This window comes from Paenisporosarcina sp. OV554 (assembly GCF_003058165.1).
In the GTDB taxonomy this organism is placed as follows: Bacteria; Bacillota; Bacilli; order Bacillales_A; family Planococcaceae; genus Paenisporosarcina.
Genome location: NZ_QBUC01000001.1, coordinates 115,344 through 230,686, shown reverse-complemented (window position 1 = coordinate 230,686; position 115,343 = coordinate 115,344). Strand labels below are relative to the sequence as shown.

At 36.6% G+C, this 115,343-nt stretch carries 116 protein-coding genes, 1 tRNA gene, 3 pseudogenes and 2 riboswitches (1 of these 122 only partly in view); of the genes and pseudogenes, 35 read left to right on the top strand and 85 right to left on the bottom strand.

Annotated features, from left to right (window positions below):
- Window positions 1–279: the 5' portion of a hypothetical protein gene (locus tag C8K15_RS01050; RefSeq protein WP_233260346.1), read on the bottom strand. 12 nt of this gene lie to the left of the window's left edge; the window shows 279 of its 291 coding nt (coding positions 1–279); the start codon lies at window positions 277–279; its stop codon lies beyond the left edge, outside the window.
- Between the two features lie 49 nt (window positions 280–328).
- On the opposite strand from C8K15_RS01050, the gene C8K15_RS01045 reads away from it, so the two are divergent.
- The 6 genes from C8K15_RS01045 to C8K15_RS01020 all read left to right on the top strand — a co-directional run bounded on the left by C8K15_RS01045 (window position 329) and on the right by C8K15_RS01020 (window position 7,449).
- On the top strand, window positions 329–1,780 hold the full coding sequence (locus C8K15_RS01045; RefSeq protein ID WP_108584420.1) for a magnesium transporter CorA family protein: 1,452 nt from the start codon (window positions 329–331) through the stop codon (window positions 1,778–1,780).
- Between the two features lie 256 nt (window positions 1,781–2,036).
- Window positions 2,037–3,143, top strand: coding sequence for an ABC transporter ATP-binding protein (locus tag C8K15_RS01040; protein WP_108584418.1), 1,107 nt, complete (start codon window positions 2,037–2,039; stop codon window positions 3,141–3,143).
- Window positions 3,133–3,957 carry an ABC transporter permease gene (locus tag C8K15_RS01035; protein ID WP_108584416.1) on the top strand — a complete coding sequence of 275 codons (825 nt, stop codon included), beginning with the start codon at window positions 3,133–3,135 and terminating at the stop codon, window positions 3,955–3,957. The genes C8K15_RS01040 and C8K15_RS01035 overlap by 11 nt, the downstream gene beginning before the upstream one ends.
- Window positions 3,941–4,744: an ABC transporter permease gene (locus C8K15_RS01030; protein WP_108584415.1), complete on the top strand. Its 804-nt coding sequence runs from the start codon at window positions 3,941–3,943 to the stop codon at window positions 4,742–4,744. Before C8K15_RS01035 ends, C8K15_RS01030 begins: the two co-directional genes overlap by 17 nt.
- Window positions 4,741–5,814, top strand: a complete 1,074-nt coding sequence (locus tag C8K15_RS01025; protein ID WP_108584413.1) for an ABC transporter substrate-binding protein — start codon at window positions 4,741–4,743, stop codon at window positions 5,812–5,814. The genes C8K15_RS01030 and C8K15_RS01025 overlap by 4 nt, the downstream gene beginning before the upstream one ends.
- 447 nt (window positions 5,815–6,261) lie before the next feature.
- Complete coding sequence (locus tag C8K15_RS01020; RefSeq protein ID WP_108584412.1) at window positions 6,262–7,449, top strand: MFS transporter; 1,188 nt, start codon at window positions 6,262–6,264, stop codon at window positions 7,447–7,449.
- Between the two features lie 89 nt (window positions 7,450–7,538).
- Here C8K15_RS01020 and C8K15_RS01015 read toward each other — a convergent pair whose 3' ends face one another.
- The 18 genes from C8K15_RS01015 to C8K15_RS00925 all read right to left on the bottom strand — a co-directional run bounded on the left by C8K15_RS01015 (window position 7,539) and on the right by C8K15_RS00925 (window position 31,181).
- Window positions 7,539–10,139 (bottom strand): VWA domain-containing protein, encoded by a 2,601-nt coding sequence (locus C8K15_RS01015; RefSeq protein WP_108584410.1) that lies wholly within the window; start codon window positions 10,137–10,139, stop codon window positions 7,539–7,541.
- Window positions 10,123–11,892, bottom strand: a complete 1,770-nt coding sequence (locus C8K15_RS01010; RefSeq protein ID WP_108584408.1) for a vWA domain-containing protein — start codon at window positions 11,890–11,892, stop codon at window positions 10,123–10,125. Before C8K15_RS01010 ends, C8K15_RS01015 begins: the two co-directional genes overlap by 17 nt.
- 12 nt (window positions 11,893–11,904) lie before the next feature.
- Window positions 11,905–12,780: a DUF58 domain-containing protein gene (locus tag C8K15_RS01005; RefSeq protein ID WP_108584407.1), complete on the bottom strand. Its 876-nt coding sequence runs from the start codon at window positions 12,778–12,780 to the stop codon at window positions 11,905–11,907.
- Window positions 12,777–13,769, bottom strand: a complete 993-nt coding sequence (locus tag C8K15_RS01000; RefSeq protein ID WP_108584405.1) for an AAA family ATPase — start codon at window positions 13,767–13,769, stop codon at window positions 12,777–12,779. The genes C8K15_RS01005 and C8K15_RS01000 overlap by 4 nt, the downstream gene beginning before the upstream one ends.
- A gap of 11 nt (window positions 13,770–13,780) precedes the next feature.
- Window positions 13,781–15,214 (bottom strand): hypothetical protein, encoded by a 1,434-nt coding sequence (locus tag C8K15_RS00995; RefSeq protein WP_108584404.1) that lies wholly within the window; start codon window positions 15,212–15,214, stop codon window positions 13,781–13,783.
- A gap of 13 nt (window positions 15,215–15,227) precedes the next feature.
- Complete coding sequence (locus C8K15_RS00990) at window positions 15,228–16,073, bottom strand: ABC transporter permease (protein ID WP_108584402.1); 846 nt, start codon at window positions 16,071–16,073, stop codon at window positions 15,228–15,230.
- Window positions 16,070–17,005: an ABC transporter ATP-binding protein gene (locus tag C8K15_RS00985; RefSeq protein ID WP_108584400.1), complete on the bottom strand. Its 936-nt coding sequence runs from the start codon at window positions 17,003–17,005 to the stop codon at window positions 16,070–16,072. Before C8K15_RS00985 ends, C8K15_RS00990 begins: the two co-directional genes overlap by 4 nt.
- A complete protein-coding gene (locus C8K15_RS00980; protein ID WP_108584399.1) occupies window positions 17,002–19,416 on the bottom strand; it encodes a hypothetical protein in 2,415 nt (804 codons plus the stop codon). The genes C8K15_RS00985 and C8K15_RS00980 overlap by 4 nt, the downstream gene beginning before the upstream one ends.
- Window positions 19,417–19,596: 180 nt before the next feature.
- Window positions 19,597–20,631: an acyltransferase gene (locus tag C8K15_RS00975; RefSeq protein WP_108584767.1), complete on the bottom strand. Its 1,035-nt coding sequence runs from the start codon at window positions 20,629–20,631 to the stop codon at window positions 19,597–19,599.
- 393 nt (window positions 20,632–21,024) lie between these two features.
- The gene (locus C8K15_RS00970; RefSeq protein WP_108584397.1) at window positions 21,025–21,396 is read right to left on the bottom strand and encodes a PaaI family thioesterase; all 372 of its coding nucleotides are present in this window, start codon (window positions 21,394–21,396) and stop codon (window positions 21,025–21,027) included.
- An 868-nt stretch (window positions 21,397–22,264) separates the two neighbouring features.
- Window positions 22,265–23,383, bottom strand: a complete 1,119-nt coding sequence (locus C8K15_RS00960) for an N-acetyldiaminopimelate deacetylase (RefSeq protein WP_108584395.1) — start codon at window positions 23,381–23,383, stop codon at window positions 22,265–22,267.
- A gap of 9 nt (window positions 23,384–23,392) precedes the next feature.
- Window positions 23,393–24,106 (bottom strand): 2,3,4,5-tetrahydropyridine-2,6-dicarboxylate N-acetyltransferase, encoded by a 714-nt coding sequence (gene dapD, locus C8K15_RS00955; RefSeq protein WP_108584394.1) that lies wholly within the window; start codon window positions 24,104–24,106, stop codon window positions 23,393–23,395.
- Between the two features lie 72 nt (window positions 24,107–24,178).
- Window positions 24,179–25,069, bottom strand: a complete 891-nt coding sequence (locus C8K15_RS00950) for a transcriptional regulator CcpC (protein WP_108584392.1) — start codon at window positions 25,067–25,069, stop codon at window positions 24,179–24,181.
- Between the two features lie 747 nt (window positions 25,070–25,816).
- Window positions 25,817–26,257: a cyclic-di-AMP-binding protein CbpB gene (gene cbpB, locus C8K15_RS00945; RefSeq protein WP_108584390.1), complete on the bottom strand. Its 441-nt coding sequence runs from the start codon at window positions 26,255–26,257 to the stop codon at window positions 25,817–25,819.
- 110 nt (window positions 26,258–26,367) lie between these two features.
- The gene (locus C8K15_RS00940) at window positions 26,368–26,610 is read right to left on the bottom strand and encodes a hypothetical protein (RefSeq protein ID WP_108584389.1); all 243 of its coding nucleotides are present in this window, start codon (window positions 26,608–26,610) and stop codon (window positions 26,368–26,370) included.
- Window positions 26,611–26,669: 59 nt separating this feature from the next.
- On the bottom strand, window positions 26,670–27,440 hold the full coding sequence (fadH, locus tag C8K15_RS00935; protein WP_108584387.1) for a 2,4-dienoyl-CoA reductase: 771 nt from the start codon (window positions 27,438–27,440) through the stop codon (window positions 26,670–26,672).
- A 95-nt stretch (window positions 27,441–27,535) separates the two neighbouring features.
- Window positions 27,536–29,638 (bottom strand): RNA degradosome polyphosphate kinase, encoded by a 2,103-nt coding sequence (locus tag C8K15_RS00930; RefSeq protein ID WP_108584385.1) that lies wholly within the window; start codon window positions 29,636–29,638, stop codon window positions 27,536–27,538.
- Window positions 29,631–31,181, bottom strand: coding sequence for a Ppx/GppA family phosphatase (locus C8K15_RS00925; RefSeq protein ID WP_108584384.1), 1,551 nt, complete (start codon window positions 31,179–31,181; stop codon window positions 29,631–29,633). Before C8K15_RS00925 ends, C8K15_RS00930 begins: the two co-directional genes overlap by 8 nt.
- Window positions 31,182–31,324: 143 nt before the next feature.
- On the opposite strand from C8K15_RS00925, the gene C8K15_RS00920 reads away from it, so the two are divergent.
- Window positions 31,325–31,792, top strand: coding sequence for a YkyB family protein (locus C8K15_RS00920; RefSeq protein WP_108584382.1), 468 nt, complete (start codon window positions 31,325–31,327; stop codon window positions 31,790–31,792).
- A 62-nt stretch (window positions 31,793–31,854) separates the two neighbouring features.
- Here the strand turns inward: C8K15_RS00920 and C8K15_RS00915 are convergent, their stop codons facing one another.
- The 7 genes from C8K15_RS00915 to C8K15_RS00885 all read right to left on the bottom strand — a co-directional run bounded on the left by C8K15_RS00915 (window position 31,855) and on the right by C8K15_RS00885 (window position 38,260).
- On the bottom strand, window positions 31,855–33,174 hold the full coding sequence (locus C8K15_RS00915; RefSeq protein ID WP_108584380.1) for an MFS transporter: 1,320 nt from the start codon (window positions 33,172–33,174) through the stop codon (window positions 31,855–31,857).
- Window positions 33,175–33,197: 23 nt separating this feature from the next.
- The gene (locus C8K15_RS00910) at window positions 33,198–34,070 is read right to left on the bottom strand and encodes an NAD(P)-dependent oxidoreductase (protein ID WP_108584378.1); all 873 of its coding nucleotides are present in this window, start codon (window positions 34,068–34,070) and stop codon (window positions 33,198–33,200) included.
- A 263-nt stretch (window positions 34,071–34,333) separates the two neighbouring features.
- Complete coding sequence (locus tag C8K15_RS00905; protein ID WP_108584376.1) at window positions 34,334–35,578, bottom strand: hypothetical protein; 1,245 nt, start codon at window positions 35,576–35,578, stop codon at window positions 34,334–34,336.
- Complete coding sequence (locus C8K15_RS00900; protein ID WP_108584374.1) at window positions 35,548–36,732, bottom strand: DUF58 domain-containing protein; 1,185 nt, start codon at window positions 36,730–36,732, stop codon at window positions 35,548–35,550. Before C8K15_RS00900 ends, C8K15_RS00905 begins: the two co-directional genes overlap by 31 nt.
- A complete protein-coding gene (locus C8K15_RS00895) occupies window positions 36,729–37,667 on the bottom strand; it encodes an AAA family ATPase (protein WP_108584372.1) in 939 nt (312 codons plus the stop codon). The genes C8K15_RS00900 and C8K15_RS00895 overlap by 4 nt, the downstream gene beginning before the upstream one ends.
- Window positions 37,668–37,790: 123 nt before the next feature.
- Window positions 37,791–37,979 carry an aspartyl-phosphate phosphatase Spo0E family protein gene (locus C8K15_RS00890; RefSeq protein ID WP_108584370.1) on the bottom strand — a complete coding sequence of 63 codons (189 nt, stop codon included), beginning with the start codon at window positions 37,977–37,979 and terminating at the stop codon, window positions 37,791–37,793.
- A gap of 92 nt (window positions 37,980–38,071) precedes the next feature.
- Window positions 38,072–38,260: a hypothetical protein gene (locus C8K15_RS00885; protein WP_108584369.1), complete on the bottom strand. Its 189-nt coding sequence runs from the start codon at window positions 38,258–38,260 to the stop codon at window positions 38,072–38,074.
- Between the two features lie 120 nt (window positions 38,261–38,380).
- Between C8K15_RS00885 and C8K15_RS00880 the strand changes: the two genes are divergently transcribed.
- From C8K15_RS00880 to C8K15_RS00870, 3 genes are read left to right on the top strand one after another with little or no spacing between them, the layout of a single operon-like run.
- Window positions 38,381–38,596, top strand: a complete 216-nt coding sequence (locus C8K15_RS00880) for a YkvS family protein (RefSeq protein ID WP_108584367.1) — start codon at window positions 38,381–38,383, stop codon at window positions 38,594–38,596.
- A gap of 38 nt (window positions 38,597–38,634) precedes the next feature.
- On the top strand, window positions 38,635–39,249 hold the full coding sequence (locus C8K15_RS00875; RefSeq protein ID WP_199224040.1) for a CPBP family intramembrane glutamic endopeptidase: 615 nt from the start codon (window positions 38,635–38,637) through the stop codon (window positions 39,247–39,249).
- Between the two features lie 50 nt (window positions 39,250–39,299).
- Window positions 39,300–39,965, top strand: a complete 666-nt coding sequence (locus C8K15_RS00870) for a hypothetical protein (RefSeq protein ID WP_108584365.1) — start codon at window positions 39,300–39,302, stop codon at window positions 39,963–39,965.
- 39 nt (window positions 39,966–40,004) lie between these two features.
- On the opposite strand, the gene C8K15_RS00865 is transcribed toward C8K15_RS00870, so the two are convergent.
- Complete coding sequence (locus C8K15_RS00865; protein WP_108584364.1) at window positions 40,005–40,451, bottom strand: MarR family winged helix-turn-helix transcriptional regulator; 447 nt, start codon at window positions 40,449–40,451, stop codon at window positions 40,005–40,007.
- Window positions 40,452–40,519: 68 nt separating this feature from the next.
- Between C8K15_RS00865 and C8K15_RS20155 the strand changes: the two genes are divergently transcribed.
- A complete protein-coding gene (locus C8K15_RS20155) occupies window positions 40,520–40,705 on the top strand; it encodes a hypothetical protein (RefSeq protein ID WP_158268243.1) in 186 nt (61 codons plus the stop codon).
- 95 nt (window positions 40,706–40,800) lie between these two features.
- Here C8K15_RS20155 and C8K15_RS00860 read toward each other — a convergent pair whose 3' ends face one another.
- Window positions 40,801–42,270, bottom strand: a complete 1,470-nt coding sequence (locus C8K15_RS00860; protein ID WP_233260345.1) for an ATP-binding protein — start codon at window positions 42,268–42,270, stop codon at window positions 40,801–40,803.
- Between the two features lie 186 nt (window positions 42,271–42,456).
- Between C8K15_RS00860 and C8K15_RS00855 the strand changes: the two genes are divergently transcribed.
- Complete coding sequence (locus C8K15_RS00855; protein ID WP_108584362.1) at window positions 42,457–44,205, top strand: B12-binding domain-containing radical SAM protein; 1,749 nt, start codon at window positions 42,457–42,459, stop codon at window positions 44,203–44,205.
- A 21-nt stretch (window positions 44,206–44,226) separates the two neighbouring features.
- On the opposite strand, the gene C8K15_RS00850 is transcribed toward C8K15_RS00855, so the two are convergent.
- From C8K15_RS00850 to C8K15_RS00805, 11 genes are all read right to left on the bottom strand, one after another.
- Window positions 44,227–45,576, bottom strand: coding sequence for a TrkH family potassium uptake protein (locus C8K15_RS00850; protein ID WP_108584361.1), 1,350 nt, complete (start codon window positions 45,574–45,576; stop codon window positions 44,227–44,229).
- 209 nt (window positions 45,577–45,785) lie between these two features.
- Complete coding sequence (locus tag C8K15_RS00845; RefSeq protein ID WP_108584359.1) at window positions 45,786–46,844, bottom strand: anti-sigma-I factor RsgI family protein; 1,059 nt, start codon at window positions 46,842–46,844, stop codon at window positions 45,786–45,788.
- Window positions 46,844–47,602, bottom strand: a complete 759-nt coding sequence (gene sigI, locus C8K15_RS00840) for an RNA polymerase sigma-I factor (protein WP_108584358.1) — start codon at window positions 47,600–47,602, stop codon at window positions 46,844–46,846. Before sigI ends, C8K15_RS00845 begins: the two co-directional genes overlap by 1 nt.
- Window positions 47,603–47,708: 106 nt before the next feature.
- On the bottom strand, window positions 47,709–48,404 hold the full coding sequence (locus C8K15_RS00835) for a hypothetical protein (protein WP_108584356.1): 696 nt from the start codon (window positions 48,402–48,404) through the stop codon (window positions 47,709–47,711).
- 186 nt (window positions 48,405–48,590) lie between these two features.
- Complete coding sequence (locus tag C8K15_RS00830; protein ID WP_108584355.1) at window positions 48,591–49,256, bottom strand: TerC family protein; 666 nt, start codon at window positions 49,254–49,256, stop codon at window positions 48,591–48,593.
- A gap of 233 nt (window positions 49,257–49,489) precedes the next feature.
- Entirely contained in the window at window positions 49,490–50,362 is an 873-nt protein-coding gene (locus C8K15_RS00825) for an SDR family oxidoreductase (RefSeq protein WP_369973697.1), read from the bottom strand.
- Window positions 50,359–50,574, bottom strand: coding sequence for a hypothetical protein (locus C8K15_RS21290; protein WP_369973696.1), 216 nt, complete (start codon window positions 50,572–50,574; stop codon window positions 50,359–50,361). Before C8K15_RS21290 ends, C8K15_RS00825 begins: the two co-directional genes overlap by 4 nt.
- A gap of 96 nt (window positions 50,575–50,670) precedes the next feature.
- Entirely contained in the window at window positions 50,671–53,724 is a 3,054-nt protein-coding gene (locus tag C8K15_RS00820) for an efflux RND transporter permease subunit (protein ID WP_108584353.1), read from the bottom strand.
- Window positions 53,725–55,130: 1,406 nt separating this feature from the next.
- Entirely contained in the window at window positions 55,131–56,705 is a 1,575-nt protein-coding gene (locus tag C8K15_RS00815) for a peptide chain release factor 3 (protein WP_108584352.1), read from the bottom strand.
- A gap of 187 nt (window positions 56,706–56,892) precedes the next feature.
- Complete coding sequence (locus C8K15_RS00810) at window positions 56,893–58,377, bottom strand: UDP-N-acetylmuramoyl-L-alanyl-D-glutamate--2,6-diaminopimelate ligase (RefSeq protein ID WP_108584350.1); 1,485 nt, start codon at window positions 58,375–58,377, stop codon at window positions 56,893–56,895.
- 11 nt (window positions 58,378–58,388) lie between these two features.
- Window positions 58,389–59,444 (bottom strand): M42 family metallopeptidase, encoded by a 1,056-nt coding sequence (locus C8K15_RS00805; RefSeq protein ID WP_108584348.1) that lies wholly within the window; start codon window positions 59,442–59,444, stop codon window positions 58,389–58,391.
- A gap of 103 nt (window positions 59,445–59,547) precedes the next feature.
- On the opposite strand from C8K15_RS00805, the gene C8K15_RS00800 reads away from it, so the two are divergent.
- Window positions 59,548–61,140, top strand: coding sequence for an ATP-binding protein (locus tag C8K15_RS00800; protein ID WP_108584347.1), 1,593 nt, complete (start codon window positions 59,548–59,550; stop codon window positions 61,138–61,140).
- Between the two features lie 30 nt (window positions 61,141–61,170).
- On the opposite strand, the gene C8K15_RS00795 is transcribed toward C8K15_RS00800, so the two are convergent.
- From C8K15_RS00795 to C8K15_RS00770, 6 genes are all read right to left on the bottom strand, one after another.
- On the bottom strand, window positions 61,171–61,776 hold the full coding sequence (locus C8K15_RS00795; RefSeq protein ID WP_108584345.1) for a PepSY domain-containing protein: 606 nt from the start codon (window positions 61,774–61,776) through the stop codon (window positions 61,171–61,173).
- 87 nt (window positions 61,777–61,863) lie between these two features.
- Entirely contained in the window at window positions 61,864–62,580 is a 717-nt protein-coding gene (locus tag C8K15_RS00790; RefSeq protein ID WP_108584343.1) for a PepSY domain-containing protein, read from the bottom strand.
- Between the two features lie 60 nt (window positions 62,581–62,640).
- Window positions 62,641–63,993, bottom strand: coding sequence for a sensor histidine kinase (locus C8K15_RS00785; protein WP_108584342.1), 1,353 nt, complete (start codon window positions 63,991–63,993; stop codon window positions 62,641–62,643).
- Window positions 63,977–64,693, bottom strand: coding sequence for a response regulator transcription factor (locus tag C8K15_RS00780; protein WP_108584761.1), 717 nt, complete (start codon window positions 64,691–64,693; stop codon window positions 63,977–63,979). Before C8K15_RS00780 ends, C8K15_RS00785 begins: the two co-directional genes overlap by 17 nt.
- Before the next feature lie 51 nt (window positions 64,694–64,744).
- The gene (locus tag C8K15_RS00775; RefSeq protein ID WP_108584340.1) at window positions 64,745–66,133 is read right to left on the bottom strand and encodes an aldehyde dehydrogenase; all 1,389 of its coding nucleotides are present in this window, start codon (window positions 66,131–66,133) and stop codon (window positions 64,745–64,747) included.
- A gap of 139 nt (window positions 66,134–66,272) precedes the next feature.
- Complete coding sequence (locus C8K15_RS00770; RefSeq protein WP_108584338.1) at window positions 66,273–67,211, bottom strand: Gfo/Idh/MocA family protein; 939 nt, start codon at window positions 67,209–67,211, stop codon at window positions 66,273–66,275.
- A gap of 134 nt (window positions 67,212–67,345) precedes the next feature.
- Between C8K15_RS00770 and C8K15_RS20520 the strand changes: the two genes are divergently transcribed.
- Complete coding sequence (locus tag C8K15_RS20520; protein ID WP_199224039.1) at window positions 67,346–67,489, top strand: hypothetical protein; 144 nt, start codon at window positions 67,346–67,348, stop codon at window positions 67,487–67,489.
- 50 nt (window positions 67,490–67,539) lie between these two features.
- Here the strand turns inward: C8K15_RS20520 and C8K15_RS00765 are convergent, their stop codons facing one another.
- Window positions 67,540–68,817, bottom strand: coding sequence for an MDR family MFS transporter (locus tag C8K15_RS00765; protein ID WP_108584336.1), 1,278 nt, complete (start codon window positions 68,815–68,817; stop codon window positions 67,540–67,542).
- Between the two features lie 89 nt (window positions 68,818–68,906).
- Window positions 68,907–69,752, bottom strand: coding sequence for a DNA-3-methyladenine glycosylase family protein (locus C8K15_RS00760; protein ID WP_108584335.1), 846 nt, complete (start codon window positions 69,750–69,752; stop codon window positions 68,907–68,909).
- A 64-nt stretch (window positions 69,753–69,816) separates the two neighbouring features.
- Here C8K15_RS00760 and C8K15_RS00755 point away from each other — a divergent pair, with 64 nt between their 5' ends.
- The 4 genes from C8K15_RS00755 (at window position 69,817) to C8K15_RS00740 (ending at window position 71,223) form a co-directional block, all read left to right on the top strand.
- Window positions 69,817–70,206 (top strand): thermonuclease family protein, encoded by a 390-nt coding sequence (locus tag C8K15_RS00755; protein ID WP_108584333.1) that lies wholly within the window; start codon window positions 69,817–69,819, stop codon window positions 70,204–70,206.
- Window positions 70,143–70,535 (top strand): thermonuclease family protein, encoded by a 393-nt coding sequence (locus C8K15_RS00750; protein WP_108584331.1) that lies wholly within the window; start codon window positions 70,143–70,145, stop codon window positions 70,533–70,535. Before C8K15_RS00755 ends, C8K15_RS00750 begins: the two co-directional genes overlap by 64 nt.
- Before the next feature lie 17 nt (window positions 70,536–70,552).
- A complete protein-coding gene (locus C8K15_RS00745; protein ID WP_108584329.1) occupies window positions 70,553–71,077 on the top strand; it encodes a 2'-5' RNA ligase family protein in 525 nt (174 codons plus the stop codon).
- A 73-nt stretch (window positions 71,078–71,150) separates the two neighbouring features.
- A tRNA-Val gene (locus tag C8K15_RS00740) sits at window positions 71,151–71,223 on the top strand.
- Window positions 71,224–71,771: 548 nt separating this feature from the next.
- Here C8K15_RS00740 and C8K15_RS20675 read toward each other — a convergent pair.
- The 3 genes from C8K15_RS20675 to C8K15_RS00730 all read right to left on the bottom strand — a co-directional run bounded on the left by C8K15_RS20675 (window position 71,772) and on the right by C8K15_RS00730 (window position 73,114).
- Window positions 71,772–72,035 carry a hypothetical protein gene (locus C8K15_RS20675; protein ID WP_233260344.1) on the bottom strand — a complete coding sequence of 88 codons (264 nt, stop codon included), beginning with the start codon at window positions 72,033–72,035 and terminating at the stop codon, window positions 71,772–71,774.
- Window positions 72,036–72,226: 191 nt separating this feature from the next.
- Window positions 72,227–72,793 carry a hypothetical protein gene (locus C8K15_RS20670; RefSeq protein ID WP_233260343.1) on the bottom strand — a complete coding sequence of 189 codons (567 nt, stop codon included), beginning with the start codon at window positions 72,791–72,793 and terminating at the stop codon, window positions 72,227–72,229.
- A gap of 72 nt (window positions 72,794–72,865) precedes the next feature.
- A complete protein-coding gene (locus tag C8K15_RS00730; protein WP_108584328.1) occupies window positions 72,866–73,114 on the bottom strand; it encodes a hypothetical protein in 249 nt (82 codons plus the stop codon).
- Window positions 73,115–73,175: 61 nt separating this feature from the next.
- Between C8K15_RS00730 and C8K15_RS21105 the strand changes: the two genes are divergently transcribed.
- The 5 genes from C8K15_RS21105 (at window position 73,176) to C8K15_RS00710 (ending at window position 74,995) form a co-directional block, all read left to right on the top strand.
- A complete protein-coding gene (locus tag C8K15_RS21105; RefSeq protein WP_255421017.1) occupies window positions 73,176–73,310 on the top strand; it encodes a hypothetical protein in 135 nt (44 codons plus the stop codon).
- A 12-nt stretch (window positions 73,311–73,322) separates the two neighbouring features.
- The gene (locus C8K15_RS00720) at window positions 73,323–73,814 is read left to right on the top strand and encodes a hypothetical protein (RefSeq protein ID WP_108584324.1); all 492 of its coding nucleotides are present in this window, start codon (window positions 73,323–73,325) and stop codon (window positions 73,812–73,814) included.
- On the top strand, window positions 73,811–73,969 hold the full coding sequence (locus tag C8K15_RS20150; RefSeq protein WP_158268242.1) for a hypothetical protein: 159 nt from the start codon (window positions 73,811–73,813) through the stop codon (window positions 73,967–73,969). The genes C8K15_RS00720 and C8K15_RS20150 overlap by 4 nt, the downstream gene beginning before the upstream one ends.
- Window positions 73,970–74,055: 86 nt before the next feature.
- Entirely contained in the window at window positions 74,056–74,781 is a 726-nt protein-coding gene (locus C8K15_RS00715) for a PIG-L family deacetylase (RefSeq protein WP_108584322.1), read from the top strand.
- Window positions 74,782–74,791: 10 nt separating this feature from the next.
- Window positions 74,792–74,995: a helix-turn-helix domain-containing protein gene (locus C8K15_RS00710; protein ID WP_158268241.1), complete on the top strand. Its 204-nt coding sequence runs from the start codon at window positions 74,792–74,794 to the stop codon at window positions 74,993–74,995.
- A 67-nt stretch (window positions 74,996–75,062) separates the two neighbouring features.
- Here the strand turns inward: C8K15_RS00710 and C8K15_RS00705 are convergent, their stop codons facing one another.
- The 5 genes from C8K15_RS00705 to C8K15_RS00690 form a co-directional block, all read right to left on the bottom strand.
- A complete protein-coding gene (locus tag C8K15_RS00705) occupies window positions 75,063–76,151 on the bottom strand; it encodes a peptidoglycan recognition protein family protein (protein ID WP_108584319.1) in 1,089 nt (362 codons plus the stop codon).
- Entirely contained in the window at window positions 76,151–76,531 is a 381-nt protein-coding gene (locus C8K15_RS00700; RefSeq protein WP_108584317.1) for a phage holin family protein, read from the bottom strand. Before C8K15_RS00700 ends, C8K15_RS00705 begins: the two co-directional genes overlap by 1 nt.
- A 160-nt stretch (window positions 76,532–76,691) precedes the next feature.
- Window positions 76,692–76,892: a hypothetical protein gene (locus C8K15_RS00695; protein ID WP_108584315.1), complete on the bottom strand. Its 201-nt coding sequence runs from the start codon at window positions 76,890–76,892 to the stop codon at window positions 76,692–76,694.
- A gap of 577 nt (window positions 76,893–77,469) precedes the next feature.
- Window positions 77,470–77,616, bottom strand: coding sequence for a hypothetical protein (locus C8K15_RS20145; protein ID WP_158268240.1), 147 nt, complete (start codon window positions 77,614–77,616; stop codon window positions 77,470–77,472).
- Between the two features lie 87 nt (window positions 77,617–77,703).
- Window positions 77,704–78,267: a hypothetical protein gene (locus tag C8K15_RS00690; RefSeq protein ID WP_158268239.1), complete on the bottom strand. Its 564-nt coding sequence runs from the start codon at window positions 78,265–78,267 to the stop codon at window positions 77,704–77,706.
- 30 nt (window positions 78,268–78,297) lie between these two features.
- On the opposite strand from C8K15_RS00690, the gene C8K15_RS00685 reads away from it, so the two are divergent.
- Window positions 78,298–78,579 carry a site-specific integrase gene (locus C8K15_RS00685; protein WP_108584312.1) on the top strand — a complete coding sequence of 94 codons (282 nt, stop codon included), beginning with the start codon at window positions 78,298–78,300 and terminating at the stop codon, window positions 78,577–78,579.
- A gap of 444 nt (window positions 78,580–79,023) precedes the next feature.
- Here C8K15_RS00685 and C8K15_RS00680 read toward each other — a convergent pair whose 3' ends face one another.
- Window positions 79,024–82,371, bottom strand: a complete 3,348-nt coding sequence (locus tag C8K15_RS00680; RefSeq protein ID WP_158268238.1) for a carbohydrate-binding protein — start codon at window positions 82,369–82,371, stop codon at window positions 79,024–79,026.
- Between the two features lie 1,063 nt (window positions 82,372–83,434).
- Here C8K15_RS00680 and C8K15_RS00675 point away from each other — a divergent pair.
- Complete coding sequence (locus tag C8K15_RS00675; RefSeq protein WP_199224038.1) at window positions 83,435–83,662, top strand: diguanylate cyclase domain-containing protein; 228 nt, start codon at window positions 83,435–83,437, stop codon at window positions 83,660–83,662.
- A gap of 39 nt (window positions 83,663–83,701) precedes the next feature.
- Window positions 83,702–84,358, top strand: coding sequence for a lysoplasmalogenase (locus C8K15_RS00670; RefSeq protein WP_108584309.1), 657 nt, complete (start codon window positions 83,702–83,704; stop codon window positions 84,356–84,358).
- Window positions 84,359–84,912: 554 nt separating this feature from the next.
- Here C8K15_RS00670 and C8K15_RS00665 read toward each other — a convergent pair.
- Entirely contained in the window at window positions 84,913–86,004 is a 1,092-nt protein-coding gene (locus C8K15_RS00665) for a CotH kinase family protein (RefSeq protein ID WP_108584308.1), read from the bottom strand.
- A 261-nt stretch (window positions 86,005–86,265) separates the two neighbouring features.
- Between C8K15_RS00665 and C8K15_RS00660 the strand changes: the two genes are divergently transcribed.
- The gene (locus C8K15_RS00660) at window positions 86,266–86,703 is read left to right on the top strand and encodes a hypothetical protein (protein WP_108584306.1); all 438 of its coding nucleotides are present in this window, start codon (window positions 86,266–86,268) and stop codon (window positions 86,701–86,703) included.
- 1,381 nt (window positions 86,704–88,084) lie between these two features.
- On the opposite strand, the pseudogene C8K15_RS20665 reads toward C8K15_RS00660, so the two are convergent.
- From C8K15_RS20665 to C8K15_RS00595, 11 genes and pseudogenes are all read right to left on the bottom strand, one after another.
- A pseudogene (locus C8K15_RS20665) lies at window positions 88,085–88,177 on the bottom strand (YjcZ family sporulation protein); the annotation flags it as partial.
- A 461-nt stretch (window positions 88,178–88,638) separates the two neighbouring features.
- On the bottom strand, window positions 88,639–88,833 hold the full coding sequence (locus tag C8K15_RS00640) for a hypothetical protein (RefSeq protein ID WP_233260342.1): 195 nt from the start codon (window positions 88,831–88,833) through the stop codon (window positions 88,639–88,641).
- A 169-nt stretch (window positions 88,834–89,002) separates the two neighbouring features.
- A complete protein-coding gene (locus C8K15_RS00635; RefSeq protein ID WP_108584300.1) occupies window positions 89,003–90,022 on the bottom strand; it encodes a thiazole biosynthesis adenylyltransferase ThiF in 1,020 nt (339 codons plus the stop codon).
- Window positions 90,019–90,786 (bottom strand): thiazole synthase, encoded by a 768-nt coding sequence (locus C8K15_RS00630; protein WP_108584298.1) that lies wholly within the window; start codon window positions 90,784–90,786, stop codon window positions 90,019–90,021. Before C8K15_RS00630 ends, C8K15_RS00635 begins: the two co-directional genes overlap by 4 nt.
- A gap of 2 nt (window positions 90,787–90,788) precedes the next feature.
- The gene (thiS, locus tag C8K15_RS00625; RefSeq protein WP_108584297.1) at window positions 90,789–90,992 is read right to left on the bottom strand and encodes a sulfur carrier protein ThiS; all 204 of its coding nucleotides are present in this window, start codon (window positions 90,990–90,992) and stop codon (window positions 90,789–90,791) included.
- A gap of 16 nt (window positions 90,993–91,008) precedes the next feature.
- Window positions 91,009–92,133, bottom strand: coding sequence for a glycine oxidase ThiO (thiO, locus tag C8K15_RS00620; RefSeq protein WP_108584295.1), 1,125 nt, complete (start codon window positions 92,131–92,133; stop codon window positions 91,009–91,011).
- 31 nt (window positions 92,134–92,164) lie between these two features.
- Complete coding sequence (gene tenI, locus C8K15_RS00615; protein WP_108584294.1) at window positions 92,165–92,767, bottom strand: thiazole tautomerase TenI; 603 nt, start codon at window positions 92,765–92,767, stop codon at window positions 92,165–92,167.
- 94 nt (window positions 92,768–92,861) lie between these two features.
- A riboswitch (TPP riboswitch) is annotated at window positions 92,862–92,962 on the bottom strand.
- A gap of 37 nt (window positions 92,963–92,999) precedes the next feature.
- Window positions 93,000–93,686, bottom strand: coding sequence for a thiaminase II (gene tenA, locus C8K15_RS00610; RefSeq protein ID WP_108584292.1), 687 nt, complete (start codon window positions 93,684–93,686; stop codon window positions 93,000–93,002).
- A gap of 131 nt (window positions 93,687–93,817) precedes the next feature.
- Window positions 93,818–93,954, bottom strand: a riboswitch (TPP riboswitch).
- A gap of 87 nt (window positions 93,955–94,041) precedes the next feature.
- Complete coding sequence (locus tag C8K15_RS00605; protein ID WP_108584291.1) at window positions 94,042–94,563, bottom strand: YehS family protein; 522 nt, start codon at window positions 94,561–94,563, stop codon at window positions 94,042–94,044.
- 82 nt (window positions 94,564–94,645) lie between these two features.
- A complete protein-coding gene (locus tag C8K15_RS00600; protein ID WP_108584289.1) occupies window positions 94,646–94,840 on the bottom strand; it encodes a BshB3 potential contributor to bacillithiol synthesis in 195 nt (64 codons plus the stop codon).
- Between the two features lie 816 nt (window positions 94,841–95,656).
- Entirely contained in the window at window positions 95,657–96,241 is a 585-nt protein-coding gene (locus tag C8K15_RS00595) for a phosphatidylglycerophosphatase A family protein (RefSeq protein WP_108584288.1), read from the bottom strand.
- Window positions 96,242–96,344: 103 nt separating this feature from the next.
- Between C8K15_RS00595 and C8K15_RS00590 the strand changes: the two genes are divergently transcribed.
- The 3 genes from C8K15_RS00590 to C8K15_RS00580 all read left to right on the top strand — a co-directional run bounded on the left by C8K15_RS00590 (window position 96,345) and on the right by C8K15_RS00580 (window position 98,095).
- Window positions 96,345–97,067, top strand: coding sequence for an alpha/beta hydrolase (locus tag C8K15_RS00590; protein WP_108584287.1), 723 nt, complete (start codon window positions 96,345–96,347; stop codon window positions 97,065–97,067).
- 79 nt (window positions 97,068–97,146) lie between these two features.
- On the top strand, window positions 97,147–97,665 hold the full coding sequence (locus C8K15_RS00585; RefSeq protein ID WP_108584285.1) for a YjcG family protein: 519 nt from the start codon (window positions 97,147–97,149) through the stop codon (window positions 97,663–97,665).
- Window positions 97,649–98,095 carry a GNAT family N-acetyltransferase gene (locus C8K15_RS00580; RefSeq protein WP_108584284.1) on the top strand — a complete coding sequence of 149 codons (447 nt, stop codon included), beginning with the start codon at window positions 97,649–97,651 and terminating at the stop codon, window positions 98,093–98,095. Before C8K15_RS00585 ends, C8K15_RS00580 begins: the two co-directional genes overlap by 17 nt.
- A gap of 42 nt (window positions 98,096–98,137) precedes the next feature.
- Here the strand turns inward: C8K15_RS00580 and C8K15_RS00575 are convergent, their stop codons facing one another.
- The 6 genes and pseudogenes from C8K15_RS00575 to C8K15_RS00550 all read right to left on the bottom strand — a co-directional run bounded on the left by C8K15_RS00575 (window position 98,138) and on the right by C8K15_RS00550 (window position 100,831).
- Entirely contained in the window at window positions 98,138–98,398 is a 261-nt protein-coding gene (locus C8K15_RS00575; RefSeq protein WP_108584282.1) for a stage VI sporulation protein F, read from the bottom strand.
- Between the two features lie 21 nt (window positions 98,399–98,419).
- A pseudogene (locus C8K15_RS21285) lies at window positions 98,420–98,479 on the bottom strand (YjcZ family sporulation protein); the annotation flags it as partial.
- Window positions 98,480–98,598: 119 nt separating this feature from the next.
- Window positions 98,599–98,964: a stage V sporulation protein AE gene (gene spoVAE, locus C8K15_RS00565; protein WP_108584280.1), complete on the bottom strand. Its 366-nt coding sequence runs from the start codon at window positions 98,962–98,964 to the stop codon at window positions 98,599–98,601.
- A gap of 9 nt (window positions 98,965–98,973) precedes the next feature.
- Window positions 98,974–99,978 (bottom strand): beta-ketoacyl-[acyl-carrier-protein] synthase family protein, encoded by a 1,005-nt coding sequence (locus C8K15_RS00560; RefSeq protein WP_108584279.1) that lies wholly within the window; start codon window positions 99,976–99,978, stop codon window positions 98,974–98,976.
- Window positions 99,972–100,427, bottom strand: a complete 456-nt coding sequence (gene spoVAC, locus C8K15_RS00555; RefSeq protein ID WP_108584277.1) for a stage V sporulation protein AC — start codon at window positions 100,425–100,427, stop codon at window positions 99,972–99,974. The genes C8K15_RS00560 and spoVAC overlap by 7 nt, the downstream gene beginning before the upstream one ends.
- Entirely contained in the window at window positions 100,427–100,831 is a 405-nt protein-coding gene (locus tag C8K15_RS00550; RefSeq protein WP_108584275.1) for a YhcN/YlaJ family sporulation lipoprotein, read from the bottom strand. The genes spoVAC and C8K15_RS00550 overlap by 1 nt, the downstream gene beginning before the upstream one ends.
- A 132-nt stretch (window positions 100,832–100,963) precedes the next feature.
- Here C8K15_RS00550 and C8K15_RS00545 point away from each other — a divergent pair, with 132 nt between their 5' ends.
- Entirely contained in the window at window positions 100,964–101,491 is a 528-nt protein-coding gene (locus C8K15_RS00545; RefSeq protein ID WP_108584273.1) for a CotY/CotZ family spore coat protein, read from the top strand.
- A 213-nt stretch (window positions 101,492–101,704) separates the two neighbouring features.
- On the opposite strand, the gene C8K15_RS20660 is transcribed toward C8K15_RS00545, so the two are convergent.
- From C8K15_RS20660 to mgtE, 3 genes are all read right to left on the bottom strand, one after another.
- Window positions 101,705–101,926 carry a hypothetical protein gene (locus C8K15_RS20660; RefSeq protein ID WP_233260341.1) on the bottom strand — a complete coding sequence of 74 codons (222 nt, stop codon included), beginning with the start codon at window positions 101,924–101,926 and terminating at the stop codon, window positions 101,705–101,707.
- A 207-nt stretch (window positions 101,927–102,133) separates the two neighbouring features.
- On the bottom strand, window positions 102,134–102,904 hold the full coding sequence (fabI, locus tag C8K15_RS00535; RefSeq protein WP_108584270.1) for an enoyl-ACP reductase FabI: 771 nt from the start codon (window positions 102,902–102,904) through the stop codon (window positions 102,134–102,136).
- A gap of 547 nt (window positions 102,905–103,451) precedes the next feature.
- Window positions 103,452–104,825 (bottom strand): magnesium transporter, encoded by a 1,374-nt coding sequence (gene mgtE, locus C8K15_RS00530; RefSeq protein ID WP_108584268.1) that lies wholly within the window; start codon window positions 104,823–104,825, stop codon window positions 103,452–103,454.
- 101 nt (window positions 104,826–104,926) lie between these two features.
- On the opposite strand from mgtE, the pseudogene prpE reads away from it, so the two are divergent.
- Window positions 104,927–105,669: pseudogene (gene prpE / locus C8K15_RS00525) on the top strand (bis(5'-nucleosyl)-tetraphosphatase PrpE).
- Here prpE and C8K15_RS00520 read toward each other — a convergent pair.
- From C8K15_RS00520 to C8K15_RS00505, 4 genes are read right to left on the bottom strand one after another with little or no spacing between them, the layout of a single operon-like run.
- A complete protein-coding gene (locus C8K15_RS00520; protein ID WP_108584266.1) occupies window positions 105,666–106,538 on the bottom strand; it encodes an RluA family pseudouridine synthase in 873 nt (290 codons plus the stop codon). The pseudogene prpE and the gene C8K15_RS00520 overlap by 4 nt on opposite strands.
- Window positions 106,531–107,331, bottom strand: coding sequence for an NAD kinase (locus C8K15_RS00515; protein ID WP_108584265.1), 801 nt, complete (start codon window positions 107,329–107,331; stop codon window positions 106,531–106,533). Before C8K15_RS00515 ends, C8K15_RS00520 begins: the two co-directional genes overlap by 8 nt.
- Window positions 107,328–108,008: a GTP diphosphokinase gene (gene yjbM, locus C8K15_RS00510; RefSeq protein WP_108584263.1), complete on the bottom strand. Its 681-nt coding sequence runs from the start codon at window positions 108,006–108,008 to the stop codon at window positions 107,328–107,330. The genes C8K15_RS00515 and yjbM overlap by 4 nt, the downstream gene beginning before the upstream one ends.
- Window positions 108,009–108,038: 30 nt before the next feature.
- On the bottom strand, window positions 108,039–108,425 hold the full coding sequence (locus C8K15_RS00505; RefSeq protein WP_108584262.1) for a UPF0738 family protein: 387 nt from the start codon (window positions 108,423–108,425) through the stop codon (window positions 108,039–108,041).
- Window positions 108,426–108,533: 108 nt separating this feature from the next.
- Here C8K15_RS00505 and C8K15_RS00500 point away from each other — a divergent pair, with 108 nt between their 5' ends.
- The 3 genes from C8K15_RS00500 to C8K15_RS00490 all read left to right on the top strand — a co-directional run bounded on the left by C8K15_RS00500 (window position 108,534) and on the right by C8K15_RS00490 (window position 110,464).
- The gene (locus tag C8K15_RS00500) at window positions 108,534–109,103 is read left to right on the top strand and encodes a CYTH domain-containing protein (protein ID WP_108584260.1); all 570 of its coding nucleotides are present in this window, start codon (window positions 108,534–108,536) and stop codon (window positions 109,101–109,103) included.
- Between the two features lie 159 nt (window positions 109,104–109,262).
- Complete coding sequence (locus C8K15_RS00495; RefSeq protein ID WP_108584258.1) at window positions 109,263–109,661, top strand: globin domain-containing protein; 399 nt, start codon at window positions 109,263–109,265, stop codon at window positions 109,659–109,661.
- Window positions 109,658–110,464 (top strand): ClpXP adapter SpxH family protein, encoded by an 807-nt coding sequence (locus C8K15_RS00490; protein ID WP_108584256.1) that lies wholly within the window; start codon window positions 109,658–109,660, stop codon window positions 110,462–110,464. The genes C8K15_RS00495 and C8K15_RS00490 overlap by 4 nt, the downstream gene beginning before the upstream one ends.
- Before the next feature lie 276 nt (window positions 110,465–110,740).
- On the opposite strand, the gene pepF is transcribed toward C8K15_RS00490, so the two are convergent.
- From pepF to spxA, 4 genes are all read right to left on the bottom strand, one after another.
- A complete protein-coding gene (gene pepF / locus C8K15_RS00485) occupies window positions 110,741–112,558 on the bottom strand; it encodes an oligoendopeptidase F (protein ID WP_108584255.1) in 1,818 nt (605 codons plus the stop codon).
- 55 nt (window positions 112,559–112,613) lie between these two features.
- Complete coding sequence (locus tag C8K15_RS00480) at window positions 112,614–113,720, bottom strand: competence protein CoiA family protein (protein WP_233260351.1); 1,107 nt, start codon at window positions 113,718–113,720, stop codon at window positions 112,614–112,616.
- A 132-nt stretch (window positions 113,721–113,852) separates the two neighbouring features.
- Window positions 113,853–114,521: an adaptor protein MecA gene (gene mecA, locus C8K15_RS00475; RefSeq protein WP_108584251.1), complete on the bottom strand. Its 669-nt coding sequence runs from the start codon at window positions 114,519–114,521 to the stop codon at window positions 113,853–113,855.
- Window positions 114,522–114,781: 260 nt separating this feature from the next.
- Window positions 114,782–115,177 carry a transcriptional regulator SpxA gene (gene spxA, locus C8K15_RS00470; RefSeq protein WP_162920212.1) on the bottom strand — a complete coding sequence of 132 codons (396 nt, stop codon included), beginning with the start codon at window positions 115,175–115,177 and terminating at the stop codon, window positions 114,782–114,784.
- Window positions 115,178–115,343: the final 166 nt, after the last annotated feature.

Genomic DNA, 115,343 nt, shown 5'->3' with positions numbered 1-115,343 from the left:
CTCAGGTCTCTTTAGGCAATATTCACATGTAGGGTCAGTACAATCTTCCTCTTTCCAAACATTGCAAGGTTCGCAGTAACAAGTATCATATTTTTCATGATATGACAGCGGCTCAAAACAATCATTACAATAATCTCGAAGCTCTTCAATTGCAATGACACGTTCATTTATTAGTAAAAATGAGTTTTCTATTTGTTTTTGTCTAGATGTATGTTTGCGTTCTTTAGGATCTAAAAATAACATCATTGATCTCTCCACAACTGTCACTCCCTTCTTCATTTCATGGTAACATATATAAAGGTAGGAACAATAGTGGAGGTCTTTTAAAATGGATGAACAAACAAAAATACATCCTCTGTGCCTTAATCAAGCATACATGACCTTTCTTTTTCCATTTTCTTTCCGTGAAAAAGAGCGGGGAAATCTTGTAGAGCATTTACGAAAAAATCATTTCACCTTTTTTTCGCTAGATCAAAGAGATTTAGAGGAAGAGTATTACGGAGAAAACATTAAAGTTCAACATGAAGAATTGGACCAATATTTTTTACCTTTTTTAGAGTATAAATTGTTTCCTCTCCGAACGGATCAACAAGGATTTTTACGTTTTTCCAAGAAAGTAAATGAGACATTCTCTTTAGAAGTACATGACACAACTTTTTCATTTCTAATTAACAGTATTGATATTATGGTTTGTCCATTTGGGATTGGATTAATTACGATTCGAACAGAAATGGATCAAGAAAAGGAAAAGTTATGCGAAGTGCTTGATTTTATGAATCATTTTCGTGTATTAGAACCAAAACTCGATGAGGAAAAAGGTTCAATAATTCGCAAGGGTGATCGTCAGTTCCATACGACAAATGAATTTGTTTTCGGTTATCTTTGCCCTTCTCTCAAATCATTCATTATCCATGATGAAAAACGGGCAGGATATTTCGGAAGTCTACCTTTCTTTGAAGATGAACGTATGTTTTCGTCAGGTTTTTTCATTACAGATGGTGAACATCAAATAAGCAATGATCACTTATTTCGCATGGGTCAACTTGATGGGAAAAATCCCGAAGGAAAACCCTTTATGTCTAGTACAAATCAAGAATATATAGAGCGTTATTTAAATAAGCATCTTCATGATCGTTGGGCCCCAGATTCCTATACGGTTACTTCAGACCATGCCCAAATTACAGTATCCTTAAAATCGCCACAACAATTAGATCGACCACTTTCACAATTTATGGGGACTCATCATTATAATTTAATGCTTCATTACTTTTATAAGATCATGTTGCTCCGAATGTCGTTTGAATATAGTCAGGTTCAATGGAAACAAGATGAAGATTATGTAGAAGAGTTAATCGAATTAATTTCGAAATTCTCTGCTCGCTATTATTTTGGCGAAGTATCTGCGCGAAGCGAAGGAAAAGAATTAACACAAACATACCATGAAATATTCCATCTGAATACCTTATACGAAGAAGTGAAACAAACATTAAACGAGCTTTACCGAGCACAAGAAAACCAAGCAAATAAACGGCATAATATGTTGTTATTCATGCTTACTGTCTTTACAGTGGTTTCTGGTATTTATGGAATGAACTTAGTTATCGAAGATTGGAAAGGTAAAACGGATTGGTCGAAAGTTCCTGGCTATTCGTTCTTCGAGTGGATTTCATTAATAACAGCATTAGCTGGTATTTCACTATCAATCATCTTACTTGCAACAACAGGTGCAAAAAGTCTTTGGAAAAAATCTAGAAAATGGAAAAGAGATCAATACAAGTAACTTCTCATCCTCGGATGGGAAGTTTTTTTGAATTCACTTGAAAAAATTGGAGTTTTTTGTATAATAAAAGTCATTTATAGTAAACTCAATATAAAGTAAGAGTTTAGCTACATAGCAATCAGTAGGTGTAACTTGCAAATTGGTGGATTTTTATATTATAAAATTTCATATCATCATTAATATACAACTAACCATGATGACCTTTCAGAAGTTTTAGTTGTGCCTACACATTTTTTTATCACATAGGAGGTCAATCATGACAGACAAGACGATCATACGATTCGACAATGTTACAAAATCTTACAATGGAAAATCACCGGTCTTAGATAACGTTAGCTTTGAAATAGAACGTGGAAAGTTTTACACACTACTCGGTCCATCAGGTTGTGGGAAAACGACCATTTTACGTTTGATTGCAGGTTTTATGGAGCCCACTAGTGGTGAAATTTATTTTAATGGAAAAAAAATTAATCAAGTGCCAGCGAATGAACGGCAAGTCAACACGGTTTTTCAAGACTATGCTCTCTTCCCTCATTTAAATGTATTTGAAAATATCGCTTTCGGATTACGCATTAAAAAATTAAAAAAAGAAGAAATTAATCGTCGTGTATTAGAAGCTCTTAAGTTTGTAAATTTAGTAGGTTTTGAAAATCGTGAAATCGTAGAAATGTCAGGTGGGCAAAAACAACGTGTCGCGATTGCACGTGCAATTGTCAATGATCCGGAAGTCATTTTACTCGACGAGCCTTTATCTGCGCTTGATCTAAAATTACGAACAGAAATGCAATATGAACTTCGTGAGTTGCAACAACGACTTGGAAAGACCTTCATTTTCGTTACACATGACCAAGAAGAAGCACTAGCAATGTCGGATGAAATTTTCGTTATGAATACTGGGGTAATTCAACAGAGTGGCACGCCAATGGATATTTATGATGAGCCAATTAACCGTTTCGTAGCTGATTTTATCGGAGAATCTAATATCGTACCAGGTGTGATGATTGCCGATTATCGTGTTCAATTTGGAGGAAATGAATTTGAATGTGCTGATAAAGGCTTAAATCCAAACGAAAAAGTAGATATTGTCATTCGTCCAGAAGACTTAGAAATTACGGCAGTTGATGGAGGAAAAATGACAGTAAAGGTGGATACACAATTATTCCGAGGTGTTCATTTTGAATTGTCAACACTTGATAGAGACGGCAATGAATGGCTCGTTCATTCGACGAAAAGGGCTGCAGTTGGAGAGGAAATAGGATTAGATTTTGACCCAGAAGCGATTCATGTTATGCGTTTAAATGAAACAGAAGAAGAATTTGATAAGCGCTTGGATTCTTACGGAGTACGACAAAATGAAAACTAATTCAAATCGGTCGTTTTATTTAATACCCTATGTTGTATGGATGTTACTTTTTGTCGTTGCCCCTATTGTTTTAGTAGGTTATTTTTCATTATTCGACTTACATGGAAATTTCTCTTTTGTGAATTACCAAAATTTCTTTACATCTGTCTATTTAAAATTAACTTTAAGCTCTTTCTGGTATGCATTGATAATTACAGGTTTCACACTATTAATTGCATATCCAACAGCATATTGGCTGACAAAAACAAAGCATAAACAATTATGGTTATTACTAATTATCATTCCTTCTTGGATTAACTTATTGTTAAAAACATATGCGTTTATCGGCATATTTGGCGTTTTCGGTCCAATTAATAAATTCTTGGAACTGTTTGGTATTGGAAAACAACAAATTTTATACACGGACTTCAGTTTCATATTTGTATCCGTTTATATTTTCATCCCATTTATGATACTTCCGATTTTTAATTCGCTTGATAAAATGAACCCCACATTAATTGATGCAGCACGTGATTTAGGATCGTCAACTTGGAATACATTCACAAAAGTGATATTCCCGTTAACAATCAACGGAGTAAAATCAGGAATCCAAGCAGTCTTCATCCCTTCCCTTTCTTTATTTATGATTACTCGATTAATTGCTGGCAATAAAGTAATAACGCTAGGAACTGCAATCGAGCAACAGTTCTTAGTTACTCAAAACTGGGGAATGGGTTCTACGATTGCCGTATTCTTAATTCTTTTCATGGTAATTATCATGATCTTAACTGGACAGAAAGACAAGGGGGAGCTTGTAAATGGACACAACAAGTAAATTTTCAAAATTGTATTTAACGCTTGTCTTTGTCATTCTGTATGCTCCTATCTTTTACTTGATTTTTTACTCATTTAATAGCGGTGGCACGATGTCTAGTTTCGAATCGTTTACTTTTGAGCATTATGCTGCAGTTTTTGAGGATACAAGACTTATCATGATTTTAATCAATACCATTATTATCGCATTATTGTCTGCGCTTATTTCTACTGCAATTGGCGTGATAGGTGCAATCGGGATTGTTTATTTACAAAAACGCAAGTCGCGCAATGCCCTTTTATCATTAAATAATGTATTAATTGTTAGCCCTGACGTAATCATTGGTGCTTCGTTTCTAATATTATTTACAATGGTCGGCGTGAAATTAGGTTTCGCTTCCGTGTTGATTTCCCATATCGCCTTCAGTGTACCAATTGTTGTAATCATGGTATTACCTAAATTACAAGAAATGAGCAGTACACTCGTTGATGCTGCGCTTGACTTAGGTGCGTCAAAACGAGATGTCTTAACTCGGGTAATTATTCCTTATATTAAACCTGGTATTTTTGCTGGATTCTTTTTAGCTCTAACTTATTCGTTAGATGATTTTGCCGTCACTTTTTTCGTAACCGGGAACGGATTTACGACATTATCAGTTGAAATCTATTCAATGGCAAGAGCAGGGATTACGTTAACCATTAATGCATTGTCTGGTTTGATATTTATTTTCACGTTACTTTTAGTACTTGGGTACTATTTTGTGACAAACCGGGCGAAAAACCCACTTAGAAATGGGGTGCCGAAATGAAAGATATCATTCAAGCTGTTGTTGCAATCTTGGTTGTTAGTTTAGTGTTATTTATCATCAATTTCCAGTTAGACAAAACCTCTGGACGATCCGGTAACGACTCCATTAGTGTGTATAACTGGGGTGAATATATTGATCCTGAATCAATAAAGCAATTTGAGAAAGAAACAGGAATAACCGTAATCTACGAAACGTTCGATTCCAATGAAGCCATGATGACGAAAATCGAAAATGGTGGAACGTCTTATGATGTTGCGATGCCTTCTGAATATGCAATTGAAAAAATGAAAAAAAATGATTTGCTTATTCCGATTGACCACAGTAAAATTCCGAATTTAACAAACATAGATCCTTACTTTTTAGACTTACCTTTCGATCCTGGAAACAAATATTCCATTCCTTATTTCTGGGGAACTGTAGGAATTGCCTTTAATCCGAGTTTACTAGATGGTCAAACTTTCGAAAGTTGGGAGGATTTATGGGACCCTTCCCTAAAACAAGAAGTAATTTTAGTTGATGGTGCTCGAGAAGTCATGGGTATGGGGTTAAATACACTCGGATATTCACTCAATACAAAGGATGAAGGACAACTTCAAGAAGCTACCGATAAACTAAAAACCTTGTCTCCTAATATTAAAGCCATTATTGGGGATGAAATCGTGGAAACAATGCGCCGTGGTGAATCAGCTGTAGCACTTGTCTGGTCAGGTCAAGCAGCTGACATTATGTATGTCAATGAAGATATAGACTACGCTGTACCTAAAGAAGGTTCAAACTTATGGTTCGATAATATGATCATCCCGAAAACCGCTGCGAACGTTGAAGGCGCACATCAATTTATTAACTTTATGTTAGACCCAAAAATCGCTGCACAAAATGCAGATTATGTTGGGTACTCGACGCCAAATGAACAAGCCATTAAATTAATGGACCCGAAAGTAACTGGAGATGAACGTTTCTACCCGACAGAAGAAATGCGTGAACGCTTAGAAGTTTATAAAAATTTAGGTGTTGAAACTCTAGGGAAATATAATGAGCTATTTCTAGAATTTAAAATGGACGCTCAATAAAGAAAAGCGTAGTAGCCTACTCTAGCTCGACTCCGACGGTGGAAAGACCGAATCGAAAACGCGTTTTCGAATGAGGGCTTGAAGCGGAGGTGAGCTGGGCTACGGAGCTAGACATAAAGAAAAGCTGAAAGCACCACTTTAGCTCGACGCCGGCGCTGGAAGAATGAAAGGCGAAGATTCGCCTTTCTGACCCCATAAAGCCCGCGAGTTGGTGCTTGAAGCTAGACATAAAGAAAAGCGTAGTAGCCTACTCTAGCTCGACAAATGGAAATCCATCAATCTTGAGGACCTAGTAAAAACTAAATCATACTTCATTAAACTAATAGCATCTTCTAGAATACTGAAACTTGCCTAACAGACTTGTTAGGTTTTTTATTAGCGTTTTTTTTGTTTTGTGTTAAAATTTTAGAGACTCGAAACATTTTCTAATAGAAAGTAGGTTGTAATATAGTGAGTAAATCTAATCGCTTTGCGCTATATGTACTAATGTTTAATATGTTTATTGCTATGTCAGGAATCGGATTAATTATTCCGATTATGCCTGCATATTTAGATACGTTTGGGGTAGCTGGTCAAGCTCTTGGGTTCTTAATCGCCATGTTTGCTTTTGCTCAATTTCTTTTTTCACCTTTAGCTGGCGACTTGTCAGATAAATTTGGTCGGAAGTATCTGATTATTGTAGGTCTAATCATTTTCGGTTTATCTCAGTTGATGTTCGGTGCTGCATCAGAATTATGGATTTTATTTTTAGCACGATTCTTTAGTGGGGTCGGATCGGCCTTTATCGTCCCTCCTATGATGGCATTCGTAGCTGATATTACAACTGAAGAAGAACGTGGTAAAGGGTTGGGATTGCTTGGCGCATCCATGTCTCTTGGTTTTATGATTGGACCTGCTATTGGAGGATTTTTAGCAGAAGTAAGCATCCATTTTCCTTTTTACGTTGCAACCGCCGCAGCTCTAATTGCTGCAACGATTTCAATGGTTGTTCTTCCAAAGACTAAGCCAACTGTTGTGAAAACTGATCTAATCGTTAAACGTGAAAACATCATCAAACAAATGAAACGTTCAACGAAAACACCATACTTTGTTATGTTAATCGTCGTCCTTGTTTTTTCGTTTGGTCTTGCCAATTTCCAAGCTACCATCGCTTTATATGTTGATAAAAAGTATGGGTTTACCCCAGGCGAAATTGCAGCCTTAATAACAGTGGGTGGTTTTGTCGGTGTGATTGTTCAGACGTTTGTCATTAATAAGCTGTTTAACCGTTTTGGGGAAATTAAAGTGATTCTTGTGAACCTACTCGTTTCTGCACTTGCCATGATTTCAGTTCTTTTCGTAGATGGATTCTGGCCGATCTTAATCGTGTCCAGCGTGTTCTTTACAGCAGCTTCTTTACTAAGACCGGCAGTTAATACATTGATTTCTAAACAGGCTGGAAATGAGCAAGGATTTGCCGCTGGAATGAACAATGCTTATATGAGTTTAGGAAATATGATTGGCCCTGCCCTTGCTGGGATACTATTTGATATCAATATGAGTTTCCCTTATATGGCAGGTACATTAATATTAGTAATTTGTTTCTTTATTGCCTCAATTTCTTATAAGAAATCAACAGTCGTCATTCCACTATAAAAGGTTGTTCCAAGAAGTTTAACACTTCTGGAACAACCTTTTTTCACCTCTTGTTTTGCGCATAGTACCGAATGATCTTGTTGTTTATTTCATCTCTTCTTTTTCCCTTTTAATAGTTGAGACACATTTGTATCATGTTGAGTTGCAAGTGATTCTGGTTTTTCACGTTTCAACCCTTGTGGCAATCGTGAAAGCATTCCCCATCCAAATCGTCTTAATGTAATATCTACAAAAAATAACAACATAGCAACTAATACCAGCCATAATTGAATGCTTTTACTCTCTGAGCTTTCGAAGTCTATATCTCGCATAGCCTGTACAGCTGTTGTTACTACTTGACCACCTGTACGGTTAGAAATATCTTGCAAGAGTCCTTTATTCGGTGGCTGAATTTTATACTCTTCACTATAGGGAATCGAAATTCCAGCTTGATACATACTGTCTTGTTCATTTGATATTCGTAAAAAAATGAGACCAGGATCTGCTTCAAAAGAAACTCTACTTTTCCCAGGAGCAATTGGTTCTGATAAACTGTCTATTTCCTCTCCCGCTTCATTTACCGCAACAATGTCTAAAAATGATGACTGTCCTGATGAGTCAGAGACCGTATAAGAGCCATCTTCGGACTTCCGAATATCGAATGGTACTTCACTATATGAAGGTAGTAATCTAGAAACTGCGGTGTTCCAAAAATTCCCCCATTGATTGAAACGTGCAAAATCCCCACTCCATGCACCAGTAGAATCAGACGTGTATGCAATGGTTCTTCCTAGTCCATACATCCATTCAGCAATTACGGGATCTTCTTTGGTGCTTTCAGCAATTACGGTAGAAGTTTGCTTGGCAGTCGTGGCAATATACGCATTGAACTGAGGAACCCCTTCCTCAAATAAGCTCGTCCATGCAGGATCTCCACTTATGGTTGGATAAAAAGGATTATCTTCAATATAGGTTCTCGAAATCATGACAGTTTCTCTAGACAAAATTGCAGGTATGGTACTTTCATCCATAACGTCATAAAACCGTCCCGTTCCGAACTGTGCAAGCTGTTCAAGGAGATTTCGATCAGAATCTTGACCTATCGCAACGGTAGATAAGGTTATATTGTTAGCTAAACCTTCTGTAATTAGTTCTTCATACTCATTTTGAGTAGCTGATTGCCCATCTGTTAATAGAATGATATGTTTCCTTTGCAACTTTAAATCGCTCAATCTGTCGTAAGCAAGATCTAGCCCAGGATAGATTTCAGTTCCTCCACCCACTGACACTGATAATATTTTTTCTAATGCTTTTTCTTTATTCGTTAATGTCTTGGCTTCGATAATCTCCCACGGTTTATCGTCAAACGCAATAAAGCCAAGAGTATCGTCTTCTCTTAATAACTCAACTGAACGAGCTGCAGCTTCTTTTGCTAGTTCAAATTTATTGCCACTCATACTCCCTGAACGGTCCATCACAATGATGAGGCCAAGTGATGGTAATTGTTGTTTACCTTTCACTTCCATTTCGACGGGGAGCAGCTTTTCAATAGGAGTTTTAAAATATCCACCCAAGCCATAACTATTATCTCCACCCACCATCATAAACCCAACACCAAAGTTTTTAACGGCTTGTTCAATAACCGTCATTTTAGCTTCACCAACCTGGTAGCCAGGAACGTTATCAAAAATAATGGCATCGTATCCTAAGTAATTCGACAAGTCAAATGGTAACTCTGAAGCTGAAATCTCATCCGTCTTTACCACATCTTGATCAATATACGTCGGGATAGGTGACGGTAATTTATCACTACTTACAACCAATAATTTTGGTGCACTTTCCACCATCGTTACACTCGTTAATTGGTTGTTTTCAAGTAATGCATCACCTGTGATATTTAATTGAACTTGGTACTTTAACAGACCTTCCCCTGTTGATGCATGGCGAAGTGTGAATGTATTGTTCCCCGGTTCTATTTGTACTTGTTGTTTTGACAAGAATTGATCGTTCTGGGAAAGAATTAGTTCCCCTGTTACAGCTTTTGTTGACTCCACTTGCACGATTAGTTGTTGCTGTTCCCCCTCAAAAGCTAATGGAGGTGTTTCGAAACTCGTAACGGCTACGTCGTCTGATTGAGGGCGATTTAATAAGTACGTATCTATTTCAACATGACTGCCAGTCATTCGTGACAGTTGATCGGATACGGAGCCACTATTTTCTAATCCATCTGTCAACAAAACAATACGCGTTGCTTTTTGCTGATTCGCTAAGTTACTTGCAAGCTGAATACTTTCAGCAATATTTGTCAAACTCTTATTTTCAGATCCGTTGAACTCTGGAACATCTTTTGTGCCTAATGATAAGGGTACTTGTGTTTGAAATTTCTCATCAAATGAATATAAGCCAACCGCTTGGTGTTTTTTCTTTTCAGAGAGTGCTTGGACGAGAAACTCTGTTGACTGTTGTTCAGTACCATCTGTAGAGGCTGACCGATCCACTACAAATAATATTTGCTCTTCTTTTATAGGCAATAAGAGTGTTGGCATTGCCATAGCAATGATTAGTAAACTCACTGCTATTACGCGAATTGTAAATATAAAGGTGTGTTCACGTGTATAGTGTTTGTGATTTTTCCACCAAGCATATGTAAAATAAACTGCTGGAAGAAGCAATAACAGGAGCCAAATAGGCGATTCAATTCGAAATCCCACGACGACGTTGCACCTCCCATTCAATGATTAATAACAAAACAATGAGAAGTAAAAACCAAGGAACAAGTGATGTTTTTACCGTTTCTTGCACACCATCTTGTGAAGCATTGCCAATCGCAAATGATGTCCCTTTTTCAATGTGTTTCTCTTGTTGTTCTAAGGCAACGGCAAATTGTTTTTCAGATTGTCCTGACTTGATGAAATACAGGCCAGGCCGACTCGGTGCAGAGAATTGACTACCATTTTCAAAAGAACTAATATATTCATCTTTGTTTGAAAAAATCTCCCACTCTTTTGCAGATTCATCTGCTACTAGCGAAAGAGCCTTTCGCTCATTTGGAGAAAAAGTACCAAGATCGTTACTGTTCACTGACATTTGTTCTCTTGAACTCCATAAGAACAATGGAAAAGACGGATGAAGAGGCCAATCGGTCATTTGAATATCTGCTAAGATAACTAAATCGCCTTTTTCTGAACGTTGTATAAATGGTTCGTCTCCCACACGAGCAATTGTTTCATAGTTTTGAAATGGAGGATATAAACTACTAACAAAGATATCCGACATATCTGTATAAGCAAACACATCATCTCGCTCAGTCGTTATTAATCCGTTCACTTCTTTTGCCTTTTCATCATTTCGACCAATTAACATAACAGGTGATTTGGAAGCAGTTAGTTGGGATGTTTGATTCGTCACAACGATTGCTTCTTCAGACAAATCCGCTAATTGTTCTGTTGGTACAGAACTCACCGGAATATCCATTGCTTGAAAAGCAGCAGTGACCAGTTGGTGTAAATTTCCATCTACATATGTTTGAGATGCTTGTTGTTGCAAAAGAATGGTTGATTCATTATCGACAACATAGTCATCATCTATATTTAGAGACGCGATTAACCCCGGCGAATTCGCTAAGTCCTTGAACGACAAAGCTAATGTATCATTCGGAGGTATCTCTACCGATTCCTTGACAATAACGTCTCCCTTTACCATAGACCTTATTTCAAAAGTTCCTCGCTTTACGATAGCTGTATCATTTGAAAGTTGAGCCAGTGCTGATATTCCTTTATCGGATGAAGTAGCTCCAAAACGCAGAATAGAAACGTTTTCCAAGTTCTCTGGAGACCCTTTAACAAACCATGTAACCTTGTCGTTTTCTATAGGGAGTTCACTTCTCTCAACATGATCAGTGAACAAATAAATAGCCGTTTCATTTCCTTTTAAAAGTGATTCCGTAAAGTCCATCATCTTTGGTAAATTTTCTTGTTCATATTGAACCTCTAATTTATCAATGGTCGATTTTATAAATGCAACATTCGTTTCATCACGTAATAATATCGTTGGTTCTTCACCAGTAGTCATTAACGTTAACGGTTTTCCCGCTAATTGTTCAGACAGTGTCATCATTTCTTGTTTATGCCTTTCAAAAACGGACTCTCCATTTGCAGAAGCAAGCATAGTTGCTGAAGTATCTACTACCCAAATAATGTGTTCACCAGCAATCGCACGTGATTTTAGATACGGTTGCAACAATGCGAACACAAGAAGTATCAATGCCAGCATTTGCAAGTAAAATAATGCATTTCGTTGCAAGTATTGAAGATAAGGAGAAACTTTTGTTTCTTTCATTACGGTTTCCCAAAACATCGTTGAAGAAATCTTTTTCTCAGTATATTTTTTTCGGAAAAAATAATACAGCAAAACAGTGATCGGGATGATCGCCGTCCATAAAAATGTTAATTGTCCAAAGCCCATAGACGACTCACCTCAATTTATCCAGTTTGAACGAATCATTTGATGGAAAAGAATATGACTTATATCATCTTTTGTTTCAACTTTTAACGTGTGAATCGCAAAACGATGACATAGTGCATCGAGTTCCAAAAAATGCTGCTGTCTTTTCTTTTCATAATCTTCTACTACTCGTCTCGATACTGAAACATTTAATCGATTTTCAGTCTCTCTATCAATCAATTGTAAATCCCCTACAAAACTTGGAGCTATTTCATCGCTAGATTGCACAAGTATTAATCGTATATCTTGAGAAAATTTCGGCAATCTACGCAACATTTTTTCCCACTCATCTATCGCTTCTAATCCATCAGAAATGATAAACAATACGGTGCAATCCTTCGCAATATGTTGAAGTGCTTGACGTGTAAACAAGGTTTGACTGTGAGAACCACTTAGATTGGTTATGTAAGATGAAAAAGCTTTTCTATACATTGCACCTTTTCGTCTAAAAGGTGCAATTTTTTCTTCAGTTGGCATCGCAAATGAAAGCCGATCATCTCTACCTAATACAAGTTGTCCAAGTGATATCGTTAATTGCTTTGCCAATAGCCACTTTTTGTCTTCTTGCATCGATTTTGAACTGTCGAGTAAAATATGAACGCGCATTTCTTGTTCATCTAAAAAGCGTTTAATGAAGTATTTATCCGTTCTTCCAAAGACATTCCAATCAATTTGACGAACATCGTCTCCAGGGTGATATTCTCGAAAGTCCGAAAAGTCGAGTGACGATCCGAAACGCATAGATCGATGAGATCCTTTATGCTGACCTCGCAATTTCGATTTCGTCGCAATTTGTAAACGTCCAATTTTCGCAGACCAATCTTCCGGTAAAATAGATGATTGATTCATGATATCTGCCCTTGTTTTATGGTCTGAAGCAAACTTTCAAGAATGGAGTCTGCTGTTTTACCTTCTGCTTCACCTTCATAATTTAACAACATTCGATGACGAAGAGCAGGTGTGGCTACTGATTTAATATCTGCAATTGACACATGATAACGTCCAGCTACAAGAGCTCTTGCTTTCGCTAATCGAATTAGACTTTGTAGTCCTCGAGGTCCACTACCGTATTGAACATACTGTTTTACGTCATCTGTTGCATCTTGATTTGGGTGGGTAGCTGAAGTTAAATCAATAGCGTAATCAAGCATATCATCCGCTATTAGTACCTCTTTTACCATTTCTTGAGCAATGATTAAATCGTCAGCATTCATGACCTTTTCTAGTTGAATAACTTTGGCACCTGTTGTTCTCAAGACTATTTCTTTCAACTCTTCTTTTGTTGGGTAATTAACATGTATTTTACATAGAAAACGGTCCATTTGAGCTTCCGGAAGCGGATATGTTCCTTCCATTTCAATTGGATTTTGAGTGGCAAGCACAAAAAACGGACGTGCCATTTGTTTTGTATCTCCTAATACCGTCACAGTCTTCTCCCCCATGGCCTCGAGCAAGGCACTCTGGGTTTTTGGTGTTGCACGATTAATTTCATCGGCTAAGACCATTTGACTGAAAATAGGACCTTCCCTAAAAGAAAAACTTTGCTTCCCTTCATCGGTACGCTCAATCATACTCGTACCAGTAATATCTGAAGGCATTAAATCTGGAGTGAATTGAATTCGTGAGAAAGATAAATCCAAAACATCTGAAATTGTTCGAATCAACATTGTCTTCCCTAAACCTGGCAATCCTTCAAGTAAGGCATGCCCATCAGCTAAAACTGAGTAAAGAGTGAAATCCACCGCTTCTTGTTGGCCAACGATAAATTGACCGATTTCTTGTTTTACTTGGTTTAGACGCTGACTCATTTCTTCATAGTGTTGTGGTGTAAATGACATACTTAACCTCCCTATTCGCTTGTTTCGATTGATGAAAAATAGTCTTGGACGATTCGTTGTAAGTCCGGTGGTAGTTGAAGACGATCAGAGCTTTTTAAGTAGGAGTCTTTATACGATCCAATTACATCACCATAGGGTTTAACTGTTCCTTTAGTAACAGGCGCTGCGCTTTCTTGCTCTTCCGCTGAAGAGCCTTCTCCAATTTTCCCGCTGTCGACCGTAGATTCAATAGATCCACCAAGTCTTGACGGAACAGATAATAAATCGCGACTGCCTGAACCATATGCTCCTTGTAAACCTCCAGATGGTTGACCTTGGCCGCCTCCGCCTTGACCTTGTCCTTGTCCCTGACCTTGACCTTGGCCCTGGCCCTGACCTTGACCTTGGCCCTGGCCCTGACCTTGACCTTGGCCTTGGCCCTGGCCCTGACCTTGGCCTTGGCCCTGACCCTGGCCTTGGCCTGAGCTTTGACTTGAGGGAGTTTGACTGTTCGATGGTTGACCTTGTGTAGTTGCTTGAGAACCTGTTTGACCATTACTTTGACTCGGGTTTGCTGGATTCGTTTGCCCTGAAGCTGTCTTATTTGAGGTTCCAGACGTTTTTCCTAATTTACTTAACGCTGTTTGAGTTTTACCTGCCTGATCTGCGAGATCTTTTGTTGCTGCTTTTAAAGCAGCTAATTCTTCTTTTTCAGATGCTGTTAAGCCGTTTTTACCATTTCCAGATTTGTTAGCGGCCTGCTGTTTATCAACTAATTTTTGTTCGCGTAATTGAAGCTCTTTCTGCTTTTTAACTAACTCACGAAGTGCTTCATCTGTAGTTTCTGTTTTCGCTAAATCCTTTTCTAATTGCTGAAGTTCTTTTTTTAGCTTCGCAGGTGAGGTTTTCTTAATTGTTTTTGCTACTTCTTTTTTGATTTTCTCCACTACTTCTTTTTCCATTTCGATGTCTTTTGCTAGTAATTGTGTCGTGGATGGAAAAGCCATTAATATAAGTAGAACAACAATAGCAGTACCTATACCAATTAGAGATTTAACTCGCCATAAATGTTTTTTTCGAAGTTTAAATAAATCAAAAGAAGTGTTTACTGTCTGTGCTGTTTTCTCACGAAGTGACGCTAATAATCCTGATTCATCTTCACGGGCATGTAGGGCAGTTAGCAATATGTTTTCAGGAAAGTAATGGTCAAACTGAAGGAGCGAAGACGAATGCGAAGGTTTGGTCTTCACTCCCCAAGCGAAAAGGAAAACAAAACCTAACGCCCCTGCTCCTAAAGCCCATAATTGGAAATAAGGAAAGACAAATAACCGAGATGTTACGTATACAATTGCAACTAGGATAAGTCCAAAACTAAGTGCTGTTTGCATAACTCGAAATAGATGTTCACTAATCAATCGACCATGAACTTTATTGACAAACTTTAGTATTCTCTCTCGGTTATTCAAGTCTTTCGCCTCCTTATTTTGAGCGTTTCATATTGACACGTAATTTTTTGATTGAAATTGCAATAGCAGTTACAGCTAACAATAGATAAAAAATAGTGTATCCAGCCCATACTGGGAACTCGATTTTCGTTGCTTCGCTTACTATATTCTCGGTAGTTGGATTTAATAATGTAAAAATGAGTACTCCTGGATTGATACTTGCCCAAAAATGAGCCAGTGGTAATGGATTTGTCGTAACTCCTTGACCCATCATGTTAACTTGAACAGCAATCATAAAGAAAAATGCAGTAACTCCTGCTAAGAAAATCATCGTTCCATAAGTAGCAATCATCGATACGATCGTTTTCCTTGTAATAGTTGAGAACATAACACCAATACTTCCTACGGTAATCACGGTCAACAAGAAGAACAAGAAAATCAAGCCCAATTGCCCAGGTGATATCCCGCCGAATAAAAACACTAAACTATAAATTGGCAATCCAGCTACTAACATAAGCATCAAGAATGCAATGGATGAAGACAATTTACCCAATATTATTTGCATCGAACTTTGAGAAGTGGTCAATAAAATATTTAACGTTTGTTTTTCTCTTTCTGTACTAATGGTGCCCGCTGTTAATCCTGGAGTAATAAACAAGATTAGCCCTAATTGAATATATGTGAGTAACCCAAATAGGAAGAAACTTTCTTCCGGTCTAAAAAAGCCCGTTCCGGTAAATGCAGTCGTTAAAAAAATAAAACCGAATACGAAAATGCTCATTGCTATTAAGTAAAAAAGAATACCTGTAAAACTTTTCAGCGACCTGAAGCGGAGCTTAACTTCTTTGACGAGTACAGGATTATTTACATTAACTCTCATAAGGTCTCCACTCCTTTTGTGATTTCCATAAAGACATCCTCTAAATCCGTTTCTTGTTCTGCAAATGACAAAATGAATAAATTCTCATCTAATGCATGCTTTAATAAACGCATTTGATCATCTTCTGTACCTCTATATTTAAATGTAATTACATGTTTGTCAGGAAATTCTTCAATACCGCTAACAAAAGGATCTTCTTCAAAGAAACGTACAGCCCGATCAGCCAATCCTTTTATTTTCACCGTTATTAGTCGTTCTCCTTTTAATTGAGCTTGAATTTCCGATACTGAACCGTGGGCGATAAGTCTTCCCCCATCAATAACGCCAATTTCATCACACATTTCGGCTAGCTCAGGTAAAATGTGTGAAGAAATCAAGATGGTTTTACCCATGCCTTTTAATTGTCTTAAGATATCTCGCATCTCTACACGCGCACGTGGATCCAGTCCAGATGCTGGTTCATCTAGAATCAATACTTGAGGGTCATGAATCAATGCCCTTGCTAAACACAAACGTTGTTTCATACCTCGTGATAGCAAATCGACATACTCATATCGTTTATGTGATAAGTTAACTAGTTCTAAAAGTTGTGGGATGAGTTCTTTTCTTTTTGCTTCTGGAATTCCATAACTTGCACCATAAAAGTCTAGATATTCATCAGCCTTTAACTGGTCATATACACCAAAAAAGTCTGGCATATAGCCGATAAGTTTGCGCACTTCATGAGAATCAGTTTTCACACTTTTACCATTAATAAACGCATCTCCAGCTGTCGGTTGTAATAGTGTTGCTAAAATTGAAAATGTCGTAGATTTCCCCGCCCCATTGGCTCCTACAAATCCGAAAACTGTGCCTTCACTTAATGTTAAATTTAAATCATTCAATGCATAAAATGATCCATATTTTTTGGTAAGCCCTTTTATTTCAATCATTTTTGGACCTCCCCTTTTAAACGCAATTCTGGTAAACGCGTATAGTCATCTCCATTTGTAGCTTGTTTGTTCACCTTAAACTTAACTTTACCATCGGTTGAAATGTATTGATTCACATTTTCTTTAATTGAGAATCTGCCGCTATTTACTTCTTCAAAAGCTTTCGTTGAAACATTATAAATCTCGATTGTAATAGACGACATATCTGTATTAGCAAGTTGTAATTCTGACCATTTCACTTTATCGAGTGGGATATTTTCAGGTATTTTCAGTTCATATGAGTACATACCGCTAGACATCATCCACTCAAACTTACTTTCGGTCATTTGTTCATAGTAACCAGACGAATCTTCTGGAGTAATTTCGATTTCTAAGGACGTTGCAGGTAGTGTGAATTCTCCACTAAAAATAGTCTCAGGAGTAAACGGTTGATACACGACATTGATTGCAGACATTTCTGCCCGAGAATCGGTTAATTTTATTGGAACGATTGCATCCTCTGTATGTGCAACAATAGCGGGTTCGGTAGATTGTTCACCCATCATTTGTGACATTCGTAACAAACTGTTCTTTCGTTCTTTCGGCAAATCACTAGCTTTCATCGATGTCTGATATCCCATGTTCTGTGAACTTGTAGGTATACTAATTGGTAATAGAAGTGCAGATCCGATTGGCTCATTTACTTGAAGTGATTCGTTTGGACTTAAATCACCCAGTTGAATCATTTTTGAACCTGACCAAATCGCGATATCTTTCAGTGCAAATGGAAAATCATTCTTCACAGTCCCACGAACAATACCGCCGTCTACTGTCAAATCAATGACAAACTTTCCAGCATCCTTTATTAAAGAGTCTCCTAGAACAGAAGATACCGACCAATATCCCACATCTCTCACTGTTAGTTGATCACTATTTGCTTGTTCCTGCAAAATGGACAAGTTCATAACACTTCCATTAGACCCTGAGAATGAGTCCATACGTTTAGATGCAACCATAGACGTTCCTTCATCAGATTCAAATGTGAAATTCCCACTTCGATTAGAAAGTAAAGATTCTACATAATACCCTGAAAGACTTTCATCATCTTGTACTTTGTAAAAACTTACTTGTTGAATTTGAGGTCGAGCGAGACGATCTTTGGCTCCATATGCAAAAATCGCTGCAGAAGCGACAATTGAAATGGTAGGAATGATCCACCAAGCATGTTCACGCTTATCTTTTCTCTTTAATAAGAAATACAATAAAGGTCCGACTAAAATAATATAGATGATGACAATTCCAATCATTAACGGAGTTGAAACTTGGAATGACGGGAATAATTCATTAGTTTGACCAATTTCATAAGTCATTTGTTCTTTAAAATTTTCACCGTAATTCTGATTCATCTGATTTACATAACTACCATTCACTTTTTTCATTATTTCAGTTAGTAGAAATGTATAGTTAGCTTGTTTTGACAGCGGCTCGTCACCTAAAGAAAAAGCAGTTTGGATAATTGCTCCTGAACCTATAGATTTCATAGCTACGGCTGCATCTTTATCAGATTTCATAAGAATACGAGATCCTTCATTAACTTTAGACCCAAAAAAGGAGACATCTTCTGTAAATTCTTTGTTTGCAAAAGCAGTTAAAGTCTCCGCTTTTAATGTTTTCCTTTCATCGGACAATGTTAATGGTAATTGCTCTGACAATAATCCAAGTTCCGCACTTGTATTATTTGATGCACCTACAAGTACTACCCCACCTGTCTGAACCCAGTCAAGAATTGCTTGTTGTTGTTTCTCGTTTAAATCCGCCAACACATACTCGTCAATTACTAAAAAATTAGCAATGTCATATGCCGCTTTATCAGTAGGAAATTGATAGTCTTTTATTTGTCCTAGATGGATAATTTGAGAGCCGCCCATACCTGATAATTTCATCGAGGATAATGCACGTAATCGATCTGCACTTTCAGTTAATGTTAGAAAAAAGAATGTTTCAGGACCATAAGATTGGGTTTTGACATTTTTGTTGCCTTTATAAGGAATGTCTTTCCCTTCTTCCCAGCCACCTTCGTAAAAATAGAACATTTGATTGGATGAATTATTATTCATTGATTCATCTGATAATCCAGGTAATGCCAAACTAAGTGTTTTCGTTTCCCCTTTTCCAATGGTAAGAGGAATAGCTTTTGCCGATCCTACTCCATATGATTCGGAATAATCGATGACTAAATCCCCAGAGAATTCATCCCCTGAATTCACCACAGTAATTGTAAGAGGTAAACCCTTTCCATACTTAATTTTATTTTGATAACCAGCGGTAGCTTTAACATCTAGTAGTGGAGCTGCAGATGCTTCAGTTAATGGGATAAAACTAAACAATAATAATATGATTAAAGCGAAAAACCAGCGTGTGTTTTGCTTCAAATTCCTTCCCCCTTATCTCTATATTAATTAGTACGAATTGTCTACGAATTAAGTTGCGATAAATCAAAAAAACATATTAACTTTTTTGAAATAAGCGAAATTAAAAAAGAAAAAGACATTCTCATTTCAAGAATGTCTTTTTCTACTAATAAATCATTTTAAGCTTGAGAGCCCTCTCTGCTAAGGCATAATCTTTTTTAATACCGGGATTTTTTGAATAATAAATGTAATGATTGCACTGATGATAATTACTATTGCAACATTTACTGGGATTCCAATAATGGGATGGAGGTGATCCCAAACTTTACCGATTATCGCAGAAAAAAGATAATTCAGAACCAACAGATGGACTAGATAGATACCAAAGCTAGATTGACTAAACCAATTTAGTTTAGAATTAATGTCTAGTTTCGATTTATACAAAATGTCTTTAAATAAAATGAAAATCCCAACTGCAATCATGAACACTGTGATCGAATGATATGCATACCAATATTGATCTAGGTTTCCACCGGTTTTAATTGTTCCATAATAGGTGAAAAAGAATGTTCCTAACAAACCAATAACCATAGAGATTTGGGAAAAACCAATAAGGTTCTTAGACAATTGATATTTAAATAAATAGTAACCTAAGACGAAATACCCTACAAAGTTTGTCACAAAAAATAGCTCTATTGATAAACTAAATCCAATGAGATAAACCATAAGTTTTCCAATAATTGAAGCAAATATCCATAGCCCTAAGAAATATTCAACATCTTTCTTAGTTGCATTTCGAACTAAAATTTTCAATAGAGGTGTAATTAAATACAAGCCTAATATTGTATACATAAACCATAGGTGGGCAACAATATTATCCGTAAAAAATTGATATATAAACTCTTTAATTGAATACACATTAATATTCTTGAAAGCCTTTGCTAAATAATAAATGATGCTCCATGCAACTAATGGAATCACTATTTTACTAACCCGCTTTTTTAAAAATTGAAGTGTCGTAAGTGATCGATTGTCATTTAATAGCAAAGCACCACTAATCATAACAAAAATAGGGACTGAAGCTCGAGAAAGTGTCTCATAGAAATTTCCCGAAAACCACCTAAATAAATCCGTTTCAAGTGGATTTGCTGAAACTATAGATGCCGATACATGAATAGTTACAACTGCAATAGTTGCATAAATACGTAAGTAATCTAAATAATAATATCTTGTCATTCCTTCACTCTCCGATAATCTAATTACATTTTTTCCTAACACGAACGTGGAAAACTCCTGATCATTTACTCTATACCCTTTTATACTTTAAACAAAGTAGTGTCTTAACTCAAATGAATTCACTTTAGTTTCAATTGTTAATCGTTATCATGATTTGAGAGCGAGCATATTTAAATTCTGATATGTACTAGATATCCGGGGTCTTTTTCATTTGGACTTAGTTTTCCGGTAGATAAACTTATGCCACATCAACGTAAGCCCCGTAACTCTCCGAATCCAACCAATAATCTTATCCCAGAATTAGGAGCTGGGACTAATGAAAAAAATGAGTGAGTCTTATTGTTCTTATTAGAAGAAAAACATTTAAATACTCGCCATTTATGAAGTTTGGTACTAACAATTAGCAAAAATCCCATTAGCTTTTGCTACTAAATTGTTATTTTCATCATAGATTAAACAGTCTGCATGACTAAGTGTTCTTCCTTTCTTTACTTGATCTGCATGAGCTATTAAGTATTCCCCTTTGGCTCCTTTGATAAAAGTCATTTTAAGGTCTACTGTTACAACTGTTTGTCTATTGTTTACATCCACTTCAAATGTGTTACACATCGCAACATCAGCCAGGGAAGAGATGACTCCACCATGAACAACCCCAGCACTATTTAAAAATAGAGGTTGTATCGGTAAAATAACTTTCAAACTCGTATCACTTACTCTTTCGTAATTAAACCTTAAAAACTCATCAAATGGTTGTTGGATAAACACCGTTTTCACCCTCCACTTTTCTGTTGCTCAAATTGATTAGAAGTTGTTTATATTTTTTTACTCTTAGATGATTGTAATCACCAGAATACCCTTTTTCAAGCAAAGTATCTATCTTTCCAATATAGGTCTTTATAATGGATTTCAACTAAATTAAATAGATCATTTATATATCCTTTTGAAGCATCATCAATAAATTTAACAAAATACTAGACTTTTTCATCTTTGCTTAATTTATTTTTATTTAACATCTTAATCTCCTGATTAAACATGATTTCAAATAGCTTTTCGCGCCACTTTTATATCTTAGTCAAAATGGTTAGAATTTCATAAATGCAATTAAGCTTGCCCTAATTGCTTCAGTAATAATTACATTAGGAGATGCAGCAGCAATAGCATTTGAAGGAGTAGTACAAGAAGAACAACTTCAACAAGACCAAGATAAACAATTGGTAAGACTGCAAAAACAAATTGACTATTTAATAAATTTATCAAAAATTAAAAAGTGACTCATTAAGTAACATAATTTCCAACCTTTGCTTCACCTTTAAACACTAGCCTCCACTACACCCCCTTTAATTTAGAAAGTAGGTATAAAAAAAGCCCCTCTTATGAAGGACTTCAAGCATATATTCGACAAGTTGAATACGTACAATTATTTGCGTTGTTAAATATATAACTAAAAGGACTTCAATTTATTTTAGGAAGTCCTTTTAGTCAAGTTGTTACATAGACGTTCTTTTGCGGAAGGAATCCTATTTTAATTGCTTCGTGAACGAGCTGTTCTCTAAATCTTGGATGTGCGATATTAATCAGAACTTCGGTGCGTACCTGAGTACACTCACTCTTTCAACTAAACGTTTTCATGATTTTAGAGTGAACGTAAATAAGATTCAACAAATGGTACGAGGTAATCGATGACTTTTTCATCAGGATTAAGTTTGGCATTGTGTAGTCCATATGGAGAATCGACACCAGCCCAGAATAACATACCTGGGATTTCCTCAAGGAAAAATCCAAAGTCTTCTCCTGTCATCGCTGCATCACATTCTATTGAAGTAGTGAATGCATCTTGCTCCGCAAATTTCAAAAAATCTGAAGTGATCTCTGGAGTATTAAAAACTTGATAGTATCCCGAGCCATAGTCTATTTTAAATTCGCATTCAAATGCAATTTCAGTTGCCTTACATAATGCTTCGATTCTATTTTTTACATTTATCATGATTTGTGCATCCATTGTACGAATCGTTCCTTCTAATCGTGCATGACCTGAAATAATATTTTGAACTGTTCCAGAAGTCATTTTACCAATCGTCACGACTGCTGAGTCTAGAGGATTGATTGAACGACTAACGATCGTTTGAAGTTGCAATAACAGACTAGCTGCTGCCACCGACATATCTTTTGTACGATGTGGAAAAGCTGCATGTCCCTCAACTCCACTGAGATCGATAAATAACTCTGAGGTATTCGCAAATAATAAACCTGGACGAGTTGCAACAGTTCCCACTGGATACTCTGGTGCGATATGAAAAGCAAATATTGCATCAGGTAGGAACTCAGGGTGCTCTTTTTTCAACCATTCTCGCATTGGCAAAGCACCTCCTGGTCCTTCCTCAGCAGGTTGGAAGAGAAACACCATGGAATCAGTTATCGGCTCTTCATTTATTCGTCTTAACAACCCAAGAGCTACTGTCATGTGAATATCGTGACCACATGCATGCATAAAACCATCATGTTCAGAAGCGAACTCAATTGTTGTCTGTTCATCTATAGGGAGTCCATCAATATCCGATCTCCAACCGATTGTTTTAGTTGGATTTAATCCTTTTACATGCACTAGCACTCCAGTTTTCCACTTCACCACTGTTAAACGCTGTTGATTCAAAGCATATATTTCCTCTAATAAATAAGCTTGTGTTTTATATTCTTGAAATCCAATTTCCGGAATTTGATGTAAATCACGCCGAATTTGTTGAAGAGTTTTCATCATCGAATCCTACAATTGACGAAGTTCTTGCATGATTTCTGTTTTTGATTTCGTTTTATCATCAATTTCTTTAATAACTTTCGCAGGCATACCTGCAACTACTGTATAAGGAGGAACATCCTTTGTTACGATTGCACCCGCTGCAACGACTGAACCTTTTCCGATTTTCACGCCTTCTAAAACAACTGCGTTTGCGCCTATCAGAACATCATCTTCAACAATAACCGGCATTGCTGAAGGTGGCTCAATGACACCTGCTAAAACAGCTCCTGCTCCAATATGACAATTTTTACCGACTGTTGCACGTCCACCTAGAATTGCGCCCATATCAATCATTGAACCATCACCAATAACAGCGCCAATATTAATTACAGCACCCATCATAATGATACAATTGTTACCGATTTCTACTTGGTCACGGATAAACGCACCTGGCTCAATTCTAGAGTTGATACCTTTTAAATCTACTAATGGAATAGCCGAATTACGACGGTCATTTTCAACTACTACATCCGTAATTTGATCTTTATGAGTAGATAAAGCTGTTTCAATTTCAGACCATTCACCAAATAACACTAGAGAATTTCCTTCGCCAAATACTTTCGTTTGAGCTCCAAAAGAAAGTCCTTTTAAGTTTTCACCATTCACATAAACCTTTACAGGTGTTGATTTTTTAGCATGTTGAATATAAGAAATAATTTCATATGCATCCATTTGTTTCATCTTTGATGAACTCCTTTCAATCTTGCAAAATATGGACTAATTGTACAACAAATTGTATCACAATACACTTATTTAATTTGTATATTCATGCAGTTTTTCTGCATGTTCTTTCACAACTTGGACAAAAGCTTCCACTTGCCTTAGTTCAAAAGCTGACTCATACCCTATTAACCAAGTATCACGCGTCAATTCAAATTCTTCTGCTTGGTTGGTTAAAGCTATTTTATTAATCTTCTCTAAACCACTTAATGTAATAGAAGGTAAAATAGCGTAACCGATTCCATTTAAGGCCATTTGCTTGCACGTTTCAATTTGATCAACGGTGATTTGACGTCTTGGACTTGAAGCAAAATGACGTTGCCACCAAGCTTGTATTTCTTGATAATAATTGGAGTCACTTTTAAATTGAATAAAGGGTCTGTCAGTAGACAAAACATCCTCAAGTTCTTTTAATTCTTGGTCTACCAAGTACAATGTATCACGAAATAAATGGATTTTTGTACCTTTCCATTCCGTATGACCCCGGACAATTCCAATATGAGCTTCCCCGTCATACAAGGCTTTGACAATTTCTGAGCTCCAACCTGTAATAAGAGAAATTTTTGCTTCGGGGTATTTTGTAACGAAATCTTTTAACACCATTGGTAACCAATTCTGGCCAACAATTGAAGCACATGCAATTTTTAAGGTCCCATGAACTTTTGATGTCAAAGATTGTAGGATTTCAAAAATCTCTTCCTGTTTTGCTAGGGTATCAATAGCAAATTGGATGATAATTTCACCAGCGGGAGTTGCAGTGAGACCCTTTTGGGATCGAAGGAAAAGTTGGGCTCCCCACTCTTTTTCAATCGTTTGAAGACGTTGGGATAATGCTGGTTGAGATAAAAAAAGTCGTTCCGCCGCTTTTCTCATGTTGCGCTCTTCAGCTAAAATTTTAATAATTTGAAATTCATTAGTTGTCACTCATTTCACTCCATTCAAAACTTAGATATGTATATCTTTTATTTGTGAATTAAAGTTTTAATTAAACGAAAAGCTAATACTGTTGATATTGAAGAACAAATGAAAGAGTGCATTTGCGCCTGCCATGCCGAGCGTGAAGAATGAGACCCACAACAATGTGGTTTTCATTCTTGGCTCATGCGTAACGTGCGGCAAGCGTAGATGTACGATAGACAACAGTATAGTTTATCTTAGCCTTTATTTTCAAAACATCTTATTAAAATCAATCTAAGAATTATCACTACAACTACAAACCGAAACCTTGATTCCATTCACTGAGGATGGGCTTGTGACTGCGTCACTCGCCCACCTCTCTTTTTTTTGAGATCATCCTGCGGCGGGTTTGCATCCTTCGCTCCCTTGTAACTTGAAAGGACACAGTAAATTAAGTTTGGTTAACTACAGAATAGAAGATTCCTTTAAGTAGGTGTTCGGCCGAAGATGCTATTCCAGCCTCTTTCTGCTTTTTTTATATTGGCAAAGTTTAAGAATGCTGTTGATATTAAAAATAAACGAAAGAGTACATTTTACGCCTAGCATGCCGCAAGAGCGTGAAGCGTAAGACCCACAAGTATGTGGTTTTCATACTTGTTGGCTCATGAAGAATGTACGACTAGCGCAAATGTACGATAAGCAACAATATAATTTAACAAAGCCAAATGAAAAAGAAGATCTCCAATGGAAATCTTCTCTCATTTTTGCATAATACTAATTATTTTGATAGATATGTTTCTTTAATTGTTTTAAGACGACTCGTCTAGTTAATATGCCTACAAATGTCTCTTCATCATCTACTACACATAGGAATGGATGATCAATTAATAAATCGAGCCCTTTTTTAAACTTTTCGTCAATATGGATAGATGGTACGGGTGATTGCATCAACTGATCTACTTTCAAATCTGGCAATCGCTCATATTCAATGTGTTCTAATCCTAAAATGGCATCTGTTATCATCCGAGTACTAATTAATCCTTTTAAGCGATACTTAGTATCTAATACAGGAATGGATGAATACCCTGTTTTCGTTAATACTAGTAAAGCATGTTCTGCACTGTTTCCCATTTGTACATGAGCTACTTTTTCTGACGAGATGATGAATTCTTCGATTTGCATATCCAAAAAACCTCTGCTTGTAACCGAAATCATACACTTCTACTCCTTTTCTGTTCTACCAGTGAACAGCATACTACTCATTTATCATATCATATTCAGGATAAAAACACTGAAGTAAACCTTTCCAAAAAAAACTTCTTCACCTAATAAGATGAAGAAGTTGCGTAATAATAACCTATAACAATTGATATAAAAATAAGTGCAGCCGCAAAGACCCAAAAGATTGGATTGAGTGTATAAGGATGCTCTTTTACTGCGACTGGAATTGGTGAATCGTTTGTTTGTTGTCTCTCTCTTTCAAATGTCATGATTCTTCTAGTCGCATAAAATCCAACTGCACAGATAATTACTATTACGCCTAATAATGGCCATGTCCATAAACCCATTTTCATCCTATCCTTTCAATGGAGTAGAATTAGTATGGGTTAACATTTAAATTTTAAGCTTAAAAAGGAAATTTATTTAACCATTGTCCACCATCTAAAGTGACAATCTCACCATTCATGTAAGCAGCTTTGTCAGAAAGCATAAACGCAGCAAGATCAGCAATTTCTTCTGGTTTCCCAAGTCTTCCTAGTGGCACAGACTTTAATGTTCGTGCAGCAGCCTCTTCAGATTCCCACAACTTATCAGCACCACCAGTTCGCTCAATTGGTCCTGGAGCGATTCCATTAACACGAATGCCATATTGAGTTCCCCATTCAACTGCTAAGGTGCGAGTAAGAGACATGACACCTGCTTTAGCTGCAGCAGAGTGAGCTACGCCAGCTCCAGCATTCCAAGCATAAGTTGCCAACATATTCAGTATTGATCCTTTTTGTTCTTTTTCAATCCAATAATTCCCTACAGCTTGAGAGCAATAAAAAGTGCCATTTAACACGATATCGATAACTGATTTCCAGCCATTTGGTGAAAGTTTTTCTGCATGAACGATGAAATTTCCTGCTGCATTGTTAACAAGTCCATCAATCCGTCCAAACATGTCGTGCGTATAATTGACCATAGCTTTAACATGTTCAGGTTCACGTACATCCATTTGAAAAATGCCTACATGATTAAAATCATGGGAAATTGCTTTTTGTGCAGTCTCTAAACGTTCTAAATCACGTCCAGTAATAACAACGTTTGCTCCTTCTTCTACGAAACGCTTCGCCATATAAAATCCCATTCCACTTGAACCACCAGTAATAATAATTGTTTGGTCTTTTAGTAACATTTTAATACCCCCTTATAATATTTCTGAATATTCATTCATAATTCTATTATGCCATCACTATTCCACAAAAGTATATAGATATAGGAGAAAAAGCATTATTCTTCATCTTTTGAAACACGATATACCAATTTTAATAATTCTTCCTGACTGTTTATTATTTCTTCATGCTTATTCGGGAAACGATAGTGGTACTCACCATGTTCATCTTGTTCACGTGACTTCGCAGTATCTTGCATTTGAAGTAATATAACATTCATGATTCGTTCTTTAATAAACGGATCGACGATAGGAAAAAGAATTTCCACACGTTTAATCATATTTCTTGTCATCATATCTGCAGAAGATAAAAATACAAGATTTCCCCCATTTTGATGGAACCAATAGATTCTCGAGTGTTCCAGAAAACGTCCAACAATACTAATGACCCGAATATGTTCACTAATCCCTTTAATTTGAGGGCGTAAACAACAAATACCTCGAATAATTAAATCGATTTTAACTCCAGCGATTGAAGCATCGTACATTTTAATAATTAGATCTTTATCCGTAAGTGAATTCATTTTTGCTCGAATATACCCATTGCCATGTTCCTTATGAAGGACAATTTCTTGATCAATCAATTTCATAAATTCATCTCTAATATCATAAGGAGCGACAACTAGATGATGAAAAACAGGTTTTTCGGTATAGCCACTTAAATAATTAAAGAAATTGGTTGCATCGATGCCAAATTTTTTCCTAGTAGTGATAATCCCCATATCCGTATAGATTTTTGCAGTTTGATCATTATAATTTCCTGTTCCTAAATGAACAAATCGTTCAATACGATCATTTTGTGTTCTAACCACTAATGTGATTTTTGAATGTGTTTTTAAATTATGCATACCATAAATAACAAGGCATCCGGCCTGTTCTAATTCTTTTGCCCAGTGAACGTTATTCTCTTCATCAAATCTTGCTTTCAATTCAACTAATACCGTTACTTGCTTGCCATTCTCTGCCGCTTTTTTGAGCGCGTGAATCATGGGAGAGTTTCCACTTACTCGATATAAAGTCTGTTTAATCGCTAATACATTGGGGTCATCTGCCGCTTCAGATATAAATTCTATAATAGGTGCAAAAGATTCATACGGATGATGGAAAAATAAATCTTGCTGCAATGCTTTTGTAAAAATATCTTCATCCGATGTCAAATCGACAGGTGGTTGTGGTATGAAATTTTCAAACTCTAACTGTTCTCGACCAACTTTGATTTCTTTAATAAAGCTAAATAAAAATGTCAAATCTATTGGGCATTCAAGTTTAAAGACATCATCTTTATGAATTTCAAGTTCATTAAGTAAATAACTTAATACTTCCTGATTAATTTCATTTGCTCGAACTTCCAAACGACTAGCTGCTCCCCATTTTCGTTTTTTTAACTCCTTTTCAATTTCTACTAATAAGTCTCGGGCACCTTCTTCGTGAATTGTAAGATCCGCGTTTCGGGTCATTCTAAAAGCGGTGACTGATTTTACTTTATATCCAAAAAACAACGAATTTATTTGATCTATAATCAAGTCTTCCAAGTAAACAAACGTATCTCCTTTTTTAGAAGGGACTTTAATCATCCTTTTCAAAACGGATGGAACTTGAACAATAGCCACTTTTTCATTAGTTTCTTCTCCATTTTGCTGTTCAAGAATGATGATAATATTCATTGTTTTACTTAAGAGTGTTGGAAACGGTCGATATGCATCCACTGCAACTGGGGTTAATACCGGGAAAACATGTTCTTCAAAGAAGTTATGTGTATATATTTTTTGTGTTTTAGAAAGTTCAGCCATCTTTAATACCTGTACATCTTGTTGTTTTAATTGTTCATAAACAAGCAACTGATAAACGCGCGATTGCCGTTTGACCAATGCATGTGTTTTTTGAGCAATTTTTTCAAGCTGTTGTTTTGGAGTTAAACCGGCTTTATTTTCCGGTTTTTGAAACCCTACTCTCACTTGATCTTGAAGGCCCGCTACTCGTACCATGAAAAATTCATCCAAATTCGAACTAAAAATGGCTAAAAATTTCAATCGTTCAACTAAAGGATTCCGTTCATCTTCAGCTTCTTGAAGAACACGTTCATTAAAAGCTAACCAACTAAGTTCACGATTGTTGTAGTATGAAGGGTTATCTTTTTCAAAAAGTGCTTGTTGTTCAGTCATGCGAATCTCCATCCTTCATTACAAATTCCAAAGTGACCTCACACTTACATAAACGCTCTAAATGTTTTTTCTGTTTACCTGCTTGATATTCTTCAGCCATAGCATTTCCACTTACAAAAATCTTCATTCGAACACCGTCTTGCGAAGATTCAATTGATAAATCGTTTACTATTGATCGTTTTGAACCATTTAAGCCATAGGCAAATTTTAATATCGCCCCCAACTCTCTCAAACTTTTTAGTTCTCCTTTTTCAATCCATTGTTCGAATGGAGCTGCGTACACTTTAAATGTATCTTTGTTTTTATACGAAGCCACGAGTGCTAATCTCAAGCGATCCAAATGCTCTAAACCGTCAATAGAACGATTAGTTAAAATATAGAAGGTATGTTGACTTGCAGAATCCGCATCAATGTATTCTCCTAAATAGAAAAGGGATGCTGCTCGTTCAAGCAATAGCAAGTTTGCAGGCGACTGTTCGATGATTCGATTCTTCACGCACTCCAAATAAATTTTCCTCGCTAAAAATTGGAGATGTCTCGCTTCTTTGAGATTTATTTCATATTCAGCTGCTAACGTTTCACTGCTGTGTTTAAATACTTCATGTTTATTTAATTCTTCCGGATGCGTTTGTAGAATACGGTTTAGCATGATACCTTCTCTTAATCCTTTACCACTAAACATAAAATCTTCAGACTTTACCACTTTCATCAATGCTCTGAAAACTTCTAGCGCAGGTATTATAATATCTGCTCGATCACTTGATAAACCTTCAATTTTCTTCAACTCTTCTATAGATAAATCTGACAATGTGTCACTCAATGTAATAACATCATGCACCTTCATCTTATATTGATGAACGCTCGAAAAAGGATATTCTTTTCTTTGCTGATCAATTTGAGCAATATTTCGAGCGCTACCACCAATCCCGATGACAGGTAATTTCAACCCATTAAGCCAAGGCAGGGAACGAAATTGAGCTTCTGTAAACAAAGCCAATTGTTCTTTTTCTACAGATGTCATCCGGTCACCTTGCATAAAATGTTGCTTTAGTGAAACAACTCCAAAAGGAAAGCTATGTGTGTTCTGCAATTTCTTTTCTTTGAAATATGTAATCTCAGTACTACCTCCACCAATATCAATCGTTACCGCAGACTTTGTTGGTACGGAATGTGACACCGCAACAAAACCAAAATACGCTTCTTCTTCTTCTGTTAACACATCTATATCTAAACCCGTTTCTTTTTTCATACGTTTAAGTATCTCATTTTGATTTGATGCTTGACGAACAGCAGCTGTCGCCGTTACTAAGACTTCTTGCACATCATAATCATCTAACATTTGACGAAAAGATAATAAAATCTTTTGAAGTAATTCAATCCCCTCTTCAGACATTTCACCATTAGTTTGTATATAGGTTCGTAAACGAGCTACGGTTTTTATATTTTCGAATTCGCGTAGACCTCTTCTTTCATCATAAGAATAAATAACTAAGCGGATCGTGTTAGACCCAATATCTAATATAGCTGTTTTTTGTTTTTTCATTTTTATCACCTTTTCCACATTTTTTTGAATTCATCTATACATATTGGGAAGAAATTGGTATGATAATATTTAATTGAATGCTCTGAATTTTTCCTTATTCTTGCATTATTACTCGTTTTCTACGACACGAAGGGTGGGATTCCATGAAACCAAATAGGACTGATGAACAATTAGCTGCCGCTATTTATTCTGTTAATCGTCATGCAAAAACTGCAACTGATAACAAATTTCTTTATGAATTAAAAAGATTAACCATTGAAAAGATGATTGAAACCGGACGTGCAAAAAAATTGGGACTACACTTTGTGAAAAACCCTCGATTTAGTCAACAGCAATCTTCTGTATTAGTTCAATGTGCTGATTATTACTTTCATCTATTACCCAAAAAAGAAGATTTTCAAAGTCTGACACATTTGGGTCATTTGGATGATAACTACCGTAATCCACAAAGAAGAATGAGTTTGAATATAGCCAAACAACTTCTAAGTGAATATACAGGCTTATCTCAGACAATAATAAAGAAAAAACCCACACATGCTCCCACCCCTATGTCTAAAAAACAACCTTTAAAAAATCGTTCATATACGTTTGGAAGCTCTTATTTAGATTAATTTATATATTTACAAAAAAGCCGGAACCCATCAAAGTGGTTCCGGCATTTCTCTTTATTAATTTAACCCACTTTAGGGTCAGTTGAATCATGTTTTAAACGCAAATGAATGATTAATCCAATAACGGTCATTATAATCAATGTTGATAATGCAATACGACTTGCAAGTGGTCCATAATCTTGAAGTTGATACGTAATCGTCCCATAAAGGACTGGACCAATGATAGACGATACTTTACCTGAAAACGCAAACAGTCCGAAAAATTGACCGCGTTTGTCTTCCGGTGACAATTCAATAATGAGTGTACGAGATGTGACCCACATAGAACCTAGAGAAACACCGAACATACTTCCCGCAATCCAAAACATCCACTGATCATAAGCAAAAACTGCTACAAATAGGGAGACAATCATAAGAATAGCAACTATGGTGACAGCATTTTTGGCTCCGATGCGTTTGGTTATATAGCCGAATACAAAAGAACCTATAACGGTGGAAATAGTGGATACCAGATAAAGAATAATGAACTGTCCAGGTGAAAAACCAACTATAACGGTGGCATAAATCGCCATCATAGCTATTGTTGTGGCAATCGCATCGTTAATAAAGAAAAATGCAATCATAAATGTAAAAACGGATTTATGAGATTTCATATCCTTAAAAGTGCTGATAATCTCTTTGTAGCCATCAAAGAATGAACCTTTGACACGTTGATTTTTAGGTATAGGTGTATCTTTGTTTATAAAAAATAATGGCAACGAAAACAGCAAATATAAAATGGCTGTTGGAATGAATGCTCTGTGAAATTCACCATCACTAACAAGCAAATAAACAAGTAACCCAAGGATTGTACCGATATACCCCACCGCTACTCCAAATCCGGATATTAATGGCATCTCTTGTTTCGAACCTAAATCACTCATCATGGAATCATAAAATACAAGACTCGAATTAAAAAAGAATTTTGCTATAACAAAACTAATAACAACTAAGGCATAGGACAGTGGAACTCCCCACAAGAGTGAATCGCTTTCAATTCCCCCAAACACCCCCATCATAAAAGTGGCGATGATTGATATTGAAGCAAACCACACGATAAATCTCTTTTTGTATCCTGTTCGATCAATCCACACACCGAATAAAGGAGAAAACATGACTAAGAAAAAACTCGCGATTGCATTCGCATACGAAACAAACGTGCTGGCAACTTGTTGTCTTGCTTCACTGGTTCCAATGACTTCATCAGTATAGAAAGGAAAAAAAATAGTGTTAATATTAGATGAAAATATCGTGTTAGCAAAATCATAAAAGGCCCAAGATAAAATCGGTAATGATAGATAAAGAGCTATTGGACTCCGAGGAGTCGTTTGTTGCTGGTCCACTCTAACACCCCACTATTTTTATTCTATTTGTCGTACGCCTTTATTAAACTTTGTGTTCCCTCATTTTCAAAACCTAGCTCTGCCAAGTTCCGATACATGGAATAAGCCATTTCTAAACCAGGAAGTGTTACATTCATTTTTCGGGATTCATCCAGAGCAATGCCCATGTCTTTAATAAAGTGTTTCATATAAAAACCAGCTTCAAAATCACCTTTTAACATTCGTGGCGCTAGATTTGTTAATGACCATGATCCTGCAGCACCTGTCGTAATTGATTTTAAAACCAATTCTGGATCGAGCTTAGCCTCTTTTGCATAGGTAATAGCTTCACAAGCCGCAATCATCGTGGAAGCGATAGCGATTTGATTTGCCATTTTTGTATGTTGCCCCGCTCCTGCCTTGCCTTGATAAACTACATTCTCACCGAATAAAGAAAACATCGGCTGAATTTTATCGAAAACATCTTTGTCTCCTCCGACCATAATCGATAATTTACCTGATTTTGCTCCAACATCTCCTCCAGAAACGGGGGCATCAAGTGAACTCATACCAACTGCTTGTGCTTTTTTGTAAAGGTCTATAGCAAGAGTTGGTGTTGATGTTGTCAAATCGATAGCAATCAGATCTGGCTTGCCGTTTTCAAAAATGCCTGTATCTCCATAATAGATTTCTTCAACGTCTGATGGATAACCAACCATTGTGAAAATGACTTCCACTTGAACAGCAACTTCACCAGGCGACTCTGCCCACTTTGCACCTAAATCTAGTAAATCTTTTGCCTTCTCTTTCGTACGTGTGTAAATTGATACTTCATGACCTGCAGCAAGCAAATGTTTAACGATACTTTTGCCCATAACTCCAGTTCCTACAAATCCAACTTTTGCTTTTCGACTCATTATGTAACCTCCAAGGTGTTGATATTAATTATTATATTAGTTTATCAAAGTTCCTAGACTTAAGCATCGCAACATTCAGAAAACAGAAAAATTCTTTTTAAGTTCTCATAAATTTCATAATTTGAAGAGTAATAAATATGACAGGAGAAACATATGTACACAAAAAAAGTAGGACACATTCCTCTCGGGAAATGTGTCCTATAAAAAGGGGGAAATGAGAATGTTGCTGTGTTCATTTATAATATGCCCACATTTCTATTTCTTTAAACATCTTTATCAAAATATTTTAATAAAAGTTTTTTTAATTCAGTCATAAACCATTCTCCATCTTGATCATTCATTTGCTGCCCGCTATAACGCACTAAATTATAGACTTCATAAAAGTTTTCAGATACCTGCCATCCTTCTCGGTTAAACCATTCCCGAACTGTCTCATTTTGTTGCCTGCTATATCCCATTCGTCCTGCTTCACTTTCAAATTCACGATATTTATCTCGTACCAAGTTTGTATTCATCGAATAAAGCCATGTGGTTGATGGCATTTCTTCTTCTTTATTAAGGTTGCTAACACTTCTTTCATATAGAGTTTGCTCTTCAGCAACTTCAACTTTTTCAGTTTTATTCTTTGATAAACGCCAAATGATTATTACAATTCCAAGGATACTTACACTGATAATTATGGCAAGCCAAGGAAAATCACCAGGTGCGTCTAACCAATCCAATTGTTGAAATTGTTGGGGCCTTACTTCTATTTTCTGTGGTTTCATTAAGTTTTTACTTTCAGGTTCTTGAGAGAATTGAGTAAAAATACTTTGTAACCAAACAAACACCACACCTACCGGATATAAAATCAATTCAATAATGTCCCCAAATAATAAGACAAACCATTCTCTAGCCTTGCTTCCTATTCCCAACATCAAAGCAAAGGCAACTGCTGCAAAACTGATGATACTCATGTAAATAAAAAGTACTTTTGAAAAAGGTACTTGAGTTGAATTCTTTGACCGTAACCATTGAACAACTATCCGATCTAATACAAACAATACGGATCCAACAATCGCTAATATAAATACATCTCGAACTACCTGCGTTTTATTAAATACCGTTATTAAAAAATAAGATATTGCAAACATCACCACTAATAGAGTAAAGAATGAACCATCATGCGTGGCATCTTCTTGTATTTTTGCATATCGCTCCTGAACTCGCCAAACTGAAAAGGCAATAATGAAGAGAAACAGCCAAAATGGAGCATTAAAAATAAATACAATCAATCCGACAATAACTGAAACGACTAGCGAAATAGCTATTTGGTATCCAGTTTTCAAAAATAAAAGGTTAACTGCTATGGCAATACTAAATAACACTGCTATCCAAATATAATGTGGTGAAATTAATGTTTCATTCGGCATGAATAACACTAGAAAAGAAACTAACCATGCATCTTGCAAAAACTTTCCAAACGATTCATATTGCACTAACGACCTTGAAGGGGTTGATTTTTCCATCCTATCTCACCTCCAAGATTTTGATTTAATCTAATGTTTACATGTATATTATTCGACCATTTCGCTACATAAGAAGCCATCTCATTTACATCATGAGTGAAAATCACAACTGATACTGGCAAGTTTTCATGCATAACCAAATGTGACAACATCCGATTAAAAGGAATTGTATTATCATTCTTTGATAGGATTGAAAGCAATTCCATTGCTTTTTGACGTTGCTTTTGTCCATCGCCTATTGGCAAGTACAAATAAGGCGTCACCCCAAAAGACCTGACATTGACGGTAAGTGCAAATGGAATTCCTTCGCGATAGAAATAATCAACAAAAGAGGCAATTTCCTCAATGCGTTCTTCTAAATCCGCAATTATGGAGTAACGATTTTCCACGTTCAGTACGAGTAATGCGGATTCATTTGCCACTTGTGTAAAAACTTTTGTTTGGAGCTTTTGCATTCTTGCACTGGCTTTCCAGTGAATATGATGAAATTGATCTGCAGGTTCGTAATCTCTCGTACCAACAGGTGAAAATAAGTCTTGAAATAACGAATGTTTGTACTCGCTATCCCCTGGTTTTAATGGAGAAGCTTTTCGCACATTCTTTAATGGATACATACGTGGATAAACCATTTGCTCCATTAATAATAGAGGTTTATGAACAAGTGCGACCGACCCTTCCCCGAATAAGTGAGGGACGGTTAACTCCAATTGCTTTAATCTGGACAATCCTCTTTTTTGACCTTCAATTGGTATTTTAACTGTCAAGACTTCATTTCTACCAATCGTTAATGGAACCACAATTTCAATGAGCTGAGAATGACCTACATGCAAATTAACAAGTGGTTTTACCGCATCTTGAAAATATATTCTCAATTGTCCATTCCAAATAGGTAGTCCCTTGTTTTCAAAAGTTAATTCCCAATTGGATTGGCCACCTTTGAGCATGCGACTTCTTTTCTTATTGTTCAGTAACGTCAATTTCTGACCAACCTGTTTAAAATACAGCATTTGCATAAAAGTTATCACACCGAAAAAACAAAAAACTCCTGCAGCAACATATTGCACGAGGATAATTGACATCGTCAAACAAAGTAAAATAATCGTAAGTACCCAATTCGTTTTTGTTGCTCCATAATAATCTCGTTGCCAAATCATCTTGCCATTGCCTCAACAGGTGCTTGAACGGATTCAATGATCTCTCTGAGAATATCTGCTGGCTCACGAATTAACATGCCTTCAGCCGTCAACATTAGACGATGTGTGGAAAGTGGGGCTACCATTAATTTAACATCATCTGGGATAACATAAGATCGCCCTTTAATAAAAGCATGTCCTTGAGCAGCATGAAGAAGTGCAAGCGATGCACGCGAACTTAGACCTAGTTCCACATGAGGATGCTGTCGAGTGGCATGAATGATTTGTAAAATATATGTCTCAATGTCATCATGAACGGTAATTTTTCTTACATCACTTCGCCATTGTTGAACATCTTCGATTTCAATGATTGATAAAGATTTTACTGCACCAGGTGCTAGACTGAACTCTCTTAATATCTTTCGTTCTTCTTCAAAACTTGGATAATTAATTTCGATACGGAACAAAAAGCGATCTAACTGCGCTGCAGGTAATGAAAAAGTGCCTTGCTGAGATTCAACTGGGTTTTGAGTTGCTATTACCATGAAAGGTTCTGGCAATTGAATAGTTTCGCCATCAATTGTCACTTGTTTTTCTTCCATGGATTCTAGAAGACTTGATTGTGTTCTTGGTGTAGCACGATTAATTTCATCTGCAAGTAATATATTTGTCACTACAGGACCTGGACGCATGATAAATTCTTGCGATTTAGGATCGAAATAACTAATGCCAGTTACATCTGAAGGTAAGACGTCTGGAGTAAACTGAAGACGTTTAAACTTCCCTTTAAACGAATGGGCAAAAGATTTGGCCATCATCGTCTTTCCTGAACCAGGAACACTTTCGAGTAAAACGTGCCCTCCTTGAATTAATGCAATTATCATTAAATCAATTTCTTTTTCTCGCCCTACGATTGCTTCATTTAACGTTCTTCTTAATTTATTTAATTTTGACAATGCAAATCCCCCTTATTCCAATTGTTATACTAATTGTATAAGTATACCAAATTACTATATCAAGAATATAAAAATTAATCTGATAATACTAACAAAAAGAAAAAAAACTAAGCGATTATTCGCTTAGTTTTTGATTAAATTCAAATTGTATGTAGGATTTTCAGGATAATTTTTCCTATGATAAGCATTTAAAAGTTGATCTACCTTTTCACTTAGTTGGATGGTATTAACGTTTCCAAAACCATTCTCTAGCGCAGACTTAATCATTTTCTCTCTAGTTTGTTCCAATTCCTCAAGAATTGATTCTGTCACATTATACCTCCTTTAACAAGCCTTTTTATCCATTATTATACACTTATTTTAGCGAAATAACATACTTTCATTCCGACAAAATACGACATTTTTCAACTTCTCGCATTCTCTTCATATGTATAAATAACGAGTCCGCCTTGTTTTGCAATTCCGCGAAAATGCTTAAAATCTTCTCGTAGAATAAGAATTTCACGAAATTCTAAAAAATTTTCTTTTTCAATTGTAATGGACGAAATGTTTCCTTCTTTTAATTCTTCTAGTTGTTGTTCATATGTATTCATATTAAAGCCCCTTTATTAATAAAATTAATCATGATTTAATGTTGTTTTCAGAAAATACTTTACGTTACAAAAAATTTCATGCAAACTATTGAGTATGAGAGCATGAAGGAGCTGAAGTTTGTGGAAATTGCGACGGTTGGATCAATCATTGAGTTTAAAGATGGCTTGCAAGGAATTGTAGAAAAAGTAAATGAAAACTCGGTTATCGTAAATGTTTCCATAATGGAAAACTTTGAGAAACTCGAGGTTGAAGAAAAGACAGTTGTGAATCACAAACGGTATAAAATAGTATACCTTAAAGAAGAAGAGTCTTCACCTTTGACAGAAGAAGAATAAGAGTGAATTTTTTTAATACGGTACAGGAGGTTTCATAATTGAATATTTTAGCTCCTAATTTACGATGGATTGTCATGCTAGTTGGCGTCTATGTATTACTTCTATTCACATTTATGAACGAAACTTTTTTTTGGTATATGTATACATTTACCATGCTTTTATTTATGGCCTTATCTTTTGTACTAGTAAAGATGGAAGACGAAGTACAAACCTGGGAATACTTAGTGTTCGGCATAGGGTATGGTACACTAACCTATGGACTTATTGCAACCGCTTACCGGTTTGCCTCTATTTTTACTGATGATGCAGCGATTTCAGTAGAGCGATTTCTAAGTGTTTATGGACCAACCACAGTATGGCACTATTTATTATTGATGTTGATTATTGCACCAGGTGAAGAATTGTTTTGGCGCGGGTTTATTCAACAAAAATTAAAGGATTATATGAGTCCATTCTTTGCTGTATTAGTTGCTTCGTTACTTTTTGGATTGTCTATGTCGTTCAGTGGATTTTGGCTAGGCGTCCTTGCAGCAGTTACTTCTGGGATGCTATGGGGAATTTTATACGAATGGAAAAAAAGTATGCCACTCATCATAATTGCACACATCACGATGACGATTCTGTTATTTCTCATTCTTCCTCTTAACACTTAAAACCTTATTTCATTACAACATGACTACTACTCAAAGGAGAAATCTTAAACATGAAAAAAACATGGCTTTTATTTGCATCACTTACTCTTGCTATCTCCATGCTAGCCGCTTGCAACTCAACGAATAAATCAAAAGAGAATGAGGATGAAACAGATACTCAAGTAGAATCTGGTGAGACTACCGGTGAAGAAACATCCGAAGAGAATGTCGAAGAACCAACGACTTCAGAAAATAGGGATTCTGAAAAGACACTTACCTATTCAGTTAATAAAGAAGTAAAAGAGGCTACTGCTAAATTAACTGAAAGTAAAGAACAAAATTATTCACTATACAAACTAGATGGTTTTACTTTAACAGGTGAAGAGCCAAATAAAGATTCACTTTACTTGGATGATAATCCAGCTGTTTTTATGCGAGTTGAAACCATCTCAAAAGATGATGCTTCTTTAGAAATCATCGCTAAAAATATGCACGAAACAATGACATCGGTCAGTATTAACAAAGAACCAATAGAGATTGGTGCAGATAAATTGCCAAAAGGCGAAGGTGTTTTGAATCCAAGTGGCTACCAAACAACTTTTGAATTGGGTACAGTATCTGGCTTTGTTTTTGAACAAGGAAATCTAATTGTTCGTCTTACCATTTTCGATCAAAAGAGCGTGAACCAAACAGATGCGTTCTTGAAAATGGGCGAAACTATAGCTGCAAAAAAATAAAAAATTCCGGCTCATTTAGTTGAGCCGGAATTTTTTATTTTAATAAGAAAAATCTTTAATCGATAAACCTAACTTTTTCAGTAAGACAATCATTTGATCCTTTTCGTCTGAATCAAGAGCACTCATCATCTCATGTAACTGCTTCTCATGCTCGGGAAACAGTTCATTCATAAATGCTTCCCCTTCAGGTGTAATTTCAGCAAACGTCACCCTACGGTCAGATGGACAAGATACACGGTGAATAAATCCTCTTTTTTCAAGCTTATCAATTACATACGTAATTGATCCACTAGCTAATAAGATTTTATTACCGATTTTCTGTAAAGGTTGTCTTCCTTTATGGAACAGTAACTCTAAAACTGCAAATTCAGTCGGGTTTAATCCATTCTTTTGAAAAAATTGATTCGTGCATTCATGTAATGTTTTATAGGCTCTTGAAAGCACAATAAATAACTTTAATGATTGTGTTAGTTCTTCTGATTTCATCTATTTCACCTTATTCTCAATATATCTACTTAAAACTAGTATATAGGGAACTAAAGAACTTTGTCAAAATGCGTTGTCTTATCGACTATTCCGCGTTTAACAAAAATGGGGACGTCCAGCAAAGATGGATGTCCCTAACAATTCAGCTCTATCATTATGGCGATCTTTCTATTCGCGGTTCTGTGTCGACTATGAGCGGATTTTTGTCGTCTATTCGCGGTTTCATGTCGACTATGCGCGAAACGATTGATTAGCCAATTCTATGAGCGTTTACTTGTCTTCTATCAGCGAATTCATGTCGACTATGAGCGAATCTACATTAGGACCACTTCTAATCTTAAGTGAAGCTTCATTTTGAAGATACTACTTCCCTAATAGGCTTTATATGGATTGGATTGTGGGTTGTCTTTTCATCCATGGCATCTAAATGATAAATGGGTAGCAGAATATGGAAAGTGGTTCCTTGACTAGGCTCACTTTCAACTTCAATACTTCCTCCGTGTTCCTCTATGGTTTGAAATGCATGTGATAATCCTAATCCGGTACCTTGTTCTTTTGAAGTGTAAAACGGTAAAAATATTTTATGCATTTGATCTGAAGTCATGCCTACTCCTTGATCTACTATAGACACACGTACTTGTTTATCATCAGTTTGAGATTGAGTAATTAAAACTTTCCCTCCGTGGGGCATCACTTCAGTTGCGTTTTTAAGAATATTCATAAACACTTTTTTTAATTCGTACGCATCACCAAAAATGCCGTCTGATTCTCGATCCCATGAAACAAAATCAAGTTCAATATTTTGAAGTATTCCTTGGGGATACATAAAATCAACAACCTGTGAAAGTAAGGATGATAAAGAAATAGACTGAAAAGATCGTTCAGCTGGTTTTGATAACACTAAGAATTCATTTAGGATTGATTCCATTCGATTTAGCTCACTATTTATTATTTCAAGGTACTTACTACCTTCTTTTGATACTTGATGAGTGAGCAATTGCGTAAATCCCTTTAGAGAGGTCAGTGGATTACGAATCTCATGAGCAATACTTGCAGCTAATTGTCCGAGCGTAGATAGTGATCCACTATGTTCAACTTGCTTCTTTAGTTGAATTTTTTCCGTTTCATCTCGTATTATGGTCACGTACATATCAACGCTTTTATTTAAACTGGAATTGAATTGATAAAACCTCACTGCCCCATCAGCATCTACTTTAGGAATTATTACTTTTGCGGAGCCTCTTGATAGAAGTTCTTTAAAAAATTGATTAAAATCATATTGTGAGTCGGGTAACAATTGATAAATTAACTTAGCATTTTCGCCTATTAATTCGCTTGCGGGAATACCAAAAATTGTTTCAATCATTTGATTGGCTTCTAGAATATTTCCAGAAGTAGAGGTTAATATGAGTCCATGTGGAGCATATTTAAAAATAGTTTCATAATTCGGTTGTTCATTAGAACCTAGCTCAAGCGGGGCTTGGACTTGTTTTAAGCGAATAATGTGTTGAGTAGTAGAATGATTGTAACAACCTTCAATATTGAAGACCATTTTACTTTCGTTTGATTCGGATATGGTTACTTGACATGTAGCGAGACTACAGACATTCATATCTTGTAAGAATTTTTCCCAAATTTCTTTAGAGGGCTTGTCCATTTTGTTTGTAAGTTCATCAATATCACGATGCAAACAAAATTCTCTTGCCATTGGATTCATTTTAATGATTTCTTTATTATCTAATATGAAAACTGAATCTTCGTCATCCCAAAATAAAAAATCGAATATCTCCGTTACTTTGTCTCCAATCAAGTCATTCACCCAACCTTCCCCACACTTTTCATGCATTATATGCCATGAATATCCATTTTATTAACGTGCAGAAAAAATAGAATTAATTCAGATTATTTTATCATATTCACACAATTATTAACGTTATTTAGACTCATGTTGTTTGAAACACTAATCCTTGTTAAAATAGAATGATGTAAAAAAGGAGAATGGCTAATGAACATCGTTTTAGCAACACTAAATGCAAAATATATTCATACAAACTTGGCATTAAGATGCCTTAAAGCTAGTGTACAACCTGAATTCAACCCAATAATTTCTGAATATACAATAAAAGATCCTTCTTTTAATATTGTGTCTGATATTTACTTAAAGAGACCTAAAGTAGTAGGTTTTAGTTGTTACATTTGGAATATTGAAGAGACGATTAAAGTCGTCAGATTGCTGAAAAAAGTGAGTCCCGAAACGATTATTGTACTTGGCGGACCTGAAGTGTCTTACGACTCCAACTACTGGTTAAGACGAATTGAAGAAATAGATTATATTGTAATGGGTGAGGGTGAAATCTCATTTAAGCAATTACTACTATATTTGGACGGTAAACTCCCGTTAAAAGAAGTTCTAGGAATTTGTTATATGCAAGAAGACAAATTTATTCTGCATGCTCAAGGTCCAAAAATCGACTTACGTGAAATGCCGTCGCCTTACCGTTTTGAAGAAGATATTCCTCACTTATCTAAGCGTATTACTTATATTGAAACGAGTAGAGGCTGCCCTTTCTCATGCCAATTTTGTTTATCATCGATTGAAGTGGGTGTGCGATATTTCAATCGTGAAAAAGTAAAAGAAGACATTCGATATTTAATGGATCACAATGCCAAAATCATAAAATTTGTCGACCGAACTTTTAATATTAGTCGAAGCTATGCAATGGAAATGTTTCAGTTCTTGATTGATGAACATCGACCAGGTGTTGTTTTCCAGTTTGAAATAACAGCTGATATCATGAGACCTGAAGTTATTCAATTTTTGAACGACAATGCTCCTGCAGGGTTATTCCGTTTTGAAATCGGTGTTCAATCAACCAATGATTTAACGAATGAACTCGTTAAAAGAAAACAGAACTTTGCCAAATTAACACGGACTGTGACCATGGTTAAAGAAGGCGGGAAAATTGCTCAACATTTAGACTTGATTGCCGGCTTGCCGGAAGAAGATTATACTTCTTTCAAACAAACGTTTAATGATGTATTTGCAATGGGCCCTGAAGAGTTACAATTGGGCTTCTTAAAACTTTTGCGTGGAACGGGCCTTCGCGTACAAGCTGAAGAATATGGCTACGTATACGTCGATCAAGCACCTTACGAAATATTCGCCAATAATGTATTAACTTTTGATGATATGCTACGGATAAAACAAGCCGAAGATGTTCTTGAAAAGTACTGGAATGACCATAGACTTGATCATACAGTAGGATATTTAGTGAGCGAGACTTTTGAAACGCCCTTCGATTTCTTCCAAGACTTCGGCACTTATTGGGAGCTAAAAGGTTGGTCAAGAATAGGTCATCAACTGGAAGATTTATTTAAGCGACTTGAAGAGTTTCTAATTCAAGATGGCCGGGCAGACATGTCTATCGTACAAAGTTTAATGAAGTATGATTATTTAGCGCATCATCAATTCCAGCCACGTAAACCATACTGGGAAAAGGAAATGAAAAAAGAATCACAGTCCGCTATTTATCAAAGAATTATAGAAAATCCAAGTATTGCTGGAGATTCATTCGCAGAACTTCAACTCCAAGAACGTGAAGTATATAAGCAAACCCTACTAGTACCATTCACACTAGATTTAGTTGAGCTTACACAGCAGCAAGTGGTGGCTAAGGATGGTTATTTACTAACTTACTTTAAACCTGGACAAGCACCTCAATTTTCGTTCATTACAAAAGAGCAGGTATCCTGATTTCAGGACCTGCTCTTTTTTTTAACCAATTATGACTCGTTCTTTCGGATAATGGAATTTCGTCTTCGTGGTTCGACCACCAATTGTATAAAGGAATGATATTAAGCCAATGCGTCCCACAAACATTAACAGCATAATGAGTATTTTCCCAAAATTCGATAAATCATCTGTAATTCCAAGAGACATTCCACAGGTTCCAAATGCGGATGTGATTTCAAAAATGATGGCTGTAATGGGTAAAGATGGTTCCGAGATTGATAATGCAATTGTTGCAAATAACACAATGAAAATCGATAAAATAATGACTGCGTATGAACGTAATACGTCGGTTAATTGAATTTCTCGATTAAATATTTGTATTTCATTTTTTCCACGTGCGAAGTTGATTAAGAAAAGAATAGCGATGGCAAATGTTGTGGTTCGGATTCCGCCCCCTACTGAACTTGGGGATGCTCCTATAAACATCAATGCACTTATGAAAATATTTGTACCTTGTGTAAATTCAGTAATATCGACCGTAACGAGTCCAGCTGAGCGCGTTGACACTGACTGGAACATCGCTGAGAATAATGCTTCATGCCAAGACATTCCACGAAACGAATTAAACATTTCTAGCGCTAAAATTACAATCGTACCGACCAAAAGTAATAATCCAAACGTAACTGTCGTAATTTTTGTAAACAATGAGAATCTGAAATTTTTGTTTTTATTCGACAAAAAAGCTTTTAGTTCGATTAATACTGGGAATCCAATTGCTCCTAAAATGATTAAGGTCATATTAATGATTTGTACAAAATAATCTTTATGATAAGGTATCATGGATTCACCTGTGATATCAAAGCCACCGTTCGTCGTTGCAGAAACGGATGCAAATAAGCCATGTAAAAAAGCTTCTGAAAATGTGTCGTAATATTGTGTAAAATAGAACGTTAGAATAAGTGCGCCAAGTAATTCGATCAGTAATATTATCTTAATGATTTCAATAATTAAGTGGACGACTCCAGACAATGAATGTTGGTTATGATCAATCATGATTAATTGACGTTCACGTAGACCGATTTTTTTCCCGACAATTAACCACACGAACGTGCCTAATGACATGATGCCGATACCTCCAAGCTGGAGGATAACCATTAACATCGCAATACCAAAAGTCGTATAGGTTTCTGAAATGTTTAATACGCTAAGTCCTGTAACACTCACAGCACTTACTGCTGTAAATACACTATCAATAAAAGCTACACGCACTCCTTGTTGATGCACGCCTGGTAAATTTAATAAGCCTACAGAAAAACCAATGGCTAAGAAATAATAAGAGACGATAGCTTGAGCAGGTGTGAAATTCCGTATGCGACGAATAATTGGATTCATAAAAAAGCTCAAGTCCTTTCAATAAACAGTGAAGGTCATCTTCCTATTCTAAGAAACATTTGGTGAAAAAGAAAGAGGGAGTCTATTTTTCCCATAAAAAAATGCTTCTCTATGAAGAAGCACTTACTTTCTATTTTGTTTTGTTTTGGAATCCTTTTGTCCAGTTGCCCTGGTATTGCCTACTTTTTCATGTGTTTTCTTATATCTTTTTATTTCTTTTCTTTCTTTTTTAAGAATTTTTTTTTTTCGATTCCACTTTCTTTCCTGTCTTTTTTACCGTGATGAAAGTTTGAATTTTTGTTCTTAGTTGATTTGGTTTTTTGATTAGTAGGATGCTTCACATTATACTTTTCTTTAGGTTTCTCTTTTTTATAATTTACTTTTTGTTTCTCATTCGATTGATCTTTCTTGCTATCATTTTGTTTCATCTTTTGTTTTTCTTGCTTCATAGAATTATTAAGAGATTTAATTTCCTCGTTTTTTGGACCGTTTTTCTCTTTCAAGCCTTTTTCTATTTTTGGTTTGTCTTGATTCTTCTTAGTTTTTGTCTTTTGTGTTTCAGATTTCACTTTTTGCTTCACTTTATCATGTTTAACTTTATTCATATCTTTGCGTTCTTTTTGATACTCTTGGACAGAAACTCCTTTTCTTGTTGCTGATTTCCAGTCAGATACTGTAGCCTCGGTCACTTTTATCGATTGTTTCTTAGGCAAAGCTTGAGTTGCAGAAGTAGTTACTGCAGTTTCAATTACTTTTTCTAATTTCTCATGATCCATTTCATTTTGGTAGATTGTTGTTATCTCAATCACTTCTGTTTGCTCAATATGTGATTCAGTCCGATCTACAATTTGCAGTAAAACCCATGATAAAGGCTTACCTTTCCAAAATGAAATATCTCGTTTAATCTCGACACCATCTTCATTCAGCCCTTTAAATAAAAACACTTTTCCAGCATTATTAATACCAAGTTCAATACTTGGATTGATATCAATCTGAACATAAGCAGAAACATTCGATTGGGCAGGCAACAAAACAGAAAATAATAATACGATGGTTGCGACAACGGATATTATAGGTGCCGTCCATCTTGAATTGTATGAGTCTTTTAAATTTTGTTGCTTTTTATTTTGAAATGGTCGAAAATAAACTTCTTCTCCAATTTGAACAGAGGATGTAAGGGGTATGCCTTTTTCAAAAAGTCCATCAGACGTTAAGAAAATGCTATATGCAGATGTTGTCTCAAAGACAATCCCTTTGTGCTTGTTCATTATGACATTCTCCCTTTTAAGTAATCTTTAATGTAATGCAAATCACTTTTCAGCAAAATAACAATTGCCACAATATATTTGCGATGTCGTTCAATTGTCTTACGCGAGACATTTACTAACTCCTCTAGCTCTTTCATAGGTAGCCTTTTCTTCGTTTGGAATATCTCGTAAAATTCATCTGTCTCTACAATGATTTGAGCAATTTGGATTGCTGTTTGTCTTGAGTCTTCATGAGATGGTGATACCTTAACTAATACTTGAAAACTTAATCCATAAGGTTTTAGTAATGATTCATATATTGCTATTTGTTGCTTTCTATCCTCTACCTGCTGCTTCGCTGTAAATTGATCAAATGAATGTGAAGACTCTAGGATGTCAAATGCATCTTGATAGTCTCCATGTTCATACGGTATTTGGCCTATATTAATTTCTTTTCTTCTAGATTCTTTACGTATAAAGTCGATCAATTTACGCCGAATCAGCAAGTGTGCGAAAGTTAAAAAAGAGGCGTTTTTGCCTAATTCATAATGCTCAATGGCTTCATTAAAGGCAAGCATTGCAATACTGTATTCATCATCTTGTTCATTAATATAGCGTTTACACACAAATGATGCTGTTTTTTTCATAAAAGGAGTATAGGAAGAAAGAAGTTCATGATGAACTTCCTTATTCCCATTTTTCGCTTGGATCACAAGCGCCTCAACATTTTGTATTGATTGTTTTTTTAAGAATAATCCTTGAATTGAAGCTAGAATCACAAGCCCACCCCGTTTTCGTACGATAGTTAAGTCCTATCCGATTGTAACGGGTTCTTGTGAAAATGAAAAGTCATTTTGCATGTCATTTTCTTTACATTTGCTAGTCTTATTTCTTATCTTTTCCTTCTTTTTTTGAATGTTGTTTTGCTGTATGCTCTCCTTTTTTCACATGTTGTGCTACTTTACGTTCTTCTTTTTTCACTTGTTGTGTTGCCTTGTGCTCCGATTTTTTCGCTTGTTGTGCTGCTTTACGTTCTTGTTTTTTCGCTTGTTGTGCTGCTTTGTGCTCTTGTTTTTCTAATAATTCGGCTGCTTTTTGAGCTTCTTTTGCTGCTTCTCTTTCAGCCTTTTTCAAATCATGAGTAACTTGTTTTTCTGTTTTTTCACTTTCAGTTTCTACTGTTTCTGGAACCGTTTTTTCTACTTCCGTTTCATCTTCAACAACAACTGGTGTTTCAGTAGTCGGATTTTCTTTATTATTTTCTTCATATTTCGCAATTGCTTTTTCAAGATTCTTTTTAAGAGCTGATTTAGCTTGTGGATTGTTTATTTTTTCAATATTAGTCGATAGTGCAAATATATTATTTGTATTTAATCCTACTGGGATATTTGCAACAATCATTTGTAAATCTTCGACTGCAGTTGAATCATTTTTGACGTTGTTCAAAGCGTCTTGTAGATTTACTGTTTCAAAGTTTGTTGTGTCCACTTTTTCAGTATCATTTGCAAATACTTGGATTGAAGTTGATGCAATTAATCCTGTTGCTAGTAATGCTGCACTTATTTTTTTATAATTTTTCAATGTGATACACCTCATATAGTTTTTTTGAACGTTTTGCGTTCTTCTAACTATTCGATTAGTTTATATATCTTTATGGGGGTATAAAAAAAAACTGCTGAAAATCAATTTGATTTTCAGCAGTTTTTGATGTTTTTATTAAGGCTATAAGTTATTTTTTTTCACTTTCCCGATCGACTTCATCGGCCATTACAAAGTTTTTTTATTTTTAAATCGACCCGCAAGAATCACTCCTACTGTAACTACAATGATCATTGTATAAGCAATAATCGGATTAGTCTCAAAGAAATCTTTCAAAAAGGGTTCATGAGTAATCATTCTAGCAGCTGTGAAAGCTAATACACCAGAACCAATATAAATAATGATTGGGTATTTGTCGATTAATTTAACAAATAGTGTACTACCCCATACCATTATCGGAACGCTTATTATTAATCCCAATACGACTAAAAGGAAACTACCGTGTGCTGCTCCAGCAACAGCCAGTACATTGTCCAATCCCATAATTGTATCAGCAACAATGATGGTACCAATTGCTCCCCATAAATTCGATGAAGCTTTGTGATCGCCTAAATCACTTTCATCAATTAATAACTTGTAAGCAATCCCAATAAGGATGATTCCGCCAACAAGTTGTAAACCTGGAATTTTCAATAACCAAACAATCGCTAGTGTTGCAAGAATTCTTATAACCACTGCACCGACTGTACCCCATATAATTGCTTTCTTACGATGATGTTCTGGCAAGTTCTTAGCAGACATCCCAATAACAATTGCATTGTCTCCTGCTAAAACTAAATCAATCATGATAATAGATAACAAAGCCACGAAAAATTCCCCTGTAAATATATCCATGTTAATCTCCTTTTAATGAATTATTGAAAACAAAAAAGACCTATGCCTAATAAAAGGCAAAGGTCTTGCTAAGCTCATTATATAATGGCTATCATAACCGATGGTTTTACCCACGTAATGACGACTATGAAATAGGTTTCCCTATAGCTACTCCCCTTTGACAAAAGTCAAAAGTTTATTAAGTTTTCATCTATCCTAATTATATCATAAACTGTAAAGTTGTAAACAATGTACTACTTTATTTGAATATGATAGTGATTCTCTTTTTTGTGCAATTGATAAAACGCAATCATGGATGGTAACGAATCAATGAAATCCGCGCATTCAATATCACTATCCTTTAGCACTTCTTTAGCGACCTCTGTATTAAACTGTGCTGACCAGGTTAAATAGTCCAATGTTTCTTTTTCCACACCTAATTTCTGTCTGATAAATTTAATATCAAGTCCTTTTTTGGCAAGGACCAGAGGGAATCTTCCTTTTGGCAATTTACCGGTAATTTCCCATACCATATGGCGATACACTTCTTCAACCGGATGAGGGTTTGGATCAGTTAAATGCAGAGTTTTGCCTTCTGCTCTTTTATTTTCACTAAAATAAACAACTGCTTTAATAATAAAATCTATTGGCACTACGTTAATAAACGCACTAGACTTTCCTACATACGGAATCACTGGAAGTTTTTTTAAATTTTCAATCATATTAATAAAAAAATATGGACCATCAAACTTGATGGTTTCTCCAGTTACTGAATGTCCTCGTACAATTCCAGGGCGAATAATTGTTGTAGGTATGGTTAATTTTATCTCCTCAACAAGTAGTTCTGCTTCAAATTTTGTTTCTTCATAATAATTCTTAAACCCACTAGGACGAATTAATTCATCTTCCCTCAAGATACCTTCTCGTGTGCCTGCAATATATGCGGTACTGAAATACATATATCTCGAAATTCTTGGGAGAGTTTGGACAAATTCATTTACCATTTGCGTGCCATGTACATTAACCTTCCATGCAATATCTCTAGGAACTGCTAAATCATACAGTGCTGCTAAATGCCAAACCACGGTCACTTGTTCACGTACTTGTTGTAAACTTTCATCTGTCATGCCCATATTTGGTAATGTGATATCCCTTCAACTAAATGAATATTGACGTTTTGTGATTGTTTTACTAAATCTTTCGCTACTTCTCTAGCAATCACTAATTGTGATGGTAGAACAATGGCAAAAATAGTTTCAGTTTTTTTTTGATGAATTAATTCTCCTATGATTTGTCTAGAGATAAATCCGGGGAATCCAGTAAAAAACGGAATATGCATAAGCTTCCTCCAAATCTTTGTTAACTGAATAATACAAAAATACGAATTTAAAAACAACATCTATTCTAGTTTCTGAATAGATGTTGTTTAAGATCGTTACGAACTCCGACGTGTTTCTCGGTCGAACAAACTATAAATAACTGGTATTACGTATAGTGTTAATAATGTAGAGCTTAATAATCCACCAATAACAACTATGCCCATTGGTTGATTAATTTCTGTCCCTTCACCAATACCAACAGCTAGGGGTAATAATCCTAGAATTGTTGTCAGAGTAGTCATTAGGATGGGTCTTAATCGATCTCGAGCGGAAGAAACAATGGCTTCATATGAAGAGTATCCTGCATCTTTTCGTTGATTAATAAAATCAACTAGCATAATCCCATTGTTTACCACGATACCGACTAGAACCAATAATCCTATGACGGCTGTTATGCTAATAGGTGTTTGTGTGATGAACAAACCTAACGCTACACCAATAATCATTAACGGTACGGAGAACATAATCACAAACGGATATTTAAACGATTCAAACTGAGCCGCCATTACAATATAAACTAATACAACAGCGAGTATGACAGCTAGTAACATATCATTAATTGCACTTTCAAATAGTTCTCTATCTCCGCTAAAAGTGATATCAACTTCTTCTGGCAACTTTAATTTCTCAATGGCTTCGTCAACTTGATCTGACATTTCACCTAAAGAATATGTGGATTGGTATTTCAGTGAGAAATTAACTGAACTCGCTTGATCAACTCGACGAATAGCAACTGGACCTTCTGCTATTTCTATAGTGGCTACTTCTTGCAACTTTACAAATTGGCCTGAGGGAGTTCGTAGCTTTAATTGCTTGAGCTGTTCAATGTTGCTACGATACTTTTCATCGTATTTAACGTACACCCCATAAACATCATCATTTTCTGAAATAATTTGAGTAGCAAATGCCCCACGGGTCACACTATTAACAGTTTGTGCTATTTGTGCAGGAGCAAGACCGTATTCAGTTGCGGCTTCTTTGTCTACAGTCATTTGTATTTCCTCAATGGTTTCTTCCATATCATTTGAAAGTTCACTAACTGAGTCTAATTTACTTAAAGATTTTCGGATGTCTGAAACAGCTTTTTCCAATCGTTCTTTGTCTGTATCCGTCACTGAAAATGACAATGAATTCGGTGTGGAACCAGCAGCTGTTTGTAAGTTAAAATTAACTTCAGCTTGATCTCCTACTAAATCTAATACCTTTGGTTGTACTTCATCGACAAACTCAAATACTGAGCGATCACGGTCATCTAACTCTACAAGCTTAACGTATATTTCAGCTCTATTAGTTTCGGAGGATCCTTGTGACTGTCCTTGTTGAGTACCTCCAACTAAACTAACATATACATCCACATCTTTTTCTTTCTTTAATGTGTCCTCTATTCTTTCAACAACTTCTTTTGTAGCACTAGTAGAAGAGCCGTTTTCCAGTTCTACATTGACACTTACAAAACCTTCATCAGTTGCAGGTAAAAATTCAGTTCCTACTTGGAATAAACCAAATACACCAGCAACAAGCATAATAGTTGTGATGCCCATTACCATGAGACGATGTCCGAGTGCCCATTTAATGGAACGTTCGAACTTATTATATGATTTTGAACGTCGTCTTCTCGCTTCAGGATCGCCTTTCGGTTTACTCAACATACGACTGGCAAGCATAGGAATAACGGTTAATGCCACGACCAATGAAGCGATTAAACTAAACGAAATCGTCAAAGCAAACTCAGTGAATATCTGACCAATTAATCCTGTAATGAAAATAACTGGCACAAATACCGCAACCGTCGTTACGGTTGAAGCAATAATCGCACCGGAAACTTCTTTTGTTCCTTCTGACGCAGCGGTTTTGGAATCTTTGCCCATGCTTAAATGACGTTCAATATTTTCAATAACGACAATGGCGTTATCAACTAACATACCAATACCTAGAGCAAGTGCCCCTAATGTCATGATATTTAACGCGAAATCTGCAAAATACATTAAAACAAATGTCACGATGACCGAATAAGGGATCGCTATACCGATAATAATTGGACTCTTTATTCCGCGTAAGAAAACAAACAACACTAACATGGCGAAAAGTCCACCAAATATTAAAGAAGAGCCAATGTTGCCAATAGCTAATTTGACGTAATCTCCTTGGTCAAATAAAATATCTGCTTCTACACCTTTAAACTCGTCTTTTTGTAAAAGTTCATCTAGTGATTCTTTAAAAGAAGTAGAAACATCCGCAGTGTTTGCACCAGATTCCTGCAACACAGACATTAAAACAGCCGGTTCTTCATTGGCACGGGTTTCTATCGAAGTTTCCTGTTCAGCTAGAACAACAGTAGCCACATCCTCAATAAGGATGTTTTTACCATCCAACGGATTAACTGTAACAACTAGATTTTGAATATCTTCAACTGTCGTCAAAGTGCTGACAATTCGAGTTGTTAATTGCTTACCATCTTCAGTTTCTATGGGATCTCCAGGGAATGATACATTATTCGCTTGAATCAGTTGCACAATATCAGACTGTGCTAAGCCTTTATCTTCTAGTTTTTGTTGATCAAGTAAAATTTGTACTTCCTCAACCAAAGCCCCCGAAACATTCACACTTGCTACACCCTCCGTTCGACGCAGCTCCTTTTCTAATTGCTCTGCAATTATTCGAACGTCTTGTCCATTCTCTGGAGCACGTAGTGAGAGCTGAATGACTGGAAACTGAGAAGGATCGAATTTTAAGAATCGGGGTTTCTGTGATTCATCAGGAACAGGTGTTTGATCAATACGTTGCATGATATCTGTCTGCACATCATCTATGTCTGTAGACCAATCAAATTGTAAAAAAATAAAGTTTGTCCCTTCTCGCGAAGAAGATTGCAAGGTTTTAATACCCGGTAAAGTAGATAAGCTTGCTTCCAACGGTTTTGTCACTTTTTCACTAACTTCCGTCGGGCTTGCACCAGGGTAGCTCGTTACAACAACACCTATTGGTGGATTCAACTCTGGGATTAAGGTAACTGGTATTTTTAAAAAAGAAACTGCGCCTAAAATGATGACCAAAAACATAATAACAATTGTAAATACGGGACGTTTTATTGAAAAATCGCTAATTTTCATTTGGTGAATTCCTTTCTTGCACTAACTTCTACCTCTATCATATGCGTTAAGCCCAGTTACTTCAAACATGAATTGTTCCAAAATATATACTGACACAATATTAACAATTTTTATATGTGGATACAAAATACGGATTTTAATTGTTACTTAACAAACAGTCTATGTTAAAGAGAACTGTTGATATTGAAGAACAAACAAACGAGTACATTAACGACTATCATGTTGCAAGAACGTGAAGAATGAGACCCACAAGTAGGTGTTTTCATACTTGTTGGCTCATGCGAAACGTGCGCTAAGAGCAAATGTACGATAAACAACAGGATCGTTTAACAGACACTTTATTTTCAAAACATCTTATTAACATTTAATTTAAGAAATATCATCACAACTGCATACCGAAACCTTGATTCCATTAACAGAGGATGACAGGTTTCCAGTTCGCTTCTGACGCTTTACCTGCTGCACAATAATCTAGAGAACAAAGAGGAGGCGCTTGTGACTGCGTCACTCGCCCACCTCTCTTTTTGTAGATTATCCTGCGGCGGGTTTGCATCATTCGCTCCCTTGCAACCTGGAAGGACACAGTAATTTTGATTTGGTTTACTACAGAATAGAAGGTTTCTCTAAGTAGATGTTCGGCCGAAGATGCTATTTCGGCCTCTATCTGCTTTTTTTATTTTGGTAAAGTATTACAAACAAACAAAAAAGTACATTTGCGCCTAGAATGCCGCATGAGCGTGAAGAACGAGACCCACAAGTAGGTGTTTTCATACTTGTTGGCTCATGAGAAACGTGCGCTAAGCGCAAATGTACGATAAACGACAGGATAGTTTAACAGACACTTTATTTTCAAAACATCTTATTAACATTCAATTTAAGAAATATCTTCACAACTGCATACCGAAACCTTGGTTCCATTTACTGAGGATGACAGGTTTCCAGTTCGCTTCGGACGCTGTACCTGCTGCACAATAATCTAGAGAATAAAGAGAGTTGGGCTTGTGACTGCGTCACTCGCCCACCTCTCTTTTTGTAGATTATCCTGCGGCGGTTGTGCATCCTCCGCTCCCTTGCAACCTGGAAGGACACAGTAATTTTGATTTGGTTTACTACAGAATAGAAGGTTTCTTTATGTAGATGTTCGGCCGAAGATGCTATTTCGGCCTCTCCCTGCTTTTTTTATTTTGGTAAAGTTTAAGAACGCTGTTGATATTACAAACAAACAAAAAAGTACATTTGCGCCTAGCATGTAAAGGAACGAAGGTTAAAAACGCCACGTCCTGTGGCAACACCTTCATGACCCACTTCCTGTGGGCCCAAGAATGAGACCCACAAGTATGTGGTTTTCATACTTGTTGGCTCACCAATAAAAAATAAAAAAACCTGTCACATGGACAGGATTTTTCTTATAACAAACTAAACAATTCGATATTTTCATTTTTATCTTGGAACCAGCGCATCGCAAAATCATTTTCAAACAAGAAAACATAGCGATCAAAACGATCTCGTACTAGCATACTACGTGGACTTGACATGGATTCTTTTACATCGCCTTCATTTTGAATCCAACGAGCAATTTTGTTACCAATTGATTCCATTCGCACTTCAACGTTATATTCATTTTTCATTCGGTGTTCAAACACTTCGAATTGAAGTTGACCTACTGCGCCTAATATTACATCTTCTGTATGCAAGGTTTTGTAATATTGAATGGCACCTTCTTGTACTAATTGCATAATACCTTTATTAAAATGCTTAGACTTCATAACATTCTTGGCAGTTACACGGACAAATAATTCAGGAGTAAATTGTGGCAATTTCTCATAGTTGAACGTTTTCTTTCCACCTACAATTGTGTCACCAATTTGATAACTTCCTGTGTCATGCAGACCAATGATGTCTCCTGCAACAGCAATCTCAACTGTTTCTCGTTCGTCAGCCAGGAACTGAGTAGATTGAGTTAATTTAAACGTCTTACCTGTACGGGCTAATGTGACCGTCATACCGCGCTCGAATTTCCCAGATACAATACGCACGAAGGCGATACGATCACGGTGAGCTGGATTCATATTTGCTTGTATCTTGAAAATAAATCCAGAAAATTCATCTGTCACAGGATTTATTTCAACATCCGCATCTGTTTTACGAGGTTGCGGAGTAGGTGCAAATTGTAAATAGGTTTCCAAAAATGTTTGTACACCAAAATTAGTTAAAGCACTTCCGAAAAACACGGGTGTCATTTTACCATTTCTCACTTTTTCTTGATCAAAATCATTTCCCGCTTCATTCAGCAACATAATATCTTCTAATGCTTGTGTGTAGTAAGACGTTTTTATCATTGAGTGATCTACTGCTAATTCTCCATCCTCAGTCAATGGTAAAAAGCGGTCAGTTCCATCTTTACGGAATTGCTCTATGCGGTTATTAAAACGATCATAAATCCCTAAAAACTCTTTCCCCATACCAATAGGCCAATTCATTGCATATGATTCAATGCCGAGTACTTCTTCTAATTCTTCCATTAGTTCAAGTGGTTCTTTCCCTTGACGGTCTAATTTATTAATAAAAGTAAAAATTGGAATTCCTCGTAAGCGACAAACTTTAAATAATTTAATTGTTTGAGCTTCTATTCCTTTTGCAGCATCCACAATCATCACTGCACTATCAACAGCCATTAATGTACGATACGTATCTTCACTGAAATCTTGGTGACCTGGTGTATCTAAAATATTAATTCGGCAATCATCGTAATCAAATTGCATCACGGATGAGGTAACAGAAATCCCACGTTGTTTTTCAATTTCCATCCAGTCAGATGTTGCGAATTTCCCAGTTTTTTTCGCTTTTACAGTACCTGCATCGCGAATGGCACCACCAAAAAATAATAACTTTTCTGTCATTGTCGTTTTACCAGCATCTGGATGCGAAATGATAGCAAACGTTCTTCTTGCTTGTATTTGATCTTGAATTTGAGTAGTCATAAATAGGTATTCTCCTTCGTTTTTCCTTTACTATCATATGGATTTTTCATATAAATTACAAGTACGCAAAATGTCGAAAGAACCGATCGACAATTGTGATCGGTTCTTTGATAAGAAAAAAGATGTATAAATTCAGTTTGTATAATTTGTTATTATGTCTGCCTTATACCGTTTCATCGAATCTAGCTTAAGAACGGGATGGCGAATCTTGAAATTTCAATTTACCAGCTACCAAGGCAATGTCTCCATCACTATGAGGATATTTTTTACGGCCAATGATTTGATAATCTTCGTGACCTTTGCCTGCAAAAATAATAATATCCCCAGGTTCAGCTATTGCTATAGCATGCTTGACTGCTTCCTCACGATTTCCAATGCAAGCATAACTATCATGAAGCATACCTTTTTCTAAATCACTAAGAATTGATTCGTACGGCTCATCACGTGGGTCATCTGTCGTCAGTATGACATAATCAGCTATTGAAGCTTTCTCTGCCATGGAAGGACGTTTTGAACGATCTCTATTGCCACCTGTTCCTACTAAAAAGATGAGTCGTTGTGTCTTGTAAGGTATCACAGACGAAATTGCTTTTTCGATTGCATCAGGAGTATGTGCATAATCAATAAATATGGATATTGGTAAATCACTAGTCAACTTTTCCATTCTTCCTTTTACTGGAGGAATTTTTTCAAGTTGTTCCAAAATTTGAGGAACTGTATAGCCTTGTGTATATAAAGCAGTTGTTGCTGCTAATGCATTATACACATTGAACTCACCAAGCAAATTCATTCGTACCGGAAAAATCCCTTCAGGAGTCTTCATGTCAAATTGTGTACAATCTGATTTCAGTTGAATATTTCTACCCTGAAAATGAGCGTCTTGGTGAATGGCATAGGTCCAAACAGGAAAACCGGTCATCTCTTTCAAACGGGTCGACCACTCATCATCTAAATTCACAATTGCATGTTTCTCACGTTGTAAGTCTTGTCCAAGCTGGGAAAACAATAATCCTTTTGCTTGTCCATATTGTTCCATCGTCCCGTGGAAATCTAAATGATCATGCGTCAAATTAGTAAAGATTGCTATGTCAAAATCAACCCCTGTTAAACGACCAAGAACCAAACCATGAGAAGATACTTCCATAATCATTGACTTACAACCTTCATTTTTGGCACGCTGAATCATTTGTTGCGTAGTGAGTGCATCACTTGTTGTATTTGCTGAATCGAAAAGGACACCATTTAAATTAAAACCAATCGTACCGGTTAAAGCAGATTTTACTTTTAATCCTTGTAGCATATTTTGTAAAACTCCACTGACACTTGTTTTACCATTCGTTCCGGTAACACCGATCATCGTCATGTCTTTAGATGGATACCCATAAAATTTTGAAGCTAATAATCCTATAGCCCGTGTTGTATCGTCAACAACGATGCAAGCAACTCGGGAATAGTCTAATTCAAGATACTTTTCTGTAATAATTATTTTTGCTCCACTTTCAATTGCTTGCAATGCGTAATCATGTCCATCCACGGTATATCCTTTAATACAGATAAAAACACTTTCGGGTTGCACACTTCTTGAGTCAACCGCGATATCATAAACTTCTTTTGGAAGTGTTCCGTGAATTTCTTTAATTGGCAAGCAACTGATTAAGTCAGATGACTGCATTTGCTTTCCTCCTATTCTGTCTCCATTGGAGAGAGCACATATGCTTCTAATAGTGCTGCAGAATGTTTTAATGAATCAATATGTGTTCGTTCAAAAGCATGTGATGCCTCAATGCCGGGTCCGAATAAGGCATGCTTAACATCAAAACCTGCTCGAATTGCAGCTGAAGCGTCAGATCCGTAATAAGGATAAATATCTAGTTTATGAGCAATGTTATTCGTTTTTGCTAGCTCAACCAATTTACGAGTTAGATCATAATGGTATGGACCTGAAGAATCTTTCGCACAAATCGATACCGTGTATTCATCAGAGGTTTGTCCATCACCTATTGCACCCATATCGACTGCAATGTATTCCACAACTTCTGCAGGAATATTTGAATTTCCTCCATAACCAATTTCTTCATTGTTTGAAATATAGAAATGAGTAGTGTTTGGAAGAGTCAAATTGTTTTCTTTTATTGAAGCAATAAGTTGTAGTAATAATGCCGTACTTGCTTTGTCATCCAAATGTCGCGATTTAATAAAACCTGAATCCGTTTGCTCGAATCTTGGGTCGAACGATATGAAATCCCCAACTTCAATGCCTAACGCTCTTGTTTCCTCCGCATTCATTACTTTTTCATCTAATCTCACTTCTATATTTTCTACATTACGTTCTGCAGAACCTGCATTTTTGTATACATGGACCGTCGTTTGATGCATAAGAATGGTTCCTCGAACTTTCTTACCAGACGCTGTATGTATGTAACAATATTCACCTTCAACAGAATTCCAGTTAAAACCACCTATCATCGATAGTTTAAGACGACCACTACCTTTTACTTCTTTTACCATAGCACCGAGTGTATCTGTATGTGCTGTTAATAGTCTATGTTTAGTCGAATCATTTCCTTCTATAGTTGCTATTAATGCACCTTTATTCGTTTGTATAAACGGTACCTTCATTTTATCTAAAATTAAAGCCATAAATTTCATAATCTCTTTTGTATAGCCAGAAGGACTTGGAATTTCTACGAGTTCTTTAAGTAACTGCACTGTTTCTTTCTCTTTAAATGTGCTAGACATTGTAAACCCCCTATATATAAATATCATACCAAAATTCGGCATGTTCCGACACTGACAAATCATGTATGATATAAGCAGAATAACTTTCCAACTGAGGTGAAAAATGGACATAACCGTATACATAAACAAACGTAATCGATTGTTTATACAATTATTTGCACTCGGATTACTATTTCATACTTTATTAAGTTTATTTTCCCCTTATGAACACGCTTTACCCATTTTGGCTTTTCTTTATTGCACTTTATTATTTGTTCTTTATAAACTGAATATTAATAATCAATTGTTGCAAATTCTTATATTATCAGGATTAAATGGATACATTTTTTTCATTAATTTAGATACACCGAATTACGTACATATTATTCTTTTTATTTTCCCACTATTTGTTGCTTCATTATACCATTCAATCACTTCATATTTACTTCTTTTACCGATAACAGTTTTTGAAGTCATCTACTTATTTAATACTAATTTTAATCTCTTTGAAAACACAATTGAATTTACTGATTTGTATGTACTCATGTTATTTTTTATTTTAATTAGTGTAACAGCTATTGTCCATTCTCAATTATTGCAAAAAACGTTTTTTAACATGGCAGAACAGCAATCTTCTTTAGAACGAGCACTTGATTCTAAAGAAGGATATTTGTACATGTTTTTTGAAAATGCGAAGGATGGCATAGCAGTTTTTGATTTAGATGCTAAAATCATTGAAATAAATCCAGCGTTTGAATTATTGTATGGGTGGAGTCGTGAAGAATGTATTGGAAGTCGTGTTCCACTTGTCCCACCTGAAAACTCTGACGCCGCTATCGACCGTATAAAAAGAGTGTTGAGTGGTGAAAGTTTCTATTCGTTTGAGACAAAAGATATGAAGAAAGATGGTACTTTCTTCGATGCACAACTAACGCTTAGTCCTATTTATAATAAGTCTGGTGAAATAGTTGCCATGTCATTAATTACTCGCGACATCTCGTATCGCAAAGAAGCAGAAAAACTCATTCTCCAGTCAGAAAAATTAAAGTTAGCTGGTGAAATCGCAGCCGGAGTTGCACATGAAATACGAAATCCAATGACTGTGATCTCAGGTTTCATTCAAATGATGAATGAGGATAATCAACACCCTTATCAAACATACACAAAAATAATTGAATCTGAACTTGAGCGAATTAATTTAATAATAAGTGAGTTTTTAATTCTCGCAAAACCTCATGTTACAACCGTAAAAGAGTTTAGTTTGGAGAAAATCATGCAAGATGTAGTGTTCCTATATAAGCCTGAACTTAATTTAAGAGGGATTGTGTTGACAGTAGCTTGGAATGCGCCGAATACGGTTGTCATAGGTGAACAAAACCAAATTAAACAAGTGTTTATAAATATAGTGAAAAATGCTGTAGAAGTATTAGAAAAAGAAGGTTCACTTCACATTTCTTCAACACATGAAAATGACGGTTTTATCGGCATTCACGTTCGAGATAATGGTGCTGGTATGACGCAAGAAGTACAAAAACAAATCTTTGAACCGTTTTTCACTACCAAAACAACTGGAACAGGTCTTGGTATGATGATTTCAGAGAAAATCATTCAAGAGCATGGTGGGAAAATCAATATTAATAGTCGAGTTAATAAAGGAACTCAAGTATCAATATTATTACCATTTAAATCACCAAAAAAATCAGCGCCCTCCATTTAAATGGGGACGCTGATTTTTTAATACATCTTCTTAAATGTTTTCTTCATCATCATATTCGTCATTGTCATCATCTTCGTCAACCGACAAAACTTCCCCAGTATTCGCGTTAACTTTAACCTCTACTTCTTTAGTTCCATCTTCGACTTCAATTTTATAAAATATTTGAGTATCGTCTTCCTCAAGTTCTACGTCTGTTACAGTTCCTGTGGCCTCTATTAATGCGGTTTTAATTGCCGCTTCTCTTGTTATCGCTACTTTACTGGAATCTATCTTTGTACTGTTGTCATCAAGATCTTCTTTGTCATCTTTATCGTCTGCTGACTTATCATTCTTCAATACTTTACCTGTAACCGCATCCATATCTAAGTCATATTCAAAGCCATCTTTATTAATCTCAACTTCATAAATAGTTCTAGTTAATGTTCTTTCCAATTCAACTTCTGTTACAGTACCGTCAACTATTGTTAAAGCTTTTTCTATTATTTCTTCATTCGTTAATAAATTGTCTTTCTTGATTCCATTGACAGTTTCTTTATCTAAATTCTGATTGGCTCCTGCTACCAACGCGATACTTCCAAATACTAGAGCGCCAGTGATTATTGGGACAGCCATCCATTTGCTTTTCAAGTTTTTCATTTTTATTTCCTCCTTTGTTTGATACTTTCATGTTATCTGACCAACATGAGAGAACTCGGAGAAGATTATGAGAAATTGATGAGAAATTTAATCGTCATCTTCATCATCTTGATCGTCCCATGTAACTGATAGAATTTCACCTGACACGCCATGTACTTGGATAACCGCTTCTCGGTCATCTTCCGATTCGATTTCAATAAGATAATAGCCACCATCAGACGTTTCTTCGTAAGTAGTATATTGAACTTCACCAGTTAACTGGGTTTTTGCAACCGTTATTGCTTGTTCCCTTTTTATCAAAGCTTGTTCGGTAGTGGTTTGCTTTTCCGTACTATCTAAAACAGTTCCTGTTAATGCATCAACCGTTAATGTGATTAGCGTTTCGTCTTTTGCCATGTCAACAGCATAAAAAGGATGCTCCGTCTGTCTGCTTAAAACTATTCGTTCAATGGTTCCCTCATATTCTTTACTAACAATCGATTTGATATCCTCTTTAGACTTAATAGGAAGCTGCTGTCCATCAGTTTGTTTGAGTAGTTTAATCGATACAATATTACCTTTCGAAGTGTCAGCAACAACCTCGTATAAGCCATCTTGACGTTCTATTTGTGCTATATAAAGATCATTTTTTCGAATTAGATTAGAGACGGATCCACCATACATTTGTTCAATACGAGATCTTATTTCTTTATTGGAAATTATTTCTTCTCCATTTGTCAATTTCAATGCATATATAGCACCGGCTCCTAAAATAATAAGTGTTATTAAGAGTGGCATAAACCAAGATTTAGTAACAAATGTCATGAGTACGCCTCCTTTCTACTAAGGATAGATTATGAACATTAAAATTACATGAGAATCCGGTCATTTTTTCTCTAATTCAAGCGTGATAGTGGTTCCAACATTTAAAACGCTAATTATATTTAGGTTGATATTAAGACCTTTGGCTATTTCTTTGGCTAACGATAATCCTAACCCAGTTCCACCCGTTTTGCGGTTACGTGCTTCATCAACTCTGTAAAAACGATCAAATACGTGAGGGATGGCTTCACTTGGAATACCGATACCTTTATCAGTGATGGCAATCTTAATGAAGTTGGGAGTCTCCGTAATATGCAAATCAACTTCTTCTTCGCTATACTTTCGAGCATTGTCCAAGAAAATAAACAACAATTGCTTTAACTTTTGCTCATCTGTTTTGTAGATAAGTGTTTCAAAATTTGGGTCTACAATTAAATTGAACTCGCGATGATACGCTTGCTTCATCGAACGTACCGTCTGTTCAATTACTTCTAATAAATCAGTTGCTTGTCGATTGATTACTAATTCTTCATCATAACGAGCTAGTTGCAACATTTGCTCAATCATGTCCCGCATTCGAACGGATTCTTGTAAAATGGCTTGAGTCGCTTCTTGAATTATTTTCGGGTCACTTATACCTCGGCGATTAACCAAACTTGCGTAGCTTTCAATCACTGTAAGTGGTGTCTTTAATTCGTGCGAAGCATCAGATACAAACTGTTCTTGTTTCTTATAATTCCGTTCGAGTAATATCATCGTATCGTTAAATGTATGTTCCAGTTGAGCGAGCTCATCTTTACGATGATCCGACGTTTTGATTTGCTCATAGCTCCCACTGTTTTGAATATATTTCATTGTCAAAATTAATTTTTGTATAGGTTGAGTGACAAGTTTCCCGAGCACAATACTCGAAATCAGTATTGGGATAGTACCTACAAGTGTTATGCTAATTAAAATAAGCATTAATTCATTCAAATTTCTTTCGACATCAGTTAATACTTGAATAACTTGTAATTGCGAAATTGCACCTGATGAGTCAATAATCGGTATAGATAAGGTCAGCATTTTTGAACCATTAATGGTATTCACTTCTTGTGTTTCTGCTGTGACCTCTTGAACTTTCACTGCATCAACGCGATCCGTGGTATTTACTTCAACCTCTATTTCACCTAAAGTGTTTACAATTCTTACGGCACCATTTGCTGGAGAATAAGCACGTAAAATCGTAGCAGGATTTGTAGATTCCGTCATTTGACTTAACGCATGAACCAGAATTTCAGATTCCGCTCGTAATTGTTGTAGCTCTGTTTCGTACGTATTTTGGCTGTAGATTAAATAAATTCCAACGTTCGTAATGATTAAAATTAACAACATTAATAGTGTCGAGAAAAGATGGATTTTACTTTTTAATTTCATCTATTTGCTCCTTTAACACATAGCCTACTCCTCGAACTGTTTGAATGTATTTATGTGTTTCATCAAAATCAATTTTCTTACGCAAGTAGCGAATGTAGACGTCTACTACATTTGTCTCCCCGTAATAGTTGTAGCCCCATACCGAATCCAGGAGTTGTTCCCGCGACAATACTTGATTGGGATGTTTCATTAAATGAAGCAACAAATCAAACTCTCTAGGGGTCAAATCAATCTTACGTTCGTTTCTATTCACTTCACGCGTTTGTTCATGAAGACTTAAGTCATTAAAATGGTGTTTGAATAAATCAGGTATTTCTTCAGTCTGAATATCGCGCTTTTTCATTCGTAAGTTAGCTCTAATGCGAGCAAGTAATTCTTCCATTTGAAAGGGTTTTGTCACATAATCATTTGCCCCTAAATCAAGGCCAGACACTTTATCCTCGACACTATTTTTAGCAGTCAATAGGATGACTGGAACTTGTTGTTCATCCGCTCGTATTCTTCGTAATACATCTAGTCCCGACAATCCTGGCAACATCAAGTCGAGTAACACAAGATTCCACGACTGCTCACGATATTTGATTAAACCATCCGTACCCGAATATGCAATTCCTGTTGTATATCCTTCAAACTCTAACTCCAATTGGAGAACACGGGCGATATTCTCTTCGTCTTCAATAATTAAGATTCGTTCACTCATAGTGTGTTCTCCTTCTACTTTTTCTTTCATTCTATCAAAAAAGTCGCTCTCCTATCGGAGTAGCGACTTCACAAGTTTTACTTTGTTTTTGTATGGAGGAAATACGAGATTAATAGGCAGTTTTGTACTTTTCTTCAAAATTGATTTGGCGTGTGTAAATGCTTCAAAACTATATTTACCATGATAGCCATTCATGCCTGAAGAACCAACTCCTCCAAACGGCATATGAGCACTTCCAACATGTGAAACCGTATCGTTTATACAGCCTCCGCCAAATGGCAATTCTTCTAAGAAGTAGTTAATGGCATTGTCATTTTCACTAAATAAATAGGCTGAAAGGGGTTTCGGTAGTTTTCGAACTTGGCGAATAGCCGTTTCTAAACGATCATAAGTTAAAATCGGTAAAATAGGTCCAAATATTTCATCTTCCATCGAAAGGCTATTCCATGACACTCCTTCTAGTATGGTCGGTTCAATATAGAGATCAACTTCATCCATATTGCCCCCCGCAACAATGTGCTGACTTTCTTGGTTAAGTAGGTCCTTTAAACGGTCGAATTGTTTGGCATTGATGATACGCCCATAATCAGGGCTATTTTGTGCATCTATCCCATAAAAGTCTATTATCGTTTGTTTTAATAAATTAATGAACTGATCCTTCACTTTGTGATGGACTAGTAAATAATCAGGTGCTACACAAGTTTGACCTGCATTTACAAACTTGCCCCAAGCAATACGTTTTGCTGCAACTTCTAAATTCGCAGTGTGATCGATTATGGCCGGACTTTTACCTCCAAGTTCCAACGTTACAGGTGTTAGTCTCTCAGATGCTGCTTTCATCACTACTTTCCCAACAGCAACACTGCCGGTAAAGAAAATGGTATCAAACGGTGCATGAATTAGTACGGTAGTTTCTTCCCGTTCTCCTTCTACTACACGAATATACTCTGGTGTGAACGTCGACTCGAGCACTTTTCGAATGACCGCAGCAGTATGGATTGCTGATTCGGAAGGTTTAACAATGGCACAGTTTCCACCGATGATTGCCCCGATTAACGGTTCCATGACGAGTTGGAATGGATAGTTAAATGGACCAATGATCAATGCGGAGCCATATGGTTCCCTGACGATAAAACTTTTTGCTGGTTGTAAATGCAGGGCTGTTTTAACCGCTTCTGGCTTCATCCAATCATCTAAATGTTTGGTCATAAAACCAATACTATCTAGTACAAACCCTACTTCAGTTGCGTATGCTTCAAACTCACTTTTACGTAAATCTTTATAAAGAGCATGGATAATTTCTTGTTCATATAGTTGAATAGCTTGTTTCAACTTAGCTAATTGTAGTTTTCGGAATTCTACTGATTTTGTAGCACCAGTGTAATAAAAAGCATGTTGCAATTGAATCATCTGTTCAACATCTTGAGCCGTGAAATTCATGTTATCACTCCTGTCATCTATCTCTTAATTGTAGCGGGTAGGATCTTATCACGCAAAAATAGACACCTAATATTCGGTGTCTAGATTTTTCCCCATATTTTTATGTATATAATTTTACAACTTACACATACTAACTGTTTTATGTCAGTAATTCATCAATCCATCGTTGCACAATTAAGCCTTCTTCAAATGACACAAGAGTTGCTTCGCGCCCATTTTTCGCATCATGACACGCATCCCAAAGCGTTTTAGGATGTTCATTTAATTCAACTCTTATGTCAGGTTGGTCACATTCACTCACCCAAAGTTCAGACCAATTTTTAATTGTCATTACTTTTTTAGTTCCAAACACTTTAAAAAGCAGTATTTCTTGTTGGCCCATTCCACTTAAACCATTGATAACTATCGGAATGCCTGTATCTGTTTGACCGATTGCCGATGACCCAATTTCAGATAATTGTTGATTTTCAGGATAGATTGTTTGATGTGCTGAAAAAGAAAAATTACCAAAAAGTCGGTACATGATTTGAAAGTAATGTGGAAATACTTCTCTTATAAAGCCACCTTGAGCTCTTGAACCAATCCAAGGATTTTGTTGCCACTTTCTTGGCCAATGTGGAAAATATGTATGAAGCTCCACTCGAAGTATGTCACCAAGTGTATGGTTTGCTACTTCACTCATTAGAGTTTGGATAGCTGGGCTGTACATCAGAGGAAAATGCATTGCCGTTAAGATATTCGCTTGTTTCGTGCTTTCTACCATCAGCTTGCCGCTTTCCACATTGTGGGCAAGAGGCTTTTCTGACAACACATAACATCCTTTTTTGGACGCTTCAAGAGCAAGAGAAGCATGACTATTAGGAGGTGTTCCGATATAGACCCAATGTGGTTTAGTGTTAAATAATTCCTCTAACGAAGATGCAATAGGCAACTGATATTTATTAGCTATCTCTTGTAGCCGTTCATTATTTTCATCAAATATACTGATTATCGTACATTTATGATTGGCTAAAAGTTGTTGAATAATACGCTCTCCGACAATTCCTGTTCCAATTAATGCAAAAGTTGTTTGTTTCACATTTATCGCCCCCTTAATTTGGTAGTTAATAAAAACTTATTAATTTAAATCTTGAAAATATTTGTTTCAAGGTGTAACTTTGAAGGGTAAAGAACTTACAAATAATTGAGATGATTTAAAAGGAGGATACAGACATGACGAAAACAGAAACATGGTGGGAACCTATTTTTTCAGGAAATTTGAGTTTAGGGATAAACAAAGATCGTCTAACTGAATTAGAAGAAGAATCCTTCATATATTTCCATGATACTGAAGAAATTGAATCACAGGAACAATAACTTTGAAAATAAATATAAAACGATATCCAACATAAAAACAGCTCCCCTATCTAAACCTTAGGAGAAGCTGTCTTTTTTTGTTCAAATAAATAAAACATGAGGTAATAGACAAACGCACTCATCGTTGCTAATAAGGCGATAATCGTAAATGTCCAAAAGAATCCAAACCATACCGTCATAGGAATAGATATCGGTGCAATCATCCGACCAACTGTGTAGCGAAGACTTGCTGCTGCAAAATATTGACCTCGCATATGTTCGGGTGCTAGCTTCGAAATAAAGCTCTGTTGTATACCCACCGTCATTAATTCACCTATTGTAAAGATGGCCATTGCCAAAATGAAAATCCAAAACGAATCAAATAACGAAAAAACAACCATTGCAAGTGCATATAAAATCGATGAAACAAAAAACACATTTTTCTCTTTAAAAGACACAACGAATTTAGTGACAGCCACAGTTAATAACGCCACAAGTAAACCATTCTCTGAAATCAGAATACTAAAGGCAAGCTCCCCTGTTAGTTTTATATCGGTGCCAAACCAAGATCCAAGAGATTGATTCCCAATTACTTCTTTTACGTAAATAGGTAATAACAAATCCAATTGCATAAATGTTTGAGCGCCTAAAATTCCAGCTATAATAAAAAGTAAAAATAGTTTATCTTTTAATATCAGTCCATAGTCTTTAACTTGCGATTGAATCGCGTACATAAAACCATTGGATGTGTTAGTTTCGGACGAATCGGAATTTGCTGGGTTCGATTCCTTAGTAAACTTGATGAGAATCCAAGCTAATAAAATACATACCAACCCTGCAGTTATCATCAAGCCAAAACGATAGCTGAAGAAGAAAATCCCTCCAAGTATCGGGCCAATAACTACAGCAATGTTCATGGATGTATAAAAAACGGCAAAGACTTCACTACGATGTTCTTCAGGAACTACGTCAGCTACCATGGCTTGACTTGCTGGCCAATACAATGAACCAAAGACACTAGCAATTGAAAACGCAATAAATCCTAAACTTGGAGAATCCAAGATTGACGAGTTTGCCAGTGCAAATATGAAAAATGCACCCCCCTGTCCAAAAGAAGACAAGACCATCATCGTACGACGACCATATCGATCTGCACAATAGCCACCAACTAAATTTGCTGCTACTGAAAAAACTTGCGATACAATTAGTAGCAACCCCGCTGTCGTTTTACCGAACTCTCCTGCAAAATAAATTGCAAGGAATGGGAAAAACATCCAGAATGTAATATTCATAAACGCTTCACCAATTAGCCTGGCTTTTAAACTTTTATCCCAATCTCTAATTCTCATGTTGTTTTCTCCCCAAGATTTTCTTCTATATTTTCCATATTATTGTAACACTTGAACTAGTTAGGTTGACATACATATTTAGTCTGAGTTTATTCAATACTTCTCCATAAATATAGCGAGGCGTAACTTAAATAAGGCGACCACTGAGGAAAATGACTAGAAATCTCTTCTGCCTTTGGTTTATCAGTTGTTGTCCAAAGCTTTTTCAGAGCATTTTGTAATCCGATATCGGCGAGCGGAAATAAATTTGGTCTACCTAATCCAAACAATAAAAAGCTACCGGCCGTCCATGGTCCAATTCCACGATATTTCACAAGTATTTGAGTAATCGTTTCATCGTCTTGAAGAGCGAGGGCTTGAAGATTGAGTTCCCCACTAGCCATTGCTTGAGACACCCCAATAACGTATTCTGCTTTTCTCGTACTAAATTGTAGTTCGCGTAAATCTTCAACTTTAAGTTGCCCAATTACTTCAGGTTTTGGATAAAACCAAACACCATCTAGTTGCTCCCCAAATGTATGCACAAAGCGAGTAGTAAGGGTATGTGCAAATGATAGATTTAATTGTTGATGAATGATACTCTTCATTAGCGTTGCGTACAACGAAAACTCTCTTATGATGGGCGTGCCTCGATGTTCTTCAAAAATGGGCGCTAAATTAGTATCAGTAAAATGGGTATGAATTGGTTCTAGAGAGCGATCGAAATGAAAAATTTCTTTGATGTTTTGTAGTTGTCGTTCATTAATTGCTCCTTCTATTACAAATGTCGGGGATTCCGTTGTCCCAGTAGCCTGAACTTTACAAACTAATTGCTCTTCTGTAGGTACAAGAACATATCGTTCTTCTTTATTCAAAGAGATCAACGGATCCATTGAAAGTCGATCGAGTACTCGGTCAAAATCATATAGGAAATCTAATTGGATAGTTTCAATCATGGTTATATTCCCCCTATTCGGTTATATTTGAGTTTGTAATTATGTTCTACCGAGGTGATGACAAATGAACAAATGGTTTTGGCTGCTTGGAATAATTGTGCTGCTAACATCTGGTTGTGTTGAGGAGCAGTCTACTTCTACTGGTGGTTCTAAGGCCTTGATTGAAGTTGAGTTACTGAATGTCATTGATGGTGATACCATTAAAGTAAAGTATAACGGTAAGACAGAAACGATTCGATATTTATTAATTGATACACCTGAAGTCAGACATCAAACACTTGGAAATCAGCCTTTAGGTGATGAGGCAAGTTCACGTAAAAAACAATTGTTAGAAGATGCTACAGTATCTCTTGAATTTGACGTGGGAGAACGATACGATGACTCGGTCGTTTGTTGGCATATGTTTATGCAGATGGCCAATCTATCCAGCAAATACTGTTACAAGAAGGATTAGCCCGTGTCGCTTATGTATTCGTACCTAATACGCGTCATTTAGATTCTTTCGAAGAAGCTGAGGCAATAGCTCGTCAGGCTGAATTAAACATATGGCAATACGAAAAATATGTAACAAATCGTGGATTTGATAAAACAAAGGTTAATGAAGTTAAAACTCACGAGCCAAAAACTAATGAGAAGTGTTTAATAAAGGGTAATATTAGTAGAGAAAATAAAAAAATCTATCACATTCCATCAGGGAAATATTATGAACAAACAAAACCTGAAAAATGGTTCTGTACACAGCAACAAGCAATAGATGCCGGTTTCAAGAAATCAGGCGAGTAAAGTGAGGGAAATTATTCATGCAAGTACTTGTTTTACGCTTTGATTATAAATTGTCTACAAAATTAGAACAAGATAGTAAAGACTTACATATAGCTTCAAGTCGCGGAAAAGAAACACCCCTTCCGCCCCATATTAGTTTATTTACATTCGAACAAACCAATCCGGTGATTTTAAACGAGCGAGTTAAAATATGGAGCGACAAGCAAAAACAACTTTCTATTTCGTTATCCTCACTTGGATTTTTCAAACAGAAAGGGGCCTTTTTTGTCGCACCCGTAGTCACAAAAGAAATAGAAACTTTTCATCGAGAGTTGTTTTCACTCATTATGGATTTACATACAAATGAAATTTCCCCTTATTTACCTGGAAAATGGGTACCTCATTCAACCTTGATTAAAAATGTCCCATTGACAGTTTGGGGACCACTGTTCCAACGTGCAGGCTTATCATTCGAACCAGTTACCGGAAAAGCCGTCGCTCTAGAATGTTGGACGGTTGTAAACGGCAGTGCTCAAACAGAATGGACCCACTTCCTTAAATAATTCATCCATATTCCCTTCTAGGTTATTGACTATTATACTGTGAGAGTTATAATAGAATTTGTCCTAGAAAAACGATCTTGTAGCTCAGCTGGGAGAGCGCCACCTTGACAGGGTGGAGGTCGCTGGTTCGAGCCCAGTCGGGATCATTGGGTGCCAAACCCGCAGGAAACCTTTAGGAACAAAGGTTTCTCAAAAAAAGTCATTCACTTCGGTGGATGGCTTTTTCTTATGTTTTAGGTGCTGAGTGACCAAAAAGTGACCATTTTTATTTTGTTGAAATTCCCCTGCGTTTCATCGGCCACATTTAGTACATCTAAATCCTTTGTGAGTTGTTTCTTTTCTGCACATGCCGCAAAATGCTTTCATCCGAATTCCCCCCTCTCTTTATAAAGCTTCCTGCAGCTCTTGCCAGCTCCGACCATAAACTTGTGCATGATGTTTCGTTAAGAATGAATTATTGTACTCAGGCTTGACTGGGGGTTTCATTTTGCATATAAATGCCGGTTGTAACTCTTTGCCTGCTCGTATTGATATGATGGCATGGTGCATAGGAAGGCGAACCGCTTGATCCATTGGTATCGTATCCTCAAAACGATGCGACGATAGTTCAAATGTTTTTAAGTGGTCGTTAGCAAAAAGGAACTGCTGGACACCGCACCTTGTAAATTTTCTTGCAAGCTAGACGGTAGTTTATTCAGTGGTGAAATGCGTAAAGTGAACCGAGACGTTCTTTTCTGCCTTCTGTACCTATGAGACCCATTAACTTCGTTAAACCTTCTGTGATGCATTGCTCAGGCTCGTTAAATACGATGAAGCATCCATTCTTTTGCTTTTCCTTATCCATCAACATGCGTGTCATAAATGTCTTGAGTGTTATCCAGTGAACTAATGTCTTCGTCGCTATTTCACCTAGCTTACGATTTGGAATACGAATGATGACCACTTTACCCTCACGCATCCACTTCTCAAAGTTGACTTCCTTTTTAGGCTCCTGGCGAATATGTCATGTAGTAAATCGTTACCAAAGAATGTATATAAACGATTTAGTATCGCATCTGTTTTACTCCCTAGTTGGTCATTCGTTCCCCAACCGATTAGATCACGTGCTAATCTCACATTACCTTCTGCTTGTAATCGTTCAATGGTATCTTATCTGAAGTTCTCATCTTCTATGATTCGTTTAATGTTATAGAGAGAACCACCTGACGCTTTAGCTGCTTCACGAAGATAACGGGATGATCGCGCTAAACCTCCAACATCCATGAAATCGATCATCTCATCGCCAAAGCGAGACGCGCCTGTTCTCCCAAGTTTCGCAATTAACTCAGTCAGATCCATTGGAACAACCCAGTCGCCATTGCCGAGGTCTATGTCTATGATTTTATCCGCAGGTAACGAATCCCTAATACCATCAGCCATACCTCGTTCGCCTTCTTCTACGATAGCGTCAGGTATAATGGCCGACATTCCGTGATTCATACAACCATCAATAATCCAGTTCTTGATAGCTGTGTCTTTACCGGCACCTTGACCACCAATAAACGTATAACCACGATACATTGCATCAGGATTACTTACTGGTATATAAATCGGTATCTTTGTATCTTTTACTTCTGCAACGCCTAATTCAATGCCTTCAGGATCACACAGTACTTGAGGTATCGATACTTCGATTTGATTTTTCACGTCTAGTTCATCAGCGTATAAACCTAACATATAAAAAATACATTTGTACCTTATTATTACAAATAGTTACAAAAGTATCGTCACTTTAATTTCATCATAGTTCTATATAATCCAACATTCGACAAATTTAGAGAAAAAACAAAAAAACCACCATGATTTCCCCGATAAATCCGTGAACTTTTCTGCGTATTTTTCCAACCCTTTTTTGCCACCACCAGCAATGATTAACTCTTTCGCCACTTTTTCCTTCACTGCTGCTCTTTCAAATATTGGATATCCCGTACGAATGTGTAGCTTTTGTACTGCAGGATAATCTACAAACGAATTGATAACAATAGCTTTTTCAGCCATTTCATTTTCCTCCACCTTTATTACAACAGAAAAATTGTTTGACACATCACTCTCCCACAAGTTGAGAAATGTATTCGGACGTTTCCAAATTGAAGCCGATGGTGAGTATTTCAAATTTCGTTCTGAATCGGATTGGGATGGATATGAGGACGATGCACCAAAAGTTAAGCCAGTTAAGTTCGACATTCAAATATAAAGGAGTGTAAGCGTGATAAAACCTTGGAATATTGGCATACTAACGATTACCGTTGAACAAGTCGAGATAGCCAAAAAGAACGGGTTAAAACTTCACAACTTGCAGACACGACTAGACAACGGATGGACGATTGAACGCGCTATAACTCAACCTGTATTGAAGAAAAGACGAATCAAATACACTGAACAGGATGAAATTGAAGCACAATTGAATGGAATCGGAATAATGACATTTAGTTCCCGAGTAAATAACTTTGGATGGTCTGTGGGAGATGCCAAAACCGCACCTTTGCAATACATCAGCAATCAGCGAATTGACACTAAGACGGATTGGATTAAACGGATAGAAGGGTTAAAACAGGAGTTAACAAGCGCGGAAACATGGGTTAAGGATAATCGCAATCAGTTTCCAAAATCATTAATCCACTCAATAGGTGACGTGCTGATTAAAAATAAACGTGCAATCCACCGATTAGAACTTTATGTAAAGGATGGTCAACAGTGAACCCTACAGAAAACATTGAGTACCTAAAAAGCCAACTCGAACAAACTCAACGATGGATGGAAAGTGGTTCGGAATTACGTTCAGAACACATCATCACCATGATTATTCGTGGAATGATTGATACAGAAAGCCAAATTGAATCGTTGGGAAATTAGAGAGGGTTTAATTACTTACCCTTTCATGGTTATAAAGCTACTTAAAGTAGCCTATATTAAAGATATATAACCAAGGAGGAATAAAATTGAGAAAATTAATCATGTTAATAGTCATCGTCATCGTTTTACTATCCGTAAGTGGTATTGAAAAAACAGAAGCAAAGAGCAATCCAAACGCAAATAGTCATGTGGTTTACTACATTCCCCATCAAGATGATGAAGCTTTAACGTTCGGGGTTAGTATTTTAAACCATGTGAAGAAGGGTCATAACGTCCACATTGTTTTATTAACAGATGGTGCAGCTTCAGTTGTCCGCAATAAGTTGGGTATGAGCGAAAAAGATTTCACTGCTGCTAGAAATAAAGAATTTGCTTTATCATTAAAAAACATGGGTGTTAAAACATCTAACATCGAATACATGAATTATAAAGATAGCCAGTTAACTGTTGCTAATGTGGAAGAGGTCATTAAAACATATGAAACAAAATATCCAAACGCTCGACACAATGTTTTTTCATGGACGGATAAAGATAATCACGATCATACAAATTCGGGGAAAGCGTTGAAAAATTTACAAAATAAAAAAATCGTGTCGGATGCTCGCTATTATGTAAGACGTGGAGACAATCCGAAGGGGTTGAAATTAGTGAACGAATATTACGCGATTTCTTATAAAAAACCTTTACTTGCCGTTAGTTCTGCATATAAAATTGAAAATAAAAAAGATGGATTATATGGAATTGGTCATAAATCAGTTAAAAAGTCATTTGTGGCATTCGAGAAGCAACCTATCAGCAGGTATCATAAGTAGGGGGAACAAAATGGACAACATCGAAATAGGTAACCGATTGCTGAAATTAAGAGAAGATAAAGGCTTACATCAACATCAAGTGGGGGAAGCTGTTGGAGTTTCAAAACCTTCTATAGGCGCATATGAACGCGGAGAACGCACCCCTAGAGATGGTGTAAAGGTTAAGTTGGCAGAATTTTATAAGGTCGATTTGGTGGATTTGTTTTATAGATAGAGAGTGGTATGACCTTCTCTTTTTTTGTGCAAAGAAAAAGACCAACCAATTAAGGATGGTCAGTTCATTACTTGTTCATATACTTAGCGACATTCGCCACTGTTGCTTCACGACTCGCTCCTGATAAATCAATAAACTTATCCCCGAATTTCTCTAATCCTTTCTTACCGCCGCCCGCTATGATTAACTCTTTCGCCACTTTTTCTTTCACTGCAGCTCGTTCGAAAATTGGGTAACCTGTCCGAATGTGTAGTTTTTGTACTGCAGGATAATCTACAAACGAATTGATGACAATCGCTTTTCCTAACATATCGTCTTCCTCCTCTTTCACAACTGATTTACTCACTGGTTTGACATCCAAATTCTTTACTACTGCTTCTAGTTTTAATTTGGTTGCAGGAAAATAAAACCAATCTGTATTTAAACTATTTGCAGTTTGAAAGGCTTTTAGTGCCTTTTCAGTAGCAGGTCCAAAACTTCCATCAGCTGTTAACTTTAGTCCTGCCTTAATTAAATTCTGTTGTAATAGCTTGACTTCAGCACCTGTATCACCATTTTGCAGATAGCTATTTACTACGGGTTTCACATTAATTGGACTTGTATTTTCACTTTCAAAAGCAGTTTCAATTTTGTCTCGGAATGGTTTGAAAGAACCATATTTATTTAGAATTAATTGAGGACAGTATTTCCCACTCCAGGACTGGTGAGGTCGGACACTTGTAATAGGAAACTTAAAATCTTTTAGCAAGTAAGCATATAAAGCAATGGCGTTCGCTTCAATCTTGTTACGATCTGTACCCTGATGCATACATTTCTCTACTCCGATAGAGGTGCGGTTACCTGAATTTAGACCCCAACCGTCACCACAATGATAAGCTGGTTCATCAAACGGAATATGCTGAATGATAAAATTTTCACCCAAGGTAATATGCCACGATACGTGATTTGTATCTTTCGGTATATAACCCGCCATATTATGAATGTATTTATTGTGCATTTTCGCATCAGCACCACGCCCAGAGTTTCCTGTATCATGATCAGTTAGATGCTTTGGTACCATCGAAATGCCTGGACGAATTTCAGGGTTTCCCTTTTGAACAATATCGACAGTGACAGTAGCGTTCCCTATTTTAGATCCATGTTGTAATAGACGCATCACTTCTCACCTTCCTTCGCATCTTCTAATTGTTTGTCAACTTTGCTTCCTGCTAACTCTTCACCAATTATCTTTTTAAATGAGGAGGATTCTACTCTTTGCGATTCCACCACTTTTAATTTCTCCGCTAACCCCGGAGGTACTAAAACGACTAACTCTGCACAATTTTCAAGTATTGATAATCCTTCGTTTAAGATATAAAAAAGAACGGTAGCTTTTGTAATCGCTCCGCTCATCCCGAGAATTTGATCTATAACGTTAGCCAATATAATCACGACTAGTACTAACATTTTTCGTGCATAACCAAACAAACTTTTACGACTCCATAAGTTTTTGTTTTTAATTGCTTTGAAAATGCCTGTAATAACATCTAAAACCATTAACACAAGTAGCAAATGCAGAAACTTTACGTCACCAAATAAATACTCACAACATCCAAATGTTCTAAACTAAATCCCGACATATTAATCTCTCCTTCAATTCTTCTATTTTTGCTAAACAAAAAGAACGCCCGGTTGGACGTTCTGAATTTAATCATATTTATTTGAATTTCAATTCAACGGAATCGAGCTCTTTACCACTACTTTCATACGTTTCTCCATTCCCCATGTCAAAAATGATTGGTATATCTTTTTCTTCAATTGCTCGTAAATTAACGATTACATACCAATATTTTGAGTTATGGTCTGCAATAGGTACAGAGACTTGATCACCATTCTTAAATTTAAAAATCATCTTCACACCTTTTCCGCCCCCCATTTATTCATTATTTTACGTTAGAGGACGAATTCTTTTTAGGTAAACAAAAAGAACGCCCGTTGGACGTTCTCGTTAATTATCATGAAATGAACTCGCACCTTAATACTGTAAATCTTTCACCTTTTTCCTGACCGCATGTCATGAACTCAAACTGTAGATAAAACAATGTGATTTGTAGAATATTTGCTTTGTTAATCACAATTTTCTCTCTATACCTATCTTGTAACTCTTTTTCAGAAAAATGGTTTGTATAAAACAAAACATTAGTATTCATTTTTGGGGCTAACCGAATACATCGACTGACAGTTATTGCAAATGTAAATGGTGAAGAATTTCTACCATTCGAATTATAGGATTATAGAATGCTTTTTTGGAATAAGTAAAAAATGCTTAGTACAAAACTAATAAAGCAAAAAAACATGCCCCGCTTAAGACTATAATTAGTACCTGTGCCATAAGTTTATAATCAAAAATATAGAACACTATTGTTACTAATAATGTTGGAATCGTAAAAATTAAGAACATTTCTAAAAATTGCATTTTGCACATACTTCACACTCTATGCGAATGCCTCTTGTGGTTGTTCATGTTGTTCATTCTCTTTTTTAAGTTGTTCATTTTGGATGGATAATATGGCTATTTCAACTTCTAATTGCCCTATTCTTTCTGACAATTTGCTAACGATTTGTTGACCCTCTACCTTCATGTTATTGCCTCCAATGCTTCTATTTTTTCATTAAGTTGCTGAATCGCTCTCCAAGCAAGAGCAGCCATTGCATATGAATCAATGCCATCACCTTGTTAGATCAAGAACTTCTAATGATGCCCCATCTACAATTACGCCTAATCGCTGAATTTCCCAATCGAAATCGTTGAGATATTGCCATTCTCTTATCGGAGTAGTAACTATTTGGTAAATCGCATCGCCTTCGTATGGGGTTATATTCTTTTTATATTCCCTTTTAGATACTGTCGTGTGTCCGGACGAAACGATTGAAGCATAAGCAGCGTCTGCAAAGTTACGGAACTGTACTTGTTCTAGCGTTTTAAGGAACTTGATAATCGGACCATTTGAGCCACGAATACGTGTATGTCCGTCTGCCATCGCATCGAATACTACGTTATATCCTTGTGCTCCGGTGAACACCTGATATCCAGTTGCTACGTCGTTACGAATAGTGATGTATTCGTGTGCTGCTCCACCAAACCACATCCATGCTTTTCGTGCCCCAGCCGCATCATACCAGGTCATAAAGGAAGCAGTAGCAGGTGGAGATATCATGCGTATAGATTCACCGCTTACTTCCATATCCACCCGAGATGCCATCAGTCGGATATTGTTCGGATTGTATATCATAAGTGACGTAGTAGAACTGGAAAAGAAGTTATGCTATTTGTGAGCGATGAATATGGCAACCCTTTCCAACCCAATGCGTACACTCGATTTTGGGGCAGATTCATGAAAAGAACGGATATTAAAAAAATTCGGTTGCATGATTTAAGACATTCGTCAGCATCCACAATGTTAAGCGAAGGTGTAAACATGAAAGTAATTCAAAAACGATTAGGTCACAAGAACATAAAAACCACATTAAATACCTATTCGCATGTTAGTACTGAAGAAGACCAAAAAGCAGCTGATGTGTTCGGGAAATATCTACAAAAGTGACCAACTGGTGACTAAACTCGATAATGAGTGACCAAATTTGAACACAACTGAAAATGTCATGAATAAGAACCGTTGATATATCAAGGTTTTGAGGGCTTATGACATCAATTGAAAGAGGAGGTTTACACCTTGACAGGGTGGAGGTCGCTGGTTCGAGCCCAGTCGGGATCATTGGGTGCCAAACCCACGAGTACCCTTAAGGAACGAAGGGTTCTTCCATAAAAGCATCATCTCTTCGGAGATGGTGCTTTTTCTATTTCAAGAAATATGGGTTGGAATCTTAAATCAAAAAACACACCCATATGAGTGTGCTCTTATACTGTACATTTATTTTCTTGTTATTTTCGAAGATGACATTCACACGGCCAGTGTGAGTTCCAAGTAATTTGAGTTTATAACTCAAGTCATACTGGAATCCGTTTCCTCTATCTTTTCATAAATACGCTATTGTTGTGACAACACATATTGAGCGTCTCGCAGCAAATAGGTTGCAGCTTCACTTGAAATGTGTCTCCCGTTTTGTGCCTTCACTTCATTCACAAAGCCGTTTAAATTGTTGTTTGCCAATTTAGCCCGCAGGCTATTGGCAATTCCGGCATTGTCGATCCATTTGGTATCGACAAAATGTGTCACCAACGCCTTTATGGAATCGATGTTGGCCACTGTCTGAAAGTGAACGGTTTTGCTCCCCTTATTGCCGGCTAGGTCACTAGTGGATATTACAAGGGTATGCAGACCAAGCGGCAAGGTATACAGCGGGATCTTCGTTCCGATTTTGTAAGAATACGTATCGAGCGTCACCGTCGTATTGCTGTTGTCGACACCCGAGAAGTTGTCGGTCAATTCAAACTGAGGCGTCAAATCCCCGGAATCTTCATAAATGCTCCCATCCCCCGGTACGGATACCACGATTGCCGGTGCCGTCTTATCGATGCCAATGGCAAGATGTTTCACTGCTTCCACATTGCCGGCGTTATCTATGGCACGATACTCGACACTATGCGTACCTTCAGCAGTCAGCGTCAATTCGGTCTTGTTTGTCCAATCTCCGCCGTCTACCTTTGTCTCAATGTGATTTACACCAGTTCCGGTTGGATCGTCATCTGCAGTGAACTTAACATGCACATCCCGTGCATTCCAAGCGTCGTCACCGGTAACCCCATCCGTCGTTGCTGTCGTAACAGGCGGCTGAACATCGTCGCCCCGCCCATAGACTTCAAATTCATAAATATTTGCAGTTCCCGTTTCCGCATAATTTTGCGGTGTAGTAATATAAAGCCTTACGTACCTTGCGGTGGATTTCGTTATATACCTGTCCGTGCTGTTTGAAACGTTTCCTGTTACTGAATCCATGTCAGTCCAAGTAGTTCCATCTTGACTTCCCTGAAGCTTATAATTTTTTGTATTCAGGGACAAGGTCTCTCCGCCTTCTCCTGCATGCTTTACTACCCACCTGCTTATATTATAATTTTGTCCAAGATCGACCATCAGCCATTTGTCACCGGTAGTATTTGAAGACCACTTTCTGCTACTTGCAGCCGATCCATCTACTGCCTTGGACGGTTCGTATCCCGCCACACTTCCGTTGGTTGTAACTGTCTTGTTCAGAGCCAAATTTACCGGAGCAGGATCAAAGGCTAAAGTGGTAACTTTTAATGGGTTGCTAGCATCTGAAACATTTCCTGCTGTATCCCTGGCTTTTACGGTAAATTTGTAATCCGTATTTGCGGTCAGTCCTGTCACTTTAAAGTTCATACGCCCTGTTGTTGATCCAATCAGAGTATTTCCATTATAAATATCGTAGCCTGTAACACCTACATTACCCGTAAAATCATCTGTAGCTGCATCCCATGACAGAATTGCCATCTTGTCTGTTAATACTTTCGTTGAGACATTAGTTGGTGCGGTAGGCGCTTGTTTATCTGCTGCTAGTGCATCCGCAGTGTAATTATTTATGGTCCAGGTAGTTACCGTACTTTTTTTCGAGAAGTCCCTTCCATTTATCACCACTCTGTCGGCATAAACATCTAAAATCAAGCCTTGACCTGAATCCTTGATAGCTCCATCTCTCATCATTGTAAAGTACTGTTTGTTATAGAAAGTACCCGGTAACGTGAGAGGATAATGTATATGTCCCGTTATCAAAACGCTTTGAGGATATTTTCCAATAATGTCCTTTAACTTTTGATCCTGTACCTCATCACTTTGATAAGGATCCCAAGGATATTCCTCATATACGGTATTATCTAGTGGCTGATGAAGGAAGAGAAATATCGGTTTGTCTTTACTTGCATTCTCCGCCAACTTATCGCTTAACCATTTCATCTGGGTATCCGATATATATGCACTGTCTTTATCATCAGTCTCCGTTGCCAAATAGATGAAGTGGTATCCGCTTATCCACTTATCATAATAAACACCTGGCATACCAGTATGTGTCAAAAATCTGTTTTTAGCAGTTTCAAATCCTCCCATCCACCTTACATCATGGTTCCCTAAAATCAAGTTGCGATCAAGTTGAGGATATTTGTTCATTGTTTTCATTAATGTATTATATTGTGCATCTGTGCCATATTCAGTAAGATCTCCACCAACGCTAACGGATTGCACATTATTGCTAACTGCTTCCTGCAATGCATTGTCAAGTCTGACATCGGCGATATCCCCTTGTACATTTGCATGTGTATCAGAAATGGACATAAAGCTGAATTTATAACTAGTATCCTTGTCAGGTGTTGTTGAAGCAAGAACCGTAACATTGATGCTTGTTGACAATGCTACATTATCCGGATTTGTAACCCCTGTAGGCAGATCTACTGTTCCCTTTACCGTGAAACTCTGCTCGGTTTTTACGGACGGATCATAGCCTGATGCATCTATATTCCAGGTTACAGGTGCATTCAAATTACCGCCATCGGTCACCAGTACTACTGTGCTAGGCAATCCAAGGGCCACCGGTGTAGGCGCTGTTCCGTTTACCACACCTGTAATCGCTGTAGGTGCTGTGATGCTTGTTAGTACCTTCGGCTTTATTTCTACTGGATAAGTTACTGTCTTACCGCGTACTGTGACGGTTAGTATCTGGCTGGCCACTGCAGATGAACTGTTAAATCCGCTTACGTCGGAAGCTCTGACTTCCTCCACCCTAGTCGAACCGTCAATATAGGTGCCTGTGACTTCCATACCCGTGATATCAAGGCTCTCTCCAATACGGTATACAGTCTTTGCTGGTGGTTTTGTAAGCTCAATGCTGTTCAATGTCTTTGAAAACTGAAACCAGTTGAGGTTGGCTACATATGTTTTTCCCGCTGCAACCTTTACTACAAGGTATACATCATGAATTCCTGTAACTTCAGTAATATCGGTTGACATAGTTTTATAGACATTCCAGTTATCCGGTGCGGTAGCTGCGGCAGTAAGTGTTCCCACTTTTTTACCATTCGCGCTGGTCGGACCGTCAATCCATACTTCAATATTTCCCCCTGCATTTGATCCCTTAACTGAAAGTCTTGCACTAAATTTCGTAGCGCCATTAACGTCGCTACCAAAGTCAATATTGTTATATACTAAATACTGGTTGTCATTAGTACCTCCTATACATTGTCCACCATCTGGGCAAGCTTCGACTTTAAGGTAGGCACCCGACTTGGAACTAAAGCTTTCTGCTTCTGTCAGACTATATGCATCGCTTGCTGCATGCACCGGCATATAGCCAACACTGATGCTGAGTAGGAATCCAACTATCAGGATAAATGAAAATAATGACTTGTTAAACTTCGTTAAGGTAACCATAAACATCTCCCTTGATTTTTTTTTATTTTTTCTCTCTCCCTTTGTTGCCTTGTAAAAAAATTTTGATTAAAAACACGCTATGAACGATTATTTATCAATACGACGTAGTTTATTTTTTGAAAAAAGATTGATCAAATCCTTTAATCCTCTCATGTTGACCACATTTTAATAAAGTTCGATCAAAAAACATTGATAATGTTCTTATAAAATATGTACTGTATTCTAATCAATCTTTTTTATAAACAGTGCAACTTTTTTACAAACGGCCGAACATTATTTTAAGGCTCCCTTCAGAATCAAATTTGCTTTTCTGCTTAATGGTAAGTGATAAATATTAATAGAGTGTAAATCCAATGTAAGCATTTTATAATATCGATATATTGACATTATGTTATAACGAATATTCCTCTCTGATTCCACTGCGTAATAGTCTCCGAATACTGCTGACGTATATTTAGTATCGTTCGAATCTTTCCGCAGCTCCCAGGCGCTTATACTGCGCTCAGACTGATGCAGCAGCACGACAAAAAGAGCAGTAAGAAGCGACTAGGCTATACGTTCACCTGATCCGCTTCTACGACTCTCATTCTATTCTTATTCACTGCGTATCAACTCGAGCAGTAGCCGCTTCGCTTACAACTTAAAGTCTCGAAGGCTATCGACTATCTCATCGCTTCTGATACCGATATACCGCTACCTCGTTAGCTGAACTGGTTATTTGCATATTATTAGTTCAATTTAATATGTTTTCTTATTTTTTGAATAACTGTTTTATAAAATCAAATTTGGTGAAGTACGAATTTACTTTTTCCTACATTCTCATCAATTAAACTTTTATTTCCATCTATATTTTTTTTCAAAACCTTTTAATTTAATTGTTTCTCTTTCCCCTTACCAAAGTTCAAAAAAATAGTTCAATTCAACTTTCACAATCCCTGAAACTTCTTCCTCTTGAAGAATAAAGTCATTGTTTATCGTGACCCTTTGACAGGGTTGGCGAATCGTCATTTATTAAATGACCGCCCCACTCAAGCACTTAATCTGGCAAATGAAAATAAGCATCATGTTTATCGATTTGGGCCGTTTTAAGTACATAAATGACACGTTAGGACATACCTTAGGTGATCAATTATTGATTGAGGTTGCCCAGCTAATTCAAGGCTGCGTGGTTAAAGAGGATACAGTGATACTACGTTCATCATGTCTAGGTGGAGTTCGAAACTCAGATAGTATGCATAATATAAAAGAGGAAATCGTAGATTGGTTGAAGAATACATTACTGAATACTTGATAGAATTGCTAGTTAATTAATTTAATCTTGGAGGAAGTCATGACACTTAAAAAATATTGGTTGCCAGTGCTCATTCTATTCATGAGCGTTCTCTACATTTTCATCATTCCTAAAGATCCATTTGCTGTTAAGCTCTTGTTTAAATTAATTCCAATGTGGCTGATTATTTACTATGCCTATTTACAAGCGCCTGCTAAGAAATTGCTTACACATTGGCTTCTGTTAATCGGTCTATTTTCTTGCATGCTCGGAGACGGCTTACTCGCCGTCTGGTTTGTCGTTGGTTTATCCGCTTTTCTGATTGGACACCTGTTTTATTTTGCGGGATTTTTGTGTAGATGGAACTTTTCAAAAATCCATTTTTCAACCATCGTACCGATTGCGATATACGGTTTCTTATTCGGTAAAGAAATCATCACTGCTCTAACTCTTGATGGCAACGATACATTAGTATTACCCGTCGTGTTTTATATCATCGTCATTTCTTTGATGGCATGGTCTGCAATCATTACAGGCAACAAATGGGCGATTGTTGGAAGTATTTTGTTTGTCATTTCCGATTCCATTTTGTCCTGGAATATGTTTGTTTCCGATATTCCGTATTCAGGAATCCTTATTATGACGACTTATTACACCGCACAATTTTTGATTGCTAAGAGCATACGTTCCATTGTATCTGAAACTAAACGTATTTAGGAATTTTACCTAATTTCAACCTCAACAAAAATTTTAAATTGTTATATATTGTACCAATCAAAAGAGTAATACAGACCACCTGTTCACTCTCTTGTTTCCTAAGGTTTGGCACCCAATGATCCCGACTGGGGGAGAAACCTTTGTTCCTAAAGCTCGAACCAGCGACCTCCACCCTGTCAAATTAATACTCCAGAAACAAACTAGTTAAGCTGATTTAAATGAGTTCAAATTAGTATGTAAGCATCATCTCTTCGGAAGTGATGTTTTTTTGTTTAACAAAAATATGGTTCCAAAACAAAAAGCATATTCAGATGAGCATGCTAATGGTATTACTTCCTTACTTTGTTTTTTTAATTAGCTTTATTTTGTGTTTCTTTCTTTTGCTGTTGAGTGATTGATTGTTTGACCAAATAACGTTCATCATAAATGAACTGAGCTCCTGTTCCATTAGGTGCTATATTTGTTTTGACGTTACCTACTTCTTCGTATTGGAATCGATAGGCTTTACCCCCTTACTAAATGGAAAGGGGGGTTCGTAAAATGGGTGCAACAGCTTAATCTAATGTATCTAATTTCCCTTTTATATACTTTGCCCGTGCTTCAATAAAATCCATTATATACTCCGGTTCTTTATCAAATAAATGGATATCGTCTTTTTTATAAGGATCTTTTTGAATATAAGGCCTAATCAAATCATGCAGACCTTGTATTTTCTGTTTCAAATAGTCTACATTAAATTGGTTGTTTAGAATAACTTCTAGCAAGTTTTTGTATTGACGCCGAAATGTTTTCACGTCGAGAATCCTTGCGGTTAGCGTATTAAATCCTTCGATTCGTAAATAGTCTTCCTCCATCACTTCCCCGTTTACATCTCTTCCCCATGTTGCATCGTAATCCCATGGGATGACTTCGAATAGCCTTGTTTCGCTATTCTGATATAGTGCGTAATTATGAACAAAACCATCGAAATTTTGGGTGCAAACAACGCCAGCCAACCAGCGGAGATACTGATCAACATTGAGGTATTTCACAATTTCATTTTCAAATTCAGCTTTTGAAATGGTATTAATTTTAATAATCATTTCTTGTAAATGAATTTCATCTTGTTCTGTCCCATATTTTTGTTCATAGCCAAACTTAAGTGATTTTTTTACTTCTTTATCAAGATCACTCATTAACGAAAAGTTAGCATCGCCGTCAACCGCATAAAATATCGGTCCTTTCGGTAGTTGTCGATTCGCAAGGAAATACTCATCCACTGATTCTAATTCCAAATAAAGCCCCTCATTTTTCCCATTCAATTTCATATATACAAATCGAGACTTTGGCGATAAGCACCCTATTTCATTGAAAAAATCGAGCGATAATTTATTTCTTAATAGAGAAGGATCTTTAAATTCTGCGTTGATATGAATTTCTTTGGCATTTCTATACGTACTTGGTTTATAAAACGAAATGTGATACGACTTCTTTCGAAAATCCCGGATATGGGAGCCACGATACGCAATATCGATATCTAATTTCTTTTTGTTTATCGTGAGCTTCGCGGAAACAGGATCATCTATCCAAATATCTTTCCGAAGTTCACTTAAATCGATAGGATGAATAAAAAGCTGATATTCAGGTATTTTCATGCCATTATCCACGCGAATTCTTCCTTTCATTTTTATAATATTCGTATGAAACAAAAATGAAAGATGCCACGAAAAGATACGAAATTATATTTTATTTTTAAATAGTATGCGTTTGTCTCTACCATTTTTAGTACAATTTCGTATCTTACTATATGAGAAAGAGGAAAAAACTGTGCATCAGCACGAGTTTGATTTTTTTTGAAAAAGAGATATTGATCTACCTTCTTCCTCTAATAAAGTTGAAAGGAGGTGGGAATATGTCATGTTTTACTTTTGACGGTATACAAAATGCAGTCGAACTGTCTAACAGCAGAGGGTTATGGTTCTTCTTGTTCCAGGATCCTTTTTGTAACAAACGATGCACGAGCAGGAGACGCCGGACTTCGCGGAACCAACGGCGTACGAGCAGAAATCGTTGCACTTCGAGGAACCAACGTCGCACAAGCAGAAATCTGTTCACTTCGCGTAACCGACGACGTACGAGCAGAAATCTGTTCACTTCGCGTAACCGACGCCGCACGAGCAGAAATCGCTGCACTTCACGGAACCGAAATCGCTGCACTTCGCGTAACCGACGATGCTCTAGAAAGAACTTTTGGAATGACTTGTTATTTTAAAAAACTTCGGGGCGATTTTTCGCTATCTGAAGATTATCTCACTTTATGTTCTTTAAAGAACTATGGAGTGTTTCAAAATTATAAAGTTAACTAGTTCTTACTAGTTAACTTTTTTTAAAAACCATGAATTTGTCACTTTTCAACTCCCTTCATAGGGTCCAGTATAGGCTATGTAGAATTAATGAGGTGGCTTAGACTAAGACCCATGTTTGGGATCTTTGCATTGAACGATTTTGGATTGTTTCGCAAATCGCCACTTAAACAACCACTCTCCAATTGATCACGTTCTATATAATTTGGCTCTACATGCACATGTACTTCAAAGACATCGTATTCCTACATAAATACGTCTTCTACTGCCATCGAAATATATATCGCGTGCAGCCCCATTGCTCTTTCCTGCTCGTTCTTTCGTCAAGAAAAGATCAGGAACTTACGGCATGTGGGCAAAGCCTTACTATCGTAGTTATCGAGATTTTTAGAGAGAAGCGCCCCCGTTAGTGCTACTTCAAAGTGATTGTTTCTTTGATAGGAGTTATCGTGCAGCCGCCATTCAAAGCTTTTATGTATTATTTCGTAAGTTGTTTTTCGTCCGCGAATTTGGCAACGTCTTTTAATTCAAAGCCGTAGTCATCAATTTGATCAAGATATTTTGAGTTTAGAAGATTCATCACCCGATCGTTTTTCTACTTGATCAATGGTGCCAAATCCACATCCCCAGCTGACGTGTGTTATCCCACAAATTGATTGTTTTTCGCTATATGAATGATTTCTCCGGCACTTAACAGAGTCTTGAAGGAACGCAGGCCATATGTCTATGTTTTTATTTTTTTGTGAATAAACTATAAACAGAAGAGGTGAAAAATGTGACTAGAGTTTGGGGTAACAAGTTCGGATGGGAACAATCAATTAGAATTTCGCATTTCTTTAGACAACGATACTGACTCAAAAAATGAAATTTTCATGGATGTAGATAATGACACTGACTTAAGAAATTAAGAAAGATTAGAAAAACAAGCTGACTTGTCAAATGTAAAAACATTCAATCAACATAATAAACGTCAACAAAAACGTAGGAGAGTATAGTTTTTATTTCTTCTCTAAATATTAAGAATCCGTTGGACTTTCTATAAAAATATGGCGATAATGCATCAACAACAATTGTAACGGGTTCTCTTTTCGTAGGGGAAACTTATATATCAAGGTAAATTACACTAAAATCATATTAGTTTAAACCTGATTACGTCTCGTAAAAAGGGCTCTTACTATTATGAAACAGAAACGTGATGAGAACGCCTAAAGAAATTTAGATAAAGATTTGCTTAGGTAGTAAAAGAAAACAAATAAAAGAGCATGAAAATCCAAGCTCTTTTATTTGCGATTACTTAATTACCTTATAAGGTCTAATAACCTCCACCACCATAGCCACAGCCGTGGCCACAGCCACCACCATAGTTACCACCACCACCGACGTTTCCAACAAAGGAAGCTCCGATAATTATTAGTAGGATAAATAATACAACAATTAACGCAAAGCTCGATCCAGTTCCACCAGTTATTTCAGACATCTTATTCCCTCCTTTCCTATCTTTTGCTAGAATATGAAAAGAATTAGATATTGATAGGGCTACAGGGTAAAACGAATTTTTCTTAAGAAATGTTAATTTATTTTATAGGTATCAGTAGAAACTTATCCTATTCTTGCTATATAGATGAATTGGAGTCTCTTGGGTTGGATATTTAATCTTGATGACTTATATTCAAAACGAAAAAAGTCTACGAATCTTTCGAGTAAAGCACGAGTTCTTTCTCCATCTTTCTTTCAGGTAGTTCCAATCTACTTTGAGCATGACGAACAGAAGTGAGTTCTTTTGTGAATTCTTTAACCTGGGAGTACCTATTGGTGCAGTAATTCATCTTTTTGATGTATCTTTTCATACGTTTCACGTATACCATCTGCCATCCTCTCACCTCATTCTAAGGAAAACAAAAAAGAACGCCCGAGTGGACGTTCTGAATTTTATCATATTTATTTGAACTTCAATTCAACTGAAACCAGTTCTTTACCACTACTTACATATGTTTCTCCATTATCCAATACAATTTCGATTGGTGAATCTTTTTCATTAATTGCTTTTAAATGAACGACTACATCCCAATATCCTGAGCTATGGTCTGCAACAGGTACAGAAACTTGATCACCATTATTAAATTTAAAAATCATCTTCACTACTTTTTCCGCCCCCTATTATCTACTATTCTACGTAAGAGGATCAATTTTATTTAGGTAAAAAAAACGCCAGCGTGGACGTTCTCGCTTTAATTTCATGTCAAACTTAAAATTACGAATAATCAAAAAAGTAAAGAGAAAGACCTAGTCAGCAAAGCAAATATCATCCCATATAGCGATGATATAAAGTTTTAGCCTCAGCAATGTCTTTTGTTCCATGGATTAATACCCGTCCATCCTTGAAAATAACCAGTCGGTGATTACCAATTGAAAAAGACAGCAAGTATGGATTTTGTGAAATCTTCCCACCTTGTCCCGAAAGAATCTTAGCCAAACTTTCTAAATTCCTATCCATTGGTTTAGAAGGTCTGACTTGAACGGTATTTCTTCCACATAATACGGCTGTTTTTGTTTGGTTTGAAAAAGCTAAATACGGATACGTAGGATTTGGACCGCACGATAAACAACTTACATTCTTCATCTGTTCGACGTTAATGGCAGCAAAATGATTTTTCCATAAATCAAATGAAATAAGCTTTTTTCTTAATGCATGATAATCTTCAACCAATAGTTTTAATGCTTCTGTAGTTTGATAAGAAACGACCATTTGAACGGCAGGACTAATAATCCCGGCTGTATCACAAGTAACCCCACCCATTGGCACAGTTTCAAGCAAACAATTTAAACAAGGGGTTTCTCCTGGAAGGACAGTACAGGTAATCCCATAACTCCCAACACACGCACCATATATCCAGGGAATCTGATACTTCTGGGAAATGTCATTAATAATCATTCGGATATCAAAATTATCAGTTGCATCCATGATTAGATCCACATCTTTAACAAGCTGTTCCATTTCCTCTACCGAAACATCCATTACATGGGACTCAATATCTACCTTTGAATTTATGAGTGTTAATCGTTCTTTAGTAGCTACGGCTTTAGGGATGCGTAGATTCGCATCCCTTTCCGTATAAAGCTGTTGACGTTGAAGATTACTCCACTCCACGTAGTCCCGATCCACAATAGTCAATTTCCCAATGCCTGCACGAACAAGCACTTCGGCACTCCCCGTACCTAGTGCTCCAGCACCGATCACTAACACATGTTTTTTTCTTAATTTCGTTTGTCCCTGTGACCCTATCGGAGCGAATAGTTCTTGTCGTGAATAACGGTCATTCAACTAAAGCTCATCCTTTCAGAAGGACTACTTGCTGTTGCGTATCGCTTTTTCGGAATACGACCTGCTTCAAATCCTAGTCTCCCTGCTTCAATCGCAAGCTTCATTGCCAATGCCATTTTTACCGGATCATTTGCTCCAGAAACAGCAGTATTAAGTAACACGCCATCAGCTCCTAGCTCCATTGCGATGGCTGCATCGGAAGGTGTCCCGATTCCAGCATCAATGATTACGGGCAAATTTGTCTGTTCGATTATAAAACTAAGGTTTAATGGATTAATGATCCCTTGACCAGAACCAATAGGTGAAGCACCTGGCATAATAGCATGACAGCCTACTTCTTCTAATCGTTTAGCTAATAGAACATCGTCTGAAGTATAGGGTAATACGATGAACCCCTCTTTTACCAGTTCTTCTGATGCCTTTAATGTTTCTATTGGATCAGGCAATAATGTTTTTTGACATCCAATCACTTCAACTTTAACCATGTCACAAAGGCCAGAAGCCTTTGCTAATTTAGCAATTCGAACCGCTTCAATTGCTGTCTTTGCACCTGCTGTATTTGGCAGTAAAATGTACTTTTTCAGGTCTAATTTTTCTAAAAAATTAGGTAAACTTGGTTCAAATATATTCATCCTGCGAACTGAAAACGTTAAGATCTCTGTTCCTGAAACAGCTACTGCTTCTTTTTGAATATCAAAATCAGGATATTTTCCAGTCCCTAATAATAACCTTGACGTGAATTCATATGATCCAATCTTTAACATCGTCATCCGCCTCCTACAAAATGTACTAACTCAACTTTATCCCCATTACATAGTTTGGTTTCTTGGTGTAATCCTTTTTCCAATATCTTTGCATTCCATTCAACGATAACGACCTTTTGTTGTAATTCGAAGTGATGCAAAAGGTGAGCAATTGTTTCCACCGAATTTGGAACTTCTACTTTGTCCCCGTTAATCACTAATTCCATTTGCTTCATCCCTTTCTTATGTTAATTGTTTAATCAAACGACCTACCCGGAAAGGTTTCAAATTAAGTGATGTTGGTTTTCCTTCAACCATGTCAGCGATTATCTCACCAGTTATTGGTGACAGTAATATCCCATTTCTAAAATGCCCTGTTGCAATAAATAGACCTTTATATACAGGATGTTCACCTAAGTAAGGTAATCCATCACCGGTTTGTGGTCGAATACCAGCCCATGTCCGCTCCCATTCTGCTTCTATTATGGAAGGCATCAATTTTTTTGCTTGTTCCAGCAATAAGGATATTCCCTCTACAGTAACTTTGTGGTTAAATGTTCTTGGCTTAACTGTTGCACCAACAATGATTCTTCCACCCTTCTTAGGGACAAGGTAGCAACTCGGTGAAAATACCGTAGTCGTTAGCAGTTGGCTTTGTGTGACAACAGAAAAACATTCACCTTTTACGGGATAAATATCTAGTTCTAACCCTGTTTTTGAAAGTAGCTTGTTACTCCATGCACCACCTGCCACGATGACATTTTCACTAGCAAAATACCCTTCATTAGTAACAACGCCTATGACTTTCCCTTTAGATAACTGAAGGTCAAAAACTTCCACGAATTCCTTTATTACTACACCACATGCTGCTGCAGAATTTAAAAACCCTAAAGTTAACTGAGTGGCTTCGACTTGCCCATCATTTGCAAAATGTATTGCTCCTTTAATTGCATCAGTTAATGCTGGCTCTTTCCTTCTTACCTCTTCTCCTGTCAGCCAATCGGATTGCTCTCCACTTTGCCGTTGGATAGCAATGAGTCGCTTATATTCCTGTTGTTGTTGTTCATTTATGGCAACCTTTAACATTCCTTTATTTATCAGTTCAATATCTATTCCACTCGTCTCTCTTATTTCGCCAGCAAGTTTTGGAAACATCTCTCTGCTCTTTCTAGCTAATTGAAAAAGTGAACCTTCTGCATCCATTTCTGCTTGAACACCCAGCATCCCAGCAGCAGCACCCGAGGATTTACTAGCAAGTCGATCTTTTTCTAGCAAAAGGATTTTCCCACCTCGTTTGGAAAGGTTATAAGCAATGGATCCCCCGATCACTCCACCACCCACAATAATTGCATCATATACATAGCTCATCAAAAACCACCTATTCCATAAAAGTTTCAAGTCAAAATAAATGTTGATAATATTCCTTTACTGCCACTAAAGGATTTTCTGATTCTAGCACCCCTGACATCACAGCAATTCCCTGTGCACCTGCTTCGATAACTCCTTTTATATTTGTAGGTTTTATACCACCAATAGCTATAACTGGAATCGAAACATGATGAGTTATGAGTTCTAATTGATTTAAACCCTTTGACTCTAATTCTGGCTTTGAATGTGTTGGGAAAACATGTCCAAAAATAACATAATCGGCTCCAAGTTCTTGTGCAGTTTGGACCTCGTCAATTGAATGTACAGAACTCCCAACTCTCAAGCTTGTAAACTGTTTTTTTACAATGTCCACAGGTAAAGAATGATAGGCTAGTTGGACTCCTCCAACCTTTGACGCCAAGGCAACATCTATTCGATCATTAATAATTATTTTAGTAAGGGGAACATTGTGGTCTAATAATAAATTCACCATTTCATGAATTTCTTTGGCCGTTTTAGTCTTTTCACGGATATGGATGGCATCGATATATGGATGAATCTGACCTGCAATTTGTGCTAAATGTGCTGGTTTCTGATTCCCAGTTGAAATGATGTGGAGCAGTCCTTTTTTCATACATAACCTCTCCTTTTAATCTTCTTGATAATTTCAACACAATAAAAAACCACTCCAGTGTTAGAAGTGGTTGGCTGTTATATCATCCAAAGAAAATTCAACAGTTCCACTTCCCTACGCCAGCTCTAACTAGATCAGGTTCAAAGGGTCTGGAATATCCATCTCAGTCTGTAAAAGACTCCCCTAGTGCTTTGATATTAAATTGTGTAATACAGACCATCAAACTCACTTACTATATGCAACTTACTTCATCTTTTTGGACTGACCATTTTTCTAACTTGTACGCCATTTCCCAAAATGAATATTCGTATTGACTACTAATGATAAAATGTTGTTTCATACGGTCACGGTCGGCTGCTGTTACCGTTTCAGCAATTTTGTCTAGCCTATTAATTTGTTCTTCGACTAACGTTCTAAACCATTCACCACCATATGCTGCAATCCATTCTTGATAGATTGGTTCTTTCGGCAAACACGATTGAAGTCTCTCTCCAATTTCATAGTAAAGCCAGTAGCATGGTAATATGGCTGCGATAATATCCCCTAAATGTCCTTGATACGCTGCACGATACAAATGAGAAGTGTAAGCATAAGCAGTCGGTGAAGGTTGGAAGTTTGCTTGTTGTTCTTCCGTTATTTCTAGACGGTGTGAAAAATTTTTATGTAAAGTTAATTCTGCCTCACATGTTCCTTGTGCATGAGTTGCCAATCTACTTGTTGTTGCAAGATCATTGGACTTTGCTGCACCTAAAGCTTGAACCTTAGCAAAATGCGACAAGTAGTAAGAATCTTGCATGACATAATAGCGAAAACACTCTAAAGACAATGTTCCATCACCAATTCCGGTTACAAATGGGTGACGAAAACTAGCTTCCCAAATATGATTTGATTCCTCTCGTAAAAGCCTTGAAAATGTCATTAAAAAACCTCCCCAGTAATTATGCTCAACTCGAATCAATAGTTATCCCTGATTTTTGGGCATATAAAAAACCACTCTCTTAACAAACATAAGAAAGTGGTTGTATTGGAAAATAGGTTGAAACAACATACAGCTCCGCAACTCCACTTTCCTACGCTGGTATAAACCAGATCAGGTTCTAAGGGTCTTAAAGCTTAACTTTAATCTCAACCTTTATTAGTAAGTAAATGATTTCCCATTACATTTGAAGGTCCCCCTAGTGGAAGATATTACTATTCAGTTGTACACTAACAAGCTTAACATGAATAGGTTATTTATCAATCCTAAATAACTTTTAAGCCTTTATTCCCCTTACTTATTCCCTATACTTTATCGCTAGTCCTCTTAAGAAATTGCGGGCGTTTTGATCACCGCACTCTTTATAATTCTTGTGACCTTCTTTTCTTAGGAAAGCACTTAATTCCCCTTTTGTTATAAAGACTCCTGAAGTTTCTAGTATCTCAAGCATATCCTCACTCGTTAATGACAGTGCGATTTTCACTTTCTTCAGCAGGATATTATTTACTCGTTCATTTTTAGAATATGCCGGTCTTTCAGGTTGTCCTGGTTTGGGATCTTGTTTTCCTCTTTTAAAAATAATGAGACCATTTAAAAATGACTCCAACATGATATTATCACATTTTATATGCTCTTCATTTGCCTCGGCATCATCAAAGTTGTCATCTTCATCATAAAAATCGTCCTTTGATTTTGTAAGTACCTGCAGCACTTCTTCTTTTGTTAATTCAATGCCACCAAGTTTAAATATCTCTACCATATCTTTATTTTTTATATCGAGAGCATATCTTAATCTAATTAATATATCATTATTATCCATCTAAAAACCTCCTATAACATTGCCTATTTACACGGCATCCACTTCAATAACATAAATGAGTTTCAAAACTTTAAAACGTTAATTAATTTTTAATAATCCAATAAATTAATGCGATAATTGCTAGTACTGGAATTGAAGCAATATATATCCAAAGCTGATCACTAATACTTTTATTACCACTATAAATCGAGTCTGAATCCTTTGTAATTAACAATGTTACTACAAGAGCAATACCAACGATGATAGCAACAATAATAAATATCAATAGAAAGTTCATTTTTCCCCCTTGACATGAAAACTTGGTTTTTTTATTTTTAATCATACGTCATATAGTTTTAATGTTCCTTACATTTTATTATACCTTGTTTATTGAAGTAGACTACCCTACAAAAAGAAATTATAAGTCATAAAAATCGCGAAGTCTGTTCAAATTCAGAAAAGACTAATCATAGGATTTCGTGTATATCCTATTGTGCGTGTCTTTCACATATGTTATACTACGCTAGTAAGTAATGAGTTTTTGGCTTCCAATAATACCGATTGTTTAATAGTTCACCATTTTGATGGGTATCACTAATACCAGACCAGTCGGAATCATTGGGTGCCAAACCCACGAGAATCTTTAAGGAACGAAAGATTCTTCCAAAAAAAGTATCATCTCTTCGGAGATGATACTTTTTTCTTTCTTATAGGTAAACTACGATAAGAAATTATAGATAGTTTTAATATGAATAATTACTCAAAAAAAACATCATCTCTAAAATGAGGTGATGTTTTTGGCTGAGAGGTGATTATGCTTTCCATACTCCCCGCTCCCACTTCTCAATAAATTGCTCAAAAGTCAAGCCATACCGCTCTCTGATTTTATGATAGACGAAATACTCCCCTAAACTTTCTATTAATCGGTCTTCCAAGTGGATGCACCCTTTCCAAATAAATATTTTCTTTAACAGTTTATTCAGTTCGATGTTTCTATATACTTTTAGCTCACTTATAAAATAAAGGATGCTCTTATAGTCTTTTTCTCATACGCACTACACAAAAAAAGATGAGAATGGAGTCAATCTCCATCTCATCTTTTTTTTGTTTATTTTTAAGTCGTTGCACCCTCGATGTTTGACTCAGGTGCAGTGTCTTCTGGTTCAATGTCAGCAAAGGTTTCATTATGCTCTTCAAGATCCCTTGTTCGATGTGCGATTCGTGATGAAGCACATGCAGCAATGCTTGCGACTAAGTCATCCAAAAATGTATGAACTCCGTTGCCTATTTTTGTATCTAATTTTTTTATAATGCCAATTTTATTTTTGTCTAAGTGTCCGAACGTTGTTACCGCAATACTACCGTAAGTAAACACGGAACCTAAAGCGATGGTTTCGTCCACTCCAAATAGTCCTTCATCCGCTTCAACAATTTGTTGTAAAGGGGCGGATAACATTTTTTTCTCAGCTAATTCATCAAGTTCAATACCTACTAAAATTGCATGTTGCATCTCTCTCTTTTTTAATACACTTTCAACTGACTCTATACAATGATCTATTGTTAGACCTATATTGTATGCTAGTTGCATTTCTAAAACGATTTTGGCTATTTCTTCAATCGAAACACCACGACGCTTCAACGCTGATTTGGTAGCCTGCAGTACTTGTTGTGAGTGAACTCTAACGCCTTTGTTTTCCATGATGTCATCTCCATTTCATCTTTTCTGGCTGTTGTTCATAATTATACCTTCCCTCTCCATTATGGTACAATTTCTGTAGCAAGATTTGAGGAGGTCCTGACCTATTTCTAAAGGTACAATTCAAGACGTCACACTATACAGTGACGCCTTACAAGAAGATATGCAACTGCTGATTTATATACCAGCAAACTATTCACCACTTTATAAATATACAGTAATAATTGCAAATGACGGAAAAGATTACTTCCAATTAGGTCGTATTTCACGTGTTGCAGATGAACTACTTGAAAACAAAGAAATTGAAAATATAATCATTGTAGGAATACCTTATAAGAGCGTAGAAGATCGCACCAAAAAATATCATCCTTCAGGGGAACAGCATTCTTCTTATTTGCGTTTTCTTGCACATGAGCTTGTTCCATATTTAGATGAAACATACCCGACTTATCAAATTGGAATGGGTAGAGCACTAATCGGTGATTCTTTAGCAGCCACTGTATCACTGCTCGCTGCGGTAAAATATCCAAATATATTTGGGAAAGTACTTTTACACTCTCCGATGGTGAATGAAGAAGTATTATCTCAAGTAGAAAATATTCGAACACCGCATTCTTTCTCGGTTTATCACATTATCGGGACGGGTGAAGATAAAGTTAAAACTACAAATGGACAAATCGAAAATTTCCTAATTCCTAATCGTCAATTAAATTCATTGATGCAAGAAAAAGGATTTTCGCTATTCTATGACGAATTTGAAGGAGACCATACTTGGAAGCATTGGCAACCGGATTTAAAGCGGGCGATTAAAATGAATTTCAGTCTCTAATCGTTTAAATAAAGCCAAAACCATAAAATTTGCTATAATAAAAGTATGAAATTACACAACTAAGAAGGAGGTTTTTAGGATGAAATATGGAGTTGTTGCATTCCCATCTAAAAAACTACAAGATCTGGCAAACTCATACCGTAAACGTTATGACCCACATTACGCGCTTATTACTCCTCACATGACACTTAAAGGTGTTTTTGAAGCAAGTGATAACGAAATTGAAGAACTATCTAAAAACATTAGGAAAGTAACTGATCAACATAAACCTTTCAAATTGCATACAACAAGTATCAGCTCGTTCGCTCCTGTTACAAATGCAATTTACTTCAAAGTTATTCAGACGGAAGAATTACTTAAATTACATGATGACTTGCATAAAGAAAACTTAGGTAGTGAAAAAGAATATGCATTTGTTCCACATATTACGATTGCACAAAAAATGGATTCTGGAGAACATGGTGACATTTACTCACAGTTAAAAATGTTCGGTGTGGATCACGAAGAAATAATCGATCGCTTACATTTGCTATACCAACTTGAAGACGGCTCATGGACGGTATATGAAACATTCCGTTTGAATGGAGCTGAAAACTGATTTGATTTCAGCTAAACGTGTGGACTCTGAAAAAGAACGCGAAGATGCTTTTTATGTTCGACAAAAAGTATTTGTAGAAGAACAAGATGTTCCTGTTCACCTGGAATTAGATGAATATGATCAATCCGCCATTCATTTTGTCGCATATGACGGCGAAATGCCAATCGGGGCTGGACGTATTCGACAACAAGAAACAGGTATTGCAAAAGTGGAACGCGTTTGTGTATTACCACAATTCCGTGGTCAGCATTTAGGTAATTTGCTTATGGAGAAAATGGAAACATACGCAAGAGAAGCTGGTTTGACGACTGTTAAATTAAATGCTCAATCTTATGCCGTTCCTTTCTATGAAAAACTCCTTTATCAAATTACATCCCCTGAATTTATGGATGCGGGTATTCCTCATCGTGCTATGCAAAAAAATCTATAATCGTTAAAAAAACACTTGTTCAAAAATGAACAAGTGTTTTTTTTATTCGTTTTTCTGATTCATCATATTCGCAATTTCGTTTAGATTTAGCTTATTTCCTTTTTTAACAACTGAATTTACGATTTGATCTTCCATTTCTTTTGAAATGGTTTTATTTGCAATCTTAGATACTTTACGGACAATTTTCTTAACTTGTTTTTCATCTGAAAAATCAGCATATTGGATGGCATTTGCTAAAGTGTAAACCTCTTCCATAGATACACCTGTTTTTTGCTCGATTTTCTTAAAAAATGAATCGTGCATTTGTTTTCCTCCTATCTTAAACCTACTACCTACAATGATTAATAGGATAAATAGTATGACGATGAGGACAAATGTTGACCCTTAAAAAGGTTCACGAGTTGGATAATTACCGCAAAATTACTACATGTGTACATACTACTTCCTCCCTTCCCATTCGACCTAGAATATGCTAATAGGTTCAAATGACAAGGGCACTTTACTCAGGACACTTTTCCTTTAGATTTGAAAAGAATAGCAGCAATCACTCCAAAAATAATGGCAGCACTGATTCCTGAACTAGTTACTTCAAACATACCTGTCAATACGCCAATAAATCCATGCTTCTCTGCTTCTTGCAAAGCACCATGAGTCAGAGAATTGCCAAAAGAAGTAATTGGAATGGTTGCGCCAGCACCAGCAAAGTCAATAAAGGGCTCATATAAACCAAATCCATCGAGAACTGAACCAATAACTACCATTAAACTTAATGTATGCGCAGGGGTCAATTTCGCCACATCAAAAAGTAGTTGGCCAATTACACAAACGAGTCCTCCAACAATAAAAGCAATAATTACAGAAACAATCATATTGTCACCTCATTCCATCGACAATTCAACAGCATGAGCAATACACGGAATGGTCTCACCCTGTTGAAATGATAATGGGGATAGTAAAGCACCTGTTGCTACGAGAAGTATTTTTTTCCATTTTCCAGCTAATAACTCTGCATAAATAGGACCATAATATACGGTTGCCGAACAACCAGCTCCACTAGCTCCTGATAAAAATTTCTCTTCATTACCGTAAAATTCAGCTCCTGCGTCACGATAATTATCAACTAAATACGATGAAACTCCACTCGATTTAATTAATTCCTGAAGAATAGAAAATCCATTTTTTCCTAAATCACCTGTCATGACAAAATCATAGGATGTACCCTTATTTTGAGCTAAGTGTTTTTGAATTGTATCAAAAGCTGCTGGTGCCATCGCACTTCCCATATCCAGAGGATCTGTACATTCACAATCCATCACTTGACCAATTGTGGCAGAATGAACATATGGTTTACCAGTTTGATGATGAGAAAGTATGCCGTAACCTCCTCCTGTAACAGTCCATTGACCAGTAGGTGGTTTTTGTGCTCCATATTCTATCGGATAGCGGAATTGGCGTTCAACTGCATTGTGCTGACTTGCTGCGCCAAACATTACTTTGTCCATAAGTTTGGTCTCGAGAAAAAAGCTTGCAGTTATGAGAGAAGAAACACTCGTAGCACAAGCTGAAAACATCCCCATAAACGGAGTCGCTAATTGACGGGCGGCAAAATTTGTAGGCGTCATTTCATTGACTAAATCTCCGGCAAGTAATAGGTCGATATCCTGTAGCTGAAATCCGCCTTTCGTCACCGCCATGTTACACGTATCTTCTATTAATTGAGAATGACCTTTCTCATTCGTTTCTTGTCCAATTCGTTCATCTTCATAAATAAAGTCAAAATGCGGATGAAATGGACTAACTTTTTCAAGTGGCCCAACCGAAACTGCGGTTGATACAATACTTGGCTTAGAGGCGAATTGGTACGTACCCGTTTTTTTCACCAAGAGATTACCCCCATTTTGACTAATATAGTTTTAATCAGTGCTACGACAAATGCTGAGAATACTCCATATACAATGACTGGTCCTGCAAGTTTAAACATGTTAACTCCGACACCAAGAATAAATCCCTCTGATTTATGTTCAATGGCTGCGGAGATTACCGCATTACCAAATCCCGTAACGGGAACTGCAGAACCTGCTCCCCCAAACTGACCAATTTTTTTATAGATACCAAAACCCGTTAGTACCATTGAGAGAAAAACCATTGTTGCTACTGAAGGATTACTCGCGGTTCGTTCAGTAAATGAGAAAAAGTACATGAATACAAAAGAAACGAGTTGGCCAATTGCACAAATAATTCCACCTGTCAGAAAAGCCTTCATACAGTTCAAGAGGACTGGACGTTTTGGTGCTATTTGATCTACGGTTTTTTGATATGATTCAGCGTCCATTACGTTTCCTCCTTTGCAAGTGCCTTAACTTTTTTTAAATCCTTTTTCAATTCATCAGTGGTTGGTTGCTCATCAATAATTTTCTTTAATTCCCACGTGATCTTTAAATCGCTTGATACATAAACATCATGATCTGGAAACGCAGATTTCACTTTTTTTTCAATTGATTTTCTAATTTTTTCCTTTTTAAATTTAGACATCTGCTGTACTTGCACTGAAACGACAAGTTGATGGTCAAAAAATACTGCAGCTGCTTCACTTAAATTTTGATTGTCTTTAAAGACTTTTGTAAGTGTTTCAATTTCCTGCTGATCATCATCAACATGATAAGTCGAAACTTTGAATTCCTCTGAACAACCCGCTACTCCTAATAAAATCAAGCTTATGATCCATAATTTTTTCATCATTTTCTCACCTTTTATCCTAGTATGGTGTTTTTGGGAAAGTTTATGTGTGAATTGGTTGACGCGCCCTGTTGTTCGAACACAATCGACATACAGTATAAAGACTTTGAAAGTTAGCGAGGTGAAAACAAAATGGGATGTGGACGTAACTTGGAATCAACATCATCTGTTCAAGGCTTCAAGAAGAAAGACCATTGTATTTGTGACGTAGTGCGAGCGATTAAAGACATTCAAGATGCCGTAGTGGACAACGATTGTCCGGTGTGTCCAACGAATTGCTTCTTAGAGCCACTTGGTAGTTTAGTAAGTCCGTCACGTCATCAAGCTGATACTCGTGTATTTATGTTATTAACTGATGATGGAACGCCATTCAAAGCTTTTTTCCGTGACAATGACCATCATGACTGTGACTGCTTCTCCGTATTCTTCCGTGTAGAAGACGTATTCGATGGTTGCTGTGCAACTCTTCGTGTATTAGAGCCATTGGATCACCATCATAAAGAAGTTGATCTTTTGAATTGTGATGGCGATAAATTGGATTTAAGAAAAATTTGTAAAGTTCGTAATTTCCGACTTTCTAGCAGCTGTGTTACTGTTGACTTGAATTGCTTCTGTGGCATTGAATGTGTGGCAGACGTATTTCTTGATGTTTGTGAATAAAAAATAAACAAGTCAAGCGTGCAGTGTCTAATAAGCCCGATTTCCTTTAACAGGAAATCGGGCTTGATTTTTGCAATGATAGTAGTTTGTGTCGAATAATTGAAAGTATGAATCATTTTTCAGAAAATTAATAAAATAAATAGATGAAGATTATATTTACTTTTTTTCATACAAAAAGACATCCATCGGAACTAATGGATGCCTTTTCTTCATTTACATTCGAGTAGGAAGTATTTTTCCTCTCCACCAAATTTCTTGGATTTCTTTAATTTCAAATGCAGTGATTTCACCATCTGTTAATTTAATTTGAACACTGTCTGGATTTATTTCCTCCACGACACCATATACTTTTTCTCCGTCTTGTAGGTGAAAACATAATGGCTTGTAAACATGTTTTGCAAAATCCGTCTTCAAAAATCGCAATCGGTTCCACATTATTGGATCTTTTTCGACTGGATCCTTTTCGACTGCTTCCTTTTCGACTGCTTTTATAATGGGCTCGGGGAAGATCGAGGTACTTTCTTCTTGCCAATATGAAACCATAGGTATATGCCGGTATACCGGAGGTCCTTGAACAAAAAGGAGAGGATCATTTTCCACTGAAACATACACACCCTTTTTGAGATAGTTTATGCTCCTGGTTTACAGAATGTGAAAACCACTATCACAGTGTATCGTTTCGCCAGTAATCCCACGAGATAATTGACTAAATAAGAATAATGCCGTATCGCCAACTTCTTCTGGTGTTGTATTTCGACGAAGTGGAGCACGCTCTTCAATTTCTTTCAATACACTATTAAAGTCACTTACGCCTTTAGAAGACAATGTGCGAATTGGACCTGCTGAAATCGCATTAACGCGAATGTTATGTTTTCCTAAGTCAGCTGCTAAGTAACGAACTGACATTTCTAAAGAAGCTTTTGCTACACCCATAATATTATAATTAGGTACTACTTTTTCTCCACCTAAATACGTTAATGTGACAATACTGCCACCTTCAGTCATTAAAGGTTTTGCTGCTTTAGCTACGACAGTTAATGAGAAAGCACTAATATTATGTGCAAGTAAGAAGCCATCACGAGACGTGTCTGAGAAATTCCCCGCCAACTCTTCTGTTTTTGCAAAGGCAATACAGTGAGCTAAGCCATCGATTTTCCCTACTTCTTGTCCAATTGTTGAAAAACATTTTTCAACGTCTTCATCATTCGTAACGTCACAAGGAAGAACTAATTCATGTTTTCCTTCTAATGTTGCCACTAAATCGCGAACAGACTTTTCAAATCGTTCCCCAGCATACGTGAAAATAATATTTGCACCTGCTTTATCTAAAGACTGTGCAATCCCCCAAGCAATACTCCGTTTGTTTGCTACACCCATGATAACGTATGTTTTTCCTTGTAATGACAAAGACATGAAAAAATCCCCCTAGTTAATTCTAATTATTATTACCTGGTACTAATAATACATCACAAGAAAGATTAGTGCAAAAAAATCTTTAAAAATAGTACTCTTTCATTGTTACTAATTGTGGAATAGGATTTTTTCTATGCGCGTATTTGTGTCGACTATGAGCGGTTTCTTGTCGACTATGCGGAAATCTGTTTCAACTATCTGCGGAACTGGACATTCTCTCCACTGTTATCCCGTCTATGAGCGGATTTGTGTCGGCTATGCGCGGTTTCTTGTCGCCTATGCGCGAATCTGTGTCGACTATCTGCGGAAATGGACATTCTCTCCACTACTATCCCTTCTATGAGCGTATTTATGTCGGCTATGCGCGGTTTCTTGTCGCCTATGAGCGAATCTGTGTCGACTATCTGCGGAACTGGACATTCACTCCACTGTTATCCCGTCTATGAGCGTATTTGTGTCGGCTATCCTCGGAAATTGGCATCTCTTCGCATGCTTTCTACATAAAAAAGAAGCAACAGTCATTGTGAACTGTTGCTTCTTTTTAAAACTATATTTGTGTTAAGAACATGCTTGCTAACCCTAAATATATTAATATACTAATAATATCATTAAGTGTGGTAATAAAAGGTCCCGATGCTACAGCTGGATCGATATTCATTCGATGTATGAGTAGCGGAATGAATGAACCTGACAAAGTTGCGACAAATATGGAGCCAAAAATAGCGGTTCCGACTAAAAGTCCTAATAACAAATCATGTTGGATGAAAAAGACAATTCCCACACTGAATACTGCACAAACAATTCCTGTAATTAGACCAGTACCCGCTTCACGCATTAATAATTTCATTTTGCTTTGTTCTGCGATATCACCAGTTGCGATACCTCTAACTGCTACAGCTAGTGCCTGGGTACCACTATTTCCTGCCATTCCTGCTATTAGAGGAATAAAGACGGCTAATATCGCCACTTTATCTAATGTTTCTTCAAATATCCCCATTAAACTCGCTGTAAACATGCCTAAAAATAATAAAATAATAAGCCATGGCAGTCTTTTTTTAGCAGCAATTAGAGGTCCTTTATCAAACGTGTCCATCTCTGAGACGGCTGCTAATTTAGAGTAATCGTCATTAGCTTCTTCTTCTAAAACATCTAATATATCATCAACTGTGATAATACCAAGTAAATGATTTTCAAAATCAACGACTGGCACTGCTAAGAAATCATAATCCTTAATCATTCTAGCAACTTCTTCTTGATCTTCACTAACGGAAACACTGACCACCCGATCGTTTCGAATCGAACGAATTAACGTATCCTCATCTGCCATAATTAAATCACGCAATGATACGACACCTGTTAACTGATGGTCATCGTTAACAACAAATAAATAGTATATGGTTTCGGCTTCTGGTGCTGCATTACGTAAGATCGTCATGGCTGATCGCGCAGTTGAATTTTCCGGAATCGCAACATATTCGGTCGTCATAATTGAACCAGCCGTATACTCTTCATAGTGCAATAAATCTTTAATCTCTTGAGCTGATTCATTATCCATAATAGTTAAATAGCTGGCTACTTGATCTTTACCTAGCTCATTCAATACGTCTACTGCATCATCCGCATACATTTCGGATAACATATCAGCAGCATACATTGTTTCCATTTCTTTTAAGAATGGCGCATATTCATCATCATCGAGTTCAATTGATTGAAAAATTTCGGCCATTTCTTTTGGAGAGAGATACTGATAGATAATTTGCCTACTGTCAGGTCCCACCTTTTCAAAAAATTGTGCCTGATCATACGGATGTAGCGCTAAAAATTCTTCTCTAAATGCGTCAACTTGGTGTTCATTTAACAATGACAATAATTGTTCAGCATCTAATTCATTTTCTTCATTATTCTTACGCTCTTCTATCATGTATGCTCCCTCCTTTCTTTTAGATGTTTTCATTTCTACTTTTTACATTGTATGGTTACACTTATGATATCGCAATACTTTATTTTAGAGAGGTGAATGAATTGTCGTATGACATTATTGGTGATATACACGGTTGCTATGTAGAACTAATCTCATTAATTTCAAAGTTAGGCTATCAACAGGATAAGGGTGTATTTGTACATCCACAAGGTCGCAGCTTGCATTTGTGGGTGATGCTACTGATAGAGGACCTCAATCACTTGCAGTCTTAGAGTTGTTATTCGCTATGCAAGATGCAAGGAACCTAAATTATTGCCCGGGAAATCACTGTAATAAACTTTATCGATTTTTAAAAGGAAGTAACGTGCAAGTTAGTCATGGTTTGGAAACAACTGTTGAAGAGTTTAACCAGTTACCTAAAGGCAAAAAAATACATTTTAGGAAAAGGTTTATATCTTTTTATGAGGCTCTGCCATTGTATCAATCTCTTGACAATGATCAGCTTGTCATTGCTCATGCAGGTATTCGGCAAGATATGATTGGTAAACCTATTAACAAAAAAATCAGCACTTTTGTGTTGTACGGTGATATTACCGGCGAATGTCTTCCAGATGGTAGACCTATTCGAAGAGACTGGGCAAAGCATTATAAAGGTTCTACATGGATTGTTTACGGACACACACCAACAAAAGAAGCGCGCTTTAAAAACAATACGATTAACATTGACACGGGTTGTGTATTTGGAGGGAAATTATCTGCATTGCTATACCCTGAGTTAGAAATAGTGTCTGTACCGTCTCTTCAACATTACGTGTCAGAAAAGTTTCACAAATTTGCGGATTAAGAAAGCAAATTCTTCATATCTTCTGGCATTGGGCTTGTAAAAGTCAGCATTTTTCCTGTCAGTGGATGTTTGATGTCCACTGATGCACAATGAAGTGCCTGCCGAGAAATTTGAGCTACGCTTCCTCCATATAAATCGTCTCCAACGATTGGATGACCAATATGAGCTAAATGAACGCGAATTTGATGTGTTCTTCCAGTGTGAAGCAGACACTTCACGTGAGAAAAATTAGCATGATGTCGAATTACGTCGACATCTGTATGAGCAAAATGGCCATCTTCTCGTACCTCACGCTCAATAATACTACTACTTTTTCGACCAATTGGCGCAATTATTTCCTGACAATCATCGCTAACTTTTCCATGGACAATGGCTTCATAAGTTTTATTCATCACATGATTGTGACTCATGATGTGATGGATGTGCCGATTTTTCACTAAACACACTAATCCTGACGTATCCTTGTCCAGACGAGTCAAAATATGCACTGTTGAAGGAATAGACATTTGCTCATAATAATACGCAACAAAGTTTGCTAATGTTCCTGACGGGTGTTCACGTGAAGGAATGGTACTTTGCCCAGGTTGTTTATTGACAATGAATAGTACATCATCTTCATAGACAATGTCGAGCGGCCCTTTTTGACGAATCAATCCCTCACTTACTTCTTCTAAAGGAAAAAGAACGGTCACTACATCCCCTATTGCAAGTGGATGTCTGACCGTTTTTACTTGTCCATTTACAAGTAAAGTACCTCCATCAAATTTAATCGACGTTAAGGATCTTTTTGATATTCCCCACGAAGCTAAAGCTTCGCGGAGTAATATTTGTTCCGTAGCTTTAAAAGTAAGTGTAAATTGATTACACATCGCTATCAATAAACGAATCGTGGACGCGTTTCCAAAATGGGAATGGGCGGAACCTTGCGAATCGTACCTTTTCTTTTGCAACACGATATTGAATGGATTTAACGTCTTTATGTAACAATTGTAAATGATCAATCGTCACCATAAAATCAGGTGCTTTTACTGGCTTTAATACGCAGGTATGGTGAGCAGGCAAAATTAGTGGTGCTCCCACTGTTCGGAAAACTCGATTATTAATAGAGGCCATTTCTGTTAATTGCATAGCCTCTAATGAAGGATGTATGACTGCCCCGCCGAGTGCCTTATTGTAAGCTGTGCTCCCAGATGGCGTTGACATACACAGTCCATCCCCACGGAACCGTTCAAAATGGCTGTCATTAAGCTCTACATCCATCACTAAGGTCACGTCAGGGGATTTAATCGTACTTTCATTTAAAGCGAGGTAGACGCTTTGCTCATCGTTATTACGATAATTAATCGTTGCCTCCAGTAGCGGATATTGAATGACTTCAAATTCCTTCTTAGCAATCGAAATTACAAGTTTTTCAATTTCAGCAGGTTTCCAATCAGCATAAAAACCTAAATGCCCTGTGTGGATTCCTACAAACGCTACAGTGGATAATTGTTCCCGATATCGATGGAAGGCATGTAGGAGTGTGCCATCTCCACCAATCGAAATAACGATATCAGGCGACTCTTCATTCCACACCAATCCAAAATCCGACAAATATGTTTTCGCTCGATCCATTAGTTCATTCGAGTGATCATCATTACGTGATTGGATAGCAAATTTCATGAATGGTTCGACCTACTTTCATTGGAATTGGTTGAGAAATTGACATTTCCACTCTCTTTATTTTCGCTAAAATATTTCTGTGCTTCTTGAATTTCATCACGTATTAGTGACATTTCTTCATCTAAGCGGAAAGCGGCTTCAGCTGCACTTTGTAAACGATTTTTTATTTCTTCGGGAAATAGTCCCTTATATTTATAGTTTAAGGAATGTTCAATTGATGCCCAGAAATTCATGGCTAATGTACGAATTTGAATTTCGACTAATATGTGAATCTTGCCATGAAGGGTTTGAACTGGATATTCAACGATCATATGATACGAACGATACCCACTCGGTTTTTCATGTGATATATAATCACGCACTTCGACAACGCTAATATCGTGTCGTTGACGTAATAACTCGACTACCGTTTCAATATCGTCCACAAACTGGCACATAATACGTAAACCTGCAATATCTTGTAATTCATGGGCCAAGCGTGTCGATGGTTCAAACGCGATACCCTTTTCAAGTGTTTTATCATAAATACTCGCAATAGGTTTCACTCGACCGGTCACAAACTCAATGGGTGAGTTTGTATTTTCTATTTCGTATTGTGCTCTCATGCCTTTAAATTTAATTTTCAATTCATCAACTGCTTGTTTATAAGGCTCTAAAAATCGTTCCCACTGACCCATGACGAGTCCCCCTTACCCCTGCTATCGTATTTATGATAGTGACAGTTGCTCTTTAAATGCTTCTTCAACTGCACTTGAAAACTCTTCACCATAATTGTGATTTCCTTCAATATTAAAGATGAGCATACTTAATTCTTCTCGAAAATTGTCGAGTGAAAATTCAGTCTGTCCCCAAGTTAATACTGGTTCTTTGTCTGCATCAAGTGAAGCAGCAAGTAATGGCCAAACAGTCTTTGGAAACTGTACATATATATACCCATCCACAACATCCATTAAATAAACAAAAGCATAGTTATCAGAATCAGTAATTAACTGACCACCTGCTTTTACTTCGTTTTCTTGAGGGTTCTCTTGTAATAAAAAGCGAATGTCGGAACCATTTTGAACACCGCTGTCGACAATATAAGTTTTACGCAATTTAAGCTCTTCCTTTCAAACTTTACTTACCTCATATTTTATCACAGCTGCTCGTTTGTTGCAGTTTGCAATTTTTTTAGGATAATAAGAAGTAAGGCGGTGATTCTTATGACCATTCAAAAAGAAATAGAATTTAAAAACCTATTAGAAGAAGAAGAGTTTCATTCACTCTGCAGAGCTTTTGCTATTTCAAAACAAAACTTTCATGTACAGACCAATACTTATTTTGATACTACAAATAATCAATTGCGTGATTCTTTAATGGGCTTCCGGTTGCGAGTCGTTGGAGAACGCAATGAATTAACGTTAAAAGCACCTACTGACAACGTCCATACGATGATGGAAACAACACACTTGATTTCAGCCATTGAAAGAGACGAAATTCTTTCTAACCAATTAATAAGACCCCGAGACTACAGTGAATTTCAGCAGCTACCTGAGCTATTGTTGGCATTCGGTTCACTTCGCACTGAACGGGCTGAAATATCCTTTCAAGGTGGATTGTTAGTCTTAGATCGTTCGGATTATTTAGGAATTACAGATTACGAGGTTGAATATGAGGTCACCGATATCACAAGTGGTCAACAAAGCTTTAATGAACTGCTCAAATATCATCAGATTCCTAAGCGTCAAACACTTAAAAAAATTGCGCGTTTCATGAAAGCTGCAAAAAGATAATAACATGTAAGAAGAAGTTATCATTGGCTATCCACTAATAATTAATAGACATTTTATTCACTTAACACAATATGCAACCGTTACCAAAATCGATTTGTTTGAGAAAAATCCGTGAGGTTGATAGAATGGGAATACAGCGAAAGCAAAGGAGTTCAAAAGATGAACCGAAAACCTATAATTCCTTATGAGGAAATTGGTCCGGATATATTGTCGCAACTTGTTGATGTCTTTTACGAAAAAGTAGCGGCACACCCAAAGCTTAAGCCTATATTTCCAGAAGACTTGACGGAAACTGCTCGTAAACAAAAACAATTTTTGACTCAATATTTAGGCGGACCAAATATATATTCACAGGAACACGGACACCCAATGTTAAGAGCAAGACATATGCCCTTCCCGATTACACCAGAAAGAGCACAAGCTTGGCTTGAGTGTATGGCTCTAGCAATGGATGAAGTTGGACTAGAGGGTAAAATTCGCGATGATTTCTATCATCGCCTTGTATTAACGGCTCATCATATGACGAACCGGCCAGACCAAGAGGAGGAAATCGTGTGAATAACTTGCAGATTCCGCCCGAAGCGATAGTTTCTACGAGTTCAACAAAGCCAATTGAGCTATACGCATTTATAGATCCAGTTTGCTCCTTGAGTTTTGATTTACAACCGATTTTGCGAAAGTTACAAGTAGAATATGAACAATATTTTACGCTACGGATTGTCCTTAGCACAAAACTTTCTACGCTTAATTCATTCTGTAAAAATGAATATATAAATGACGACGACTTTACACATCCAGCCCTTCCTTCAGTTGCGATTAAAGCAGCAGAACTTCAAGGAAAAAGAGCAGGCATACGATATCTACAAAAATTACAAGAACAGTTATTCTTAGATACTAAAAATGTAGCGACCTATTCAAGTTTATTGTCAATTGCTGAAAAAGCACACTTGGATATTGAAGAATTCAAGTCTGATATTCAGTCTAAGGAAGCAACACGTGCATTTCAATGTGATCTCTATATCAGTAATGAAATGGATGTTACTGAATCACCAAGTATGGTGTTTTTTAATGAACGTATTGAAGATGAAGGTCTAAAAGTTTGTGGTATTTATTCGTACGAAGTGTATGAGAAGATTTTAGCTGAGATGTTAAATATCGAATTGAGTCGTCAAGAGCCACCCACGCTTGATGAACTGTTTTTCCGTTATCAAACATTATCAACTAAAGAAGTTGCCTCGATTTATGGCGTAACTAATTATGCTGCAGAACGCGAATTAAAGAAACGTACATTGTTGCAACAATTGGAACGTATCCCAATGGGAGACACCAATCAATGGCGACTTAAAACTTATAATAAATAAAAAACCGCCTACTCCATTTCTGGAGAGGCGGTTTTTTTCACAAAGGGGATGGGAGAAATGTTCACGTTCAAACAAAGGGGTGTGTGTTTGTATGTGATTTATTTCACATCTAAACGATATCATGCCATAACGGATAAATCAATCTTTCACAATCCTTTTCACAAAATCGTCATAGAGTAAGCGTTTACAGTAATGCTCGCAAAATAAGTACTAATCTTAAACATTATATTTAAATAACAAAAAGACCTTCATCCATTAAGGATAAAGGTCATTTATTTACTTCAACAATAATTTTTCGAGCTCATTAAGCTTCTCTTCAAATACTTTACATGCTTCTTCGATTGGAGTTGCAGATGTCATATCAACTCCAGCTTTTTTCAGTACTTCAATCGGTGTATCCGAACAACCTGCTTTTAAGAATTTATTAATATATCGATCTACAGCTGGTTGTCCTTCTGATAATATTTGATTACTCAATGCCACTGCAGCACTATAACCTGTTGAATATTGGTACACATAGTAATTGTAATAGAAATGTGGAATTCGAGCCCATTCAAGACCAATTTCCTCATCTACTACTAGATCATTTCCAAAATATTTTTTATTCAAATCATAGTAAACTTCGGTTAATTTATCTGCAGTTAGAGCTTCCCCATCTTGATCCATTTTGTGAATTAAATGTTCAAATTCGGCAAACATCGTTTGACGGAATACAGTACCGCGGAATCCTTCTAACCAATAGTTTAATAAGTAGATACGTTTTTGCTCATCGTCAATAGTTTTTAACATATATTCATTTAACAATGCTTCATTACATGTTGAAGCTACTTCTGCAACGAATATCGAGTAGTTACCATAAACAAATGGTTGGCTTGCACGTGAATAATAGCTGTGTAAACTATGGCCAAACTCATGAGCTAGAGTGAATAAATTATTCACATTATCTTGCCAGTTCATCAATACGTAAGGGTTTGTCCCATACGAACCAGAAGAATAAGCACCAGAACGCTTGCCTTTATTTTCAACAACATCTACCCAACGATTTTCCAATCCTTTAGTGGCAATCGAAACATATTCTTCACCAAGTGGAGCAAAACTCTTAAGCATGATGCCTTTCGCTTCTTCATAAGGAATTTCCATTTTCGTCTCTTTTACAAGTGGTGTGTAAAGATCCCACATATGCAACTCATCAAGTCCTAAAACTTTTTTACGAAGAGATACATAACGATGCAATAAGTGCAAATTCTTGTTCACTGTATCAACTAAATTATCATAGACCTGCTCAGGAATTTGATTTTCAGACATAGCAGCATGGCGAGCTGAAGAGTAGTTGCGCAAACGAGCATTTACGTTATCACGTTTAACATTTCCAGCAAGTGTTGAGGCAAATGTATTGCGGAACTTCCCGTAAGTAGCGTACATTGCATGGAATGCGTCTTCTCGTACTCTGCGGTCTTCATTTTCAAGAAAGCGTGAATATCGACCGTGTGTTAATTCCTGTTCGTCGCCATTCTCATCTTTTATTGTAGGGAATTCTAAATCTGCATTATTTAACATGCTGAACGTTTCAGATGATGCGTTTGTTACTTCAGAAACTTGAGCTAGCAATGCTTCTTGTTCAGCAGGTAATACATGGGGACGCATTTCGTTAATTTCTTTAAGAACTTGTTTATATAACCCTAATTCTTCATGTTCACTCATATAACTCAATACTTTCTCTTCATCTAATGCTAGAATTTCAGGGGTCATAAATGATAATCCAGTTGAAACTTTTACAAGCAAATTCTTGATACGACTATCCATCGCTTGATAATGACTGTTTGTTGTATCTTGATCATAGCGCATGTGAGAATACGTATATAAGCGGTAAATTCGTTCTGAAACTTCATCTTTATATGCTAAAGCTTCGTATAATGCTTGTGCTCCATTTTTAAAAGTTCCTTTGTAAGAATCTGCTTTTTCTGCTAGCTCACTTACTTCTTTGTATTCACTTTCCCACGCTTCGTCACTTGAAAAAATATCTTCAAGTTTCCAAGTTAATTCCGTTGGGACTTCACTACGAGTTAAAATTTTGTTTTTTGTTTCTGCTGCCATTTGTTTTCCCCCTTGAATCGATTTAATTGAAAAATCGAATAACTACTATATTTTCTCAATTTTCACAACGTTTTGCAACTATTTCTTGTTCAAAGTGTGCAAGTAATATAGATTCACTTATGAATATCTCTGAAATTGGTGTGTAAACATTATAGTTAAGCATTTGTAGGACTTTACAATAGCGTGTAAGAACTGTTAAAGCAGTTACTTTATCAGTAACTTTACATTTTGTAAGAATATATGATTCAAGCCATTTGTCAGTGATATCATGAACATCCATATGATGTTCCCTAAGTGTACAAATAAGTTCTAATTGCCATTCGGCCAAATGCGCTAATATAACCTGAGAATCCTGTATCGGAAAACCAATACATAAAGGTAAATTTTCTGGACGAACTTTGTTTTCGTAACAGTTGGTTAAAAAACGATCCCTAACGCCAAATGAGCTTGATCGAATCCGATTGTGCAAAAATCTTGCTCGTTTATTCATAAATAGTTTCCAGTAATCTACTCTCTCTTCTTTACTTATCATTTTTACTTGAGCAAATGGAAACGTTTGTTGTTCAATAGACAACGCTCGTATCTTCGCTAAAAATGATGATCCACTTATATGGACTAATTGACTAAAATAAATAAACTTCGCTGTCGATGGATCATATGTGATGATGGTAGCTCCTGAAGTAGGCAGATTTTTAATAAAAGCATGCATGAACTTGGTCAATTTTATGAGAGAGATACCCTTCGTGGTCAATTGAATGTTAGGGGGCGTTCGAAGTAACCATATGGAAGGTATTTTTACTCGTAAATATCCAGCAGTTCTTTTTTCGATATCGACAGTTGGTATTACACTACATTGAAATTCAATAGCAAAGGTTTTTCTTTTATTTCTCACCAATAAATCCGGTCGTTGAGAAATCTTTGGTATATAGGCTTCAACTGACACTTTACATCCTACTCTGGTAAAAAATTCGGCGAGATGTTGTTTTCCAATTAAATGGGTGGGGGATTCTCTTTCGGAAAAGGAGGTTAAACAATTAGTTAATATAATATGAGCGAAATGGGGAATCACGACTTTGCCAATTTTCAAGCGAAGTGGGGTTTCGCACTGAGGGCATGTGAATTTGCTCGTTTTTCGCAAAAATAGTAACTGATCTCTTGTCATATTTCTTGTGATGGTGAACATTACTTCGTTATCTTTTAATGCAGTTAATATATACATTCCTCCTTTCCTATTATTTTACGAATTTTCTGATATAAAGGCAAATAAAAAAATCCTCCCAGTTAAGGGAGGATTTTAGTTAAAGTATTTAAGTACTTGATCAAATACTTCATCGGCCATAATTTCTTTTCCGTATTCTTTCAAACGGTGGATAGTTACAGTTGATCCATCTACGTATTCAGTAAGAATACTGACCATGTTTTTAATTTCTTCTTCTTCCATCAGTTCTGCGTCTGCATTGACATAGAGGTAATAACGGTCTTTATAAGCGAATAAAGACGTCGATACATATGAAGGTAATTCAAGACGCTTGGCTAATGGAATTAAATCTTCAAAGTCTTTCACGAAAAACGTGAATTCATTTTGAGATTCATTTGTTTCAGTAAATAGACCACTATATTCATCATAAGATTGTTCTTCTGATGAACTTTCTGACATATTAGAAAAATATTGACCCTTGTCGTCCATTTCAAATGGGGAGTCTACTTTCTTTCCATCACGATTTATTTGTGCTCGAGTTACTGTAACTTCAAGTCCTTTATCCATTGCATGAACTTGAATCCATAGCGGACCTTCAACTTCAAAGTCCGATTCATCATTAATTTCATCCATCATTTCCCAAAAGAGTTCTTCACTTTTATCTCGATTAAACCAAATTTCATCTCGGCTGAAGCCTCTTTTTTCAATGTCGATGTATGAAATGTAGAATTTTACTGTGTTTTCATTAATTCGTTCAATATCCATTTTACACATCTCCCTTCGATCGCTTTAAAGGGATTCCCCTTTTTACAGCAACACTTCAAGCCGCTTACCGATACAGTGTCTGTTTCTATTGTATGACGGTCCAGAGGAAATGAAAAGGATATGCATCTACTCTGGCAAAATACAATTTATTAGAATTGTATTAGAGAGCGCAAATTTTATCAAGCTTAAAAATGCAAAATGACTGACCATTCTTCTCAAATACATAGAAGAAGAATCAATCAGCCATTTTTAATTCGAATTTAATTAACCATACGTTGAGCTTCAAGCAATTGATAAGCTCGAACTTTTCGAGGTAAAAAACGACGAATTTCATCTTCGTTGTATCCTACTTGTAAGCGCTTTTCATCTAAAATAATAGGACGACGTAAAAGTCCTGGATGTTCTTGAATTAATTCATACAAACGTTGTAAGGGTAAGCTTTCAACATCTACATTTAACTTTTGGAAAATTTTTGATCGAGTAGAAATAATCTCGTCTGTTCCATCTTCCGTCATTCGTAAAATTTCTTTAATTTCGCTAATACTTAGCGGTTCCGAAAAGATGTTACGCTCAGTATATGGAATGTCATGCTCTTCTAACCATGCTTTCGCTTTTCTACATGATGTACAGCTAGGAGAAGTAAACAATGTTACCATCATAGGAACACTTCCTTTCAAATGTGTAAAGAACTACAGATATATTGTAACGATTTTTTATTTAGAATGACTATTATATAGGTTTATATTTTTATTATACAACAAATTTATTCATTTTAATATAAGATATCAAGGAAAAGTCAAGTTTTTTTTTATGCGACACATT

What these genes read in the sequence shown, in the direction of transcription:
- C8K15_RS00865 (WP_108584364.1), bottom strand. Translation starts at nt 40,451, where the DNA reads ATGAAATCAGAAGAACTAACACAATCATTAAAGTTATTTATTGTGCTT.
- C8K15_RS00820 (WP_108584353.1), bottom strand. Translation starts at nt 53,724, where the DNA reads ATGAAAATTAGCGATTTTTCAATAAAACGTCCCGTATTTACAATTGTT.
- C8K15_RS00585 (WP_108584285.1), top strand. Translation starts at nt 97,147, where the DNA reads ATGAAATATGGAGTTGTTGCATTCCCATCTAAAAAACTACAAGATCTG.
- C8K15_RS00605 (WP_108584291.1), bottom strand. Translation starts at nt 94,563, where the DNA reads ATGGATAATAATGATATATTAATTAGATTAAGATATGCTCTCGATATA.
- tenI (WP_108584294.1), bottom strand. Translation starts at nt 92,767, where the DNA reads ATGAAAAAAGGACTGCTCCACATCATTTCAACTGGGAATCAGAAACCA.
- cbpB (WP_108584390.1), bottom strand. Translation starts at nt 26,257, where the DNA reads ATGATTTCGGTTACAAGCAGAGGTTTTTTGGATATGCAAATCGAAGAA.
- C8K15_RS00550 (WP_108584275.1), bottom strand. Translation starts at nt 100,831, where the DNA reads ATGAAAAAATTATGGATCATAAGCTTGATTTTATTAGGAGTAGCGGGT.
- thiS (WP_108584297.1), bottom strand. Translation starts at nt 90,992, where the DNA reads ATGGAATTAGTGATTAACGGGGACAAAGTAGAAGTTCCAAATTCGGTG.
- C8K15_RS00545 (WP_108584273.1), top strand. Translation starts at nt 100,964, where the DNA reads ATGGGATGTGGACGTAACTTGGAATCAACATCATCTGTTCAAGGCTTC.
- C8K15_RS00870 (WP_108584365.1), top strand. Translation starts at nt 39,300, where the DNA reads ATGAAAAAAACATGGCTTTTATTTGCATCACTTACTCTTGCTATCTCC.
- C8K15_RS00765 (WP_108584336.1), bottom strand. Translation starts at nt 68,817, where the DNA reads ATGAGAATTAGAGATTGGGATAAAAGTTTAAAAGCCAGGCTAATTGGT.
- C8K15_RS00815 (WP_108584352.1), bottom strand. Translation starts at nt 56,705, where the DNA reads ATGACTACTCAAATTCAAGATCAAATACAAGCAAGAAGAACGTTTGCT.
- C8K15_RS00670 (WP_108584309.1), top strand. Translation starts at nt 83,702, where the DNA reads ATGACACTTAAAAAATATTGGTTGCCAGTGCTCATTCTATTCATGAGC.
- C8K15_RS00520 (WP_108584266.1), bottom strand. Translation starts at nt 106,538, where the DNA reads ATGTGTAATCAATTTACACTTACTTTTAAAGCTACGGAACAAATATTA.
- C8K15_RS00810 (WP_108584350.1), bottom strand. Translation starts at nt 58,377, where the DNA reads ATGCAGTCATCTGACTTAATCAGTTGCTTGCCAATTAAAGAAATTCAC.
- C8K15_RS00775 (WP_108584340.1), bottom strand. Translation starts at nt 66,133, where the DNA reads ATGAATTTCACGGCTCAAGATGTTGAACAGATGATTCAATTGCAACAT.
- C8K15_RS00790 (WP_108584343.1), bottom strand. Translation starts at nt 62,580, where the DNA reads ATGACATTTGTTACTAAATCTTGGTTTATGCCACTCTTAATAACACTT.
- C8K15_RS20145 (WP_158268240.1), bottom strand. Translation starts at nt 77,616, where the DNA reads ATGAAGGTAGAGGGTCAACAAATCGTTAGCAAATTGTCAGAAAGAATA.
- C8K15_RS00700 (WP_108584317.1), bottom strand. Translation starts at nt 76,531, where the DNA reads ATGGTTTTAGATGTTATTACAGGCATTTTCAAAGCAATTAAAAACAAA.
- C8K15_RS00685 (WP_108584312.1), top strand. Translation starts at nt 78,298, where the DNA reads ATGCTATTTGTGAGCGATGAATATGGCAACCCTTTCCAACCCAATGCG.
- C8K15_RS00975 (WP_108584767.1), bottom strand. Translation starts at nt 20,631, where the DNA reads ATGACAAGATATTATTATTTAGATTACTTACGTATTTATGCAACTATT.
- dapD (WP_108584394.1), bottom strand. Translation starts at nt 24,106, where the DNA reads ATGAAACAAATGGATGCATATGAAATTATTTCTTATATTCAACATGCT.
- C8K15_RS00640 (WP_233260342.1), bottom strand. Translation starts at nt 88,833, where the DNA reads ATGATTTTTAAATTTAATAATGGTGATCAAGTTTCTGTACCTGTTGCA.
- C8K15_RS00495 (WP_108584258.1), top strand. Translation starts at nt 109,263, where the DNA reads ATGAACCGAAAACCTATAATTCCTTATGAGGAAATTGGTCCGGATATA.
- C8K15_RS01035 (WP_108584416.1), top strand. Translation starts at nt 3,133, where the DNA reads ATGAAAACTAATTCAAATCGGTCGTTTTATTTAATACCCTATGTTGTA.
- pepF (WP_108584255.1), bottom strand. Translation starts at nt 112,558, where the DNA reads ATGGCAGCAGAAACAAAAAACAAAATTTTAACTCGTAGTGAAGTCCCA.
- C8K15_RS00795 (WP_108584345.1), bottom strand. Translation starts at nt 61,776, where the DNA reads ATGAAAAACTTGAAAAGCAAATGGATGGCTGTCCCAATAATCACTGGC.
- C8K15_RS00900 (WP_108584374.1), bottom strand. Translation starts at nt 36,732, where the DNA reads ATGATTTGGCAACGAGATTATTATGGAGCAACAAAAACGAATTGGGTA.
- C8K15_RS00920 (WP_108584382.1), top strand. Translation starts at nt 31,325, where the DNA reads ATGAAACCAAATAGGACTGATGAACAATTAGCTGCCGCTATTTATTCT.
- C8K15_RS01005 (WP_108584407.1), bottom strand. Translation starts at nt 12,780, where the DNA reads ATGAATCAATCATCTATTTTACCGGAAGATTGGTCTGCGAAAATTGGA.
- C8K15_RS20660 (WP_233260341.1), bottom strand. Translation starts at nt 101,926, where the DNA reads ATGTGGAACCGATTGCGATTTTTGAAGACGGATTTTGCAAAACATGTT.
- C8K15_RS00850 (WP_108584361.1), bottom strand. Translation starts at nt 45,576, where the DNA reads ATGAATCCAATTATTCGTCGCATACGGAATTTCACACCTGCTCAAGCT.
- C8K15_RS00480 (WP_233260351.1), bottom strand. Translation starts at nt 113,720, where the DNA reads ATGACAAGAGATCAGTTACTATTTTTGCGAAAAACGAGCAAATTCACA.
- C8K15_RS00985 (WP_108584400.1), bottom strand. Translation starts at nt 17,005, where the DNA reads ATGATTGAAATAAAAGGGCTTACCAAAAAATATGGATCATTTTATGCA.
- thiO (WP_108584295.1), bottom strand. Translation starts at nt 92,133, where the DNA reads ATGAGCTATGTATATGATGCAATTATTGTGGGTGGTGGAGTGATCGGG.
- C8K15_RS01045 (WP_108584420.1), top strand. Translation starts at nt 329, where the DNA reads ATGGATGAACAAACAAAAATACATCCTCTGTGCCTTAATCAAGCATAC.
- C8K15_RS01025 (WP_108584413.1), top strand. Translation starts at nt 4,741, where the DNA reads ATGAAAGATATCATTCAAGCTGTTGTTGCAATCTTGGTTGTTAGTTTA.
- C8K15_RS00855 (WP_108584362.1), top strand. Translation starts at nt 42,457, where the DNA reads ATGAACATCGTTTTAGCAACACTAAATGCAAAATATATTCATACAAAC.
- mgtE (WP_108584268.1), bottom strand. Translation starts at nt 104,825, where the DNA reads ATGATAGAAGAGCGTAAGAATAATGAAGAAAATGAATTAGATGCTGAA.
- C8K15_RS20675 (WP_233260344.1), bottom strand. Translation starts at nt 72,035, where the DNA reads ATGCGTGAGGGTAAAGTGGTCATCATTCGTATTCCAAATCGTAAGCTA.
- C8K15_RS00580 (WP_108584284.1), top strand. Translation starts at nt 97,649, where the DNA reads ATGGAGCTGAAAACTGATTTGATTTCAGCTAAACGTGTGGACTCTGAA.
- fadH (WP_108584387.1), bottom strand. Translation starts at nt 27,440, where the DNA reads ATGTTACTAAAAGACCAAACAATTATTATTACTGGTGGTTCAAGTGGA.
- C8K15_RS00760 (WP_108584335.1), bottom strand. Translation starts at nt 69,752, where the DNA reads ATGATTGAAACTATCCAATTAGATTTCCTATATGATTTTGACCGAGTA.
- yjbM (WP_108584263.1), bottom strand. Translation starts at nt 108,008, where the DNA reads ATGGGTCAGTGGGAACGATTTTTAGAGCCTTATAAACAAGCAGTTGAT.
- C8K15_RS00745 (WP_108584329.1), top strand. Translation starts at nt 70,553, where the DNA reads ATGCAAGTACTTGTTTTACGCTTTGATTATAAATTGTCTACAAAATTA.
- C8K15_RS00830 (WP_108584355.1), bottom strand. Translation starts at nt 49,256, where the DNA reads ATGGATATATTTACAGGGGAATTTTTCGTGGCTTTGTTATCTATTATC.
- C8K15_RS01030 (WP_108584415.1), top strand. Translation starts at nt 3,941, where the DNA reads ATGGACACAACAAGTAAATTTTCAAAATTGTATTTAACGCTTGTCTTT.
- tenA (WP_108584292.1), bottom strand. Translation starts at nt 93,686, where the DNA reads ATGACATTTTCAAGGCTTTTACGAGAGGAATCAAATCATATTTGGGAA.
- spoVAE (WP_108584280.1), bottom strand. Translation starts at nt 98,964, where the DNA reads ATGATTGTTTCTGTAATTATTGCTTTTATTGTTGGAGGACTCGTTTGT.
- C8K15_RS00925 (WP_108584384.1), bottom strand. Translation starts at nt 31,181, where the DNA reads ATGAAAAAACAAAAAACAGCTATATTAGATATTGGGTCTAACACGATC.
- C8K15_RS00730 (WP_108584328.1), bottom strand. Translation starts at nt 73,114, where the DNA reads ATGGCTGAAAAAGCTATTGTTATCAATTCGTTTGTAGATTATCCTGCA.
- spoVAC (WP_108584277.1), bottom strand. Translation starts at nt 100,427, where the DNA reads ATGGACGCTGAATCATATCAAAAAACCGTAGATCAAATAGCACCAAAA.
- C8K15_RS01040 (WP_108584418.1), top strand. Translation starts at nt 2,037, where the DNA reads ATGACAGACAAGACGATCATACGATTCGACAATGTTACAAAATCTTAC.
- C8K15_RS00755 (WP_108584333.1), top strand. Translation starts at nt 69,817, where the DNA reads ATGAACAAATGGTTTTGGCTGCTTGGAATAATTGTGCTGCTAACATCT.
- C8K15_RS00630 (WP_108584298.1), bottom strand. Translation starts at nt 90,786, where the DNA reads ATGTTAAAGATTGGATCATATGAATTCACGTCAAGGTTATTATTAGGG.
- C8K15_RS00690 (WP_158268239.1), bottom strand. Translation starts at nt 78,267, where the DNA reads ATGATATACAATCCGAACAATATCCGACTGATGGCATCTCGGGTGGAT.
- C8K15_RS00595 (WP_108584288.1), bottom strand. Translation starts at nt 96,241, where the DNA reads ATGGAAAACAAAGGCGTTAGAGTTCACTCACAACAAGTACTGCAGGCT.
- C8K15_RS00680 (WP_158268238.1), bottom strand. Translation starts at nt 82,371, where the DNA reads ATGGTTACCTTAACGAAGTTTAACAAGTCATTATTTTCATTTATCCTG.
- mecA (WP_108584251.1), bottom strand. Translation starts at nt 114,521, where the DNA reads ATGGATATTGAACGAATTAATGAAAACACAGTAAAATTCTACATTTCA.
- C8K15_RS20520 (WP_199224039.1), top strand. Translation starts at nt 67,346, where the DNA reads ATGACGAAAACAGAAACATGGTGGGAACCTATTTTTTCAGGAAATTTG.
- C8K15_RS00940 (WP_108584389.1), bottom strand. Translation starts at nt 26,610, where the DNA reads ATGGGTTTATGGACATGGCCATTATTAGGCGTAATAGTAATTATCTGT.
- C8K15_RS00805 (WP_108584348.1), bottom strand. Translation starts at nt 59,444, where the DNA reads ATGTCTAGCACATTTAAAGAGAAAGAAACAGTGCAGTTACTTAAAGAA.
- spxA (WP_162920212.1), bottom strand. Translation starts at nt 115,177, where the DNA reads ATGGTAACATTGTTTACTTCTCCTAGCTGTACATCATGTAGAAAAGCG.
- C8K15_RS00785 (WP_108584342.1), bottom strand. Translation starts at nt 63,993, where the DNA reads ATGAAATTAAAAAGTAAAATCCATCTTTTCTCGACACTATTAATGTTG.
- C8K15_RS21290 (WP_369973696.1), bottom strand. Translation starts at nt 50,574, where the DNA reads ATGCATATTCCGTTTTTTACTGGATTCCCCGGATTTATCTCTAGACAA.
- C8K15_RS00905 (WP_108584376.1), bottom strand. Translation starts at nt 35,578, where the DNA reads ATGGAAAAATCAACCCCTTCAAGGTCGTTAGTGCAATATGAATCGTTT.
- C8K15_RS00825 (WP_369973697.1), bottom strand. Translation starts at nt 50,362, where the DNA reads ATGACAGATGAAAGTTTACAACAAGTACGTGAACAAGTGACCGTGGTT.
- C8K15_RS00910 (WP_108584378.1), bottom strand. Translation starts at nt 34,070, where the DNA reads ATGAGTCGAAAAGCAAAAGTTGGATTTGTAGGAACTGGAGTTATGGGC.
- C8K15_RS00705 (WP_108584319.1), bottom strand. Translation starts at nt 76,151, where the DNA reads ATGCGTCTATTACAACATGGATCTAAAATAGGGAACGCTACTGTCACT.
- C8K15_RS00500 (WP_108584260.1), top strand. Translation starts at nt 108,534, where the DNA reads ATGACCATTCAAAAAGAAATAGAATTTAAAAACCTATTAGAAGAAGAA.
- C8K15_RS20670 (WP_233260343.1), bottom strand. Translation starts at nt 72,793, where the DNA reads ATGTTAGGTTTATACGCTGATGAACTAGACGTGAAAAATCAAATCGAA.
- C8K15_RS00780 (WP_108584761.1), bottom strand. Translation starts at nt 64,693, where the DNA reads ATGAGTGAACGAATCTTAATTATTGAAGACGAAGAGAATATCGCCCGT.
- C8K15_RS00960 (WP_108584395.1), bottom strand. Translation starts at nt 23,383, where the DNA reads ATGAAAACTCTTCAACAAATTCGGCGTGATTTACATCAAATTCCGGAA.
- C8K15_RS00710 (WP_158268241.1), top strand. Translation starts at nt 74,792, where the DNA reads ATGGACAACATCGAAATAGGTAACCGATTGCTGAAATTAAGAGAAGAT.
- C8K15_RS01000 (WP_108584405.1), bottom strand. Translation starts at nt 13,769, where the DNA reads ATGTCATTTACACCACAACACTATGAAGAAATGAGTCAGCGTCTAAAC.
- fabI (WP_108584270.1), bottom strand. Translation starts at nt 102,904, where the DNA reads ATGTCTTTGTCATTACAAGGAAAAACATACGTTATCATGGGTGTAGCA.
- C8K15_RS01010 (WP_108584408.1), bottom strand. Translation starts at nt 11,892, where the DNA reads ATGGGCTTTGGACAATTAACATTTTTATGGACGGCGATCATCCCGATC.
- C8K15_RS00930 (WP_108584385.1), bottom strand. Translation starts at nt 29,638, where the DNA reads ATGACTGAACAACAAGCACTTTTTGAAAAAGATAACCCTTCATACTAC.
- C8K15_RS00990 (WP_108584402.1), bottom strand. Translation starts at nt 16,073, where the DNA reads ATGAGAGTTAATGTAAATAATCCTGTACTCGTCAAAGAAGTTAAGCTC.
- C8K15_RS20155 (WP_158268243.1), top strand. Translation starts at nt 40,520, where the DNA reads ATGCGTTGTCTTATCGACTATTCCGCGTTTAACAAAAATGGGGACGTC.
- C8K15_RS00845 (WP_108584359.1), bottom strand. Translation starts at nt 46,844, where the DNA reads ATGAACAAGCACAAAGGGATTGTCTTTGAGACAACATCTGCATATAGC.
- C8K15_RS00885 (WP_108584369.1), bottom strand. Translation starts at nt 38,260, where the DNA reads ATGAATACATATGAACAACAACTAGAAGAATTAAAAGAAGGAAACATT.
- C8K15_RS00675 (WP_199224038.1), top strand. Translation starts at nt 83,435, where the DNA reads ATGTTTATCGATTTGGGCCGTTTTAAGTACATAAATGACACGTTAGGA.
- C8K15_RS00575 (WP_108584282.1), bottom strand. Translation starts at nt 98,398, where the DNA reads ATGCACGATTCATTTTTTAAGAAAATCGAGCAAAAAACAGGTGTATCT.
- C8K15_RS00515 (WP_108584265.1), bottom strand. Translation starts at nt 107,331, where the DNA reads ATGAAATTTGCTATCCAATCACGTAATGATGATCACTCGAATGAACTA.
- C8K15_RS00800 (WP_108584347.1), top strand. Translation starts at nt 59,548, where the DNA reads ATGGACATAACCGTATACATAAACAAACGTAATCGATTGTTTATACAA.
- C8K15_RS00600 (WP_108584289.1), bottom strand. Translation starts at nt 94,840, where the DNA reads ATGAACTTTCTATTGATATTTATTATTGTTGCTATCATCGTTGGTATT.